The sequence below is a fragment of the Thaumasiovibrio clandestinus genome (genome assembly GCF_047250365.1).
Classification (GTDB): Bacteria; Pseudomonadota; Gammaproteobacteria; order Enterobacterales; family Vibrionaceae; genus Thaumasiovibrio.
Genome location: NZ_JBLBVL010000011.1, coordinates 1 through 113,008 on the forward strand (window position 1 = coordinate 1; position 113,008 = coordinate 113,008).

Genomic DNA, 113,008 nt, shown 5'->3' on the forward strand with positions numbered 1-113,008 from the left:
GAGGTATCAACTACGCATTTAAACATCAATAAAAACAAGACGCTTAGGTGTTTCTGGTATCAATCGAGACAGAATTAATGATCCCACCGCAAAAGCAACACCGACCATAAACACGGCGGTGCTTGAGTACAGCCATACAAACCCTAAAATTACCGGGATCACGACCGCTGCAATGTGGTTGATCGTAAACGAAACCCCAGCTGTAGCTGCGATATCTTTAGGATCGGCGATTTTTTGGAAATAGGTTTTTATCGCAATCGCGAGCGCAAAAAAGAGATGATCAATAACATACAATGCCGCCGCCACATACGCTGTTTCGACAAAAGCATACCCGCTGAAGACGACGATTAGACCCACATACTCCACCGTCAATGCCTTACGCTCCCCTACCCGGCCAATCCATGCGCCGATTTTAGTGGCAAATAACATATTAAAGGCGTAGTTAATGATAAAGAGTAGGCTGATTTGACCCACGCTATAACCGAACTTTTCCACCATCATAAAGCCAGCAAAAACGATGAAAATTTGCCTACGTGCACCACTAAACATCGTAAGCAGGTAAAAAAGCCAGTACTCTTTACGCACAACTAAAGACTTGTGTTGCTCATGCTCTTGCTTAAATTGCGGGAAAAACACCCATGCTATAAAAACGATCACTAAACCAATCAAACCGAAGGTCATATATACCGCATTGTAGCTCACCTGAAACTGCTCCATTAGCAGCCACACCAAGCTATATGCGAGCAAGCTGCCCAGCCCTTTTATCGCTAGAGCCTTGCCCATAAAATGCGCCGTGCGATCTTTATGTACCCACTGTAAAGTCAGCGATTGATTTACTGTTTCAAAGTAGTGGAAGCCTATCGACATCACCATGGTGGTGAAATATAGCCCCCACACCGTAGGAAACCACCCTGTAATGGCCACTCCAATACACATAATGGCTAAAAACACATAAGCAAAAACCTGCTCGCGAACAAACAGCAATAGATAGATGGCAGTAAAGGCAAGAAAACCAGGAACCTCACGAAGGCTCTGTAAAATACCAATCTCTCGGCCGGTAAAGTCTGCGACCTCAATAACAAAGTTGTTGAGCAATACGTTCCAGACAGCAAAGGTGAGTGACATGACAAACGCCATGACGAGCAGTAAATTTTCTGAGCGGCGAAAAACACTATTCAAAACACACGAACCTATCCTTGTTTAACCTGAACAAAAGCGTAACAGTTTTTCAACAATAGAACGATATAAAAAAGCAACTCGGTATTACCCCGGTTGCTTCGCTTTAAATTACTTTGTCATCGATTGCGACTAGCTGGTCGGTTTTAAATCAAGCACGTGCAATAGACGCTCTAGGGTTCCTTTCCATATCATTGGTCCTCCTTTCTGGTTGTCTGCCGTCCACCAACCTATGAATCTTTGGGTATCATAGAACAGCCAAGCCTTCCGCCCAGTGTCTACCGAGCGGCTCTCCCGCTCAACACGGTTGTTGTCTATCGGGTAATCGCCATTCTCAACATACCTTTCAAGGTAGACCCATTGTTTTAGTGCGTAACTGACGGCTTTACCCATCGGGCTCTTTCAATACTTGAAGTGTGGTTTAGTCACCGTGGATAACTGGCTAGTTGAGCAGCGATCTTCGATAAAAACAGGGTCTTTTCTGCAAATTTGATACGCATGATTGATATCTTGCATGATCTTATTTAACTCTTCCGAAATGAAGCTACCTCCATACTCACAAAATTAACCATCGCTATTTCTTAGATCATGCTTAAAAGCATTTTTCACCTAAGCTTACCCTCTAAAGTAAAATATATACTTTCGACAATTAGACGCCATCATTCGATTAAACATAGAATTTAACCTTGCCACCAAAATAAGGCAAGCAATTATCAAGACACCATTGAATTCAGCACACAATAAACATTATAATAAATCATTCATGAAAGAGTAAAGCAGGGCACATAGTGACAATTGAACCTAAACTAATAGATACAATCAACAACTTTTTAAGTTACCACTCAACACTTTCATTGGCCTCTTGTCAAGATAATGTACCCTGGTCTTCAGACTTATTTTATGTTCATGACCATAGGTTTAACCTATATTTTATTTCAAGTAGCAATACACAACATGCACTGAATATAGCAAGAAATCCCACTGTATCTGTTTCAATATCTAAACAATACGAAAGATGGGAAAGCATAAAAGGAATTCAAATTAAAGGTAAGGCGCATGTCATTTCTGGCATTGAACGAATTTAGATGCTTAAAAAGTATACACAAGAATTTTCCTTACTATCAGGCATTAGTAAAAACATAAAGAACAAACAATTAGATATATTTGATTTAATATCTAATAGTCAACTATAACCCTTCCACCTACTTGGTTTGCCAAAGGACGGTTGAATCTAAGATATCCCACTCCGGCTCTCTCGAGAAATATTTGCATTAAATGACAAATACCAAAAGCGTGTACTGGTGATGCATAGATTATAATGTCTGCGGATATCATAGCTTCTATTACATATCTCATGTCATCATCTTTTTCACATGGATGCTCTCGATAATTGCACCCATCATCGGTTCCGCAGCCATCGCAAGGTGAGAAATTAATACTACTTAAATATATAACTTGAGTCTCAACGCCTTTGTCTTCAAAGGATAGTTTCATCTATTCAGAAACCTAACTGGTAATTCCATTTGATCGCTCTGAACCTGAAATTATAACAGTTTTCATTATTACCTCTAACGTTCACATTATTAACTTCAACTATATAACTTATCTAAATATATCAAAAGTATCGTTTCTCAAATCATGATTGCATTTCACTTCGTAAGAAACGTTTGAGCTAGGCCACATATCTTTGATTGAACTTGTTATTTCTTCTATAAGAGACCTTAAAGAGTCATGATCAAAAGTAATTAACGATTCAATCGTTATCAAAGCATGGCTAGTATTGTCAGTGATAACGGAGATCGCGTTCTGTTTATGAGACCATTTTCTAGCGTGTGCAACATTATTATTGTCAATAAAGGAAACTTCTTCAGGAGGCATTACGATTTCTTCACCTTGAAAAGTAGTATAACTTTCCCCTCCTTTAGTAAACGAAACTACTAAATTTCCATCAATATTGTCAGCATCCAAAGCTGCTATCGGTAAATGGTACTTAACAGATAAAGAGTTACATAACACAACAAGTGGGTGTAAGTGGCTTGGTAAATCTCCACTTTTCCGTAATCGTCTCAACAAAGATTCTGCCGCCATCCGGTGTTTAGTTGGTTCGATTCCAACCTTTCTGTATGCACTTCGCCACAAACTTATTGAAGGGATTGAGCTTTCTGATTTGTATTTCTCCAACTTTATCTTTGCAGATGAAATATTTTCGCCGACTATTTCATTATTTTCAACATCGGCTGAAATGTTATCCACACTTAGACAACATACAGAAAGCTCTGGACACAAATCTATTAATTCATTGTTGTATTTAATAGTTTCAATCATGCTAACAATCCTTTTTTCTTTAGTTGCATATCAGTCAGTTCCTTGATGATTAGGCGGTAAACTTTTTCAATGAAATCCTCATTACCACCTTGTTCTTTTGCAAGTTTTCTTACGTTGGCAATAACCAATTCTACACGGTCTTTTGCTTGCACGGCACTGACGCTGTTAGATTTTAACTCAGATATCCTAAGAGCTAGTTCAGTTCTTTTGCTTAGAAGTTCAACTAATACCTTGTCAATATCATTAATTTCTTGCCTGATAGAATCTAGAGTAGGTGTGTTATTTTTCATTGCCTTAATTCCTATAGCATAACATTGTATCTTTGAAATTCATCTAGCATAAATAATGGCTTAGTTAGATCATAAAGTACTAGATCATTAGTAGGTTTCGAGCCATTTAAATATAATGATGTCTGTGATGGGTCCATAGGTAAACCATTAGTTCTCTCCAAACACATATCTCTTGTAGGCTGAAACCTAGTGTTTAAAGCCCATAAAAAATCTTCTGGTGAGAATATATCTATATCTTCATCTACAATGTAAATATTTTTACAAAGAGGATGTTTATGATAAATACTATTTCGCAATTTATCATAAGGTAGATCGTCTATTGTTTTTTTATACTGACTATTACTGATAATTGCCCACCACCAGAAGTCGGCAAATGAACGTCTGTTACTTTAAAATCGTTTTTGAATTCTCTTTCTAAAAGATTAAGTATCGTTATTTCAGTCGGTATTGCAAGCAACTCAGATTGCTCTTTACCTGGGCCTAAAAATGTCTGAAAAATTGGCTTATCTTGATGATAAATCCCAGTAACATTTATTACAGGAATCTGTTTCTTGCTTTCACCCATATAGCCAAGAAATTCAGGCGTTGAGTATAGAGTCGAGGATGACTCATCAGTTAACTCTTTACCAAGTTCACCTTCTATGACAAATTCGCTATCTGAAAAGCAATAAGAGTCGTTAGTGATCCCTTTTGCCAATCTTACTGGGTAACCTAGCTTTCCTCCCATCAATGACAATTTACATCTATTGTTAGGAATTGTTGAGTTTGTTATTGAGGTAAGCAAATAATAGGCAGGCGGCACTCCAATGTTAATAGAAATGGGTAATTTTTCATTCTTACTTAATGCGTCTTGGTAGCACTTGTATAGCCTCCCAGAAGGACGCAGTGCTAGAGTCAATCGATTATCATCTAGTATTTTCAACCTATGTATGGAACTAGAAAATGTGTTAGAAGTAGAATTTTTCGCGCAAACTATACCCGAAGTGAGGTAAGAACCGGCATCATTTGGTGTTATCTTTAACGCTGGCAAAGATAGAAGCCCTGTTGAGAGTTTATTGGCTTGACAGAGAGGGTTATCTATTACAACTGGTTCTATATAAGATTCTTCGTCTTTAATGTTTGAACAGAAATCAGTTATGAACTTACGGTTTAGATCTCTACTCCCAAATAGGCCCATCAGAACCGGAAAATTAGTATTGTTATTAGGGTAAATACATACACCCTCATCACCACTATTTTGAGACCCTGGAACTTTTGCTTGATGCTTAATATAGTGTTTTGCAGCATCATACTGAGCGGATAGATTTTGTTCAATACATTCTACGTTGATGCCGTATGTATCAAGTCTACACAATAATTCTTTTAAGTTCGTATCCATTTCAATTCCCAGTGTGCCTCAGCATCACATCATGGAAGTACATATCCACTACCCAGATCGTTTTATTGAATATCATCCACAACAAAAACGGTTGTTTTTTTGTTGTTATCTCCTTTGGATCGATGAGGAACTCCATCAGGAATAGAGAAAAAATCTCCAGGTTCACATTTGTGCTCGTTCCCTTCAACTATGATGGTGAAGCTCCCGGTTAACACATAGCCTTGATGACCAATCAAACACAAGTGCTCTTCATCAAAACCTGCAGGAAGTTCAAGCATACGAAGACGTTTGCCATTCGAATTAAAAATCTTTACTCGACCTTCCGCTCCTGGCTTAGACCACTTTTCACAATCTTCTGGTGGTGCCTTGTATACAACTTCATCGTAGTTTTGAGTGTCCTTTCTTATCTCCATTTTGCATTATTAGATAGTCACCCCACCGCCGCACTAGCCAGCTAGTTGACTAGTTGACTAGTTGACTAGTTCACCATCTCAGTTAACTTAAGATTCATATGCTTACGGTGTCAATCATGTCGTTACTTTAAATGCACTTATACGCATAAAAGCTCGACGCATATCAAATTTAATGCAAAATGATTGAATTCTTATGGTTATAACTTTTTTTAGAATTACTATAGATGCAATTTTTTAGGGAGATTTATATGGTTAGCACTCTTTTCCTTTACTGTATAGCATCTTTTACGGTAACAGTTATTCCGGGACCAACGATGCTATTATCATTATCGAACGGAACAACCGAAGATAGAAAAGTGATCACGTACGGGATCGCTGGCGCTGCCCTTTCAGATATCATTCTGATTAGCGCAGTAGGTTTGGGTTTAGGTGTGGTTGTAGCTAGTTCTGAATTATTATTTTCAGTAATTCAGTACTGTGGCGCCGCATACTTAATTTTCATATCATATAATTTATGGCGTTCATCTCCTTCTGCTGAAGGATTGTCTGCTGGTGAACTTAATTCCTCTCAGGTTAGAAGTCCGTCGAAGGCATTCAAGAGAAACCTATTTGCTGCATTGTCAAATCCAAAAGGTTTACTGTTTTTCGGGGCTTTCCTACCTCAATTTTTAGATGTATCGAAACCTTTGTTTGCTCAATATGTTACTTTTGCATTCGCAACAGTACTAATTGATGTCATTATCATGTTTGTATACGCGATGGCGGGCTACCAGGCTTCAAAGTATCTTTCATCATATAGGTTATCATTACTAAATAGAATTTGCTCAGCAGTGCTGCTGGCGATGGCAGTTGGATTAGCTCTTTATAGGCATACAAGCTAGCCCCCTAAATCAAAACCGCAAAATCTGGTGTTCTTGCGTTGGCTTTAATCCCCACATCAGCAAGCTGCTCTACGGCTAACATGACAACATAATTCTAGAGATGAATCCGATGTTAGCTTGTCTGCTACTCGTGAACACTATGGACTGCCAGAGTACAACACGCACAATGCGCTCGTCGATGCAGTCGCAACGGCAGAGCTACTACTTGCTCAACAAGCGCGAATAACCCCGACTGGCCAAACAACCATCGGTACCCTGTACCGCTATCGTATTTAACCTGCGCGGATTTATACGCCGATAATAAAAAGCAACTCGGTATTACCCCAGTTGCTTTTCATAAAAAAACCTTGTCATTACTCACGCTATTAACGCCACAAGATAAGGTATTTCCTCAGACTAATATTTACTTACCTGAAGCAATGATTTGCTCAGTAATTTCACCAATCAAACCCGGTGTTGTCAGGTTGAACGTGATGTTTTTGCCTGACGCTTGAATCTCTTTCGCGTTGTAGTGCAGCTGAGTTGGGTTATCACCCCACTGGTAACGGATCATCGTCTCACCAGACTGTAAGTGCTCAGTAATTGAGTACTCTGTTGCGTAGCCTGTCATCACACCATTAACTCGGCGGTTTGGCGCGTCATGTGGCACCTTCATTGGTACACCATCCAGCTTCATGATGCCATTCATTACGCTGCTAGGCTCTTTCAGGTGGCTAGCGTAGTATGAAGCATGAATGAAGCGGTCTTCTGGGTTGATGTTGCCGCCAGTGTGCAGGTTAGTGTAAAGCGCCTGCTCTTCTTTTGGTCCCCAGCTGCTTTGTGCGCGCTCAAGATTTGCCAAGTGTAGCTCGAAGTCCGGCTGGTTGGTCATTACGTTGTATTCAGCACCGTGCCAAATCAGCGATTCACCGTCACGGAATTCGATAACCGCAGAGTCACCGCCAATATCTTGTAGGCTGAAGTGTAACTCTAGTGCCATATCAACACCTGGTAGGTTCTCTTTAACCGCAGGATTGGCTGCAATGAACTCAACCGCTTCTTCAACCGTAGCAAATTGTGATAGTAGGTGAGTTAGGTATTGAATAACACCAACGTTGCTGTCATCTGACGCATCGCTTAATACCATTCTGTTATCAAACAGTACATTGGCACCAAGACCAGCGCTGTTAACACCATTAGAAAGAACACCGTAAGTTGATGTACCAGTCACATCATACTTTGACGTGTAAACAACGTTATGGTTAACGTGTCCTTTATATTCAGTGCCTTGAGGTACGTTATGTACAGCAAGGTGAGTTGGCTCTAACCAATCCATTGTGCGTGAAACAAACGTGCCAGTTTCTTCGGTATTCCACAATACACGAGAACACGCTGCAGCGTTAGCGGTAAAACCTGCCGCTAACACACCACAAACAACTGTTTTTAATAGACTATGCTTCATTTTTTACCTTACTAAATACACCATAAACAACAAGGTAGATTGTACGCCAAGCAATAAAAACAAAAAAAAGCATTATGAACGCCAAATGCCATCATTTATCACCAAGGTGACTAAAATGATCTTGGGAAATCGTGCGAATCAATTTCACGATGGGATCTTCCTGTAGCGCGATAGGATAAAATAGAGACAGTCCAAGGGCTGAACGGTTAGTGATCTCCTCAACCTCAACCTCAAAAAGTTCACCTTGCCTAACATGGGGAAGCGCTAACTCAGTGTTAATCACGCCCCATCCGTCGTACTTAACCATCTCAATCAGCATATCGTTACTACTAATAATGTGACACTGCGAAGAGATACTGAACAACTTAGTGGCAAAGTCTACGTTATCTTCTAGGACATATTGTTTTTCTAGCGTTAAGTCTTCAATGAGTAAATTGCTGAGATACTTCAACTTACTTCTTCTACCAACATAAAACCCTAACTGGCTGTACCCCAGATGACAAAACGCAATCTCTTTAGGAGGAAAATGACTTGCCGTATTGTGAGGCATGAAGGCGATACTGGCCTGACTATTTTTAATTAAATCAAAGGACTTCGCTCTTTTTTCTTGAATCCAATGTGTTTTTAAGTGTGGGAAGTCACGCGCGATGGATTGTTCAATTTTAATCGCAAGTAGCCGCGACAAAGACGCATCATGGTAGATCGTCAGCTCTAGCGTGTTTTCACTATAAATGCTCTCAAATGTTCGATTCAGCTTATCGGTACTGTTTACGATGTGCTTCGAATGCGCATAGATGTGTTCAGCTGCAGCATTAGGTTTTACTTTTTTCCCTATGACATCAAAGAGCTTTATAGCATAAATATCTTCGATGGCTTTCACCTGCTCTCTAACCGTTGTCCGATCTTTGTCCAATTTTTTTGCCGCAGAACTGTAGCTCTGCTCTTCATAAGTGGCACAAAATGCCGCAAGAAGTTCATAGGAAAACATGAAGACTCCACTAAGATGATATATAAACACGTTCATTTTGTAGTATGTTGAACTATAAAATCACGTTTTATTTTATATCGTGATCTTGTTCACAGGGTTTTGGTATTCTCACACTATCCTCCCACCCTCTTGTCAACTTCACGTTGAATAAATTCAACCGCCGCCCTAATTTTAGGCACGCTGTAGCGATGACGCTGGTACAGTAAATAGAGCGCAAAGTCACGCTGAGGAGTCACATTAACTGGCTCAGTGAATGATAGGGGTAGTAACCGCTCATCACTAAGGTAATCTTGCGCAGCCCAGCGAGGCAAAAATATAATGCCTTCACCATTAACTGCCTTGCGCATCAACCAATCACGATCATTTGTGGTCATCACTGCTGGTGCTGAAACGTCTTGCCACTGCTCACCAATCTTAGCTAGCCAAGGAGTTGGGCCATTGGGTGCCCGGAAGTAGAGCCCACGATGTCGCTTGAGTGCTAACGCATTGTCTGGGGTTCCGTATTGCTCTAAATAGGCACGTGATGCTAATGGAATAAAGTTATTGTCTAAGAGTTTAGTCGCAACAATGCGCTCGTTTGGCGCATATCCACCACGTATGGCGATATCGATATTATCGCGTTCTAAAGTGGTAAGGCTGTCCGTTAGATGTACATCTAATACTATTTTTGGATAGTGCAGTGAGAAATCATCTAGAATGGGAATTAACCACCGCTCTCCAAAGCTCACCATCGAACTAATGCGCAACGTTCCCATCGGTTCAGAATGGTAACTACGCACTGATGCGTCTGACTGCGCTAGCTCGCCAACGATTGGTTTAACTTGGTGATAATAATCTCTCCCTACCTCAGTTAATTGCACAACACGTGTAGTACGCTGCAACAACGTGGCGCCAAGCAATTTTTCAAGATCCGCAATACGCCGCGACAACGAAGACGCTGGCACCGAGAATTGCGCTGCCGATAACGTAAAACTGCCCGACTCAGCCACCGAGATAAAATATTTGAGGGCTCTTAACTGATCCATCTGCTTACCATTATTGCCAAAAAGACAATAGAAATTAGCATAAGCACGCATATATGTCGCCGAGTGTATGGCTTACTATAATCAACACAGTTAAAAATCAGTCATCACCTCAAGCAAACCACCATCAAGGAGTTACAATGACGACATATACACAGATTCGACTCAAGGCTCGTCCATCCACCGATCCTATCGACGCTAGCCTCTTTGACGTCGAGCATGTGCCTATGCCTGCCGCACAGGCGGGTCAGATTGTCGTTAAACAGACCTACATGTCGCTCGACCCTGCGATGCTAGGTTGGATGAGCCCAGATACCGATAGCTACATTCCACCAGTTGAGCTAGGCGATGTAATGCGTGGCTCTGGCATTGGTGAAGTGGTAGAGTCACAATCGGCAGATTTTGCTGTTGGTGATCGTGTTATGGGCATGTTCGGTTGGACAGAATACCTGCTAACTGACGGTCAAGGGATCAGAAAGGTTGATGCGAATATCGACCCTAAAATGGCACTCTCTGTCTTTGCACTGCCGGGCCTTACAGCAACAAAAGGGCTCTACTCGTTTGGTAAGCCTAAAGCAGGTGAAACGTTAGTTGTCACTGGCGCAGCAGGCTCGGTGGGTTCGATTGTTGGTCAATTAGCAAAAGCTGATGGGCTGCGCGTTATTGGTGTGGCTGGCGGCAAAGAGAAATGCGACGTCTTAATCAATGAACTCGGCTTTGATGGTGCAATTGATTATAAATCGGCTAACTTATCTGAGGCACTAGCCTCACTGACACCCAATGGTATTGATGTCTATTTTGAGAATACCGGTGGTCCAATTCAGCATTTAGCCTATAACCGAATGAATGCGCATGGCCGTATTGTGGTCTGTGGGCATATTGCCGATTACCGCACACAATCACCCGCGCCTGGACCAAACTGGATGAACGTAATTAAAAAACGCCTTTCGATTCAAGGCTTCACCATGCCGGATCATTTCCACGAAGCGCCAGCACTCCTAGAGAAACTGACCCCTTACGTATTAGCTGGCAAAATCAAATATCGCTCGCATACCCTTGAGGGGCTAGAAAGTGCCATGAGCGGATTAAACATGTTCTTCACTGGTGAAAACAAAGGTAAATTGCTCGTTAAGTTGTAAATACCCCCTAAATCAAAACAACAAAAAAATGGACAAACCGAGGTTTGTCCATTTTCATTCAAGTCAACTTAACACTATCAGCTAGCCACTAACTTGTCGGTTTTAAATCAAGCACATGCAATAGACGCTCTGGGGTTCCTTCCCATATCATTGGTCGTCCTTTCTGGTTGTCTGCCGTCCACCAGCCCGTGAATCTTTGGGTATTATACTGGTAGAAATTCGACCCAGACATCACTGGTACTGTGACCTGATTTTCAGCAATAATTCGCTGAATTTTATGGGCAATTTTTAGCTGATCGTCTCGATTGGCCGTTTCATAAAAGCCATCAAGAAGCTTATCTAACTCGGCATTGTTCCAAAAGTGCATGGCAAAGCGAGGCATGCCTTGTTCTGTTTGCAACTTGGAGTGATAAGCACTGTTCCAATAGGTAAATGGCGTCGGACCATGGAAGTAATTAGTGTAAGCCACATCATAGCTAGCATTGAGCATATTCTGGTTATAAACCGCAAAATCTGGTGTTCTTGCGTTGGCTTTAATCCCCACATCAGCAAGCTGCTCTACGGCTAACATGACAACATTGTTAAAATCAGTCCAACCATTAGGCGATTGAATATCAAGTGAGAATGATTTACCTGACGGAGTTTGTACAAACCCATCACCATTTCGATCAATAAAGCCGGCTTTTTTCAATAACGCTTTTGCCCCATTAATGTCATATGTCATAAAAGGCTTAAATTCGTTATGAGTTTCAACATCTGACCACGCTTCAAAGGCATAGCCTAAGCCTGACGCAAAGTCATTGATGGTGCCATTGCCATAATTCGCGACATCTACAATATTCTGACGGTCGATAGCCATAGAGAACGCACGACGAAAATCAACATTGCTTAACACTTCATTTTTTATCGGATCGGGCGAGGTAAAGTTAAACATGAATGCCTGCGTCCCCGCCGCAGGATACCAATAACCGTGGTGCTTCGACGCGCCAACAAACGTGGTTTCGATATCCGGTACAAACGAGCCTGCCCAGTCAACTTGTGAGTCAATCAAAGAGCCTAACACTTGGTCATTGTGGTTAAACTGTGGGGCGCGTAGGCAATCAACATCGAGGTTATCTCGGTCCCAATACGTTGGATTGCGACACTGCAAATAAAGTGAGGGAGTGAAAAGTGCAATATCAGTGAATGGACCGGTACCTACGGGGTTGGTATTTTCGAATTCAGTAATATTCTTCACATCCTTCCAAATGTGCTGAGGCACAATCGGCACTAAGACCACTTCATAGGCTGCGTTCGTGTTAACCTCACTGAGAACAAACTTAACGGTATGCGCATCAACCTTAATCACCTTGTCCACCAACGCATTGATACCACGATCATCAATCGTTGAGTTCTCTTTCACCATCGCAAAAGTAAAGACAACATCATCCGCGGTAAACGGCTTCCCGTCAGACCATTCAACCCCTTGTCGTAAATCAAACGTCAATGATAAAAGGTCATCACTAAAGGTGTAATTGGTTGCCAATCGAAACTCTGGTCTGTTGCCCTTCAACTCGTTAAACACCACCATTGGCTCGTAGATGAAATCACGGGCGGTATGGAGCCTTGACGGCACGTAAGGGTTAAAGTTTCGAATCATGGTGGGGTTATGGTTGGGGATAATCGTCAATTGTGACATTTCATCCACCGGATTAGCCTGTGCCACTGAAACACTGAGTAACGCAGCAGATAAGGTAAGCATTGTTTTCATTGTTATTCCTTATTAGTTAACACAGCCATTACTAATAAGGTGGCATACCGATAAACTCAACTCCATACTTACCAATTTGCTGTAAGGCCGTCGAATTACAGCTTCAATTTCACCGGAGCGATATTCCTTGCAGGGATATAACAGACAAGCGTCCTTCTTACATCATTTGAAGCGATTGACTTATGCGGGAAAAGCCCGCCTTCAATCTCGCCACTCAACGTATCGCTGACTAAATCTGTTGAATTGCGAATTCACTCGCAACTCGGACTTACCAAGCTTAGCTTGCAATACGACAGAGCTATTGCATTTTATTTACGAACAAACTCACAATGCTTACCCAGGTTGGCTGAAACCCAGACATAAAAAGCCCACACCGATAAGGTATGGGCTTTTGTCTCGCTATGCTTTACTGACATTAAGTAACTTAAAGCTTATAGATGGTCTCGCCGTCTTTAATTGTTTCTAGAACTGCAATCTCATTGATTCTCATGCTATCGACGTCTAGAGGGTTCGCATCCAAGATAACAAGGTCTGCAAGTTTACCGACTTCTAAGCTACCTTTAATGTCTTCTTCAAAGTGCTGGTAAGCCGCATTGATCGTTGTCGCTTCAAGTGCTTGGTAAGGCGTGATTTTATGCCACTCACCTAGAACATCACCGCTACGAGTTGAACGGTTCACAGACGCCCACATTGCCGTTAGCATGTCTGGAAAAAGTACCGGTGCATCCATGTGGATAGTGAACATCAGATCATTTTCATTTGCCCAACCCGTTGGAGAAATGTTTGATGCACGCCATGGGCCAAGTACTGAATCTCTATGCCAGTCACCCCAGAAATACGTGTGTGCGGTAAAGAACGACGGGATCATGTTCAGCTTTTTCATGCGCTCAACTTGGTCAAGACGCGCAGTTTGGGCGTGGATCATCGTTGTACGGTGGTCAATATCACCCACTTCTTCAAGTGCTTTCTCAACCGCGTTCAATAAAATATCAGCTGCTGCATCACCATTCGCATGGCTAAGAATGTGTGCACCGTCTTTGAACGCTTTTAGTACTGCTGCATCCATCTCTCCTTGCGGCATAATGGCGTAGCCATGATAGTGAAGTGCATGGTTGTGGGGTACTTCGAAGTATGGGCCCGACAAGTAAGCCGTCTTACCTTGAGGCGAACCATCACCGACCATTTTAACACCAGTTAGCTGCAAACGATTTAGGTTTGTACCGACTGGAAGTTGCGCAGCCATCTCATCGTAGTGCGTCCATTTTGCGTAGGCATGAATATCTATTTTTAGTGCGCCTGCTTCAGCAAGAGTGATAGCCAGTGGCATACTGTCATACGTCATCGCACCTTCTTGCGCGGTGGTAATACCGTAGCTGATGAACATGTCTTGAACTTTAGCAAAGTCACGGAAACCTTCCTCAGCCGTCAAACCAAGATGCGGGAATAGCGCATAAATTGCCGACTCTTCAAGTACACCGTTTGGCTCGCCATTTTCTGCACGACGAATCACACCACCAGCAGGGTTCTCAGTTTCAGCGGTGAAATTTAGACGTTCAAGCGCGGCTGAGTTACACGATGCCAAGTGACCAGAGATGTGAAGGGCACACATTGAAATATCACCAGTCGCTTCATCCAATTCCCAACGTGTTGGGTGACGACCATCAGTCATTTCTGCGTCATCATAACCCCAAGCAATATGGATTCGATCATCAGGAAGATCGCCGCTAGTGAAGTATGGTTTAAGTGCTTTTTGCATCGCACTGATAGAGTCCGTATCACCCATTGGTGCTGGGTATAGGAACGGCGCGTTAACAAAAGGAAGGTACTGAGTGATATGGCCGTGTGCATCGATAAACCCCGGAATCATGGTTTTGCCGTCTAAGTCGCGAATTTCCGTGTTTTTACCTTTCTCTTTCAGAACTTCTTTTTGGCTACCTACGGCAATAATTTTACCATCTTTGATAGCAATCGCTTCAGCACGATCGTTTTCGCCAGTAACGGTGACGATATCACCATTAGTGAAGATAAGGTCGGCATTCGCAAACGCCATTCCTGAGCTTAGTACCAATGCAATGGCAGCTGAGGTTTTCAATAACTTCATTTTTTGTCTCTTTGTTGTGGATACATTCGTTACATCGACGCTATTATTAACGCAGCAACAAAAACAAAAAAACCAATATCGGACGGACCATCCCACCAAATTGTTACGGCAGGCATATATTGTGCATACTTTAGACCAACTAGCCGCCTTTGTGGCAGTGTATGAAAGCGGCTCATACAGCGCCGCAGCAAGGGCGCTAGGCAAAGATCGTGCGACTATTCGCGAACAAGTACTCAGTTTTGAAGATACGCTAGGTTATTCGTTATTTGTGATCACGGGCAGAAAAGCGACGCCAACAGAGCATGGGCAAGCGCTATTTCACCGGGCAAAAGTGGTCGTTCGTCAAAATCAAGAGCTCGCGAACTGCGGGCTGCACTACTTTAACCAACCGCGAACAAAATTGACCGTCTGTCACGATAGTCTTGTCTCATTCGACATGATTAAGTTTATCGAATCACGTTGCGCACGTTATTTTCCGTCACTGCAACTGCAATGGTTACACCGCAATCGAAAAGATAGCTTAGATATGCTCTCAACACGAAAGGCGGATATTCTCGTAATGGCTAACCGAGGTGCTGGTGAAGCAGAAATCCCAGTCCATCACCTCTTTCTTGGCAGTGTGGCTTTAAACTGTTTTGTTGGTGAGCATTCACCTTTGCGCCAAATTGCGAGACCGAGCATTCAAGATTTGCAGCTCGAGCTGCAGTACATTAGTGAGCACCTTATTCATCTAGACCCTCTATTCGTCCATGTTTCGCCCAAATACCATTTGGTTAGCAACAACGATGTCTTGTGCGAATTAGTCACTGAACGCGGTTGGGCAGCCTTACCACGCCATATCGCAAAGCCGTATATTGAACAACAGCGCTTATTCCCGCTCTCCGTTGCCCAACTCGCCAATGACGTACCACGCGGAATTAGTGCCTTCTATCAAGCGGGAGATGACAGTGAAGTTGTTCTGGGACAAATCTTGTTATGGTTAAGAGAGTATGGCGAGACCCACCTTCAATAATGCAGGAGGGACGTTTCACCCTATTTACACCATACCAAGGCGAGCTTCACGCGCACTGGTTGGCGACGGAAAAGCGTGATCTAACTGATTAAGATCATCGGCATCCAGCACGATCTGTTGCGCTTCAATGTTCTCTTTAGTGCGCACAAGATCGCTGGATTTAGGGATAGCGACCACATTAGGTTGGCGCAATAACCACGCTAACGCAATCTGCGCTGGGGTCGCATTGTGCCGCAAAGCAATCTCAGTCAGCGTAGGATCAAACAACAGATCGCCCTGCGCGAGAGGACAGTATGCCATCATCGCCATGTTACGCTGTTGGCAAAAGGGCAAAACGGCCCATTCAGCTTCACGCCGTTGCAGGTTATACAGCACTTGATTGGTGGCTGTCAGGCCCTCAATATCCGTAGACTCCCACTCAAGAAGTTCATTCATATCAAGGTTACTCACCCCAAAGTCGCGAATTTTACCCTGCTCTTTCAAGGTATGAAAACCTGCCAACGTCTCTTCAAACGGAACCCTACCACACCAATGCAGCAGATAGAGATCAAGAACATCCGTTTTCATTCGCTTCAGGCTATTTTCGCAAGCTTGAATGATCTGTTTGCGGCCAGCATTGTGTGGGTAAACCTTACTCACAATATAAAGTTGTTCTCGAACCCCTTTAATCGCCTCACCCACCACCTCTTCTGCACCACCTTCTGCGTACATTTCCGCGCAATCAATCAACCTTGCTCCATGCTCAATACCACAGCGCAGCGCATTCACTTCTTGTTGCTTGGTGCGTCGGCTTTCGCCCATATACCAAGTACCTAAGCCAAACGTCGGCATTATATTGCCGCTAGGTAACACAATCTCTGTCATTGCAATGTCCTTATCCTTCAAACTGTAATGGCGCAAGCAATCAATAATTAACGCCATCTCAGACTAGCGAACATTGTTATCACAATAAACAAGCAGCACAACAATAAGTGATTTCAATCAGCAACTTAAACTATCTTTTATAATAATATGCGCATTGAATAACACGGCTTAAATAAGGTGCCAAACAAGCAGCCTAGCGCTTAAACACGACCACCTCCGTTTTCAATTCCGCTTCACTAACATCACAGGGCGAGTTCAAATAGCGCTCCAACCCTAAGGGCTTTTGTTTTGTTTTTATCTTCTTATGGCGAATATGCAACATGATAAACGCCCAAGCATTACCTAAGAACGCATAGGCACCAGTGTGTTCAACCACGTAGCTATCACAAGCTGGCAGGGTGCCACACACCAATTCGCCACTTACCACAATAGGCTCACTCACCGGAAGACAGACAACATAATCAAAGAACCCATCCTCCATCTTCATATTTTCGTACAAGCAGAACAGCTCGCCATTTACGGGGACTTGCTCTAAATCTACATATTCTAACAAACGGGTTATTTGCCCTTGCATCGCCGGGCCAATCCCTGCCAACGTCGATCCTCCATGAATACCAATGTAATGTGTTTGTGCAAATGGACGTTCACCAATAAACTTAAGGTCTGATGGTATCTCTCCCGTTTCCAACACACTTTTCAGCATCCTTAACCCACGTTCAAAATCCATTTCTACCATGGCTTTGAAAAAGCGCTTAAGAAAAAACAGATACCATGGGACATGGCCTCGCATCTCCCATTCGACCCGGCAACCACGACGAGTATCTTTAACCTTAAAAGAGGCACATGCCATACTGCGATAGGGTTCCTTAAAAAATAGCTTGAGCTTTAAGCCATCAGCCAATCGCTCTTCTAACATCACACTCCCAGCCCCAACCAAATCGCCATTCCAGCGATACATCGCACCCTCAACTTTTTGTGGCTGAGTCAATGTTACCTCGCATTCAGGCTCCAGCCTTAGCCAAGGAGACCAATCAGGCCAAGTAGAAAAATCACTGAGAAATTCAAGCACCTTATCTGCTGCTTTTTCAATTTCAATTGACTGGGTTGCAACATAACTGGGCATTTTCACTCCTGACTCGTACAGAGAAATCACTACAAATATTCAAATCTATTAATAACTTAGACGTTGACACACTAACTTGCCATCACTAAGTGGCAAAACAACGCAAAACTCAGCCAATAAAGGACAACAATCTCATACAACGCTGAGTGCCAACTTATTCCATACTAAAAGGAAGTAAGAGGAGAATCGTATGCTTAATATGGATTTTACCTGTCCATGCTTTATTGATTTGGCGACACAGGCATGGCAACAAAGTCCAAAGCCTGGCGTAACAAGGCAGCTGTTAGAACGCGAAAATGCAGAGTCAGGACACACTACCAGCATTGTTCGTTATCAGGCAGGGGCACACTTTGCGCCCCACTCTCATCCTCTTGGGGAAGAGATCTTTGTCTTAGAGGGCACATTCTCTGATGAACATGGTCATTACCCCGCGGGAAGCTACTTACGTAACCCACCCGGTAGCCAACACGCACCGTACAGTGAAAACGGCTGTCTACTGTTCGTAAAGCTGAATCAGTTTCATGAGTACGACACACAGGCGAGCTGTTCCTTCGTTCATCCGTTGTCAAACCTGCGATTACATCATTTTGCCAATCAAAACACCGACTATCACTACTACCCTTGCAGCACACTAATTCAGCTGAATCAGCACGCCACGCGATCAGAATTGTTACTTATTGAGGGCAGCTTACAACTGAATGGTGTCAACTATAACGCCCCCTATTGGGTTCGTATTCCGGTAGCAGTAACTATTAATATCGTCGCTAACCAACAGACTCGACTATTGATAATACAGCGTTAGCGCAACAAGCCCGCAACAGTCGCCACACCTAGAGATTACAGCGTAAAAACCCATAGGCTACAACACAGAAATTAACACTTCACATTTAAATTTAAATAGTGATTTATTCCAGTTTTTCGAACAAAAGCATGCCCAAGTCTTGCCTTTTTATTTTAGGATAGAGGCATCCCTTAGGAGGAGAATATGTCAATGATTAATCAAGATCGTCTAATCGAACACTTTATCGACATCGTTAAAATCGATAGTGAATCTGGTGACGAAAAAGCAATTTCTGAAGCACTGGCCGAGCAATTGGCGCAAATTGGCTTTGCTGTTGAAAAGCTTGCTGTTCCACAAGAGCTGTCTAACGGTTTTAATATCTACGCAAAACTGCCAGGCACACTGCCAGGAAGCGTCGTACTTAGCTGCCATATGGACACAGTAACGCCGGGTATTGGCATTGAGCCAGTGATTGAAGGTGACATCATTCGCTCTGCAGGCGAAACCATTCTTGGTGGCGATGACAAATCAGGCATCTCTGCGATTATCGAAGCTGTACGCAGCATCAAAGAGGCTGGTGCTGAACATCAAACTATCGAGCTTGCATTCACTGTATTCGAAGAAGGCGGTTTACACGGTTCACGTCAGTTCGATATGAGCAAAATCGAATCACGCGACGCTATCGTGTTTGATTCAGGCGGTGAGATCGGCACCATCATCACCGTGGCACCAGGCCAACAAAACATGAAAGTGACCATCACTGGCCGTCCAGCACATGCGGGTCTGGCACCAGAAGAAGGCATTAATGCACTCACCGTTGCAGCAACAGCGATAAGCCAAATGAATTTGTCACGCATCGACAAAGAGACCACGGCGAATATTGGTGTTGTTCATGGCGGTCTGGCGACAAACATTGTTATGCCTGAGCTAAAGCTAGAAGCTGAAGCACGCTCACTAGACGACGACAAGCTAGCTGCTCAAGTTGAGCATATGACCACCACGTTCGAAGCGGCAGCAAAAGAGCATGGTGCAGAGATTGAAATCATCTCTTCACGTGCCTACAACGCATTCCGTATTGCAGATACCGATCCATTAGTACAGAAAATCATGGCTGCGTTTGAAGCAAATGGCGTAGCACCATTTACTGATTCAACTGGCGGTGGTAGTGATGCAAACATCTTCAACGGTAAAGGGTTAAAAACGGTTAACCTATCTACTGGCATGGCGAAGGTACACACAACAGAAGAGTTCATTAAGATCTCTGATATGGTGAAAATTACAGACTTCCTGTACACCTATTTAACTCGCTAAATCACATAAAACAACAAGAGGTGGTCAATCACCGCTTCTTGTTGTTTCTATTCAGCCGATGAATAAGGCCGAGACCTTTCCTCTCGATATATCCCTCGCACGTATTTTCATAATCCTATTAGGGAATTACCCCCATAACTGAAAATCATCATTAAGCTTATTTCACAAGAGCCTAATGAAGAATTGTGCTGATTGCATGCGCGATAAAATCAAATTTGTTCCCTTTTTTACCCATTCTATGAATCAAAGTCACAATGATCCCGAAGCCCATCGCAGATCACACTTTGTAGCCCTGACGCCTCTCGCTCACGAACGTAAAATGCGATGGCAATGAACGTTTCGTGACACTTTTATTTCAATGGGATGAGTAGTATGGAATATTTAGACAGAATAAAACGTCTGGCTAAAGTACAGGGGATTAGTCAAAAGCAGCTCGGTGAAGCGCTTGGGTTGCAACAAGGCACCATGAGTCGAAAACTGTCTGGCAAGTACGGCATTGAAGTGCGTGAACTTGAGAAAATCGCGGCATCGCTGCAAACCACTATCGGTTACCTACTTACTGGTCAAGTCGATAGTGAAGCGCAACCAACCACCACACTAAACGAACACAATGGTCACACGCGTACCTACGTGCCCGTCATTAGCCGACGCGACTTTTCTTCGTTTAAGAACGGTGAAAAAGTTTCAGTCGTCAGTAAAAAGTCACTACCTGATCATATGAGTGGCGAAGAGTGCCTCGGCATTATTGTTGATAATGAAAACATCGCCCAATGCGCACCAATGGGCAGCTATGCATTAGCGACCTTAAAAGCGAAATACAAACCAAAGCAGCCTGTACTTGCTTCGGTTCGTGATAGCGAACCAGATTTTTATCACATGACGCAAATTGCCGATGGTGTCGTATTTTCCACATCACAACCCGATTTCCCAAATCTATTTGTTAGTCATGAAGAATACAAAATCCACGGGTATATTGTGCAATCAGAATGGCAATTTGAGCAATTTGCCAGCTAAGTACGCAAACGCGTCGTTGCATAACTAAAAAAAGCGATCAGATGATCGCTTTTTTATTTAACGCCGATATTGAGACAATACCTGATCAAGCCATTGCTTTGTTTCACAGCTCTGATGCTTCAACTCATTTGAGCCACGCGTGATCGTCGCAACGCCAACCCCCAGCAACTGGCTCATCTGGCGTTGACTCAACTCTCCTTTCAACAACTCATTGACAATATTTACACGACCTAATAGCGACTCGCGCTCATCGGGCGTTAGCAACAGTGTTAACAATTTATCGTCTTTACCCGCTTGCGTTGCCTGCCGCAACAGATCGATGACCTGTTGCCAATCAGTAAAATCCGCGCTATCTGCCATGATTCACCTATCTTTTTGCTGTTTTCCCTATTCTACCGTCTTTAGCTCTCCCAAAACAGCGCCTTGCTACCAGCCAGTGATCTCTGGCGACAAAGGCCTCATGCTGGACAAAATAATATACGGCTAGTAGTGACGCCGCTCTTCCTTTTCGGTTAGCAGGTGCAACGGCTGCTCCGCGAGTTTATTGTAATAAATCTCAAACATCAGCACATTCATCACGTAACCGCGTGTTTCATAAAAAGGAATCGCCTCAATGAACTCGTAAACATCCAGCTCACCAGCGCTATTTTTCAGCCATTGCCTTACTCGATGTGGGCCAGCATTATAAGACGCAAACGCCAAAATTCGATTGCCCTCCATCTCGGCTAACATATCAGTCAAATAGAGGCTTCCCAGCTGAATGTTAACCTCCGGCGTATAGAGCGAAGCGGTTCCCGAATACGCTAAGCGGTGCTTCTTTGCTGTTGCACGTGCGGTGGCGGGCATCAGTTGCATTAACCCCCGAGCACCCGCGTGCGACTCAACGACCGGATTAAAAGCACTCTCTTGGCGAGATATCGACATCAATGTCACGCTCGGCGTCCCTGTCTGCTTTGCCATATTGTCAAATTGCGCCTGATAAGCAGGTGGAAAACGTTGCGCTAAATGCTCCCAATGTTGCCCAGAAATCGTCGCCTCTACTGATTCAGCATACCAACCACGCTGTAATGCGGCCTGCGCTAATGCCAACTGCTGCGACGCTGCACTACGTCGCAATAAATATTGCCACTCCAGTCTGGCCGAACTTTGTTTATCAATTCGCTTTAGCTCTGTAATTCGTTCAAACGCGGGTAGGTATTTATCATCTAGTGGCAATAGTGTCACTTCATCTGGTGCAGGAAATTCAATCCCCTCATCAAGTAATGTTGCCGCCGCTGCACTGTAAAAGTGTCGCTGGCCTAGCAGGCTGCGCAATAAAGTTTCGCCAGCCATGTCTCCATTCTCAAGCAATAATTTGCCGCGCCAAAATACCCAACGCTGGGTTTGTTGCGCGGCATTTGGAAGACGCTGTATCCAGCGTAACGCCTCATCTCGCTCTGCATGGCGCAATGCCAGACGAATCCTACGCTCCAACAGCGTCACATCACGCGAAGTTAGTAATGCCCGGTCACGCCAAGCAACTAGCTCATCATCCTCGCTACTATACAGTTCACGAACCACCATCTCACGCAAAGCCTGAGTTTCTCTTTCATCAAAATGCTGTCCTTGCGCGACTTTGTTTAACTGGATAATGGCTTGCTTGATGTCTTGTTTTACCAATCGAGAAAACGCCAAACGAACTAGCTGCTGATTATGTAGCGTCACCTTGCTTTTTTTCGAAAACGCCCCCACCCCTGCAGGCTCGTCCAGCAGTGTCACCATCTGCTGCCCTTGATTACTCTGCGCCAGTGGTAACTTCTTATTTAGGTAGTTCAACCGTGCTTTGCTACCCGCTTCAAACACCAATAACATGCGTTGTAAAATCAACTCTCCCGTAAGCTGATTTGCTGCCTGCCACTTAGCCAGCAAAGGTCGACAATGTTCACTGATGCTGCGTCCCGTCAACCAAATCTGCTCAGCCCCTCGCCACGCGTCTTGATACTGACCCGTTTCCGCTTTCGCTTGGTAGTAATAGCAGCGATACAACTCCGTTCGTGGCGGCTGGGTTTGCAATAGCAAAAACTCGTCCCAACGCTGTTGCTCAGCCAATAAGCGCAGATAATCATCAACAACACGGGAGCGAAACGGCATATCAGGGTGTCGCGCAATGAACGCTTGTAAACTCTGTTGAGTTTGGGTCGCCAATTGAGCATTAAATGCCGCATAATCTAAATAGGGCCACAATGCATACTCGGATAACTGAGCACTAAGCAACTCAAACTGTTCCCAATCATTTGCCGCCAACGCCTCTTTCGCGGCAACGTAGCGCGTATAAGGTTCTACGGCTGCTTCCTCAATCACTGACTGGCTTGAAACCGCAAGTTGCGTTTGGGCTTCGCTATAACCAATCAAGCCCCCAGTCGCAACGCACGCTACAACGGCTATAGAAGTCAAACCAAATATTCGTCGCACGCCATTCATCCTTATCAATAGTAAATGTGCCCACAATGGCACCTTCATACTTATATCGCCTTTTTCTGTCTGTCAGCCTAATCCGCAACGCCAGTATCAATGAGCTTATAAAAACGCAAGCAGGCTTATAGTGTTATAGTGTTATAGCGCACAGCGACGATGATTTCCTGACATTTCAATATCAAAAATTATAAAGTCAGACACAGCAGAGGCAGACGATAAAAAGTGAGATAGTAACGTTATGCTTCTGGTGCAATTGTTAGACCTACGTCAATTAGCGACACCAAGATCCCACACTATGATATGGATCCAATCCGCAATTGAGGCAAGTTGAAATATGCATCTTAGGGGCATTTCGGTATATACTATCCCTTTCCGACTATCGTAAAGAGAACGCAATCAGTTATGGCTGAATACGTATATTCCATGTCGCGTGTGAGCAAAATCGTGCCACCAAAGCGACAAATCCTAAAAGATATTTCACTGTCGTTTTTCCCTGGCGCCAAAATTGGTGTTCTTGGCTTAAACGGTGCAGGTAAATCTACCCTGCTTCGCATCATGGCTGGCATCGATAAAGATATCGATGGTGAAGCGCGCCCAATGCCTGGCATCAATGTTGGCTACCTTCCGCAGGAACCACAACTTGATACCACAAAAACGGTACGTGAAGTGGTTGAAGAAGCGGTCGCTGATGTTGCGGGAGCTTTAACGCGTCTGGATGAAGTCTATGCCGCTTACGCCGAACCAGATGCTGACTTTGATGCTTTGGCAAAAGAACAAGGCGAGCTAGAAGCACTAATCCAAGCCAAAGATGGCCATAACCTCGATAACGCACTTGAGCGTGCAGCTGATGCACTGCGCCTTCCTGAGTGGGATGCTCTGGTCGAAAACCTATCTGGTGGTGAGCGCCGTCGTGTGGCTATCTGCCGCTTGCTTCTAGAGAAGCCAGACATGCTACTGCTCGACGAACCAACGAACCACTTGGATGCCGAGTCTGTCGGCTGGTTAGAGCGCTTCTTGGTCGATTACAACGGTACCGTGGTGGCGATCACCCACGACCGTTACTTCCTTGATAACGCCGCAGGTTGGATCCTTGAGCTTGACCGTGGTGAAGGTATTCCATGGCAAGGTAACTACACCTCGTGGCTTGAGCAAAAAGATGCACGTCTGAAACAAGAAGCATCGCAAGAGAATGCTCGCCAAAAGACCATCGAAAAAGAGCTTGAGTGGGTTCGTCAAAACCCGAAAGGTCGTCAGTCTAAGTCGAAAGCACGTATGGCGCGCTTCGAAGAGCTGAATAACACTGAACATCAAAAACGTAATGAAACCAACGAACTCTTTATCCCACCAGGCGAGCGTCTCGGTGATAAAGTCGTGGAAGTGAAAAACCTGACCAAGTCATTTGGCGATCGTGTCTTAATTGAAGACCTATCGTTCAGCATGCCTAAAGGGGCGATTGTCGGTATTATCGGTGCTAACGGTGCAGGTAAATCAACCCTGTTCAAGATGCTAAGTGGTACAGAGCAACCTGATTCAGGCACTATCGAACTGGGTGAAACGGTTAAGCTCGCTTCTGTTGATCAATTCCGTGACGCAATGGACGACAGCAAAACTGTCTACCAAGAGATCTCTGAAGGCGCGGATATCATCAAGATCAACAACTTTGAAATCCCAGCTCGTGCATACTGCTCGCGCTTTAACTTCAAAGGTAGCGATCAACAGAAGATCATCGGTGAGTTGTCTGGTGGTGAGCGTAACCGCGTCCACTTAGCCAAGCTACTGAAAACTGGCGGAAACGTTCTTCTACTCGATGAACCAACCAATGACCTTGATGTTGAAACCCTACGTGCACTAGAAGAAGCCCTGTTAGAGTTCCCAGGTTGTGCCATGGTTATCTCGCACGACCGTTGGTTCCTAGACCGTATTGCCACCCACATTCTTGACTACCGTGATGAAGGCCAAGTCAACTTCTTCGAAGGTAACTACAACGAATATTCAGAGTGGTTGAAGAAAACTATCGGTGCAGCAGCCGCTGAGCCGCATCGCGTGAAATATAAGCGTATCACGAAGTAATTCCCCCAAAGGCCGCCTCGCGGCCTTTTTCTCCTTTATCACGGCTCCATCCTCCCGCGGCTTATCCTTCGGCTAAGTGCGATATCACTCGAAGTTTCCTGTCATGCGCGCCATTTTCACGCCATTGCAGTTAATAAACCGCTCGTTAAACTGGAATCAGTATCACAGCCGACGCTATACTATTGCCAACAAATGCAATTAAAGGCATATAAGATCCCTTCATGAACACAACGTTTCGTTCTTCAAACCTACCCAGCCTAGTCTCTTGTTGTGCTGATTGGCATCCATGGCCTAAAACACTCGCGCTGATTGCCCTAGCAACATTTATCACTCTGCTGTGTGGTTATCGCTTTCTGCTCAATAACAGTGAACAGGAAAATAGCGAATTAAAGCACACCTTGGCTCAGCAACAGCAAGAGAACCTGCAACTCATCCAGCATCAACAGCAATTGCAGTTCGATAATCAACAACAACGACAGCAGCTGGAACAGCGCGATAACACCGTGCTCAATCAGAAAATGCAGCTCTCAATGTTACATGAGCGCATTGAGTATGTTGAGCAGGCTATGGGCTTACATGGCCCTTTGCAGCGACCAAACAAAAGTATCGAAGATAAGCTCGACACTGCCGTTATCAATAGCGCCGTTCGCAGCACGATGTTGCGCCTAATTCCGAGCGGCGATCCGATAGACAGTGACCACCGCTCTTCAGGTTATGGGCAGCGCAAGCATCCTGTGACGGGAATGACCAAACAACATTTGGGTCTCGATCTTAGTGCCAATATGGGCACCCCTATCTATGCTCCGGCTGATGGGGTAATCGAATCAACCCGTTTAAGTCGTCAAGGGTATGGCAACCTCGTTCGACTGCAACATGCGTTTGGCTTTATGACGGTCTATGCCCACCTGAGCAAATTCAATGTTGAAGTGGGGCAGTTTGTGCACAAAGGTGAACTGATTGCTTGGTCGGGGAACTCTGGGCTATCCACTGGCCCTCATCTGCATTACGAAATTCGTTTTCTTGGCCGGGCACTTAATCCGACGCCCTTTATTGAATGGCAAGCAGATAACTTTGATCGCCTATTTCAACATGAGAAAAGTATTGGCTGGCGTAACATGGTAGAAGTGATGGCTGACGCAATGATCATACCAAGCCCATTACGCCAAGCACCAATAGAAGAACCCGCCTTGGCCATTCTGGATCACGCTTACCCTAAACATGAAAGTTAATACGACGATTTATCTAATCACCAAGCCAAGCTTGGGGTGGCTGGCATGAACGTATCCTTACCCGGAGAGCTAATCGCATAATGGTTGCGCAGGTTTTAGCATGACTCGATAAGCATAGGTGCTACCCGTTAACTGGAACGCCTCATGCACACTCGGACTCCAAGAGTCATCGCCTCCCACCCCCATATGTTTATGGTCCAGACGAACGTAGATCTTCTTCTCGGTCACCAATTCGTTGCTGTGCTTTGCTGCCGCCAACTGGGCTTGGGCATACTGACTAACACTAAATTGAAAATCGCCACGAATCTCCAAATCATTGATTAGCAGCATACGTGTCCCACAGCGCAACCCACTATCGGTAGGGAAAATGTACGGGGTATGCATCTGTTCAAGGGGTTGTGTGTATAGACCAAAGCGCGCTGCCGCTTGACGATCAGGGTAGTTTTCAAATGGCCCCAACCCCTGCCAAGTAATGGTGGTATTCGGTTCATTCAATGGCAGTTGTAGCTCCAAGCCGATACGCGGCATTGGCGGTAAGCTGCTCGCCAATTTTACTTCCACCGCCAATTGCACCTCACCATTGTCACTCAGCGTATAAACCCAGTGTGTTATTGCTTGCACTTCTCCATTAAAGCGATAAGCGAACGTTGACGTCACGTTTACACTGTGGGCCAAGACGTCACTATGGCAAGCTGTGCATTCGCGCTCCCAGTGACCAATACCCGCCATATGCCAACGACATGCCCATGCATTTGGATCAACGTTATCAACTTCACTGACTCCGATATCATTATCTAACGGCGCACGAAAGAAATTATCTTGTGGCGCTGCCAGCATTTGAGGCTCGCCATCCACGTTCCAGTCCGTCATCAAACCCACACGACGATCCCAGCACCACTGATATCGCTCATCCGTGCTGGTTACCAGAATTGCACTACCGTGCTGACGCATTTGCGGTGCAGCAGAATAATCAGCACGTGGCACAACCAACCCCATTTGATTGCGTAACGCAAACTGCTCTGTTGCACAGACATGGCCAGCGGCTGCCCACGCAGTGGCATTTAGCAAAACCACCTCGGTATTTAAATGGTAGTGCGCTTGCGCTTTTGGCTGGAAATCCAACGCAACGTTAACCACCTGTTGGCTATCGGCTTCCAATGTGAGAACAAAGCTGCCGGACTGAATCACCTCTCCATTCTGCAACAAGGACCAGTTTAACTGCTCGTTGTCGGTCGCACGGTATAGGTGCTCGTTGGTCACTAACAAATCACACTGCGTCTGCGTTTGTGCTTGTAGGGAGACGGTAATCATACGTTGACAATACTTCGCCTCTTCTATCGTAGGGTGAAGGGTGCGATCGGGAAAAAGCAAGCCATTAATACAGAACTGACGGTCGTTAATTTCATCACCAAAATCACCACCATAAGCCCAAAAGTGCTGCCCATTGTCATCCCGCTGACTCAAGCCTTGGTCGACCCAGTCCCAGATAAAGCCACCCTGCAAACGCGGGAATTCACGAAACGCATCCCAGTAATCATTAAAGCTTCCTAAACTGTTCCCCATTGCATGGGCATATTCACACAGAATAAGTGGACGGGTTTCATTGGGTAGCGAAATCCACTTTTTGAGCGGCCATTTCGGTACCGCGTCGTCTTCAATTAGCGTATTTACTCGCGCATACATCGGCGCAATAATGTCTGTTGCTGTCGAGTTAGCTCCCCCACCCTCATACTGAACTGGACGTGATGGATCGTACTGTTTAGACCACGCATACATGGCGTTATGGTTGCTGCCATGCCCCGATTCATTGCCCAATGACCACAAAATAATTGATGGGTGGTTCTTATCACGCATCACCATCTGTGTATAGCGACTCATGTATGCATGCGCCCATTGAGGATCACTGGACAGTCGATTCATCGGCTGCATACCATGCGTTTCAATATTGGCCTCATCACACACATACAATCCATACTGATCACACAATTCATACCAGCGAGGATGATTCGGATAATGGGCGGTACGAACCGCATTAAAGTTATTTTGCTTCATTAAGCAGATATCACGAATCATATCCTCGTCGGTCATTACATGGCCCAGCTCTGGGTGGTGTTCGTGACGATTCACACCGCGGATCAGGAGTGGTTTGCCGTTAAGTATTAACTGCCCAGCACTGATCTCAACTTTACGAAATCCCACTTGGTATGCTTCGCTCTCTAAATGCTGCCCATCTTCACTCAGTAGTGATACCACTAACCGGTACAGATTGGGCGTTTCTGCCGTCCATTTATTGGGCGCTTGAACATGCAAAGTTTGAAAGACAACATCACTCCAAGAGCCACGCTCATCAATACGGAGATTGTGTGGCGATGCAATACTCGGTGCAGTGACTGCCTCTTTACCCTCAAACAACTGCACTTGAACCTGACAGGTTTCGGGGGCAGAAATAGTTGTAACAATAGACAGTGACCCATCACGGTAGCATGCATCTAAATCTGGCGTGATAAACACATCCTCAATGCAATGCTGCGGTTTCGCCAACAAAGTAACATCGCGGAAAATACCGCTTAACCACCACATATCTTGATCTTCTAAATAACTACCATCACACCAGCGCATCACCATCACTGCCAATGTATTTTCGCCGGCAACAAGGTAAGGAGTTAAATCGAATTCAGCCGGGAGTCGGCTATCTTGACTGTAGCCAACCCAGTCACCATTACACCAAAGATGAAACGCCGAGTTCACGCCATCGAAAATGAGCCGTTGTACATTGATCAATTCAAGGTCGGTTAATGAGAATGTCGTGCGATAACAGCCTGTCGGGTTCTCAGCAGGGACGAATGGGGGGGTCACCTCAAAGGGGTATTTTACATTGGCATAAATCGGCTTATCGTAACCTTGGCATTGCCAGTTCGATGGGACGGTAATGTTGTCCCAATGAGTGTCATTGAAGGCGGGTTGAATGAAAGTACCATCTACTTGCTCTGGGCTATCGAAAAGTTTGAACGTCCACTGACCATTTAGTGGCCGGCGCTGCATGTATCTATCATCCAGCGCATGGTCAGGGTGGCGGAAGCTAGAAAGCGGGCTGTGTGCTTTCAGACAGTGAATACTCACTGATTGCGGGTTTTCCCAATCGCGTCGCTGGAGAATGTCTGAAAATGCCGTCATTGTTTTCCTACCCTACTTTCCGTGTCTAATTTGTGCCATTGCGGGAAAGCAGTGTAAATAAAGACTGGAAACGTTTACATGACAGAATTGGCATTTTCCTCGTTGACGTGTATTTTTTGCCATTTAGTGTGAGAGCGATCGCCTATAAGGCTTAAACCTCGTTTAGAATTTCAACCGCTTGGTCCAGCTTAGAAACAGGATAGATTTTCATCCCTTCAATTCCTCCTTTCGGCATATTCGCCGCAGGAACAATGGCAGACTTAAAGCCATGTTTAAACGCTTCCATTAAGCGCTCTTGCCCACTAGGCACCGGACGGATCTCTCCTGCCAGTCCCACCTCACCAAACACCACCAGATCTTGCGGCAATGCACGATCACGAAAACTTGAAATTAATGCCATAATAAGCGCCAGATCGGCACTGGTTTCCGTTACTTTTACGCCACCGACGACGTTCACAAACACATCCTGATCGGCCATCTGTAAGCCACCATGCTTGTGCAACACTGCCAGTAAGATCGCCAGGCGGTTTTGCTCTAAACCAACGGCGACACGGCGCGGATTGGCCATTTGTGAATAGTCTACCAACGCTTGGATCTCGACCAATAGTGGGCGCGTGCCTTCCCACACCACCATGACTGAACTCCCTGAGGTCTGCTCTTCACCCCGAGTAAGAAATATCGCCGATGGGTTGGTCACTTCACGCATTCCTTTATCGGTCATTGCAAATACGCCAAGTTCATTAATCGCACCGAAGCGGTTTTTGTGGCTACGTAAGGTTCTAAACCGCGTATCGCTGCCACCATCTAACAAAATTGAGCAATCAATACAGTGCTCAAGCACTTTAGGGCCCGCCAAAGAGCCATCTTTGGTAACATGGCCCACCATAAATACGGCGACATTGTTCTGCTTGGCAAAGCGCGTCAGCGCAGATGCCGACTCCCTCACTTGCGCCACACTACCCGGCGAAGATTGGACGTCATTGACATGCATCACCTGTATGGAGTCAATAACCATGATTTTCGGTTTCTCTTGTTGAGCCACCGTACAGATATTTTCAACACTGGTTTCTGACAACATTTTAAGGCGATCTTTGGGTAAACCAAGCCGCGAGGCACGCATCGCAACTTGCTGTAATGACTCTTCGCCCGTCACGTACAAGGTTGGCATCTGTGCCGCAAGCCAGCACATGGTTTGTAGCAATAGCGTACTTTTGCCCGCGCCAGGGCTTCCACCAATCAAAATAGCGCCACCCGGCACAACACCACCGCCCAATACCCGATCGAGCTCTTTAAACCCTGAACTAAAGCGAGGCACCTCCTGCAAATCAATGTCAGATAACACCTGCACCTTGCCTTCGGCTTGACCGGCATAACCGCCATATTTCTCGTTACGTGCGACCTGCGGTGATGCTGCCATTCGCACCTCAGTGATGGTATTCCATGCGCCGCAGGCACTGCACTGCCCTTGCCAACGAGGGAAATCTGCACCGCAATCATTACAAACATAAGCGCGTTTTGCTTTAGCCATGGCTCTTTCTTAACTCCAATGCATCCGGCGACATCTATGTCAGCCGTCGTTTAATAACTTACTCAATAATATTGCGTTGTTTCGCCAGAATTGCGGTAAACTAGCCGCAAGTTGTTGAATGAAATGGACTGTTTAACCGATATCGCTATGTCTCTGGATGACCATAAACACATAATAGAAAAGCTTATTCCACTCCACGATAGTGAAGACTTTGACGGCATGCTCGACTTTCTAATGGAAAAAGATGCCCCATCGGTTCGCCTCTTGGTGAAAATAGAAATAAAGCGACTAATGTCATTGTGCCATAAAAAGGTCGACCTGCGCGGGCGCGTATCAGGCCAATGCCGAGAATATACCCTGCATGGCAATACACATTGGTTAGATGATGTTGCTTACAACCTTTACTTACGTCGCATAAAATTCTATGGCTACCAGTTTCGAGAAGGACTGTATCAAGAGCTACTCAATACGCGCAATAACTTTCGCGTCATGCATCAACATGAGGTGATAAGCACAGATTCAAATCAGCATCATCTTTGTGCCGACAACGACACACTTGTCGCCACTAAAGTCCAGTTTGGTAGTTATCTGCAGCGCAGCGAAAACCGTCTCTATGTGGCAACCCCAATCGAAATCATGCTGCCATTCAAACAAAAAGTAAATGGCAAAACACAAGACTTATCCCCCAGTGGCGGCAAATTCAAAGTCCCCGCCTCGTTTAACTACATTCTTGGCCAAACGGTTACTGTTACCTTTCCCAAGCTAGCACAAAGCGCAGCACAAGCGGATCTTGCCGAAGGCATTCCCTATCGAATCTTAGGCATCGACCCATGTGACAATGATGGGGAGTGTTGGTTACGGGTAAAGGCACTCCAAGGAATGGATATAATCCGGCTCGCGATTGATAAGGTAACCGAAAAAACGGCATCTCGATTAAAAAGAAACATCGATGATATCGCCCATCAAGCTCGCACGCGCGGCTACGAAAACTGCTACCTGAAACACACCACGACGTTGCCTGTCTACCTTGCACAACAAGACATTGCACATATTTTATTGACCACCCAAAACCAGCACATTTGGCAATATTGGCATGATGAGCGCAATCTGCCCGTATTGCAGCATCTGCTCAGCCCACAACGGATGAAGCTGCTAGGTAAGCCAGGGTTAACTCAAAGCAGTACGTTGATTTATAGCTTTGCTCATACGCACAACAGCAAACATTTTTTTTATTCTGCTGCGTTGTCAGAAATGGATAGTGAACAACGTCGTCTGTTCTGGTTACTTGGCTCTAAACGCCCAAGTTGGCGCGTTTTTCGTGTATCTGTTTATCCACTGCTTGAGCAGGATTACCAACGGATGGATAGTGTCGCGCCAGATCTTAACGGTGAATTTACCCGCCTGAGTCATGTTGCCATGATCGAAGATCTGACCACAACGCAAGGGCAACAAGATTATCAGGCCACGGCAAAACCGACCATCGGTGCCAAAGCACTTAACCGTTATCTTCACCCTCGCGAGACGCTTAGCCAAGATCTATGTCGCTACTTTGACCCACGTCCTCAACGTGGTGAACATCGTTACCAGTTTAGAACAGCGCTGACGCTACATTATGCAGATAATCAAAGCCTAAAAACTCACACTGCTGATATCTCTTCACAAGGAATCAATATTGTTTTGCCGCACCCTATCGCACTCACTCGCGATGAGAAAGTACGAGTTTCATTGACGGAACTAAGCAAAAGCAGTGCTGGTAACCTACTGCATAAAGTACCTTATCGATGCGTACGCATTTCTCGAGATGGGCGCAGCATGACACTCGCTACCTTGGATGATGCCCATAAAGGCATCCGCTTTTTAGCGCGATTATTAGAAAAAAATCACGACAAGCTGCAGCTTATTGAAGAAAACATTAGCCATAAAACGCTGCTGCTTGCGTTATATCAAGCATTACTCAGCCGCTTATCTTGTTTACCATTTTTTGCAGAACGAGCACAACATCGCTTAAATTTACGCGCCATTGGACATAATTTACCGCTACGGGGCTTAGGCAAAAAGATCGCTGAACTTAGCCTGTCTGCTGGCGGCAATGCTGAACATTACAACTTAGATCCCCTATTCAAAGGGTACATTAAGCCATTATTAACCGACCCATTGCGCTTTATTGAACCAGTACGTAGTCGCAGCAATGACATTTACCTTCACTTAGATAAGCAAGATGGTGAAATTGTCAGCAGCCATGTCAAACTTGCCACTGCGTTTAACTCCATTGAACAACGCATCGAGTTCATTCAACAAGCACAAAAGGCTGGAGGGTTTATCGCATTGCGCATCAGTGCTGTACCAATGAAAAGCGCACTCACGTTACTGACCAGCGATCTCTTAACTGAGTTATCGAGACAAACCTTGCACCGTGCACAACAGCTTGAAAATGAATTCAACGCTCTAATGGGCTGTGGGGAGATCGTTGATATTAGTGAAGAGGTGTTAACCCGGCTCCACCTAAATTCACGTTAGTGCTTTCAGGTAGAGCTTGGACTTGAGGTTAGAGGGTACGCCAACTCAATCGTTGTGGTAACAGTGACGCCGAAAGTATGCACATCACTCCAGTTAAGTCGCTGTGCCGAACCGCTTGCTGAGCCTGCGCGACAACACGCGGCTTAGCATGGTAAGCAACCCCTAACCCTGCCGCCTGCATCATCACCAAATCGTTAGCCCCATCACCAACGGCGATGGTATTATAACGCGGAAGGTCATAGGTATCAGCAAGTTCATGCAAGACATCGGCTTTTCGCTGTGCATCAACCACACGGCCTAACACTTGCCCTGTCAGCTTGCCATTTTTCACTTCAAGTTGATTAGATTCGGCATAATCAAGTTGTAGCATCTCTTTAAGGTGGTCAGAAAAATGGGTGAAACCACCAGACGCCACTGCCACTCGCCAACCACAGTGATGCAAGGTGGCTGCCAGCCCACCCATTCCTGGCATCAAGGGTAAACGGGAGCGGACCTGACCCAATATCGCGGCATCTGCTCCAGCTAAGGTTGCGACACGTTGACGCAAACTTTGCTCGAAATCTAACTCCCCTTGCATTGCACGCTCAGTAACTGCTGCAACCTCTTCCCCCACACCGGCTAAACGGGCGATTTCATCAATGCACTCAATTTTAATCGCCGTTGAGTCCATATCAAATAGTGCCAAACCCGGCTCAGATAGGTCTGGAAGATCGCTCAAAGTGGCACAATCAAGTCCCATTGCATCAACAATGGTGGCGACCTCTGCGGTTAATTCTCCCGATAGCAATAAGACCTCATACCGCCCCACTTGCCAACTGCATAATACGTGCGGCTGTTCACCAGTAAATGCCGCGACATCATCTAGGTGTGCGGGGAGTAAATAAGGACCAAAGAGAAGCCAACTCGGCCCAGATAGTGCGTATCGAGAGGTTCCTCGCTGCGAAGGAAAGCGCGATAGCAATCCGGTGTGTTTTCTAATTTTCCAGGGTGCGAATCCATTCATACTCTGTTTCCTTTGATAAAGTCACGCGACTTGCTTTTTTCCCAAGCTGGCATCACTATTAGTCCATTACCCATACGGTTGATCCCGATTTTTTGTGATCGACCTTGCAAATCACATCGGCTGATGCCAAACAATGTATAGTAATTTGCAGATAATTTCAGCACAAGAATAATGAAGAGCTTATTAAGAAACCGTTTAAAGCATTTGTGGCAACTCCTGATCTTGGCCTTCTGTTTTGGAGGCTTGGTGTTAATGCTCGAATATGGTTCGCAGATTACCATTCAAAACAATCAGATTATCAGCCAACAAACACACACCCTGACACGTCTGGTCATACGTCAAGCAGCAAAGTCAGCCGCCCCATCGATTGCCCAAAGTAACCAGCAAGCGCTGGAAGCGCTTATTTTGCAACTCAGTGAAGAGCCTCTTATTCTTGATGCAACGCTCTACGATCTTGAAGGGGTGACCATTGCACGCTCACCAAATGCAATGCCACTGAGTCAAACACTCGGGTTAAATACCCCCTTAGCTATGGCTAGCCTTGGTCGACAACAAGTGGTGGAACCTATTCTTTATCAGAAGCAGGTCGTGGGCTTTTTGCGTCTCACGATTGAACAAGCCAATATTAATGCCGTTGCGAACAATCAAGCAGACAAAATGATCAATACCGTCAGAGGGCTCGTTTTGGGCGCGATGTTTATGGGGCTACTTCTCGCCCTCACCTTTGGGCAACGCCGTGATATTCGCCGCTTTCAATATCTGCTCACCTCAAATAAAAAATAATCCGTTATTCATGGCGTAGGTAAAATTCTTACCTACGTCTTAAAGCCTCGTCAAACTCGCCTATATCTCACACTGACACTTTGCTGACGTTGGGGAGACAAAAAGCGCTACAATACCCCTACCTTTTAGAGCGCGCTTTCGTGCTTCCTACTCGCACAATAAATCAAACATCATGACACCATTTTTTCGTAATTTTTCTATCATCATGTTGCTTTGGCTAATACTTACTGCCACAGTCGCCGCACAGCCACTCAATATATTAATCTATCACCATATTGCTGATGACACCCCTCACTCTACCTCAACCCGTGAGGCACAGTTTTACGCCCAATTAGATCATTTTGAGCAGCAAGGTTACCAGATCGTTGCCTTAGACCGTGCATTAGAGGCGTTGCAGGCTGGCGAGTCATTGCCAGCAAAAAGCCTGGCGCTTACCTTTGATGATGGCTTTGCATCGGTCTGCGATAGAGTTTACCCAGAACTAAAGCGCCGTAATTTGCCGTTTACGGTGTTTGTCACCACTGATCCCATCGACAACAACTATCCGGGTTACTGCAGTTGGGCCCAGCTTAAAGCCATGGCAGAGAATGGCGTCACCATTGCCAATCACACTACTGACCACGCCTACCTCGTTCGACAAGCGCTGGATGACCCACAGTGGTTATCACAAGCGCAAAACAATATCACCCGTGCTCAACAGCGCATTGATGATGAAATTGGTTACGCACCGAAGTTGTTTGCCTACCCTTATGGTGAATATAACCTTGAATTAAAGCAGTGGCTAAACGCACAAGGCTATATCGCCTTTGGTCAGCAATCAGGCAGCATTGGGAAGCACAGTGATTGGCAGGCCTTACCGCGCTTTAACGCATCTGGCCACTACGCTGGTATTACGTCATTACGACACAAAATATCCGCCCATCCATTAGCCGTCGATTACGCCCAATTACCCGACCCACTTACACGCAAGCGTCGGCCAAGTATGACACTGACACTAGACCCATCCAGTGTGGCCCACTACCCACACTTACAGTGTTACCTTAATGGCACTGCTATCGAGGTAGAGTGGCACTCCAGCCACTCGCTGACTGTCACTCCGCCAGACGCCCTCTCGACTGGTCGCCATCGCGTTAACTGTACAGCACCACACCGTCAGGGTAGCCCATACTATTGGCTATCTCAGCAATGGCTCATTGTGGATTAAATCTGGCGACATGAAACCAAATAACGCCCATAAAAAAAGCAGTGGCTTTCGCCACTGCTTAACGCTTCAACTTAGTTGATTAGACTTGCGCCCCCTATTCAGCAAATAGGGAGATGGCAAAAACGTAATTACGCTTCTTCTGCATCACCAAGTAGTACTGACTCTAATGCAATTTCCATCATCTCATTGAATGTCGTTTGACGCTCTTCAGAAGTGGTTTGCTCACCGCGGAGGATGTGGTCAGATACGGTACAAATGGTTAGTGCTTTCGCACCGAATTCAGCCGCAACACCGTAGATACCCGCCGCTTCCATTTCTACACCTAGAATGCCGTACTTATCCATGGTGTTGAATAATTCAGGCTCTGGCGAGTAGAACAAGTCAGCCGAGAAAAGGTTACCCACTTTCACTGGAATGCCTTTTGCCTTCGCGGCATCTGCAGCGTTACGAACCATGTCGAAATCTGCCAACGCAGCAAAATCGTGACCATGGAAACGAGTACGGTTGATTTTTGCATCAGTCGATGCGCCCATACCAATCACAACATCACGCAATTTTACGTCATCACGAACAGCGCCACAGCTACCGACACGGATCACTTTCTTCACGCCGAAGTCTTTAATCAGTTCCGTCACATAGATAGAGCATGATGGGATACCCATACCATGGCCCATAACAGAGATACGGCGACCTTTATATGTGCCAGTGTAGCCATACATATTACGTACGTCACACACCTGAACAGCGTCATCAAGGAAAGTGTCTGCAATGTACTTTGCACGTAGTGGATCACCCGGCATCAGAACTACGTCTGCAAAATCACCCATTTCAGCATTAATATGAGGAGTTGCCATTCTTTTATCCTTTATCTTGTTATTGGAGTTACAGGAAAGACTTACCGTAGTCCATCGCTGTTGTTTCAAAATAGTTTGCTAAGCTCTGACCGATGTCAGCAAATGTGTCTCGGCGTCCTAAAGAACCCGCTTTAACACCATGACCATACACTAACACTGGGATGTGTTCGCGTGTGTGATCTGTCCCTTGCCACGTCGGATCACAGCCGTGATCAGCGGTTAAGATCAAAATATCGTCTTCACCCATTTTCGCCATGAGTTCAGGCAAGCGCTGATCAAAATACTCAAGTGCAGCGGCATAGCCCGCTACATCGCGGCGGTGGCCATAAGCTGAGTCAAAATCAACAAAGTTGGTGAAGATTAAGCTGTTGCTTGGTGCCGTGTCTAGCTGATTAAGCGTCGCATCAAACAGAGCTGGAATCCCCGTTGCTTTGACCTTTTGAGTGATCCCGCAGTTGGCATAGATATCAGCAATCTTACCAATTGAGATCACTTCGCCATTTTTCTCATCGACCAATTTTTGCAGTACGGTTTCCGCTGGCGGCTCTACTGAGTAATCGCGACGATTCCCCGTCCGCTCAAACTGACCTGCGCCACTGCCGGTAAATGGACGCGCAATAACACGACCAATGTTATATCCATCTAGCTCTTCGCGCACCAGTTGACACAACGCAAGCAAGTTATCTAGACCGTAGGTCTCTTCATGACAAGCGATTTGGAACACGGAGTCTGCTGACGTATAGAAAATCGGCTTACCGGTTTTCATGTGCTCTTCACCTAAGTCATCGAGAACTTGCGTTCCTGATGCATGGCAGTCACCTAAATAACCTGGAAGATTGGCACGCTTAACGATACGGTCAAGCAATTCGGTAGGGAAGCTGTTAGTTTTATCGGTGAAATAACCCCATTCAAACAGAACAGGAACACCCGCCATTTCCCAGTGCCCAGAAGGCGTATCTTTGCCTGAAGAGAGCTCTGCTGCATGGCCATACGCTGCAACGATCTCAGCATTCTCATCAAGACCGACGGGAAAGCTCCCTGTTGACTCTTGCGCAGCCAAACCAAGACCGAACTTGGACAGGTTTGGCAGCGTTAGCTTACCTTGGCGATTACCGTTATCAGCAAGCCCCTGAGCACACTGCTCAGCGATATGGCCTAAAGTATCTGAGCCCACATCACCAAACTTATCAGCATCGGCGGTGGCACCAATGCCAAATGAGTCAAGAACACAAATAATTGCACGTTTCATATGATTTACCTTATACATCCTGCGGAGTTATACGTCGATAAACCTCAGGCGTCGCTTGATACGCATCATTGCCAATTTTAACCGCAGCACGAACTTCCGCCGCTGCTTGTTGCCACTGTTCTTCACTGTTAGCGTGAACGACAGCCAATGGTTGATCTTGGCCAGCTTTATCGCCAAGACGAATCATCTCTGCTAAACCCACACTATAGTCGATACTGTCAGAGGCCACACGACGACCACCACCCATACCAACAACAGCCATACCTAATGCGCGTGTATCCATCGCAGTTACAATCCCAGACTCGGTCGCATAAACTGGTTTAATGACGCCTGCATTGGTGAGGTAATTATCGTAGTTTTCCACGAAATCGGTTGGACCACCAAGGCCTGCCACCATTTTACCGAAACGCTCAGCAGCACTGCCGTTTGCCAGTACAGCATTCAACTTATCACGCGCTTCTTCTTCCGTGCTCGCTAGTTTTGCATTCAGTAACATGTCTACGCATAGCGCCATCGTTACTTCATACAAGCGCGGGTTTCTTTCCCCCTCGCCAGTCAGGAAGCGCACCGCTTCGCGTACTTCTAACGCATTACCGGCGCTGGATGCCAGCACTTGGTTCATGTCAGTAAGTAGTGCCGTCGTCTTGGTGCCGGCACCGTTCGCAACAGCAACAATCGCTCGTGCCAACTCTTCAGATGCCTCATAAGTTGGCATAAAGGCGCCAGAGCCGACTTTAACGTCCATCACAAGAGACTCTAGCCCCGCGGCCAGTTTCTTAGATAGGATAGACGCAGTAATCAATGAAATGTTATCAACGGTTGCAGTCACATCGCGGGTCGCATAAACGCGCTTGTCTGCAGGTGCCAAGTCACCCGTCTGACCGATAATTGCGACGCCAGCCTCTTTAGTCACTTGACCAAAGACTTGGTTGTCCGGTGTGATGTTATAACCTGGAATCGATTCAAGCTTATCTAGCGTACCGCCAGTGTGGCCTAAACCCCGTCCTGAAATCATCGGCACGAAGCCGCCACATGCTGCGACCATAGGGCCGAGCATTAAAGAGGTAACATCACCCACACCGCCCGTTGAGTGCTTATCAACAATCGGGCCGCCAAAATTCATGTGAGACCAGTCCAAAACGGTCCCTGAGTCACGCATTGCACACGTTAATGCCACGCGCTCATCCATTGTCATGTCATTAAAAAACACCGCCATGGCGAATGCGGCAATTTGCCCTTCTGATACAGTATCAGTGGCAATGCCTTGAATAAAGAAGTTGATTTCTTCACGCGTTAACTCAATGTTATCACGCTTTTTGCGGATAATTTCCTGCGGTAAAAACATACCTATATCCCCTCAAAGTAAAGACGCTAAATTAAACAAATATGGCGCTACTTTTACTGCAGCGCCATCGTTATGATTAGTAGCCGCCTTGCGCCGCTTCTTCGCCTTCACCTAGAGTATGTAGCAAGTTTGCCAACAAGCTTGACGCACCAAAGCGGTAGTGTGCTGCATCAGCCCACTCAGCTCCTAGAATGCGATCAGCCATTGCTAGGTATTCAGATGCATCTTCTGCCGTACGCACACCACCTGCAGGCTTAAAGCCAACACGCTCAGCCACACCCATCTCTTTAATCACATTAAGCATGATCTCAGCGGATTCAGGGGTTGCATTCACTGGCACTTTACCGGTTGAGGTTTTGATGAAATCAGCGCCTGCATTAATTGAAATCTCAGAGGCTTTACGGATTAACGCCTCTTCTTTTAGCTCACCAGTTTCGATGATCACTTTTAGCGTAATCTCACCACACGCTTGTTTACATTGCTTCACTAGCTCAAAGCCAACGTTTTCGTTACCTGCAATCAGTGCGCGATAAGGGAAAACAACATCAACTTCATCGGCACCGTAAGCTACTGCCGCCTTAGTTTCTGCAACGGCGATCTCAATATCGTCGTTACCGTGAGGGAAGTTAGTAACGGTTGCGATCTTCACATCCGGTGTTCCTTGCTCGCGCAGGGTCTTCTTTGCAATAGGAATAAAGCGAGGGTAAATACAAATAGCAGCGGTATTGCCTACCGGGCTTTTTGCACTGTGGCACAATTCAATCACTTTTTGATCAGTGTCATCATCATTCAGTGTGGTTAAATCCATTAATTTTAGTGCACGCAGTGCAGCTACTTTTAATTCGCTCATGACTATCTCCAGTCCTAATACGTTCTACCAAGTAATTATGTATACAGCTCTTTTTTCCGTCAGTTGCATGACGGTCTGGCTTTATAACCAGAATGAGCGGGCTTGGTTCCTTGAAGACTTAGCCTTCGGCTAATTAACATCCTTGTTTACCGCACGAATACTAACAACCTAGTGATGGTTAGTTTCGCTACAGTGGCCATCTGAGCCACCGTTTTCTCAGCCAGTGTATCAAGCCCTCTGCCGTCTCTCTATGGCTGAACTGTTTCCAGCAGAGGCATGAGTTTTTCCCCTGTGCACCAATCGTTGCTCAGGAAAAAAAGCGTTCTATGATCCATTGATAAGCCATTCCGCCAGCATAAACACCAAATATGCCCATCACACCTGACAATACAGGCGGAGCAGGGATGGGTAACTTTATCGCCGAAAACAGAACCCCAACAACAAATCCAGCAATTAATGCCAAAATAACTTCTTGCATCTTCATTCACCTTTTCTCTACTAAGCCCTCATAGTGTAGACGTTGAGTTTCGAGCGAGAGGTGAAAAAAAGACGTTACATAGCGTGAAAAATTACGCGTCGTTGCATAGAGGAAGAAAGCAAACGTTTTGCATCAACAAGGCAAAGTCAGCTAATTTTCTCGCCCTAAAACAACAAACGCCACAGCAAGCTGTGGCGTTTAATCTAAAAGCTGTGTGCTTTTACAATGCTAATGTTAGGAAGAAACCAGCAATGGTTGCTGCCATCAAGTTAGACAATGTACCAGCGACGATAGCTTTCACACCCATGCGTGCAATGTCACCACGGCGCTTAGGCGCTAGGCTACCAAGGCCACCTAGAAGGATAGCGATTGACGATAGGTTAGCAAAACCACATAGAGCGAATGAGATGATTGCTTTTGTCTTCTCAGAAAGAGCAACTGGCGCTGCATCACCTAGGTACTCAGCAAAACCTGCATAAGCAACAAATTCGTTCGCAACGGTCTTCAAACCAATGAACTCACCAGCGATGGTTGCTTCCGCCCAAGGAACACCGATCAACCAAGCTAGAGGAGCAAAGATTAGACCTAGAATACCTTCTAGCGTTAGGTTAGGAAGACCAACCCAACCACCGATGCCACCGATAATGCCGTTTGCTAGAGCAATCAGACCGATAAACGCGATAAGCATTGCACCAACGTTTAGTGCTAGTTGCAGGCCTGAAGCTGCGCCGCTTGCTGCTGCATCAATAACGTTTGCTGGCTTGCTGCTGTCATCACCGTCGATATCGTGCAGTTGCTCGATTGGCTCGTCAGTTTCTGGCTTGATGATTTTAGCGAAAAGTAGACCACCTGGTGCTGCCATGAAAGATGCAGCAACTAGGTACTCAATTGGCACGCCCATTGAAGCGTAACCCGCCATTACACCACCAGCGATAGAAGCTAGACCACCACACATTACCGCAAATAGCTCAGACTGAGTCATCTTAGGAACGAATGGGCTAACAACCAAAGGTGCTTCAGTTTGACCAACAAAGATGTTTGCCGCAGCAGACATTGACTCAGCACGTGATGTACCTAGTGCTTTTTGTAGTGCGCCACCAAGGATTTTAATTACCCACTGCATTGCACCGATGTAGTACAAAACAGAAATCAGTGCAGAGAAGAAGATCAGAGTTGGTAGTACACGGAAAGCGAAAATGAAGCCACCACCGCCGAATACTTCAAACATGGTGTTCGACACTAGGCCGCCGAATAGGAACTCGGTACCGCTGTTACCATAATTGATAACGCTTGATACGCCATCTGAAATGCTTTTCAGCATACGTTGGCCCCAAGGGACAAACAAGATAAATCCGCCCAGCATAAACTGGATTGCAAACGCACCACCAACGGTACGCAAATTAATTGCTTTACGGTTATCAGATAGTAATACAGCGATTGATAGCAGTACCACCATCCCAACCAGACTCATGATCAGACTCATAGTTAAGGGGTTCCTAAAAAATTTGGCGTCTCGACAGTTTTAGCTCAAAAAGAGTTAGGCGCATTATACTGATGCGCGCGGCAATAAAGTAATGCTGTCATCACACTTTTAAAAGCAATAGTCGTGCAACACGGTATAGGTATGTGATCCAGCTCACACTAATTACACAGAGATACGCAAACGTTCCGCGCAAACGTTTGCGAGAAATATAGAGCAAGAACATTCACACAGCAAATAATTGCGCACTCGTTCGATAGAGAACAGGCATCAATTCCTCTTTACTCTGCCCTTTTAATTGGGCCAGCTCGGACAATATAGCAGGCAAGTGACGTGGGTGGTTAGGCGCTCCTTGTTGACCATAAAGCGGCATATCGGGTGCATCCGTTTCAAGCACCATCGATTCAATCGGAATTTTACTTATCGCATCACGGGTTTTCGCTGCTCGCGGATAAGTTATGGTGCCACCTACACCTAGCTTTAATCCTAGATCGATCAACTGGCACGCTTGCTGATAACTACCGCTGAACGCATGATAGACCCCACCATACTTAGACGGCGTATTTTTTAACTGTCGAACAAGTTCATTAAACGCTTTACGACAGTGCAAAATAACAGGCAATTGGCATTGATCCGCCAGCATCAATTGATACTCAAGAGCCTCATGTTGCCGATGGCGTAAGTCTGCCGAGGTCGCTGCAACAAAATCCAGACCACACTCGCCGATAGCAACACATTGAGCGCCACGTATCGCTAAGGCATGGGTCAATTGCTCTATCACATCATGCGGCTGCTGGGCTAAAAATACGGGATGTACCCCCAGCGCAAAGTAGATCTGGGGATACTGCTCGGCTAACTGAGCGAGGCGCAGCCAGTTTTGCTGACCAATTGCGGGGATGATGATTTTCTCCACGCCCACCTGTGACGCTAGCGCTATCTGCTTCTCAATATCAGAGAAAACGGCAAAATCTAAATGACAGTGGGTGTCAATCAACACCTTGAGCCCTCACTCGTCAACACTTACTGACTTATAATTTAGTCCAACTTACTCATGATATGAAAAGAGTCACCCAAAGGGTGACTCTTTCGACATTTAAACGCTATTGTGATTAGTGCTCGCGAGTCGCACGGAAGTTAACCTCAGGGAAGCGCTCAGAAGCCAAGTTCAAGTTAACCATGGTCGGTGCAATATAAGTTAGGTTGTCGCCACCATCCAACGCAAGGTTAGATTGGTTTTTACGCTGAAACTCATCCAGTTTCTTAGCATCGCCACACTCTACCCAACGTGCTGTTGCAACGTTTACGCCTTCATATATGGCTTCCACGTTGTATTCAGCTTTAAGACGCGCAACAACAACATCGAACTGAAGAACACCCACCGCGCCAACAATCAAGTCGTTGTTTTGTAGTGGACGGAACACCTGTACTGCTCCCTCTTCAGACAACTGCACTAAACCTTTCAATAGCTGCTTTTGCTTTAGTGGGTCACGAAGGCGAATACGGCGGAACAATTCCGGTGCAAAGTTAGGAATACCGGCAAACTTCAAGCTTTCACCTTGAGTAAACGTATCACCAATTTGAATCGTGCCGTGGTTATGCAGACCGATAATATCCCCTGCATACGCATTGTCTGCGCGTGAGCGGTCGCCAGCCATGAAGGTCACCGCATCTGAAATACTCACTTGCTTACCTAAGCGGACATGATTCATTTTCATGCCTTGCTTATACGTACCGGAAACAATACGCATGAATGCAATACGGTCACGGTGCTTTGGATCCATGTTGGCTTGAATTTTAAACACAAAGCCAGAGAACTTCTCTTCGCTCGCCTCAACATCACGCTCATTCGCTTGGCGAGTTTGTGGCGCTGGTGCCCACTTAGTCAAACCATCTAGCATATGGTCAACACCAAAGTTGCCCAATGCCGTACCGAAGTAGACCGGTGTTAGCTCACCCGCAAGGAAAAGATCTAAATCAAACTCTGGGCAAGCTCCCATAACGAGTTCAAGCTCTTCACGCACACTTTCGGCAAGATCTTCTCCCACTGCAACATCAAGCTCAGGGTTATCTAAACCTTTAATGATACGTACTTCTTGAATTTCATGGCCATGGCCCGACTCATACAAAATCGTCTCGTCACGGTGAATATGGTAAACACCTTTAAACTCTTTACCGCAGCCAATCGGCCATGAGATTGGCGCACATGCCATTCCCAACTCACTTTCTACTTCATCCAACACTTCCATTGGATCACGGACATCGCGGTCAAGTTTGTTCATAAAGGTAACGATCGGCGTGTCACGCAAACGGGTGACTTCCATCAGTTTACGCGTTCGATCCTCGACACCTTTTGCTGCATCGATCACCATCAGGCAAGAGTCGACAGCGGTTAGCGTACGGTAAGTATCTTCCGAGAAATCTTCGTGTCCCGGGGTATCGAGTAGGTTGACCAAACAATTATTGTAAGGGAACTGCATCACCGAGGTGGTCACCGAGATACCACGCTCTTTTTCCATTTCCATCCAGTCAGATTTTGCATGCTGGTTAGAACCACGGCCTTTAACGGTACCGGCTTTTTGGATCGCGTTTCCGAATAACAGTACTTTTTCAGTAATGGTGGTTTTACCCGCATCGGGGTGCGAGATAATGGCAAACGTACGTCGCTTATTGACGTGTTGCAGGAACTCTGACATGGACTTTTCTTCTTGGTTAAGTATGACCACGACGGTATCGTGGCTGGGCGAATTCAACGATTGGGCGCTATTTTCGCTGAATTTAGCGCCAGACTCAAATTAGAATTCGCTTCACCAGCAAGATGTGCGCTTTTTAGCTAAAGGGATTATCGATAAAACAGGTCATAACCAGTGCATCTTCACGACCATTTTTACCTGGATAATAGTCGGCGCGACGGTTTATTTCGTTGAAGCCGAGCTTTTCATAGAGGTGATAAGCGGCAAGGTTTGACGCTCGAACTTCTAGCCATGCTTCTTCACCACCAAGTGCTTCGCTTTCATCAAGAAACGCACGTACCAGTTCAGAGCCATAGCCTTTGCCTTGGTGTGTTGGTGCCACAGCCACGTTTAACAAGGTTGCTTCACCCGCGACGTGCTGCGCATAAAAATACCCCACCAATTCGCCATCAACGACAAGACCGCGATTAAAACCAATTTTAGCTGGGGCTTTGCGAATCATCGCCTCAGACCATGGGTAGGCATGCGCTTGTTGCTCAATCGCCCATACGCAATCTAAATCAACACTTTCCAGAGGGACAATACTACTTTTCATAACCACATATCTGTTGCCAAAGTTGCTTTTTATGCGCAGGCTGTTGAGCCATTTGCGCCAAAGAGACCGATGTAAGCACATTCACGCCAGCTGGCGCCGTTCCACTACACCCTGCAAACCAGCACCACGTTAACTGATGCTCACCCAATTGCTCGAGTGCTTGGCTACTGAGTTGTAGTGCCTGCTCTGGTGACAGTTTCATGCTCGCCAAAATACGCCCAAACAACCATCCGTCATGCTCATTCAATGGTTCATCACAGACAAATAGCAACCGACATGACGCGGGTAGGTCAATCAATGTCGGTCGATATTGAGAATAGTAATGCGGATGGCGGAGCTGCCAGCGTTGTAACCCCATCGCTGTTAATCGCTGATCTGCCGTTAACGTCATCGCTGCCTCTTTAGCTAAAATTAGAGCGCGATACTACTCCGCCCAGTCTCTGCTGACAACCATCCTGCCTACAACTGATTAAATTCATCGCTGTATTCAATTCGGCCTTGACGCTGCTTTAATTCGCCAGCATTAAGTTCACAGATCATAAAACAGTCGTCGGGAACTGGCCAGCGACAGCTAAATCCATGCGCAGATGCCGTTTCGAACCCCATAGAACGGTAATGCTTGGGATCACCTAGCACGGCAACAACGGGATAGCCAAGCTCCGACAATGAAGCAAAAGACTCACGCATTAATGCGGATGCAACGCCCTGACCTTGATACTCGGGAGAGACCGCCAACGGGGCCAACCCTTGCCAATTCGACTCTTCACCATCGACTTGCAAAGGGCTAAATAAGATATAACCAATCACTGCGCCTTCATCGTCGCATGCGACAAAAGAGAGGGTGCGTTTGCCGTTTTCACGCAGAGCCATCACCAAGTTAGCTTCTGCCTCTGAAGGAAATGCCTCCTTCAATAGGGCATCAACGCCGAAAGTGTCAGTCGGGTTTTCAGTTCTGATCAACATGCTGTACCTCGGCTCCGGCAGATAGGCCCGCTTCAATAAAATCGGCAAACTTAGATAAAGCCCCTAGCAAAGGTGCTGGCAATGCCGACCAGTCGATGCCATCCATCAAATTCTTCACTTCTAAACCGAGTTCAGTATCGCCTTCTATGTTTAATCGACGCTGGAAAAAGAGTGTATCGGGGTCTTCTCGCCGTGCAGCAATCAAAATAAGATCATTGGCATCAGCACTAAAACTCGCGTCAACGCGTTCACACGCTTGAGCCACAACCAAGCTATCATCGTCAAAACTGATAAACGCTTCCAGCGCCAAATCGGTAACGCTAATACGCAACCAACGATGGCGCAAAAATTCAAACTCGCCATCATCTAGCGCTTCACGACACACAGTTTTTAATGTGTTCAGCAATAACGCCCGTTTAACGGAGAATGGAGTCAACTTGGCGGGAAAACGCAACCAACTTGGGCCCTGAGTAACCAAATTATGGTGTAACTGACGAATCACAATTGCTCCTAAAAATAACGAGACATTAAATGCAAGCGTAACGGCTTTCTTGCATTAATTACACAGGTTTATATCAAAAAACAGACAAATATTATCTCTTCATCATCCCCGTTGACTGAATTGGGTATTGCTATCAATAACAATATCGATAAAGTGTCGATATCTCCTTTTTCCAACACAATAATGATGTAGTGCATGCCTTCAGAACAACTTGCTCACTGGTTTCCTTTATTGACAGATAACAGCCCGTTTCTGTTTGCGGTTCTTGATAACAACCATAATTATCAGCTAGTTAATAGCCGCTACAGTGAGATCAGTGGCTATAGTCGCGAAGAGCTAATTGGTAAAAGTGATCGCCATGCTCTTGGCGAACACTACTACCAATCCCTCGCCCCTTATTATGATCGCGCGCTACAAGGCGAACGAGTTGAAACTGAAATCACCTTTAAAAGCAGCCACAGTGAAGTCAGTTACTATTTCAGCATTTCTGCAATACAGCCCCCAGAACGCAGTTCTCCATCTATTGTGCTGCATGGCGTTGATTCATCTGAACGACAAATATTGGTCAGCTCACTCGAAGAAGCTGAAAACCAGATCAAGGTGCTGACTCAGCTCTCATCCGATGGGATCTGTTTTATCGACAATAAACATATTTTACGGGCTAACCAGCGAGCCGCTCAACTGCTTGGTTTTAAAAGCATTAATGACATTCAAGGGCGAGATCTGAGCCGCCTTTTATTAGATTTACATCAGCACAAAATACTTGGTAGTCAGATTAACCAACTAAAAACTGGCGAAACTTTACTGTGCCAAACCTCTCCTCATGTTAAAAAGCAGCGTTTACTCAAAATCACCTCAAGCTCTACCACCTTGCTCGGCTCGCAAGCACAAGTTATTCAGATCCGTGAATGCCCAACGTCTCAACTGAAACAGAAAGCATCGCCGATTATCTCTCACAATAGCAATGATCCACTAACAGGGCTGACTAATCGCCACAGTTTCAGCCAACAATTAGAACAGTTAATTGCAAAAAAACAGCCGCTTAGCATTCTCTATGTGGATATTGATAACTTTAAGAACATTAATGACTCCCTTGGTCATCATATTGGCGATCGAGTTCTCAAAGAGGTCGCAACCCGCTTAGAAAAAATCATTCCAGCCAGTGCTGTGCTCGGTCATTTAGGCGGCGACGAATTTGGCATCATTGTGCGCTCTTCAGAACATGAGCAAGCCGCACAACAGTTATCACGCGAAGTCATTAATCTCATTAACTCTCCTTTTGACCTACTCCATTTCAGCAAACACCTTGCTTGCTCTATTGGCATAGTGCAGTACCCCGTTCACGGTAAAGATGCTCGCGCCCTGATGCAAAATGCAGACACCGCCATGTACGAAGCAAAACAACGGGGCCGTAACCGCTATGTCTGTTTTGATATGCAAATGAGCCGAGAAGCACGAATTCGGCTGTGGCTAGAAATAGAACTACAAAAAGCCATTAAGAATCGTGCTCTTGAAGTATGGTATCAACCTAAGGTTGATACCCGTAGCCTCACTATCTGTGGTGCAGAAGCCCTTGTACGTTGGAAGCACCCGGTGGAGGGGTATATCAGCCCAGGGCAGTTTATTCCGGTAGCAGAGCGCTCAGGTTTGATTGAACAATTAGGTTTACTTGTCATGCGTGATGTTTTCAGCGCAGTTAAAAACTGGCGCCGCAATAATATCCTCCCGGGTCGAATTGCCATAAACCTCTCCCCTCAGCAGTTCAGCAACCCAAACCTGCTGCGTGATGTAGAGCGCTTACTCAAACAAGAAAAAATCAATCCCAATGATATTACCTTTGAGCTCACTGAAAGTGCCGTCATGAGCGACAGTGAACATGCCATTCAAATGTTACAAGCTATCAAAAAGTTTGGTATTGCCTTATCTATTGATGACTTTGGCACTGGCTACTCGTCGTTAGCTTACCTGACACGTTTCCCTTTAGATGAACTGAAAATTGATCGGGCGTTTATCCATGATTTAGATACCTATCCAAAGCAAGCAACGCTAATCGAAAGCATTATCCACCTAGGTAAATCGATGGATATGCAGATTGTCGCTGAAGGGGTTGAAACACAAGAACAGGCTGCGCTATTAGCTAATCTCCAGTGTCACGCCATTCAAGGCTTCTACTTTTACAAACCAATGCCCGCTTCTGAGTTTGAAACGCTGCTGCTAAATCAGCATGGCTAACCACATTGAGGGTAAAAAAAGTGCGCGACTCCCCTCTCACACTATGATGACAAAATAGGGTCTAATTGACAAAAAACTGTTATAAATCAATCTTTACTCATAAAAGGTAATTTACCATCCGGTAACAATGCAGTAACAGGATGTTGATAAATGGAACTACTCTGCCCAGCCGGTAATCTACCCGCATTGAAAACAGCCGTCGATAACGGTGCCGATGCGGTATATATCGGTTTTAAAGATAATACGAATGCCCGCCATTTTGCTGGACTCAACTTTTCAGGTCGTAAACTGGAAAAAGCCGTGCAATACATTCGCGATCATCAGCGTAAACTGCATGTGGCTTTAAACACGTTTGCTCATCCAGATGGTTTTAGCCGTTGGACGGCTGCAGTAGATAATGCTGTCGCGATGGGAGTCGATGCGCTTATCGTCGCTGACATTGGCTTACTGGGTTATGCCGCTGAACGCTATCCCGATCTTGAGTTGCACCTATCTGTGCAAGCATCCGCCACAAATAGTGCTGCTATCGATTATTACCACACCCAGTTCAATGTTAAGCGCGTTGTTCTGCCTCGGGTCTTATCTATCCATCAGGTGAAACAACTCGCACGAACAACAGACGTTGAACTAGAGGTATTTGCTTTTGGAAGTCTATGTATTATGGCGGAAGGACGTTGCTATCTCTCCTCCTACTTGACGGGAGAGTCCCCTAACACAGTAGGCGCTTGTTCACCGGCCAAATATGTTCGCTGGAAAGAGACGGATAACGGCATGGAAACTCGCCTTAATAATATCTTGATTGATCGTTATCAACATGGCGAAACTGCTGGCTACCCCACGCTATGCAAAGGGCGTTTTCAAACAGGCGATAAGTGTTACCACGCGCTGGAGGAGCCGACTAGTTTAAATACCTTGTCTATCCTGCCAGAGTTATTCGCCGCTAATATTGCATCAGTAAAAATTGAGGGGCGTCAGCGCAGTCCTGCCTACGTTGAACAAGTTACCCGCACTTGGCGTGCCGCGATCGACAGTTATCAGCGCGACCCAACCCAATATACGGTTGATCCCGCTTGGAATCAGGCATTAGACAAAATTTCAGAAGGTAGTCAAACCACACTCGGTGCTTACCATCGTCATTGGCAATAGGAGAGAGCATGCAATACGCGCTTGGGCCAATCCTCTACTTTTGGCCACAAATTAATATTGAAACTTTTTATCAACAAGCGGCTGCCAGTCAGGCAGATATCATCTATTTAGGCGAGACCGTTTGCTCAAAACGTCGCGAGGTAAAACCACAAGACTGGCTAAACATCGCTCGTATGCTCGCTGATAACGGCAAACAAGTTGTGCTATCGACCATGGCCCTGCTTGAAGCTCAGAGTGAAATAAAAGTACTTAAACGGTATATCGATAATGGCGAGTTTGCGATTGAAGCAAACGATATTAGCGGAATAGGCCTTGCCGCTCAGGCACGTATTCCCTTCATTGTCGGTCCGGCAATCAACACCTATAACGCCTTAACCCTCAAAATCTTTGCGAAACAGGGGATGATCCGCTGGTGTATGCCTGTCGAACTATCCCGTGAGTGGCTCGTCAATATCCTTAATCAGTGTGACGAGTTAGGCATTCGTGATCAATTCAAGACAGAAGTCTTTGGCTATGGTTACTTACCGCTCGCTTACTCTGCACGTTGCTTTACTGCTCGAGCCGAAAATCGCAGCAAAGATGATTGCCAAACTTGCTGTATTCATCACCCTAACGGCATCCCTGTCAGCAGTCAGGAAGGTGAGGCTGTATTTACCCTGAATGGGATTCAAACCCAATCAGGCTATTGTTACAACCTTCAAAATGATCTTCCAACCATGCAGGGGTTAGTCGATGTCGTGCGTCTCTCACCTTTAGGCCTAGATACACTGGATACGCTCGCTGAATTCAAGGCAGGACAATCCACCACACTGCAACAAGTGGATTGCAACGGCTACTGGCACCGACTCGCGGGTATTGTTCAGCGCCCATAAACACCACTGCCCCTTAGGTAGGCTAAGGGGCAGTAACGGTTTCAGTTGTTAACGTCGATTAATCCATCTCTATTCTTACCCCACTTAAACTCCCCATCATAGGTTGTTCAAGCGGCTGGTCATCACTGCTTCCCAGCTTAATCATCAGGCGTAAATCGTTTTCTGAATCAGCATGATGCAATGCTTCAAGCTCGGCGATCTTACCATCCCTTACTAGCGCATAAAGTGCTTGATCAAAGGTGCGCATTCCTTGTTCTTTGCCGCGGCGCATCACTTCTTTCAACTCATGCAGTTCTCCGCGACGAATAAGATCAGAGACTCGCGGGGTATTGATTAATAACTCAAATGCGCCATGCCGCCCACTGCCACGCATATCGGGTACCAATTGCTGGGCCAAGACACATTTGAGGTTTAACGACAGATCAAATAAGAACTGCTCCCGCCGCTCTTTCGGCACCAAATGTAAAATCCGCTCTAGGGCTTGGTTGGCATTATTGGCGTGCAATGTGGCCATACATAGATGCCCTGTTTCAGCAAACATCATGGCGTATTCCATGGTTTCACGGGTACGAATCTCACCAATCAAGATCATGTCAGGCGCCTGACGTAACGAGTTCTTCAATGCGATCTCATAACTGTCAGTATCTAATCCCACCTCACGCTGGGTGATAATGCATTTATTGTGCTGATGAACAAATTCAATTGGGTCTTCAATGGTAAGGATATGTCCACTCGAGTTACCATTACGATAACCTGTCATGGCGGCCATCGAGGTCGATTTCCCCGAGCCCGTTGCACCCACAACTAAAATCAATCCACGTTTCGCCATCACCATATGCTGCATTTCTAATGGTAACGTTAACTCGGCAAACGTTGGAATATTGGTTTCAATGCGCCGAATAACCATCCCCGGCATATCTCGCTGCCAAAAAGCACTAACCCGGAAACGGCCAAAGTCACGGACAATGGCAAAGTTCGCTTCTTTGGTCGAGAAAAACTCTTCGCGGCGAGCATCGTTCATCACGCTATTAAACAGAATATTTACCGCAGCGAGCGACAGCGCCTCACCGTAAGGGGTCAGCTTGCCATTAATCTTCAACAAGCACGGCGCATCAACAGTAATATAGAGATCAGAGGCCTTTACCGTCACCATCTGCATCAACACATCATGTAATTTCATCTGTAATCACCTTGATCCCAGTTGGATAGTTGACCCGCTGGCTTTACGCCTGGCCTCTTCAGCTTCAACCATTCCTTGCGCCACCAGCAATCTGGCCGCTTGCTCCATGGTCTGCATCCCCTGACTCGATCCCGTCTGAATCATAGAGAACATCTGTGCCACTTTATCTTCTCGGATCAAATTTCGGATTGCTGGTGTCGCTAACATAATCTCATGCGCAGCAACACGCCCTCCCGACGTACACTTCATCAAGGTTTGTGAGATAACGGCACGCAGTGACTCCGAGAGCATAGAACGAACCATCGACTTATCATTACCCGGAAAAACATCAATAATACGGTCGATGGTTTTTGCCGCGCTACTGGTGTGCAACGTACCAAAAACCAAATGGCCCGTTTCTGCGGCAGTCAAAGCCAAACTGATCGTCTCTTGGTCACGTAACTCTCCCACCAAGATGACATCGGGGTCTTCACGCAATGCTGAGCGCAGCGCTGCGTTAAAGCTGTGGGTATCGCGGTGAACTTCACGTTGGTTAATCAAGCACTTCTGACTTGGATGAATAAATTCAATTGGGTCTTCGATAGTGAGAATGTGGCGATTAAAGTGCTGATTAATATAGTTGACCATCGCCGCCAATGTGGTGGATTTACCCGACCCTGTAGGGCCAGTCACTAGTACTAATCCAGACGACAGCTCACTGATATTCCTAAATATATCAGGCGCATTGATTGACTCGAGTGTTGGGACGTCATTAGGAATGGTTCGAAAGACCGCCGCCCCCCCTCGCGCTTGGTGAAACGCATTCACCCTAAATCGACCAACGCTAGGCACTGCAAATGAAAAATCGCACTCTAACTTTTCTTCGAATTCTTTGCGTTGTGCATCATTCATAATGTCAAAGACCAATTTATGAACTTCTGCATGGGTTAATTCTGGTAGACTTAACTTTCTAACGTCGCCATCAACACGAATCATCGGCGGAACGCCAGCTGAGAGGTGCAGATCTGAGGCGTGGTGTTTTACACTAAAGTCCAATAATTCGGTGATATCCATTCACTTTTCCTGCAGAATAAATTTTATGGTTAGTATCAAACAAAATATTGCGCAGATCACCCAACAGATACAACAAACGTCCCAAAAATGCGGCAGAGCCCCCGATTCAGTGCAACTGCTCGCAGTCAGTAAAACCAAACCAATTAGCGCCATTCAAGAAGCCATTGAAGCTGGACAGCGTGCATTTGGCGAAAACTATGTCCAGGAAGGCGTAGAAAAAATACAATATTTTTCTTCCACACCGTACGCGAATGAATTGAATTGGCACTTTATCGGCCCCATTCAATCAAATAAGACCAAACTGATTGCAGAGCACTTCGGCTGGGTTCATTCTGTTGATAGGGAAAAAGTCGCACGACGACTCAATGAGCAACGTCCCACTAATCTGCCGGCATTAAATGTACTGTTGCAGGTCAATACTAGCGGTGAAGCCAGCAAGGCAGGTACTGACGTTAGCAGCGTTGTCGAACTCGCCGTGCAAATCGCCACGATGCCTAATTTGGTTTTACGCGGGTTGATGTCGATCCCGGAACGCGCCGAGGACTATGATAGCCAATTGAGAGCATTTAACAGCTTGGCAGAAGCGTTCGCGCAATTAAAGCCCCATCACCCTCACCTAGACACCCTATCAATGGGCATGAGTGGAGATATTGACGCCGCGATTGCAGCAGGGAGTACCATGGTACGCATTGGCACTGCCATTTTTGGCGCACGCGATTATGGCGCTAAATAATAAGTGATCTCGTGCCTTTAAACTTAGCAAACATACGACTCTGAAAACGGAGTTATGCATATTATTAACGTCAGTTGCAACCGAGAAAATAGGTAACTTAACCATGGAACACAAACGTATAGCATTTATTGGCGCAGGAAATATGGCAAGCGCAATTATTGCAGGGCTATGCAATAGTGGTTATCCGGCTTCACAGATCACCGCTACCGCACCAAGCCTCACCCGGCGCCAGCCATTAGAAGACAAATTTGGCATTCAGACCACAGATAACAATTTGCAAGCGGCGAATGATGCCGACGTGGTGGTCCTCGCGGTTAAGCCACAACTAATGGAAGCCGTTTGCCAACCGCTACAAATTCTCGATTTTTCATCAAAACTGGTGATAACCATCGCGGCAGGCATTAGCGCCGCGCGTTACAATCAGTTCCTTGGACAAGCGGTCAAGCTAGTTCGAGTCATGCCCAATACACCGTCGCTATTAGGCAAAGGAATGAGCGGTTTGTATGCAGAAAGCTCTATTCCTACTCAAGACCAACAGTTTGCCGATATGTTAATGCGTGCCGTCGGAGAAGTATGCTGGGTTGAACAGGAGAGCAAAATAAATCAGGTTATCGCAGCCGCTGGCAGCGCCCCAGCTTACTTCTTCTTGTTTATGGAAGCGATGCAACAAGAAGCGATTCGCCAAGGTATGGATGCGGACACAGCGCGACTTTTAGTACAACAATCTGCGATTGGTGCAGCCGAAATGGTTAAAGCCAACCCAGAATTAACGCTATCGATGCTGCGTGAACAAGTCACCTCAAAAGGGGGCACGACCGCTGAAGCGATACGCACATTTAACGAACATCATCTCTCGGACACCGTCGCCAAAGCAATGCAAGCTGCGGTTACTCGTGCACAAGAGATGGAAAAACTGTTTTGAGTTGACTCAAAACATCAGTATTAATAAACAAAGGTAAACTATGAATTCAATCGCCTATCTGGTCTCTACGGTTTTTGACCTCTACATCATGGTGGTTCTACTGCGCATTTGGCTACAGTGGGCTCGCGCAGATTTCTATAATCCGTTCTCGCAATTTATTGTTAAAGCAACGCAACCCATTGTCGCGCCTTTACGTCGTATCATTCCATCGCTCGGCTCGCTCGATATCGCGACCTTGTTATTCGCCTATGTCTTATGCTGCTTGAAGTTTGTCATCTTACAACTTGTGCTTTCTGGCGGCGCCATGGCAATTGGACCCGGCATGCTGTATCTCGGCCTACTCGCCCTGCTAAAAGCGGCGGGTGGACTTATCTTCTGGGTCTTGCTACTCAGAGCGATCCTGTCGTGGATCAGCCAAGGACGCAGCCCAATTGAGTATGTGATGCATCAATTAAGCGAGCCACTCACCGCTCCGATCCGCCGCTTCATCCCTGCCATGGGCGGTTTAGATTTGAGCGTACTGGTTCTATTCATTGGTCTGCAGTTTGCGAATTTCCTGTTGGGCGACTTGTTTGGACCTATCTGGTTCCAGTTGTGAGTATGGCTTGGCGTGACAACGATGATTTGTTGCTGCGCCTCTATATCATCCAGCCGAAAGCAAGCCGTGACGCCATTGTCGGCCAACATGGTGATGAATTGAAGGTGGCGATTACTGCGCCGCCCATCGACGGCAAAGCGAATGCTTACCTCTGTAAGTTTCTCGCCAAACAGTGTCGGGTCGCCAAAGGTGCAGTGATCATCGAAAAAGGGGAACTGGGTCGGCACAAACAGGTACGCATCCTTGCCCCAGCGCAGATCCCCAGTGTGATTAGCGCATACCTCGAAGAGTCGCTCTGATGGGTGTCAGCGGTCATAACTGCAATAAGACCAGAGGGAACTGGTCTTATTTATGATCTTGGCGGTGAAAACCACCATTACAGCAAACAAGGAGAGCACCATGAAAATATTACTGACGCTTTTTTTGAGCTTACTCTTGAGTCTGTCTGCGTCTGTTAGTGCTGAGCAGTCGGTGACCTTTGACCATATCGAAGTCCATTATTCTGCCATTCCAACCACCTTTCTCTCTCCTGACATTGCCAGCAACTACCGTATTCAGCGCAGCCGCTACTCTGCCCTGCTCAATATTGCCATTCTTGATAGAACACAAGACAATCAAGCCATGATCGCATCTGTTCACGGCAGTGCTGCCAACTTACTCGGCAATAAAAAGACCTTAAGTTTCCGCGAAATCCGCGAAGGCAGTGCCATCTACTATTTAGCGGAAGTGCCTCACACCCATGAAGAGCAGTATTTGTTTGAGATTCTGATCACCACCCAAGGCGGCGTTACCAACACGCTGCGTTTTCGTCAGACCTTCTATAGTGAAGAGTGACGGCATACTCTTGCCTTTTTACATTTAGTCCGCACTGACTTCCCCTAACAAGATAGTGCGGCTACACTACGCGTTTTGCTCATCACGAAATAGGTAGTCTTTATGTCTAAACTGGTTCTTGCCACTGGCAATCAAGGTAAAGTTCGCGAAATGGCCGATTTATTGGCTGACTTTGGCTTTGATGTCGTTGCTCAAAGTGAGTTTAATGTCTCTGACGTAGCAGAAACTGGCACGACGTTTGTTGAAAATGCCATCATCAAAGCACGTCACGCAGCACAAGCGACCGGATTACCTGCCATTGCCGATGATTCCGGCCTTGAGGTTGATGCCTTAGAGGGTGCGCCCGGTGTCTACTCTGCACGCTACGCTGGTGACACCGCGTCTGATCGCGATAACTTGCTCAAGCTTCTCGAACAAATGGACGGTATAACCGACCGCCAAGCCCGCTTTCATTGCGTATTGGTGTTAATGCGCCATGCCAATGACCCAACCCCACTGATCTGTCATGGCAGTTGGGAAGGTGACATTGCCATGCAACCAAGCGGCGAACAAGGCTTTGGTTATGACCCAGTCTTCTATGTTCGAGATGCTAACTGCACAGCTGCAGAGCTAACTTCAGCAGAGAAAAAGCTACGTTCACACCGTGGACAAGCACTGCAAAAGTTATTTCAGGCACTTAAGGACACAAAATGATCACCCCACCACCATTGAGTCTGTATGTGCACATCCCTTGGTGCGTGCAAAAATGCCCCTATTGCGACTTTAATTCGCACGCCCTCAAGAGTAAAGTTCCAGAGGCTGACTACATTGATGCACTACTCGATGATCTTGCCCAAGACCTTCGTCGTTTGGGGCCGTTTGAACGCCCACTGCACTCAATTTTTATCGGTGGTGGTACGCCAAGTTTGATCTCCCCTGAAGAGATTACGCGTTTGCTGCAAGGCATCGCTAGCGTCCTTCCATTTAGCCCTGAGATTGAAATAACCATGGAAGCCAACCCAGGCACTGTTGAAGCTGGGCGCTTTGACGCGTACAGACAGGCTGGCATCAACCGAATTTCGATTGGAGTACAATCGTTTGATAACGAGAAACTCACCCGCTTAGGCCGAGTTCATGATGCCAATGAAGCGATTTCAGCAGCGCAGACAGCGGCACAAGCTGGGCTAAACAGCTTTAACTTAGACTTAATGCACGGCTTGCCGACCCAGTCATCCCAACAAGCGATTGCCGATCTACAGCAAGCCATTGCCCTAAATCCACCCCACTTGTCATGGTATCAGCTCACGTTAGAGCCCAATACGCTATTTGGCTCGCAGCCGCCAACGCTGCCAGATGATGATGAACTCTGGGCTATTTTCGAGCAAGGCCATCAGCTACTTGAGCAAGCGGGTTATGTTCGCTATGAAATATCCGGCTACAGCAAGCCGGGTTATCAGTGCCGTCATAACCTAAACTACTGGCGTTTTGGTGACTACCTTGGCATTGGTTGCGGTGCTCACGGTAAATTCACCTTTGCTGATGGGCGTATCGAACGCAGCGTAAAAGTGAAGCATCCAAGAGGCTATCTCGACACAAATAAAGCTTATCTGGTCGAGCAGTGGGAAGTTGAAGCGCAGGATCGCCCGTTTGAGTTCTTCATGAACCGCTTTCGTCTTATCGAGCCATGTCCGAAAAGCGAATTTAGTGCCACCACTGGGTTAGCACTGACGCACATCCATCAACCGATTGAGCAAGCAAAACAGCAAGGTTTATTGACTGAAGATGATCACTCTTGGCATCTTACTGAAAAAGGACTGCTGTTTTTCAACGATCTTATCGCTCTGTTCGTCGATGGCGAATAAACAAAAACGCCTTCAAAGCGAGCAGCGATGAAGGCGTTGCATTGTCATACGGGCAGGATTATAACGCGGTTACGGCTCGCTCACGGATTGAGACAGAGTGACCGTCTGCCACTCTTTCAGCGCCGGAATCAACGCTTGAATTTGCTGCTCATGGGTCTGCCAGCGGGCTAAACGCTGGCAAAAATCTTGATTCAACGCGGCCATTTGAGGCTGTTGCAGCTCGATGATACCTTGTAGCTCCTCCTGCAACAGACCCATACGTTCGCTGATCTTGGCCATTTTATCTTCACCAGACTCAGTAGGCAGTCGGGCTAAGTCACCCATCCCTGTCACACCCAGTTGTACAAGGAGTGTTTTGAATTGTTGTTCTATCTTCTCAGATAACAGCAAGACACGTTGATGGCGAAATTGTGGGTCGCTACCGGGGGCACCAAAAATCCCCTGCAACTGACTATTGAGTTGCTGTTGAAATTGCGTCAACTGCTGCCTTGATGCACTTTGTTCCCCAAGCTGCGCCGCTAACGCCTGATCGACCTTCCCTACCACTCGGTCAAGCTCACTGCGCAACGTGGTATGCATATAAGGTAAATCCTGCATTAGCTGACGGCGATACTCTGCCAAAGCTCGCGTCTGTTCACTACGCAGCGACACGTGGTGGACAGCAAACTTGAGTCCGCCTTGGTCGGAAACAGTAAAGGTTTCACCACCCTGCACCAAAAGAAGATTGCCGTCACGTGTGGCAATATCATTATGCAACATCGGTAGACATTGCGAACCTAACGCACTACCAGCCCATACCAGTGACAACAACATTAAGCCCAAACGCATACACCAACTCCGTCAGGCCTAAAGCCTGATTAAAAAATAGAACGTCCGATACGCTCAGCCAGTAGTTCTAGCACGCGCGTACCAGCCAGAGAGTTACCCGATTTATCGAGTTCTGGCGACCAAACAGCAATACTCATTTCGCCAGGAACAATGGCAATAATGCCACCACCCACACCGGATTTACCGGGCATTCCAACACGGTAAGCAAACTCGCCAGCGCCATCATATAACCCACTGGTTGCTAGCAAGGCATTGAGCTGCTTGGTTTGAGTTTGGCTTATAATGGTTTTTTCTGCGCCCAAAGGAAGTCCTTTATTTGCCAAGTAGCTAAATGTTTTCGCTAAATCGGTACAACTCATGCGCAGGGCACAATAGTGGAAGTAATTATGTAGAACAGGCATCACATCATTATTGAAATTGCCAAATGAACGCATGAGGTAGGCAATAGCAGCATTTCTGTCACTGTGCTGCATTTCAGAGGCTGCGACAACTTTGTCATAAATGATCTTATTCTCGCCACTTAATGCTCTAACCAGTTCCAGCATGCGATGACGAGGTGCTGACAGCCGTGTCGCCAATAAATCACACACTACCAGAGCCCCAGCATTAATAAATGGGTTGCGCGGAATACCGTTTTCCATTTCAAGCTGGATCATCGAATTAAATGCGTGCCCAGATGGCTCTTTACCCACTCGTTGCCAGATCTCGTCAGCCTCATACATCATCATAGCCAAGGTTAGGCTCAATACCTTTGAGATTGATTGAATAGAAAAAGCTTCGTCCGCATCGCCTGCAGTAATGATTTCACCATCGTTATAACAAACAGCAATACCAAGCTTATTGGTAGGTACTTGTGCCAACGCTGGAATGTAATCCGCCACTTGGCCCTGACCTATTAATGGGCGGGCCTCATCAAGAACTTGCTCTAATAAAGCTTGAGTGGGTTTCATTGTTTAACTCCTGAGGAAGAAAAAGCCAGCGCAATGGCTGGCTTTAACAATCAACATATGGGTTTAAAGTAGGCTAAGCCGTACGTTCAAACTTAATATCCCAAACACCATGACCTAAGCGGTGGCCACGTTGTTCAAATTTAGTAAGTGGACGATCTTCAGGACGTGGCACATAATCCCCGTCAGTCGCCTGGTTTTTATAATTCGGGGCCGCATCCATCACTTCAATCATATGCTCAGCGTAGTTTTCCCAATCTGTTGCCATATGGAAAACACCGCCAATTTTTAGCTTTTTACGCACCATCTCAACAAATTCAGGTTGAACAATTCGACGCTTGTGGTGGCGAGCTTTATGCCAAGGGTCTGGGAAAAAGAGCTGGACAGTATCTAAGCTGCCATCAGGGATCATGTGTTCGAACACTTCAACGCCATCGTGGCACATCACGCGCAGGTTAGTCAGCGCTTCATCGCCAGCAGACATTAGGCACGCACCAACACCTGGTGAATGTACTTCGATACCGATGTAGTTTTTCTCTGGGGCATTTTTGGCCATTTCAACAAATGATGCGCCCATACCAAAGCCAATCTCTAGTACCACTGGGGCCTGACGACCGAAAACATCTTCCCAACGAAGCATGTCTGTTTGAAAGTCGACACCCATTGCTGGCCAGTGTTGCTCCATCGCAATTTCCTGACCTTTAGTCAGACGACCTTCACGACGTACAAAACTGCGCACTTTGCGGATCAGTTTGCCATCTTCAGTAAATTCGTTCAGCGTCACTTCGCCAGACGTTTTTTGGCTCATGGTTTGGTACCTACAATTCGAAATCAACAAAAAAAGGAGCGGATCGCGCATTATCCAAAGATTACTCATGAGTGCAAGCCTCTAGCCTGAATTTTAATCATTAAGGTGAAATTTGTGCGCTAAGTTAGTAAAGAACAAACCTTAACATTGCCGCTAATCTTGTCTGCATCTCGATTAGAGTGCATATGAAGAGAATAAAAAAGTTGGGTGTTGCTGCGAAACTGTGTATAACCCCCCCTATCCAAACAGGAAAGAGACCCTCATGAAATTAGATAAAATCGAGAATAAAAGCCGCCGTTTGCGTAAAAAACTATTCCTTGGCGAATTTGCCATCTTTGGTTTTGAAGTCAGCTGCAAGATGTCGGTAAAAGATTTCGACCAATACGATACCTTTATCGACGAGTTTATCGACTACTTGGACAGCGTTAACTTATGTTTCGGTGGTGGCGGCCTTGAAATCTTTGAAGGCTTCCTATGTTCGACAGATCGTTACGGTTCAACTACTGAAGAAGATAAAACTTTGGTCGCAAACTGGCTGCAAAACCGCGCTGAAATCAGCAGCGTTGAAGTTGGCGAAATCGTTGACGCCAATTTCGGCTAATCATCAGCCCTGTATATTAGTGATACCGGCAACGCTATGTCGGTATCACATATTCCTCTTCTCGCCACTTATCTTCGCTTACATCGCATATAGCCCTGCACTTACTGGGTATTTCCACACCAACAATCGGTATATACTCCCACTTTAAGCGCACACCTTTAGTGCCATCAAACTTAACGACATGAGTGTACCCTGGTGAGTAACCGTTTCTCTGAGTCAATTCTGTGTTGGTACGACAAGTACGGCCGTAAAACCCTACCTTGGCAGCAACAAAAAAGCCCTTACCATGTCTGGCTATCTGAAGTGATGCTACAACAGACACAAGTCAGCACGGTTATCCCTTATTTCGAACGTTTTATCACCCGTTTCCCAACCATTGCCGACTTAGCTGGCGCCGATCTAGACGAAGTTCTTCACCTCTGGACAGGGCTTGGTTATTACGCGCGAGCCCGTAATCTGCACAAGACCGCCCTAATAGTCACTCAAGAGTATCAAGGCGAGTTCCCAATAACGCTGGCTGAAGTTCAAGCGCTACCAGGGATCGGGCGCAGTACCGCAGGTGCCATTTTATCTCTGGCATTAAAACAACCGCATGCCATCTTAGATGGCAACGTCAAACGTGTATTAGCGCGTCATTATGCTGTGGAGGGGTGGCCAGGAAAGAAAGCGGTTGAGAACCAATTGTGGCAACATGCTGAGCGCAATACCCCATCAGACCGAGTGGAGCATTACAACCAAGCGATGATGGATATGGGGGCGATGGTTTGTACTCGCAGCGCTCCGAAATGCATGCTTTGCCCCATAACATCAAGTTGTCAGGCTAATCAACACAACACACAACGCAATTTCCCAGGCAAAAAGCCCAAAAAAAGCCTGCCTATACGTCAAGGCTGGTTTCTGCTTGCCAGCGCAGAGCACTCTGTTTGGTTAGAAAAAAGGCCTAACAGTGGCTTATGGGGAGGACTGTTCTGCTTTCCACAATATGACTCTCAGCAGGCGTTAATCACCGCTGTCGAGCAACACTATCCAGACGCTGACACTCTTACCGTAATGGATGGGTTTCGGCATACTTTTAGCCACTACCACCTTGATATAACCCCGGTTCTCGTACCATTAGCGCAGATACCACAAAACATCATGGAAGACGGTCAAGGTCTTTGGTATAACTTACAGCACCCTGATGCAGTTGGTTTAGCGACGCCTGTAGCGCGTCTTCTTACTGAATTAGCTCATCACTTTGACATAATCGACCCACTTATAGGAGCGCCTCGATGAGCCGTACTGTATTCTGCCAGCACCTAAAACAGGAAGCTGAAGGCCTTGATTTTCAATTGTATCCTGGCGAGCTGGGCAAACGCATTTTTGACAATATTTCAAAGCAAGCATGGGCCGAATGGCAAACCAAGCAGACAATGCTTATCAATGAAAAGAAGCTCAACATGATGAACCCTGAGCATCGCAAACTGCTCGAAGAAGAGATGGTTAACTTTTTGTTTGAAGGCAAAGATGTCCATATCGAAGGTTACACTCCTCCAAGTAAATAAGTGTTAGCGTAAAAGTAGCGTCTAAAATACTTATATTTAAGCGAAAAACATGACATTATTCTGCTCTATGGAGGTAATGTCATGCTTAAACTGTTGCCGCTTCTGGCCCTATTTGCCCTGAGCGGGTGTAGCCGCGAATTTATCGAATCAATCTATGACGTGGATTACTCCACAACCAATCGATTTGCCAATAACCTCGCCCCCCTCCCCGGTCAATTTGAAAAAGATATCGGTGCCATGGAGCAATTGATCAGCTCTTTCAATGGCCAAGTTCAGCGCCACTGGGGCGATGATGTCCTCATGGCGGGAAAGCGTGATTACGTTAAATATACTGACAATTACCAAAGTCGCGCTCACGTTGACTTTACTCGAGGCGTTGTCACTATCTCGACAGTCGCAAAAACACAGCCTCAACAGCATTTAAGAAAAGCGATCATCACCACCTTACTCACACCAGATGATCCTGCCGGGGTTGATCTCTACTCTTCTTCAGAGATCCATCTTGAGGGGCGCCCTTTTCTTTACGAGCAAGTATTAGATCACGATGGTCAGGCGATAGCATGGGAGTGGCGCGCCAACCGTTTCGCTGATCACTTAATCGAAAACCAATTAAAACGCGGCAAAGTGCGCTACCAAAATAGCTTCTATGTCGAGATCCCTATGGTGGCCAACCACGCTGATCGTCGTGGCTATCAGTATGCCGACCTTGTTCGTCAAGCATCACGCAAGTACGACATTCCTGAAGACTTGATCTACGCCATTATCAAAACCGAGAGTAGCTTTAACCCTTATGCCGTCAGTTGGGCGAATGCGTATGGGCTGATGCAAATCGTCCCCAAAACAGCGGGCGCTGATGTTTATCGCTTGATAAAAAACAAACCCGGCACTCCCGATCCCGAAAATTTGTTCGATCCCGCTTACAACATTGATATGGGGACAGCTTACTTTTACCTGCTGAAAAATCGTTACCTGAAAGATGTTCAAGATCCGCTAAACCTGCACTACGCCATGATCTCTGCCTATAATGGCGGCGCGGGTAATGTTTTTCGTACCTTCCACAGTAATCGCCAGCAAGCGATGAGCAACATTAATAATTTGCAGCCAAACCAGGTCTATTGGGCACTAACCAGCAAACACCCTCTATCTGAGTCGCGCCGTTATCTAGAAAAAGTGATTCAGTTTCAAAAAGAGTTCAATCAAGGAAAAGTGTAACCCAACACAAAGGCAATCCATTAAAAAACAAAAAGTTAAAACAATAAGCCGTGTTGACATGGTGTATCTTCACCTCCATCAGCGCGAACAAAAAAACAGCAAACGAACATTAAGTTAAAAAAAAGCGTTGACGCGGAGAGAGAAAATCTATTTAATGCACCTCCGTTGCCTCGATAGCTCAGTCGGTAGAGCAGGGGATTGAAAATCCCCGTGTCGGTGGTTCGATTCCGCCTCGAGGCACCATATTAAATGGTGTGGTTGATTAGCAACGACAACATGAAAAAAAGATAATTCCCCCTTAGTTCAGTTGGTAGAACGGCGGACTGTTAATCCGTATGTCGCAAGTTCAAGTCTTGCAGGGGGAGCCAAATAAAGTGTGCCGACTTAGCTCAGTAGGTAGAGCAACTGACTTGTAATCAGTAGGTCACCAGTTCGATTCCGGTAGTCGGCACCATTTATTTGCCTCGATAGCTCAGTCGGTAGAGCAGGGGATTGAAAATCCCCGTGTCGGTGGTTCGATTCCGCCTCGAGGCACCATTGATTTAGCCCTAATCGTAAGATTAGGGCTTTTTCGTATCTGGAGTATAACGCTTCCTAGCGACTCGCTGTGTAACCCTTCCCTTTATCTTGCTTCTTGCTTCTTGCTTCTTGCTTCTTGCTTCTTGCTTCTTGCTTCTTGCTTCTTGCTTCTTGCTTCTTGCTTCTTGCTTCTTGCTTCTTGCTTCTTAGGGTATTCAGCGCGATTTTTTCTCTGTTTCAAACTATTTTTCTTCACACCACAATAAAATTTCCCGCTCAAAAGCATTAATTTAAGCGAAATCCTAAACGGCATCGCCAAATATCCCCCCTCCCTCTCCTGCTGTTCACCTATCTATTCGTCATTTTTATTGGTGATAAACAATGCAAAATGTGCAAAAGCACAGCACATAAGCTAAAAAAGCAGCGAACGAACCAAAAAATACATTTTTATCGTTGACTCAAAGGCCGAAAACCTTTTTAATGCGTCTCGTCGCCAAGGGGAACACACTTCTCCAAGGTAACAAAGCAACAAACGTTGCCTCGATAGCTCAGTCGGTAGAGCAGGGGATTGAAAATCCCCGTGTCGGTGGTTCGATTCCGCCTCGAGGCACCATATTAAATGGTGTGGTTGATTAGCAACGACAACATAAAAAAAAGATAATTCCCCCTTAGTTCAGTTGGTAGAACGGCGGACTGTTAATCCGTATGTCGCAAGTTCAAGTCTTGCAGGGGGAGCCAAATAAAGTGTGCCGACTTAGCTCAGTAGGTAGAGCAACTGACTTGTAATCAGTAGGTCACCAGTTCGATTCCGGTAGTCGGCACCATTTATTTGCCTCGATAGCTCAGTCGGTAGAGCAGGGGATTGAAAATCCCCGTGTCGGTGGTTCGATTCCGCCTCGAGGCACCACAACAAGATGCGGTCGTTTAATAACGATGCATAAAAAGATAATTCCCCCTTAGTTCAGTTGGTAGAACGGCGGACTGTTAATCCGTATGTCGCAAGTTCAAGTCTTGCAGGGGGAGCCACTTTTGAAACCTCAGTCGAAAGACTGAGGTTTTTTTTCATCTGTACTTTACCGTCGCAGAGATACTTCACAGCAATGAGCCAGTATAGAGCGCAGACAAAAAAACCGTCGCGGATCACGACGGCCTTCCCTACTGCTGTCAAACAGAACTCTTGTCCAACAAAACGCTAGTTAAACAAACGCTGAATAAATCCCCCAAGGGAGTCGTTACACTGCTCCTCTAGGTTGCCATCAATATCCCAAACAGGTAGCTCAATCTGACCCTGACAGTCAAAATCTAACCCGCCATCCGGATTCGCCGAATACGTCGCGGTACGCATTCCTGACGGCCAATTAAGTTGTAAACGTAATGGCTCTCGTTGACGTAAATACTCGCTGTAGAGTCGTAGAGCCCCACTTGAGCCTGTCAACCCTGTATCGCCATTATCATCACGACCAATCCACACTGTCGCCACCTCGCGACCATCAATGCCTGCAAACCAACTATCTCGATTGTTATCGGTAGTACCGGTCTTCCCCGCCAACGCAGCCCACCCATACTGTTGATGTAAGTAGCGCCCTGTCCCATTGACCACGGCATGCTTCATCGCATAAGTCGTCAACCATGCTGCGTGCTCATTGATCTGTTGTGAGGCGCGTGGCAAAAAACGATACAACACTCGCCCTTCCTGATCGGTAACAGCACGCAGTGCCGTCAACGGCGCAGTTCTCCCTCCGCCCCCCAAGGTCTGATAAACCTGATTCACTTCAAACGGGGTGAGATTCACCGCACCCAACAACATTGCCGGGACTGATGGTATTTCTGCTTGCGGGGCGCCCATATTAACCAGGGTCTTCTTAACTTCACCCAGGCCGACGGCCATGCCAACATTCACCGTTGGGACATTCAACGAACGTGAAAGCGCTTGATACAAAGGGACTTCGCCACGGAACTGTCGGTCGTAATTACGAGGCTGCCAAGATGACCCTTGGCTACCCTGCAGTTGTATCGGCTTATCTTCAAGGGTCGACGCCAACGCAAAGGTGCGAGGTTGTGACAGGGCCGTCAGGTAAACCGCAGGCTTAACCAGCGAACCAATTGGACGACGCGCATCTAAAGCGCGATTAAAGCCCGCATAGCCTGGATTGCTTCCACCCACCATTGCCCGAATTTCGCCTGACAGCCGATCTGAGACCACAACTGCCGTTTCCAGCCCATCACCTAGCTTTGGCAAGGAACGGCTCACTGTTTGCTCTGCAGCGCGTTGAGACAAGGGGTCTAAACTGGAGAATATCCGCAATCCTACCCCTGGGGTAAAGTTCTCGCCCACATACTGATTTATTTCACGACGTAATAGCTGAAAATAAGCAGGCTGACGGGAAGCGACACGCGGTGAAAGTTGAATGTCTAACCGACGTAACACGGCCTGTTCATATTCACTGGCTGTTAATACGCCGTTTTCCATTAATAAGCGCAATACCAAATCGCGACGCTGCTTCACACGCTCTGGGTGACGCCACGGGTTGTAATACGACGGCCCTTTTACAATTGCGACTAACATGGCCAGTTGGTCAACACGCAGTTCTTCTAACGGACGCCCAAAGTAGAGCCGTGCTCCTAGTGCAAAGCCATGAATCGCTTCGCCACTTCCCTGCCCCAGATAAACCTCGTTCATATAGGCCTCTAAGACACGATCTTTGTCATAGCGATAATCAATAAGTATGGCGATATACGCTTCGCGTAATTTACGCCACAAGGTTCGCTCGCGACTAAGAAAGAGGTTTTTCGCTAACTGTTGCGTTAAGGTACTGCCTCCTTGAACCGTCCTTCCTGCTCGCAAGTTGACGGCAAACGCCCGGAAAATAGCGCTGGGTGAGACCCCATCATGGTGGTAGAAGTCACGATCTTCTGTCACCAGTAGTGCGTCAATTAGCACGTCAGGGATTTGCTCACGAGGAACAAATAGGCGCTGTTCTTCAGTGCGTGATTCCAGCATACCTAACAGCTTAGGTTCGATATTAAGGTAGCCAAGATCACCACCTTGAGGAAGACGCTCAATGCGCTGTAAGCCAGAGCGGTCAAACGTCAGCATCACATGTCGCGCTGCATCAAAGCCGTCGACAAACTCAAATGGCCGACGTATCAATTCTATACGCGTCGAAGATGCCGAGTACTCTCCCGGGCGGCGCGGCTGGCTTACTTTGATATAACGCAGCGCTTCTAACTCACGCATCACTTCATGGTGAGTCACTGACTGACCCGGCTGAAGGGTTAATACCCGCCCATAAACCACCGAGGGTAAGTGCCATAACTGACCATCAAAACGATCCCGTACAACACCGTCTAAATAGATACCAGTAACAGCAAGGATAGCTACCGCCACCAGCCCGAGTTTGAGCATAATGATACCCATAAAGCGAGACCAACGACGCGGCATGCTTGACTGCGTTTTAGAGCGGGTGTTGCGAGCCCGTTTCTTGGTGGTTGTTTTCGTTGCTTTCGTCTTAGGCTTAGCTGGGCGTCGCTTACGAGGTGGCTGATTTCGCTCCGTCATTCGCGTTTGTCTCTCCTGATGCATGGTTGATGATATAAGAGTGATCGTACGCGTTCATGAATAAAGCAACAATAAGCACATAAAAAAAAACGGAAAGCTCTCGCTTTCCGTTCTCTGTCATTTGCCACAACAGCGCTTAAACTTCTTCCCGCTATTACATGGACAAGGCTCATTGCGACCAATCGTGCCCGCCCGCTGTTTAACCATCGCTGTCTGGCGGTGTAAATAAGTCATGATCTCTGCCGCTGGCCGTCCATGTTGCAACAGATCCCGCATCAATTGCATGGACGAGGCAGTATGCTTGAAAAAGTGCTCATAGCCTGCACAAAAATAGTTATGCGCTGGTTCGCCGTTACGCGACGTAATAAAGCGGTGTTTAGGACAACCACCATGACACGCAAAACGGTACGGACAAGATTCACACTGCTTAGTTAACTTATCGCGTTTGTTTTGCCCAAACGTTATCGCCATCTCAGTCTGGTTTAAGTCGCGAATACTCTGCTCATGAATATTGCCAAGCAGGTGCTCGGGATAAACATAGTGATCACAATTATACAGATCGCCATTTGATTCTAGCGCAAACAGATGACCGCATGTTTCTGAGAAAATGCATGTTCCTGCGGGATGCCCACACCAACTAGCTAGCGTGCTATCAAACATATTGACATACACACGACCCACGTCCTGCTTTACCCACACATCAAAGATCCGGCATAAAAAGTCGCCATAAGCCGCCGGAGAAACGGACCAGGGTGTTACTTTCGCTTCCAGCGCACTATCAGGACAAACCAAATGCAAACCGTCTTCTGTTTCCTGTGCAGTTTCACGCTCAACGAGAGGAATAAACTGTAAGAAACACGAACCGATCGAGGTTAAAAAGGCATAGACTTTTTCTGGGTGCTGTGCATTTTCATGATTGACTACCGTCAAGGTATTAAACTCGACGCCATGCTTTTTCAACAGTGAAATCCCTGCCATCACTTTCGCATGGGTCGGCTTTCCTGCGCGATTAACTCGATAGCAATCATGTAGCTCTGCTGGCCCATCGATGGAGATACCAACTAAAAAGTGGTGCGCTTTAAAAAATTCACACCACTCATCATTAAGCAGTATTCCGTTAGTTTGAAAGGCATTGTGAATATTATGACGACCACGATACTTCTCTTGCAGTTCGACCACTCGACGGAAAAAATCCACGCCCATTAAGGTCGGCTCGCCCCCTTGCCACGCAAACTCAACATCCACCCCATCCTGCGCCTCAATATGCTGACGAATATAAACGTCTAACGTTTCATCAGACATTCGCCAAGCTTGTTTTCTTTCGGGATACAGGTGCTCTTTCTCAAGGTAGAAACAGTAACTACAATCTAAGTTACATACCGAGCTGCTAGGCTTGGCCATAACATGGCAATGACTCGGACGGACGGGGTGTTGCTGTGACATAACAAAGTACAACCTTAATAAATAAAAGCGCCCCTATTATAGAGAAGCCTGATACAACAAAATACTGGCACACACAAAAAATGTGCCTTAGCTGGGATAAATGCGCGCTCACTGTGGCCCTTCCCGATACCAACAGCGCCACATTTATCCTGTTGGCAGTTCCCAGTTGTGCTTTGGGTAGCGCCCTTTCATCTCTTTTTTTACTTCTCGGTAACTCCCTTGCCAAAATGCCCCTAAATCTTGGGTGATCTGGATAGGACGCTGCGCTGGGGACAATAATTCAACAATAAGCGCGACCTGACCATTGGCGATTTTTGGTGTCCCTTTCTCACCAAACATATCTTGTAAGCGTACGGATAAAACTGGCGCCGTATCACTTTGATAACGTAGTTTGACCTGCCGTCCTGTTGGTACTTGATAATGGGTTGGCAAGAGCTGATTTAGCTGCTTGCAATTATCCCAGCCCATATAGCTCTCAAGCGCACTGTAAAGATCTATTTGGGCTAAGCCAGACAATGAAGTGACTTGATGCATGAAAGGCAGTAACCATGTCTCTGCGGCCGCTAACAGGCTCTCTTCATCACAAGGCGGCAACGGTAGGTCGAGTTCGATAGACGCCGCATAACGCGCCCGTTGTAATAGGCTGTCACTCTTCGCCTTCCAAGGCAGCACCGCTAAACCTTTGCGCTGTATCGCATGCAAGATGGCGGCACTGGCTTGATCTGCATCTGGCTGACCTAGGTCACGCCGCTCAACGACCAGCTTGCCGCAGTACAGTCGCAGCTCTGCCAACAAGCGTCCCCGCTTATCATCCCAGTCTAACCATTCTTGAGACACAAAGAGGTGTGGAAGGCGCTGTTGTAGCTCATCAAAATCAATCTCCGCAGCCAAAAAGACGCGAGCATCGCCTTGCTGTGTGCGCATCACGTCGACAACAACAACATTTGGACTATCAGCCAATACCTGCGCAGAGTCAATCACCACCCCTTGCCCATTCGCCATTTGATAGCGTCCTTCCTGACCACGCGATATCCCCAGCCTGTCTGGATAACCCGATGCCAGCAATGGCCCGAGCCAACATAAATTTACTTCATCACCGACAGCAACACTGAGCTTCTTTCCCCACTGCTGAGCACGTTGCCACTGTACTCGAAAACGTTTCTTGTCCCCTAACACACGCTGTAATTGGTAAGCCAGATCAGGGTTAACCTCACCTCGCAACGGGTTCTCCAATACCGCCAACAACAAAGCAGCACATGCCTTCGCTTCGCTCCCCCATTGCTGTGCATAATGCATTAATAACCCATGCCGAGGCTCGCTTCCATGCATGACAACTTGCGTGCCCAGTGCACTCAGCTGCATTTTATCCGTCAATACTCCCACCCATCGCAGCCACTCTCTCGCTTGAGCTAAGTGGGCTTCAGGAGGAAAATCTAACCAAGCCAGCGCCCTCACATCCTCACAGCCCCATTGCGCTAACTCCATAGCCAATGGCGTTAAATCGCTACGTAGGATTTCCGCAACCGCTTGTGTTGGCTGCGCCATCAAGGTTGACTCTGAGTACAGACGAAGACAGATCCCTGGCTCCAAACGTCCTGCTCGACCAGCACGTTGTTCCGCCGAGGAACGAGATATTTTCACCGTTTCAAGCTGACTCAAACCCGCGCGAGGATCCCATCGCACCGACCGCTCCAGACCGCTATCCACCACCAAGCGAACCCCTTCAATGGTTAAACTCGTTTCAGCAATATTGGTGGCAAGAACCACTTTACGCATCCCTTTTGCTGGTGGCGCAATCGCCGCCTGTTGAGCGGCCACATCTAACTGCCCATACAACGGACACAGCTGCACATTATCAGCCAGCTGACCTTGCAGTGCTTGTGCCACGCGCTGAATTTCACCCACCCCTGGCAAAAACGCCAGCAATGAACCTGACTCTGTCGCCATCAGTGACACGATCGCCTTTTCCATCGTCACTAACCACGATGTTTGCTGACGTACTGGGTGATAACGACATTCCACTGGATAGCAACGGCCTTGTGACGCAATGTACGTCGCACTGGGTAATAATTCGGACAACGCGAGTGCATCCAGTGTTGCTGACATTACTACCAGCGTGAGATCTTCCCTTAGTGCATGCTGAATATCGAGACATAAAGCCAGTGCAGTGTCCGCATGCAAGCTTCGCTCATGAAATTCATCAAAAAGAATATACCCAACCCCCTCGAGCTCAGGATCAGCCTGAACCATTCGGGTCAACACCCCTTCGGTCACCACTTCAAGGCAAGTCGATGCACTGACACGACTTTCACCACGCACACGCAGACCAACGGTTTTTCCAACCGTTTCACCCAACTGAGACGCCAAGTAGCGTGCGATATTGCGCGCAGCTAAACGCCGTGGTTCGAGCAATATAATGCGTCGTTGCGGCGATGCCTGTGACAATAGCTTTGCTGGGAAACGGGTTGATTTACCCGCACCAGGCGGCGCTTTAAGAATGACCTGTGGCGATTGAGTCACCGCTTCAAGCAGGGAGGCCATCACTTCATCTATGGGGAGGGTATTCGCACTCATGACTGACAACTCTTTCTTTTTTACTGATAGTGCAGAGTGTACCATCAACCACAGAGCAAACGATTCAGGATGAAGATGAAATTTTCCCCCCCATTGCAATCAGCACGCCTTCTTAGAAGATATAAGCGCTTTCTTGCTGACATCGAACTAAATGACGGCAGTGTACGTACGATCCATTGCGCGAATACTGGCGCAATGACCGGATGTGCTGATCCTGAGACCCAAGTGTGGTACTCAACATCAGACAACCCAAAGCGTAAATACCCTAATAGCTGGGAGCTAAGCCAGACACCAGCGGGAGACTGGATTTGTGTTAACACTGCACAAGCAAACCGCTTAGTCATTGAAGCAATAAAAGACAATACAATTAGAGAGTTGAGTGGGTATGATAACCTACGGCCTGAAGTTCGTTACGGCAAAGAAAACAGCCGTATAGATATTCTGCTAGACTCTAGCGATGGTCAGCAATGTTTTGTTGAGATTAAAAGTGTCACCCTGCTTACAGGTAACCAAGGCTACTTTCCAGATACCGTCACCACTCGGGGGCAAAAGCACCTTCGAGAGCTGACTGAAATGGCCTTGCTAGGACATCGGGCAGTAATTTTTTATGCTATTTTGCACTCAGGGATTGAAAAGGTCTCAGCAGCACACCATATAGACCCCGAATATGCAGAACTGTTAACCAAAGCGGAACAGGCTGGTGTCGAGATACTCTGTTATAAAGCAGCCATTTCTCCACAAGAGATAAGGCTCGTAAAGTGCATAAATTTTAGTCGTTAAGTACGATATTATGCTGCTTTGTTCACAATGGCTTCCAAAACCATATGTAACAGAATTGCCTCATTGCCACCTTTCTGCTATAGATACCGCCCTAATTAACCAGTGACGGTTAAAAGGTATATTAGGAGAAGCTATATGCCAGAGAGCAACGCTAAGAAATCGCTAGGAATCCTGGCTATTGCTGGGGTTAATCCTTACCAGGAAAAAGCTGGAGAGGAGTATATGAATGAAGATCAACTGGAGCATTTCCGGAAGATCTTGGATGCATGGCGGAATCAGCTTCGTGAAGAGGTCGATCGTACCGTGCACCATATGCAGGATGAAGCTGCAAACTTCCCTGACCCCGTAGACCGAGCTGCTCAGGAAGAGGAGTTTAGTTTAGAACTACGCAACCGAGATCGTGAGCGTAAACTGATCAAAAAGATCGAGAAAACATTACTGAAGATCGAAGATGATGACTTCGGTTTTTGTGAGTCTTGTGGCATCGAGATCGGTGTTCGCCGCCTGGAAGCTCGCCCTACGGCAGATCTTTGTATCGACTGTAAAACACTTGCAGAGATCAAAGAGAAGCAAATGGCCGGTTAATTTCGGTGAATGCAGCGAAAAAGGGAGCTCTGCTCCCTTTTTTACGTTTAACGACACAATGACTATGAAACAACAGAATTATGTAGGGCGCTTCGCCCCATCACCATCTGGCCCGCTTCATTTTGGTTCATTACTGGCAGCGCTTGGCAGCTACTTGCAAGCCCGCTCCCACCACGGGCACTGGCTAGTCAGAATGGAAGATCTTGACCCGCCGCGCGAAATGCCGGGTGCCGCTGACGAGATACTACGCACGCTCGATGCCTATGGACTGCACTGGGATGGCAGCGTTATGTATCAAAGCCAGCGACACACAGCCTACCAAGCGCAGATCGAGCAATGGCTAGAGCAAGGGCTGGCCTATGCGTGCCAATGTACACGTAAACAGATCCAACAAGCGGGCGGATTTTACCCGGGAACTTGTCGTAAGAAACAATTAGCAGCAGATAACAATGCAATCCGCTTACAGCAACAACATGTCATCACCGCGTTTACCGATCGCCGTTATGGCGACATGCACATCCCTCGCCCGTTAGCGGAAGAAGACTACATTGTTCGTCGTCGCGACGGTTTATATGCCTACAACCTTGCTGTGGTGCTAGATGACATTGCACAAGGCGTAACCGAAGTCGTACGAGGAGCAGATTTAATTGAACCTACAGGCCGTCAAATCAGTCTCTATCGCACTCTGAAGCAACCAGAAGTGCAATACCTGCATCTTCCACTGGCTGTCACACGAGAAGGGTATAAACTGTCAAAACAGAACCGCGCGCCGGCCATCACAAAAGATGATCCCCGCCCGGCCCTGATTGCGGCAATGCGCTGCCTTGGATTGCCGATAACAGGTGAAATTCTCGCCTGTCAGCGTGATGAATTATTGACGTGGGCTGTTGCAAATTGGCACCTGAAGCGGCTGCCAGATACATTGCAACTTATCGAACCATTCTCAAATTCCGACCTTTAAGGTATGATTTGCGGCTGTCCGAGCCCCTGAAACACAGAATATGAGGTGTACCATTTTAAACCGAGTCGCCAGCTTTTGCCGTAAAGTATTGAGCCGAAAAGGAAACTGCCCGCAATCACAAGAGCTTGCATTGCAGGTCTACCATCGTGAAGAGCACGGCATTTCACGTAACGACATCAGTGAAAATGCACTGAAAGTACTTTATCGCCTACACAAAGCCGGGTATGAAGCCTATCTGGTTGGCGGCGGTGTGCGTGATATCTTACTAAATAAACAACCAAAAGATTTTGATATCGCGACCAATGCCACCCCGGAAGAAATTAAACACCTCTTTCGTAACTGTCGCCTGATTGGTCGACGCTTCCGTCTTGCCCATATTCTATTTGGTCGTGACGTAATCGAAGTGGCAACCCTGCGCGGACATCATGAAGAGAGCTCGCCAGACAGCAAACAGAGTGCTGCGCAGTCGAACCAAGGCATGCTATTGCGCGATAATGTTTATGGCAGCATTGAAGAAGATGCCGAGCGCCGTGACTTTACCGTCAACGCACTTTATTACAGCATCAGCGACTTTTCTGTGCGTGATTTTGTTGGTGGCATACACGATCTCAATGACAGAATCATCCGCCTGATTGGCGACCCTGAAACACGCTATCGGGAAGATCCCGTGCGCATGCTTCGTGCAGTACGCTTTGCTGTAAAACTCGACATGGACATAGAAGAGTCCACGGCCGCCCCGATGCCATCGTTAGCACCGTTATTAAGTGACATTCCCGCTGCACGCCTTTACGAAGAGAGCCTAAAGCTTCTGCAATCAGGGCAAGGACTCGATACTTACCGCATGCTGCGTGACCATGGGTTGTTTGGTCAACTGTTCCCGATCATTGCTGAACACTTCACTGAGGACAGTAGCAGTCAATGCGAACGTATGCTTGAACACGTTCTCGCCGCAACAGATCGACGAGTGGAACAAGATCAACGTATCAACCCGGCATTCTTATTTGCTGCAATGCTGTGGTATCCACTGACCACCCGCGCTGAAGAAGTGGCATTTAATAGCGGACTTTCGTTTTACGATGCCTTCTTAGTTAGTGCCAATGACATCTTGGATGAACAAGTAAAAAGCACCGCTATCCCGCGTCGCTTTACTGCCATGATCCGTGATATCTGGCACAACCAACTACGCTTGTCGCGCCGAGCCGGAAAGCGAGCATTCAAGTTACTTGAACAACAAAAATTCCGCGCGTCTTATGACTTATTGGAAATGCGAGCCAACTTTGAAGGCGACGATATACAAGAGCTAACGGATTGGTGGCGCATCTTCCAAAGTGCAGATCGCGTGAAAAAGCAAAAAATGGTGCAAGTGATCAACCAAGGCGGTGCTGCCAAAAAACGCCGCCGTCGTCCACCGCACCGTAAAAAAAATAGGCAGCCAGGCGCTGGGAACGAAGCATGATTGCCTATATTGCCATTGGCAGTAACCTTGGTGACCCTGCTGCAAAGGCACAGGCCGCTATTGCTGCATTAAATGCAACAGATGCCATTGATGTAAGGGCGGCCTCCTCTTTGTACAGCAGTAAACCGATGGGGCCCGCTGAACAACCAGATTATATTAATGCAGTGGTAGAGGTATCGACATCGCTATCACCACTCGCGTTGCTAGATGCGACTCAAGAGATTGAACTGGCACATGGACGAGTACGTAACGGGGAACGCTGGGGACCTCGTACCCTTGACCTTGACATTCTGCTCTATGCTAACCAAGTGATTAACAGCGAGCGCTTGACGATTCCACACTACGGAATGAAGCTCAGAGAGTTTGTTTTATACCCGTTAGCCGAAATTGCACCAAACTTAGTGCTTCCCGATGGCTGTAAGCTCTCTGCACTACTAGCACAAATTGAACGGAATGGATTATCTGTTTGGTCAAGTTAACCCTTGATCAAAGTCAGGAGGATACATGAAAAAGATCACCATCAACGACCTTCAAAAATGGAAACAAGAAGGACGTAAATTTGCTTCTGTCACCGCTTATGACGCCAGTTTCGCTAAGCTGTTTGAAGAACAGACAATGCCTGTCGTCCTGGTTGGCGATTCGCTCGGCATGGTGCTGCAAGGTAAAAATGATACGTTAGATGTGAGCATTGACGACATTGCCTACCACACTCGCAGTGTGCGCGCAGGAAACCAATTGAGTCTACTCATGGCAGATATGCCATTTATGAGTTACGCCACACCAGAGCAAGCGTGCCACAATGCCGCCATTTTAATGCGCGCAGGGGCGAACATGGTGAAACTCGAAGGTGGTGCCTTTCTAGCTCAGACCGTAAAAGCACTCACCGAACGTGCTGTTCCTGTCTGTGCACATTTAGGCTTAACCCCGCAATCGGTGAATATCTTCGGTGGATTCAAAGTACAAGGGCGAGATCAACTCGCTGCGGATAACATGCTAAATGATGCCCTTGCATTGCAAAACGCTGGTGCCCAAATCATCCTCCTTGAGTGTGTTCCGGGCGAGCTGGCTGAGCGTATTACACAGGCATTAGATGTGCCTGTGATTGGTATTGGAGCTGGCAACAAAACCGATGGTCAAATATTGGTCATGCATGATATGTTTGGCATATCAGCAAATTATATGCCTAAGTTTTCCAAAAATTACCTCAAAGAGACCGGTGACATGCGCAGCGCAGTATCGCGTTACATCCATGATGTAGAGCATAAAATCTTTCCCGGTCCCGAGCACACATTCTAATAAGGATAAACGATGCACACATTCTCTGATATCGCACCTTTGCGTGAACAGATCAAATTGTTAAAACAGGAAGGCAAGCGCATCGCCTTTGTGCCAACGATGGGCAACCTGCACGAAGGCCATCTTGCACTGGTTAAAGCCGCGCGTGAGCACGCCGACGCGGTTGTCGTCAGTATTTTTGTTAATCCGATGCAGTTCGATAAATCGGATGATCTCAATACCTACCCTAGAACCCTTGATGACGACATTACCAAACTGTCTCAGGAAGGGGTTGATTGTGTTTTCACACCAAGCGCAGAGATCATGTATCCAGAAGGGCTCGACAAGCAAACCTATGTTGAGGTACCTAGCCTTGGCCGGATTCTTGAGGGAGCAGCAAGACCTGGACACTTTAAAGGTGTCGCAACGGTGGTCACCAAACTGTTTAATATCGTTTCTCCTGACGTGGCCTGTTTCGGCGAAAAAGACTACCAGCAACTCGCATTGATTCGTCAAATGGTCATTGATATGGCGATGAACATTGACATCATTGGCGTCCCTACTGTCCGTGAGATGGACGGTGTTGCAATGAGCTCACGCAACGGCTACTTAACCGTAGATGAACGCCAACGCGCGCCAGTGTTATCCAAGACCATGCGCTGGATCAGCAGCCAGATCCGTGGCGGTAGAAATGATTACACTGACTTAATCTTAGATGGCAAAGATCAACTACGTGCCGCTGGGCTTGAACCGGATCAAATTGATCTGTGTGATGCTCGCACACTCACGCCAATCAATGAAAGTACCACACAAGTTGTTATCTTGATCGCAGCCACTTTAGGTAAAGCGCGTCTTATCGATAATCAAGTCGTCGATCTTCCCGAGCCTAAAGAGCCAGAAGTCAGCAACGAACAATAAGAAAAACAGCGCCTGAAGGCGCTGTTTTTTATCTCTACAATTTTGCCCTACTGCTCTAGCCGTTTAAACACCCATTCAGTCTCTGTCGATGCATCAGCACAGTAGAAGTAACCCGCTACGTTAAACTGCTTTAATTGCTCTACGTCAGAAATGCGTTGCTGCGCTGCATATCGCACCATCATACCGCGCGCTTTTTTAGCATAAAAACTGATTACCTTGTACTGCCCATTCTTGCAATCTTTAAACACTGGCGTGATAACTTTGGCATTTAGCGCCTTTGGCTGTAAGGCCTTAAAATATTCATTCGATGCTAAATTAACCACCACTGTATCTGCAACACTATTTAGCTTGGTTGTCAGTTGATCTCCCCAGAACTGATACAAATTTGTCCCTGCTTTTGTGGCCAATTTCGAGCCCATTTCCAACCGATAAGGTTGCATCAGATCCAGTGGTTTTAACAACCCGTACAAGCCAGACAAAATACGCAGATGCGATTGCAGCCAATCAATCTCAGCACTGGCGAGTGATTCCGCCTCCAACCCAGTGTAAACATCACCTTTAAAAGCAAACAGGGCTTGGCGCGAGTTTTCAGGGGTAAACGTCTTACTCCATTGAGCGAAGCGTACTGCATTCAGCCCTGCAATTTTGTCGCTCACCTTCATCAATTGAGCGATATCAGCCGGTGTCATCGCTCTACAAACCTCAATGAGCTCTGCGGCTTGCGATATAAACTCAGGTTGGGTCGCCTGAACCGTTGGCAACGGTGAGGTATAATCAAGCGTCTTTGCGGGTGAAACAAGCATTAACATAACAATATCCCTGTAGTTGGGTGCATCTCTCTTGTTTTAATTTACGGCTTTTAATGACAATTTCCAGCGCTTATTTTCTATCGCTATCATCGGTTTTTCCTTGCCCCCACACTCCAGGATCAAGTTGTCCCTGCAATTCAGGATAATCGCTTGGATCAAACACAGGTACTTGATGGCGCTTCAGCTGAGTTTGATAATCACGCTGCAGCTTCACCACCACTCCCGACAGGAGAAACAGTGCTAACAAATTAACAATCGCCATCAAGCCCATCGAAACATCAGCTAGTGCCCAAACTGTCGGTAATGGACTAATAGCACCAAACCAGATCATTCCCAGCACCAGTAACCGAAAGAGCACTAAACGCTTCCTACCTTGTTTTCCCAAAAATAGAAAATTCGTTTCTGCGTAGGCATAATTTGCAATCACCGAGGTGAAAGCGAAAAAGAAGATAGCAACAGCAATAAAACTGCTTCCCCACTCCCCAACCTCTGCGCTCAAAGCACGCTGTGTCAGCTCAATGCCTGTGACCTCACCACCGGGAACAAACTCTCCCGATAACAAAATAATCGCGACCGTGGCAGTACAAATGACCAACGTATCAATAAAGACCCCCAGCATTTGCACATAGCCTTGTGATGCGGGATGAGGAGGGTAAGGATCGGCCGATGCCGCTGCATTTGGTGCAGAACCCATGCCTGCTTCGTTCGAGAAAAGCCCCCGTTGCAACCCATTGATCACTCCTTGGGCCACGGTATACCCCATCGCACCAGAGGCCGCCTCACTCCACCCAAAAGCGCTGTTAATCACTAGCATAAAGGCTGCCGGAACGTCACTAAGGTGCTGGAAGATGATCCATAACGCAATCGCCAAATAGCTCAGTGCCATGATAGGGACAATAACTTCTGTCAGGCGGGCAATAACTCTCAACCCTCCGGAAATAGCCACACCAGCAATCACTACCAATGTGACAGCAACCCACGATGTCTGTAAGCCAAACGCAAAATACATCGCAGATGAAATGGCATTGGCTTGTACGGCATTAAATACCAAACCAAAAGCAATAATCAACAGCACTGAAAAGAGTACCCCCATCCCGCGCATGCCTAACCCACGCTCCATGTAATAGGCAGGCCCGCCCCGAAACAGGCCCTCGCGATCACGCACCTTATACAGCTGCGCTAAACTGCTTTCAGCGAATGCAGTCGCCATTCCTAGCATCGCGATTAACCACATCCAGAAAATAGCACCAGGACCGCCTAGGCTCATCGCTAATGCTACTCCCGCCATATTCCCCGTACCCACTCGGGCCGCTAGGCTAGTACACAAAGCTTGAAATGGCGATAAACCCCGCTCGCTGTGATGCCAACTGGTTTTCATCACTTTGAACATATAACCAAAATGACGGATCTGCAGAAAGCGTAAGCGCCATGAAAAATAGATCCCAGCCCCTAAGAGCAAATAGATCAGCACGGCTCCCCATAGCAAATCTTTAAATAGAGCGATATAAGAAGCAAACACCTTTTTCTCCTTGTCATACAAACGGCTAGGGCGTCACAACAATACCTTTCAATAATACTGAACACGAAAATATTCACCCCAGCACTATCAATAGTGTGACCTAAATATGACCATGAATAAATAATTCATCAAATGGCAACATCTGTGAAACAAGTCAAGTTTATTTTAAAAACGATTTGATATTAAATCTCTGACCCAACAGAAATAAGAGGTGGCATATGGACAGTTTCGGTATGGAAGAATTCGAAACAATGGAACGCCCGCACAGAGCAACCCGCAGCAAACCGAAGAAACGTAAGTGGCGTGAGATTGAGGCGTTAAAAGATAGGCAACGTTTACGTAAAGAACTAATGGCAATTGACCAGCTTGAAGAGCTATCAATCGACGACATTGATATTTAAGTCCCCTGACAAAAAGCGCGCTCAGCGCGCTTTCTGCCTTGAGTTACTACATCGCTAAACGCTTGGCTAGTACCTTATAACGCTGTTCAACCCGCTCACCAAACAACGGATCAGGGCTTTCATCTTCCCACTGGCTATTGACTACTTCCCAATCTTTCTCGGTAAAGTGCTTGCGAACAAATGGCAGTATTTCACGCTCTTCAAATTCTAAATGCGCTTGCTGCCGATCAACAAATTCCGTCAAACTCTGCTTAAGCATATCCAGTGGAATGACCGCATCCATTAAAATCATTGTCAACGTATCTTGAAATGCCTCAGTGAGTACAGCCAGCTCTTGATGCTCCCTTTCGAGATCTTCAACATCGCGGGCCAGTTCTGGGAAATGTTGTTTTAAGTGCCGGTAAATAATATCTTCTTTGGGGTGATGGCACTTTTCAGCGCGAGTCTGCAGATAGTCCACAACGACCTTAATCAACGGGTACTCAACCTCTCGCTCTCCCGTCTCAATAATCCTTAGCTTTTCACGAAGCAGCCGTAATAGACGGTTTATCTGTATATGTTCGCGATGAATACTCTCTAACATACCACTCTCCTTCTCATAAAGTGCACACTCCTTGTCACTGCCGTTCTATATGACGCCTAAAAAGAACCGAACTAATGTACAGTGTATAAGCAAGATACTGCAGAGCTATGCGTTACATCAGTAATAACAAGAAAGGTAATCATTTGTTTGCTAATTTGTTAACCGGGTCTAATTTTGGTTGCCAGTCTATCGCAACTTTTCCTTTCTCTTTCAATAATTGATTTGTTTTAGAAAAAGGCTTAGAGCCAAAAAAACCTCGATAAGCTGATAATGGTGAAGGGTGTGGGGCTGCTAATACATGGTGGCGAGTGGTGTCAATTTTACGCCCCTTTTTTTGTGCATGCGATCCCCAGAGTAGAAAAACAACCCCTTCACAATGCTGGTTAACAATCTCGATAACCCGATCAGTAAAGGTTTCCCAACCCAACTTTGCGTGCGAATGTGCCTTGCCCTGCTCCACAGTTAACACGGTATTTAAGAGTAATACACCCTGCTCTGCCCAGCTTTTCAAATACCCATGCTCAGGAATTTCAAAGCCTGCAATATCCGTTGCTAACTCTTTATACATATTGGCCAGTGACGGCGGAACTTTAACCGCAGGTAAAACCGAAAAGCACAACCCGTGAGCTTGATTCGGGCCGTGGTAAGGGTCCTGCCCCAATATAACCACCTTTACGTCATCGAGGGGAGTCAATTCAAAAGCGCTGAAAACATCCTTCTCTGGCGGATAAATTGCTTTTCCAGCCGCTCGTTCACGCTCGATATGCTGCACGGTTTCAATAAAGTAATCTTGCGCTTTTTCGGTCGCAAGCATCTCTTGCCAAGTTGCCACAGTCGTAAGCCCTTCATAAAAACAAAGCCTGTAGTTTACTGTGTTTCACTAAAATTATCTTATCAAAATACCGTTGCTCGCTCTTCCGAGAACAAGTATCTTCAGTCTCTTTTCGTCGGTTTTGCAGGGATCATCGGAGTGCGAAAATGGCCACGCCCCTGAATATGGCGATTAGGTTGTGGAATATGTTTTGTCATCACTTTTCTCCTTCCAGTAGTACCAATAGGCATGGAAAAAAAGTGCCAACTATAGAAGTCATTATATTCATACAGTTACAGAAAAGGCATGCGAGTAACAGACATCACATGCCTTATTATTGGGCAACAATGCACTACTTTTGTGTCACTAGGAGACTGCGCACCCAGTCAGCTCAAATTGGCGTAACAGTTGTAATTCTTCAGCCCAACGCGTCTCATCAATGGTTTCAAGCACCATCGGTATGCCATCAAAGCGACGATCAGTCATTATGTAACGAAAGCAGTCCAAACCAATCTCACCCTCACCAAGGCATTGATGGCGGTCAACACGACTACCTAGTCCTGTCTTAGAGTCGTTAAGGTGCATCCCGCGCAAATAGCTGAAACCAACAATACGCTCAAACTCAGCAAATGTTTGCTCACACGCCTCTATAGAACGTAAATCATAACCTGATGCAAAGGTATGGGCCGTATCAAGACACACACCAATACGCGACTTATCCTCCACCAGCGCAATGATCTGCGCCAAGTGTTCAAAGCGCCAACCGAGGTTACTGCCTTGCCCGGCGGTATTTTCAATAACGGCGACCACATCAGGCACAGCTTGATGTGCCAAATTTATCGACGCAGCAATCTTTTCTAAACAAACGTCCTCAGGTATTTTTTTTAAGTGGCTACCAGGGTGAAAGTTCAATAAATGCAACCCAAGTTGATGGCAACGCGCCATTTCATCGATGAAAGCACGGCGAGATTTCTCTAATGCCTCTTGCTCAGGATGCCCTAAATTAATGAGATAAGAATCATGTGGCAAGATAGCATCAGCACGGTAGCCATGCTCTTCACAAGCCAGCTTGAACTGAGTAATACTTTGCTCATCCAATGGCTTCGCAACCCATTGGCGCTGATTCTTGGTAAATAACGCGAATGCACTTGCACCTATCTTTCTTGCATTCTTAGGTGCGTTAAAAACACCTCCAGCAGCTGAAACATGCGCTCCAATTAACTTCATTGACTATCCTCATTTATCATTTTCAGCGACCAGCCCTGAAACGTGATGCTCTGTTTCAAAATAACTACCATGCCAAAGTGTGACAAGGATGTAGTAAATTTACCATAATATGCTCATTTCTTAACGACTATCGCAATGCGACTAGCCAATAATAAGTCATTCAGTTAATGATCATTTTATTGACCTAAGACAAAAAAACAACCTTAATGAACGCAAGGTTTTTTTACCTAAATTGATCAAGATCAATATCTTTTTTTTGCCATATGGGTTTATAATGGCTCTAGCTCAACAATATTTATAAAAATTCAACTTTTCTTCAAAGGAATCAAGTCATGATCAAAGGAATTCAAATTACTAAAGCGGCAAATGACACTCTTCTTAACACCATCTGGTTACTCGACAACGAGAATAATCAAGCTCGCTGTGTGGCAGCTACCGGATTTGACGCCGATCAAGTTGTCCCTACATCAGATCTCGGCGAGATTGAGTATCGAGAGCTTCCTGTTGAAGCGCCAAGTGTGAAAATTGAAGGTGGACAGCATTTGAATGTCAATGTATTGAAGCGTGAAACACTAGAAGACGCGGTTAATCACCCAGAAAAATACCCACAATTGACCATTCGCGTTTCTGGCTATGCCGTGCGTTTTAACTCATTAACGACGGAACAGCAAAAAGATGTTATCGCACGTACATTCACACAAAGCCTGTAATTGGTTCGCGATTGACTGATTAAAAAAGGCAGCAATACATGCTGCCTTTCTCTTTCTTAATGACGACGAGACTTATTGCTGAGCGGCATCACGCAGCACTTGCTTCAACTGCACGAAATCAGCGTCACGGGTGAGTGATAGCAGCGGCAATACTGCATGTTTCGCTAAGGGAGCTGGCAAGGTAATCTCACGCTGTAAAATGGCCTCAACTGCTTCTTTAAACTTAGCCGGATGCGCCGTACATAGGAATATGCCAGTTTCCCCTTCAGCCAGTTGTTGCTCCAGAACTCGGTAAGCAATAGCACCATGCGGCTCACAGACGTAGCCCAACGCATCCAATTCTCGGACGCTCTGCGCTGAATCCTCATCCGTTACCGCACCATAACCCAACTCATCCAGTCCCCAGCCTTGGCGTTTACACAGCGCCTCAATGCGCGGCCAGTTGTTTGGCTGGCTAACATCCATCGCATTCGACAACGTGGGTACAGTCGGCTTTGGATCCCACTGTCCAGTTTTTAGATAACGTGGAACGGTATCATTCACATTTGTCGCGGCAATAAAGCGTTTAACCGGCAGTCCCATCGCTTTAGCGAGCATTCCAGCGGTTAAATTACCAAAATTTCCGCTTGGCACTGCAATTACTAACTCTTCACGTTGCTCTGGTGGCAATTGGGCGACCGCTTCGAAGTAATAACAGATTTGCGCCATTAAACGGCTGATATTGATTGAGTTAGCCGAGTTTAAACCAATTTCCTGACGTAACGCTTCATCATCAAAGGCTTGCTTCACCAGTGCCTGACAATCATCAAAATCACCATTCACTGCCACTGTGGTGATGTTGCCACCCAAGGTACAAAACAAGGCTTCTTGTAAAGGGCTGATCTTGCCTTTTGGATACAGAATAACAACGTTAATATTCTCCATGCCGAAGAATGCATGCGCCACCGCTGCACCGGTATCTCCAGATGTCGCGGTTAAAATCGTGATTTTGCCATCATCCGAAACCGCAGCCAGCGACTGCGCCATAAAGCGCCCACCAAAGTCCTTAAAGGCCAATGTTGGACCATGAAATAACTCCAGAGCATGAATCCCATCTTTCACGTTAGCGAGGGGAGCTGGAAATTCGAACGCATTATCAATCAAGACTTTTACTTGTGATTCCGTCAATTCATCTCCCAGCATTGTCGCCAATATTTTCGCACTACGACTATGGAAATCTAATTCCAATAGTGCTTCTATATCGTCGAATTGAGGCAGTTGTTCTGGGAAAAATAGCCCTTGATTGCGTCCAAGTCCCTGACGCACCGCCTGTGCAAATGAAACTTGTTCATTATGATCTTTTAAATTATGCAACTTCATAGATGACTTCCTGTTACCTGTGAGCCCTGTGTATCTAACTTACACACATGGACAAATCCTTGTTCATTTTGAATATAATTATCACTTAACCAACGGGCGACACGCTCTGCAGTCTCGACGCTGGCACAAATGCTAAATAGTGTTGGCCCCGACCCTGAGATGCCAGTTGCCAGAGCGCCGGCATCCGCTGCCCATTGACGTGCTTTGGCAAAACCTGGTAGCAATGCAGCACGATAAGGTTCAGCGATGACATCATGGATCATTGTTGCCGCCAGCGCAGGTTGCTGAGTATGGCACGCATGAATAAACCCAGCTAAGTGACGTCCATGGGCAATAATATCTTGACGACGGTATTGTGATGGTAATATCGAGCGTGCCTCTGCAGTTGAGACCGTAATTCCCGGATAGGCCATCACCCAATACCAATCATCAAAGCTGGGAACCGACTGGCTGATAATATCTAGCTCTTCAACCATGAGCTGCACGCCACCTAGGTAGCAAGGAGCCACGTTATCATAATGAATTCCACCAGAGATCTGACCTTCCATTTCACCCATTAATGCCAACAGTTCCGTTTCATTCAGCGGCAAATCGTGGAACTGGTTCAATGCATCCAATGCGGCAACAATTGAACAAGCACTCGAGCCTAGCCCAGAACCAATGGGCATGTTCTTCTCCAGTGTCATAGCAAGCGGACGCGGCGCGATCCCCTTTAACGCTAGTTCTCGACAAAAAACCTGCCAGCAGTCATAGACAATATTGTCCTTGGCATCTTTTGGCAACTTCGCCACAAAGCGACCAACACATTCGAGGTTAAAAGCGGTTTGTGATGCTTCAACCATTACCCGATCACCAAGACGTGTTCCATCAATCGGTGATACTGCAGCCCCTAGAACATCAAACCCAACGCTTACATTACCTATCGATGCAGGCGCATAAACAACAACACTCATGGTTATACTCCTAACTTCCAACCCAATGTACGCATCAGATCAGCAAAGACCCCAGCAGCCGTCACCTCATTACCTGCACCATACCCGCGCAAAACAAGTGGGATGGGTTGATAGTAGCGACTATAGAATGCTAACGCATTCTCACCATCTTTAATCTTATACATCGGGTCATCGCCATCGACAGCAACAACCTTCACTACGCAGCGACCATCAACAATTTCGCCCACATAGCGCAGCACTTTCCCTTCACTGGCCGCCTGAGCTGCTAACTGCTCAAAATAAGCATCAGCTTCAGGTAAACGCGCCATAAAGCTATCAACATCTCCACTGTCATCAAAGCCTGGCGGTAATGCTTGCTCTACGCAAACATCTGACAGTTCCAATTTCATGCCGGCTTCACGAGCAAGAATCAATAACTTACGTGCAACATCCATCCCGGAAAGATCATCACGAGGATCCGGCTCGGTAAAACCATTACTCCGCGCGACCCTGGTCGCTTCACTAAAACTCATTCCCTCATCTAGCTTTCCGAAGATATACGATAATGACCCCGACAAAATACCGCTAAATCGTACCAATTCATCCCCGGCAGCCAATAAGTTTTGCAGGTTCTCAATAACTGGTAAGCCCGCTCCAACCGTTGTGTCGTACATAAACTTACGACGAGTGCTTCGCGCAGCCTGACGCAACTGATGGTAGTAATCCATACTCGCGGTGTTGGCTTTTTTATTCGGAGTAATGACATGGAAGCCAGCTGCGAGAAAATCGACATACTGATCAGCAATCGCTTGATCCGAAGTACAATCAACAATGACCGGATTGATAATATGGTGGCGTTTTACCAGTTGAATCATACTTGATAAGCTGAACGTTTCTTCTGGTTGTGCCACCTTATCTCGCCAACTGTCCAAACTGATACCGTTATGATCAAGACACATTCCTCGACTATTAACCAAACCGCATACTCGAATCTCAATCCCTTGTTGAGCCAGTTTTGATTGCTGACGCTGAATTTGATCCACCAGCTCACCACCAACACCACCAACACCGACCACGAAAACATCTAAATAGTGTTTCGAGTTAAAGAGATTCTCATGGCAGGCTTTAATGGCTTCCGCTATCGAGTCGGCTGGAATTACCGCTGAAATAGCCCTCTCCGACGATCCTTGTGCGATCGCAACGATATTGACATTGACCTCGGCTAACGAGGTAAAGAAACACGAAGCGACCCCTTTTGATGTACGCATTCCGTCGCCAACCAAGGTGACAATCGCCATATCAGCAATATATTCAACGGGCTCTAATAAGCCATCTTTAAGCTCAAGTTCAAATGCATCCTGCAAGGCGAGCTCAGCAACTGGCTTATCCTGCTCTTCGATGCAGAAGCTTATACTGTATTCAGACGAGGATTGAGTGATCAAAACAATCGACACACCAGCGGCTGACATCGCACCAAAAATGCGGCTGGCCATACCAACCATTCCCTTCATTCCTGGTCCAGAGACATTCACCATGGTCAGCTTATCTAAGGTGGTGATACCTTTAATGGCTAATTGATCCTCACCCGTATCTTGTCCAATCAAGGTACCCGCACCTTGAGGATTAAAACTATTTTTGATGAGGCAAGGTATATGGAATTGAGCAATAGGGGCAATCGTTTTTGGGTGCAATACCGAAGCGCCGAAGTAAGACAACTCCATCGCTTCTTGATAGCTCAACGACTTCAATAAACGCGCATCCTGAACGATACGGGGATCACAACTATAAACGCCATCAACATCGGTCCAGATTTCACAACACTCTGCGCGTAAACATGCCGCTAGAACAGCTGCTGAATAATCTGACCCATTACGGCCTAAGGTGACTAATTCACCTTTTTCGTTACCTGCGGTAAAGCCTGGCATAATATTGACATGCCCAACAGGCAATGGATGACGCTTAAAGTTAGCCGTAGATACATCGATATCAACCATCGCCTCAAGATAACCACCTTCGGCATAAAGATAGTTAACCGGATCAATCAAGCTGGCTTTCTGCCCACGCGCTTCCAATACCGCTTGCATGGTTACAATCGAGACACGCTCACCTTTACTGATAATGCGAGCATAAACGTTATCAGGACATAGCCCCAGCAACGAAATGCCATGCACAAACTGCTTTAATTGCGTTAAGGTGCTATGTAGCTTTCCTTCAACCAGTTGCCGATCAAAACCGGTCACTTGAGTTTCGATGCCATCAAATAGCACTTGAAAAACACTATTTAACTCATCAATTTGCAAATCAGCTTCACCATGTGCAATGGCACTTTCTACCACAGCAACTAACTTGTTCGTTATTTTTCCTGGCGCTGATAACACAACGGCTACCTCTTCCTGCCGTGCATTATTGGCAATAATTTCTGCCGCTCGCAGAAAGCGCTCAGAATCAGCTAGCGAAGAGCCGCCAAACTTTAGTACTCGCATCCCTGTCACTCCCAACATCCTATTTAATTAAATTGATAACCATCAAGCGTAAAAAAAGCCCGCACCTTTAAAGGGTGCGGGCTTTTTTTGTTATTTGTGCGTATTAGCCCGCCCCAACACCAATCATGCCGGTAATTGTGGTTGTTGTAATAATGCGGGTAATGTTATGCATACGCTTAATAATGTCATTCCTTGATCTCTATAATGTAACAGTTACAGGTTTTTCACTACCAAGTCAACAAAAAAGACATTTTTTACCTTTTTGCTCTCTCACCATGTGCATTCAAAACAATGCAAATAACTGCATAAATAGCCTCGGTACCATATACTCTACTTATGGGTGTTATATCGGGTTAACCCCGCTTAAGGAAGAGGCATGACAACGGCTATGGAACAACTTGTCGCACACACCATTTTACAGGGCTCTGATGCAATGTTTGGTCGCTTTCTCGATGTAACGGCTGGCGCACAGCAACGTTTCGAGCTTGCGGACTGGAATGCTGTCTATCAAGCCATGAAATCTCGGATCTCGTTTTACGAAAAACATGTCTCTTTAGTGACCCGGCAAATCCAAATAATGCTTGGGAAGAAATACGCTAATCGTCAGTTTTTAATGACGGTGAAAATAGAGTATGAACAACTTCTACAAGATTATCCTCGTTATGATATTGCTGAGAGCTTTTTTAATTCCGTTTACTGTCGAATTTTCGAGCACCGTAACATTGAACACGAGAAACTGTTTGTCACCAGTTCACAGCCCGAGCGGCTGCCAACCTACCCAACAGGGATCAGCAAAACCTACCATGTTAACGGTGATATTTCCGCGGTGTTAAATCGTATCATCGATGATGTGCCATTTACCTTACAGTGGGAAGACAGGGAGCGGGATCAAACCGCGTTAGCGTACAGTGTTCTAGAGCAAGTACCAGAATGCCAAGAAGCTGAGTGCCACATAGAGATGATTAAAGAGCCTTTTTTTCGCAATAAGGCAGCCTACCTCATCGGCAAAATCCATTTAAACGGCCACCCAGTACAACCTTTAGTAATCCCCATATTAAATCGAAATGGACAAGCCCTCTATTTAGACGCTTGTATATGCGATACCAGCGAGATGAGTATTATTTTTGGCTTCGCCCGCTCTTACTTTATGGTTTATTGCCCTGCCCCTTCTGTGCTTGTGCGTTTTTTAAAAGCGTTAATGCCAAAGAAAACGGCGGCCGAACTGTACACTGCCATTGGCTGTCAAAAGCACGGTAAAACCGAGCTCTATCGAGAGTATTTAAATCACCTCAATCATTCCAGCGATTGCTTCGTCATGGCCCCTGGGGTTAAAGGCATGGTGATGTCAGTCTTCACCCTGCCATCTTATGGATTTGTTTTTAAGATAATTAAAGATAAATTCGCACCACAGAAAGCCATTACACATGAAACGGTCAAGCAAAAATACAAACTGGTCAAAGAGCATGACCGTATCGGTCGCATGGCCGACACGTTAGAATACCGTAACTTTGTTTTTGATCGACACCGTTTCAGCCAGTCACTACTTGATGAACTTCTTCAAGTGGCCCCTTCTATTATCGATATTTCCGATGACAAGGTACTAATTAAGCACCTTTATATGGAAAGACGAATGACGCCGCTAAACCTCTATTTAGAGACCGCTAGCGAAGAAGAGAAGCGTCAGGCGGTGAATGACTATGGCTTTGCACTCAAACAACTCGCTGCTGCCAATATTTTCCCTGGAGATATGCTCTTAAAGAACTTTGGTGTGACACGTCACAAACGGATCGTGTTTTATGATTATGATGAAATAAGTTATATGACTGAAATGAACTTTCGCCGTATACCTGAAGCAAAAACCCCAGAACAAGAGATGGCGGCCGAGCCTTGGTACAGTGTTGGACCCAATGATGTATTCCCTGAGGAGTTTCGTACTTTTCTCTTCGCTGATCGTCATCTCCGTGCGCTATTTGAAGAACAGCATGCCGATGTTTTCACTCCTGAGCTATGGATAAAGCTACAGCAGAAAATCAGCCAAGGAATGATTTCTGACGTCTTTCCTTATAACGAAAGGTTTAAATTAGCGATTTAGTTATGCATTATTATTCTAATTTTCTAGGGAACTTTCTCAACTTGTATATGTGCTTAGTGGCACTGACAGTGCTAACATAAAAATTCACTTAAGTTAAAACAGGAGGAATCATGACATTAAGACTTTCTTTGGGTCTGTTGCTGTCACTTCTGTTTGGCACATACTGCTATGCTGCGCCGTCTATTAATGAAAAACAGAGTGATGATAGTGGGTTTTACTTATCCTCATCTACAACCAAAAAACACAACTTTGACATGTGGCAACTTAACAGCGGTTACTCTTATTCGGTTTCATCTAATTTACAGCTTTATCTCAGCACATCAATTACCGCAGGTAACGAGCATCTAGAGCCAGAGCGGGGTATCGCTAGTGGTATAAAGTATGGTTTTACTCCACGATTCTCTATTGAATCGGCGTTAACTACATCATTAAACTCACCAACAGAAACACCAAGTAAGCAAACGGCGCCGCTTGGCTTTGAGGTTTCTAGCCGATACCGACTAACAGAGCTGGTTGATGTACACGCAACCCTCGATATTGAGCAGATAGAAAGCCAATATGTTTTAGGTATTGGTTATCGCTTTTAGGTGCCTAGCGTGCTTAAATCTAATGCTTTTCTCGACACGGCAACCCCATTTTTATCCGCATAAACCATATAACCAGGTGCGATATCTATCTTCTTGATATGTACCTCAACACCACTTTCTCCTCGTCCACGCTTTTCTGTTTTTATCGGACATGTCGCCAACGCCTTAACACCGATTTTCATTTTATTAATAGCACCAACATCCCGAACAGCTCCAAAAACAATAACGCCTTTCCAGCCATTTTTGACCGCACTCGCTGCAATTTGATCTCCGAGCAGCGCCCACTGAATAGCTCCGCCCCCATCGACAACAAGTACACGACCGTGACCTGGGCTATTCAAAAGTTGTTTTACATAGCTGTTATCGTGAAAACAACGAACGGTGGCTACCTCACCATAAAAAACAGCGCTTTCACCATAACTCTGCCATTGTATCGGCAGCCATGTCACCTCGTTCGGATAAAGGTCACATAGATCGGGTAGTAAATCATCCATGGCGCACTCCTTATTCGTTTGTCATGTTAGTTACAACAATAGATAACCATTTTATCTCTTTCAATATTGGCACAATAAGCGCTGCAGTGCTGAAACAATCCATCCGCACTTGGATACACAAATCTAAAGACAAACGCCTTGGCTTACAAATGAGACATACATTGATACAATTTAGTCGCCACCGGTAGTCCATCCTCACTTTTCGCTTACGCTTCGCTACCAATAAAACCACAAAACATTGACACTGGTAGCATTCCACCTAACAAACAGAGCAAAATAACATCAAGTCGCGTGCAATATGTGATAGAAAAGCCGAATATGTTCTCAGTATTCGACTTATGGCGTTCATGTTACATATAATCGACAAAAAAGGCCTTACAACGTAAAAAACGCCTATACTTTTAAGCACTCGAGTTTATAAAGCTGGCTCTCAATAGGGAAAAAGGTCAATATATTGCAAAATATTAATCACCCTGCTGATATAGTTATTTATTGATGCATGTCAAAGATACGACATTTTACAACAGCTTGTTTACCTATACGCATTGTTAGCGAGCTGTTAAGTGATTACAATCAGCGCCATCTAAGGATTTTTATCGGCCAACGGTCCTCTTGGGCTAACTCGGTTTGAGAATCTCTCTACCGATTCTATGGATGGCGTACCACAGGCTTATCTTGCTGCATTGCAGCTTTTCGGTTTGCCTGTTTGTTAAAAATATATATAGAATTAAACGATTCTGTTTTGATTACCAATTTACGCTTAGATATTAGGTACTGCCAATGCAAACCCCTCAAATTCTGATTGTAGAAGACGAGCACGTAACACGTAACACCCTTAAAAGCATCTTCGAAGCTGAAGGTTATACTGTTTATGAAGCAAGCGATGGCGCAGAAATGCACCAAACGCTGTCTGAGCATCACGTAAACCTCGTTATTATGGACATTAACCTGCCAGGCAAAAATGGCTTACTGTTAGCCCGTGAATTGCGTGAGCAAGGCGATATGGCACTGATGTTCCTAACTGGTCGGGATAATGAAGTTGATAAGATCTTGGGATTAGAAATCGGCGCGGATGATTATATCACCAAACCATTTAACCCTCGTGAGCTGACCATTCGTGCGCGTAACCTGCTAAGCCGTGCAATGAACCAAGGTGTACCATCAGAAGATAAGAAGATGGTAGAACGTTATATCTTTAATGGTTGGTCACTAGAAATTAACAGCCGCTCTCTAGTTAGCCCAGATGGTGATAGCTATAAATTACCTCGTTCTGAATTCAGAGCTCTACTGCATTTCTGTGAAAACCCAGGAAAGATCCAGACTCGTGCAGAACTGCTTAAGAAAATGACTGGCCGTGACCTAAAACCGCATGACCGTACCGTTGATGTAACGATTCGTCGTATTCGTAAGCACTTTGAGTCAATTGCAGATACCCCAGAAATCATTGCAACAATTCATGGTGAAGGTTACCGCTTCTGTGGTGAAATCGAAGAGATCTAAACACCGATTTTCTCACCTTTAAAATAAAAGGCGCCGTATAGCGCCTTTTTTAGTCACACTTAAACCCATCAGCTGCCTTTTTCATTGTCAGCGAGCCATTGCTTTAGCATTTGGATATCATACGGATACCCAGAACGGATTTGTTCAATCCAGTCATTAATGTTCTCCCACCACGCCGGTTGTTCATCAGGAGACTGGGCTTTTTGTGCTATTTGCTGGATCTGCTTTAACCCAATTGAGCCTGCTGCACCCTTAATTTTATGCGCTTCACTCGCGATGCCTTTCTGATCTTTTGCGGTCATATTTGAGTCCAAAATGGCCATATACTCCGGCATCAATGACTCAAACATCGCTATGCTATCGAGTACTGGCTGCGACCCGACAATGTCCACATAAGACTCCAGCATATCCAAGTCCAAAATGTCTTCATAATCTGGTGCCACTCGCACCTCACTTTCCAGTTCTTGTGGTCGCTGTTCTGTCAAACAGTACCGATGCAGAACTTGGTTTATGGCTTTTATATTTAAGGGCTTACTGAGCGCATCATCCATCCCGTTATCGGTATACTCATGCTTGTCTTTCATTAAGTTTGCCGTTAGTGCTATCACTGGGGGGAGGTAGCCGCAAGATAAACGCCACTGTTTCACAATATCGAAGCCTGTCATATCGGGAAGCTGAATATCAAGGAGAATTAAGTCAAACTCTTCCGGCTGGTAATACTCCAACGCTTCATTTCCGTTACGTGCCACTGATACTTGGTGGCCCAAACTTTCCAGTAATGCTTTAGCGACAGTTATATTTAGCTCAATATCTTCAACCATCAGTATCTGCAATGAGCGCGACACAGCAGGTAACAGGCTCACATCCTCTTCGAGCGATGTTTCGTTAGCAACAGGAACCGTAATCGTTACGGTAAACGTACTACCGTACCCGACTTCACTTTCGGCAATAATATCACCATGCATCATTTTGACCCACTGCCGAGAGACTGCAAGGCCAATCCCCGTTCCCATAGCATGTAAATTACTGTCCGATGATTTTACCTGATAATACATGGCAAATATTTTCTCAAGTTCTGACTCCGGAATACCGATCCCGCTATCTTCAACACTAAAGGTAATCTCTGCTAATCCATCCTGAACATCAGCACTGACTGATAAGTTCACTCCCCCTTCTACGGTAAACTTAATCGCATTGCTCATTAAATTCCATAACACTTGTCGTAAACGGGTTCCATCAACCTCAACAAATTCAGGAAGCTCCGTGAGCTCGTCCAACTCAAAACGCAATTTCTTTTGCTCAGCCATCAAAGTTGCGATCGTTCCAATATCAGCCACTAAATCATGGAAGTTGGTTGGTTTGGGCAGCAGCTCCATTTTACGACGGTCATACTTATCCATATCGATAATGTCATTAAAGATATTTCCCATTGTAATAGCACTAACATGGATCGTTCGCAGATGGTCACGCTGCTCATCGGTTAAACGGGTATCCAGCAGCATGCGGCTCAATCCAACAATGCCGTTCAGTGGTGTTCGAAGTTCGTGACTAATGGTGGAAATAAAGGCTGTTTTATCTCGGCTGGCTTTCTCTAATGATTCTTGGTGATGTTTCCGCTCGGTAATATCGCGACCAAAGCCCATTAAGCCCAACCGCTTTCCATCGCGATTAAAAAAAGGCACTTTTCTAAGTTCAAAATAAGCTTGTCGACCATCTGGATATTTTAACCACTGTTCGTACGTCAGTGCGACGTTATCATTGAAGACCTGCTTGTCCGTTTCAATGACTTTTGATGCTTCTTCTTCACTGTACACATCCCAAGGTGTTAACCCAACAAGATCTTTTTCGCTTTTTCCCGTCAATTCTTGAATTGCACGGTTACAACCTGAGAACTGAAAATCTTCATTACGGTAATAAATGAGATCTGGAGACGCATCTAAAAATGATCGTAGTAATACACTCTTCTCCGCTAAAGCGAGTTGAGCTTTTTCTCGATGGAAAACTTCATACTCCAAGTCCGTTAGTGCAATTTCTCTGCTTTGCTCTGCTTTTTTACGCTCTTCGATTTCTTGGTTCAGTTGAGTAATATTTGTTTTTAGCTGCTGATGCAATTCGAGATCGCGACCACGCATATCCTCTAACTTACTGACTAACTTCGACAGGCGCTGACGAGAGTCCTCTAGCTGTTCAACAATAACAGACAAGAAATAAACCGCCCACGGCGTGATCAGTAAACCAAAAAAAACAGAACGCAAGATATCGCTATCATGTACCGTCCCATTTAAAATTAAAGTAATGGTAACTTGCATTACAACCGCTAATGCCACTAGAGCCACGGCTAATAGCATGCTGAATCGCATTAAACCAAGTTTTACCATCAAGTCGACGTAGTATTGAGCGAGAATCTTTATTTGCTTCATGATCTACTCTAATTCGAGTTCTTCGGATATCAGGTTATGGGTACAATTTCTGCCTGCGCCCTTCGCTCGATAAAGTGCTCTATCGGCTAAAGCAACAAGTTCACCATAATCAGAATTGCGCTGAGGGAACATCGTCGCAATACCCAAGCTAACTGTCAGTCGGCTGGATACCTGTGAATACTCATGCGACAAAGGCTTTGTGGCCAATGCCTCATGAATCGCCGCAGACACAACCAATGCTCCTTCATTGTCGGTATTTGGTAGTAGAAACGCAAACTCTTCACCGCCATAACGAGCGACAACATCGGTTTCACGCCGAATAACAGACTTAAATACGTTAGCCACCTTACGCAATGCTTCGTCTCCCTGCTGATGACCATAGTTATCGTTGAACGCTTTGAAGTAATCAATATCACACAAAATCAACGACAAAGGGTGCTCTTCTCTTACATGGGTATGCCATAAACGGGTCAGTTGTTCATCAAAGCTGCGTCGGTTTGCCACCTTGGTCAAGCTATCTATAAAGCTTAATTCCTGTAAATCCATAATCGCATCGGCTAACTGCTGTTCGGCCATCTTCCGCTCCGTAACATCTCGCGCCATGATCAACACCCCCTTCGAATCAGTCGATGGATCATTGTATGGGGATCGCATCACCTCATACCATAAAGGCGTATCATCTTCGAGAATCGCGTACTCTTCCGTTTTCAATGTACAGCCATTCTCCATGACATCAAGATCGATAGAACGCTGAGCCTCCCAGGCCTCTTCTCCAAGTACATCAATTACCCTTAGTCCGCGCAGATCGCGCTTTCCGTTCGCTACCCAGCGAATAAAGGCTTCATTACAACCAACGTACATACCATGCTCATTATATAGGCCTATCGGATCCTGACTTGCCGCAAACAGAGTATCCAATAAATTAGTACGTTGGGCCAAAGTCTGCTCCGTCAACTCACGCTTTTCAATCTCTTGCTTTAAGCTCTCTTGCATATCATGCCAATCCGTAACGTCATGGCTAATAGATAAACTGCCAAAGACTTCACCATCACTATCTATCAACGAGGTCTGACTTGTTTCAAGTAGGCGACTTGTTCCATCAGGCGCAGTCGTCCAGCTCGTGGTGGAGCGACTGCCGATCTCACTACGTACATCACCCAACATGATGCCCTCGTCAATACGTCCCTGCCAAAAACGATCAAAAGATTTATTTGTCCCCAGCACATGCCCGTCGTTATCGGTATAATGTACCATCTCATTTAATGAGTTAAGCACACTCTGAAATACCGTATTCTCTTGCTTCCGGCTCCCTTCCTCAGCAGCGGTCTCTGTTAAAAATACTAAGCGCGCTTTAACACCATTCATGACAATCACTCGCCCCGTTAGCATGACATGTAATGGCAAGTGTTCACCGAAATGAAGCGTCTCTTTAGCAAATTGAAAGCCTCGCTCAAAATCATGTGGCCGTAACAATTGGTGGATAGAGGATGCATCGAGAAAGGAGGGATAAAAGTAGTGCAGACCAACACGGCGAATATGCAGCTGTTCACGACACATTTTATTGGCATAGAGCAACTGGCCATCTTTATTGCGCACCACCAGCGCTGCAGTTGGTAAACCCGTTAAGTAAGGGTAGATATTTTTGAAGTCGGGCGTTTTTGTTGAAGGCTTACTGAGAAAGTAGCACACCATTGAGAGAAGAAGCGCTGCGGATGTCAATGTTAGATAGTGCTGTTGTTCTAACAACAAGCGAACAGCACCATCGCTGTATTGCAATAAATACTGTGCCAACGCCATCATTGATAACAGTATCGAAAGTGAACTTACCAAATGAACTATGCGTCGTATCATATCTCTTCCCTGAGCTAATCACTCCCACTTATGAGCGTGCATTTATGCGTGCATGTTAGTCTTGTTTTCTTATTGAAGGTTGAGTATATACAAAAGCTTGTCCAACAGCACTGCCTTGTGCTCCTTGTTGATCTAATCTGCGACCTATTTCGGTCATTGCTACCCAACGATTCTCGCACCACAGAGGTGCCAATAAGGTCGGCCGGCGAGCAGAGGCGGAAACTCGATGGTAAATGACATCCGCTGGCGTATGGCGAATCATTTCTGCTGCAATATCACAATAAGCATCTAGCGATATCTCGCTTAAGCGTCCTGCACGCCAAGCCTTCGCCATCGTACTTCCCTCTACGATATGCAGTGAGTGTAACTTAATGCCATCCACGCCGACATCAACGACTCTCTCCAACGTCTGCATATTCTCTTCACGGCCTTCCCCTGGTAATCCGACAATCAGGTGGCAGCAAACCTTCAATCCTAATGCTCTCGCTTTTTTTGTTATATGAGCATATGCCGCAAAGTCATGACCACGGTTAATCCGCTTTAGTGTCGCATCGTGGGCAGTCTGTAATCCCAGCTCAAGCCAGATCTCGTAACCTTGTTTTTTATATTCTGCCAATAGTTCTAAGGCTGCGTCTGGCACGCAGTCAGGTCGGGTGCCGACACATAAACCAACAATATCTGCGCCAGCCAATGCCTCTTCATACATCGTTCGCAATGTTTCTACTTCTGCGTAGGTATTAGTATAAGCTTGAAAATATGCCAAATAGCGCTTGGCACGCTTCTCTACCTCTCCCGCCCGCGCTGCCAACTGCTGATTGATAGGGATAAGCTTTGCCGTTTCATCAGCAAAAGAGGCCACATTGCAAAAGGTGCATCCACCTCGCCCTATCGTGCCATCTCGGTTAGGGCAGGAAAAGCCACCATGCAAGGTCAATTTATGGACCTTTTCACCATAGCGGCGCTGTAAATCCTGTCCAAATGTATTGACCAATTGATGCAATTCCACTGCCGTCACCTCTTTTGCCTTTAAAAAATAGCCGCGCACTCTATCATGCCAACACAGCAAATAATATGTTTTCGCATAAAAAAACAGCACGTGTTTCATTAGATACATGCGCGAAAAACGAACTTTCCCGCCTCTTTGATTTATGCCGATAACTCGACAAAGAAAAATAGTCTGTAGCACGACGCCTTGGTTAGTAACCACACCAAACGACCCAACAACAACGGATTTAACAATAACAAAACAGAAAAGCGTGACTAAAATACCTATCTCTGCAATTAGTTAATAAATTTTCATGACATACCGCAAACTTTTAATAGCAATTAAACTATCAAAAATGTAGGATAGTTGCACAAATGTGTTTTTTTTGAACAGAGAAATGCACTAAAACAACGCTTTTTTTGGCTTTTTATACATCAAAATAAACTTATCTTAGCATGTTTCACTCTCTTTTGAGGCATGCGAAAAGGATTCGTTTGCGCAAAACTCAGTGTCAAGCGTAAACGTATGTTTGCTAACCTTACAGCGCTCGACGCATAGCAAACACTAGGATTGAAACAACACAGGCCATGGATCAGCGCCTGTTAAAAATGGAAGGACGTATCTATGACAGATCTAGAGCATAAGGATCAGGGACTTTATGTGCCTGAAATGGAGCACGATGCCTGTGGTATCGGCTTTGTTGCCCACCTTAAAAACCGAAAATCTCACCAGATCGTAACGCAAGCATTGAATATGTTAGCCCGCATGGAACACCGTGGCGGACAAGGGTGCGATCCATGTAGTGGTGACGGTGCAGGTATTCTTCTTCAAAAACCGCATGAATTCCTATTAGAAGTGACGCGCGAACTAAAAATCAAGCTCCCTGCTTTCGAGCAGTATGGTGTCGGGGTTATGCTGTTTCCCAAAGACGAGCATAAACGAGCACAGTGTAAAGATATTCTTGCTCGTAACGCTAAACGCTTAGATTTAGATATCCTTGGTTATCGAGTATTACCGACAGATAACTCGATGATTGGTGCCGATCCACTGAGTACTGAGCCACAGTTTGAACATGTCTTTGTTACCGGTGGCGCGACAATGCCACCAGAAGAGTTAGAGCGCAAACTTTACGTCCTACGTAATTATACCGTACGTGTCTGTTTGGAAAGTGTGTCTAATATTGGTGATGACTTTTACATCAACTCTTTCTCCTATAAAACGTTGGTATATAAAGGACAGCTAACCACAGCACAAGTCCCGCAGTATTTCCTTGATCTGCAAAACCCGTCGATGGTCACTGCATTAGCCTTGGTTCACTCACGCTTCTCTACCAATACGTTCCCGAAATGGCGTTTGGCTCAGCCTTTCCGTTATATTGCTCACAATGGTGAAATCAACACCGTGCGCGGTAACTTGAACTGGATGAAAGCACGTGAAGCTCTCTTGGAGTCGGATCTGTTTTCATCGCCAGAACTCGATATGTTGCTGCCTATCTGCCAAGAGGGTAGCTCAGATTCATCCAACTTCGATATGGCGCTAGAGTTATTGGTGTTATCTGGACGTAGTTTGCCACATGCGTTAATGATGATGATCCCTGAAGCATGGCAAGAAAATGCCAATATGGATCCAAAGCGCCGTGCATTCTACCAGTTCCATGCCAATATCATGGAACCATGGGATGGTCCTGCCTCTGTCTGCTTTACAGACGGCGTTCAAGTTGGTGCTACCCTAGATAGAAATGGCTTACGTCCATCTCGATATACCGTCACCAAAGATGACTTCCTTGTTATGGCATCTGAAACCGGGGTTATCGACATTGAACCAGAGAATGTGCAATTCCGTGGCCGTCTTCAACCTGGCCGTATCTTTGTTGCTGATCTAGAGCAAGGGCGCATTATTTCCGATGAAGAGATAAAAGACTCCATCTCCAGTGCACAACCTTATCAAGAGTGGGTAGATAAACACCTCCTCAATATGGCAGCATTACCTGAATCCGATAACATGCACCACCAGCCAAGCGCTGAGCGTCTGTTGAATCATCAACAAGCCTTTGGCGTTAGTAGTGAAGAGATCAATGAGATTCTTATCCCTATGGCACGCGACGGCAAAGAGCCACTCGGTGCAATGGGGGCAGACTGGCCTCTCGCCGTTCTATCTCATCAGTCTCAGCATCTTTCTAACTACTTTAAGCAGCTATTTGCTCAGGTGACCAACCCACCTATCGACCCGATCCGTGAGCGTATGGTGATGTCGCTGAAGACCTACTTAGGTAAAAGTGGCAACCTATTATCTGAAGGCCCAGAGCACTGCTTAAAAGTCGAGATTGAATCACCGGTTCTCAGTAATGCTGAACTCGAAAAACTTCGCGCTATCGATAACCAGCATCTACAAGCGAAAACCCTCGATATCGTCTTCAATGCCAGTGGCGATGAAGGCAAACTGGAACGTGCTCTTAAACGTATCTGCCAATACTCTGAAGATGCGGTCAATGATGGCTACTCGATTATCATTCTGACCGACCGTGCTGTGAACTCAAACCATGCCGCGATTCCGGCAATGCTGGCTGTTGGTGCAGTGCATCACCACCTTATTCGCAAAGGGCTGCGTGCTAAGTGTGACATTGTGGTTGAAACGGGCGATGCGCGAGAAACGCATCACTTTGCGACCTTGCTGGGCTATGGCGCCAATGCGGTCAACCCCTACTTGGTGACAGAAACTCTTATCGACCTACAGAAGAAAAATAAGCTCGACCCTGAATTACCTTCAGACACCTTATTTGATAACTTCCGCTCTGGGGTTAATGGCGGGTTGCTGAAGATCTTCTCAAAAATGGGGATTTCTACCCTGCAGTCATACCATGGCGCACAAATTTTCGAAGCGCTGGGGATCAGCAAGTCCGTTGTCGATAAGTACTTTACCGGCACGGTTTCGCGTATTCAGGGCTTAACCATCGATGATATCGCCAAAGAGGTGGTTATTCGTCATCGACTCGGTTACCCAACCCGTGAAGTACCAGTTCAGGTACTTGATGTGGGCGGCGTATATCAATGGAAACAACGTGGTGAAAAGCACCTGTTCAACCCAGAGACGATTCACTTACTGCAAAAATCAACACGAAACCGCGATTTTGCACAGTTCAAGCAGTACTGCCAAGCCGTCGACTCGCAAGGCGATAATGCCGCGACGTTACGTAGCCAACTCGACTTTATCAAGAGTCCGTCGGGCAGTGTTGCATTGAATGAAGTTGAACCGATTGAAAGCATTCTTAAACGCTTTGCAACAGGGGCAATGAGCTTTGGCTCTATCTCCTACGAAGCGCACTCGACACTAGCGGTTGCGATGAACCGCATCGGGGCAAAATCAAACTCGGGAGAAGGGGGTGAAGACCCAGCTCGTTTCGAGAAAAATGACAATGGTGACTGGGAGCGCTCTGCTATCAAGCAGGTGGCATCGGGTCGATTTGGCGTTACGTCCTATTACCTCACCAACTCTGATGAAATTCAGATCAAAATGGCGCAAGGGGCGAAACCTGGTGAGGGTGGCCAATTACCTGGTGACAAAGTGGATGACTGGATTGGTGCAACACGTCACTCTACGCCTGGAGTCGGGTTGATTTCACCGCCACCACACCACGACATTTACTCTATCGAGGATTTGGCACAGCTTATTTATGATCTTAAGAACGCTAACCGTAAAGCACGCGTTAACGTCAAGTTGGTGTCTGAAGCGGGTGTCGGTACGATTGCTTCCGGGGTGGCAAAGGCCAAAGCCGATGTTGTACTCATTGCTGGGTATGATGGTGGAACGGGCGCATCACCTATTTCATCGATTCGACACACTGGCTTACCTTGGGAGCTAGGACTAGCCGAGACTCATCAGACACTACTAAAGAACGGCTTACGTAACCGTATCGTGGTTCAGTCCGATGGGCAGATGAAAACCCCACGTGATTTAGCTGTTGCCACTCTACTTGGCGCGGAAGAGTGGGGAGTCGCTACCGCCGCCTTGGTTGTTGAAGGCTGTATCATGATGCGTAAGTGCCACCTCAATACGTGTCCGGTAGGTATTGCAACGCAAAATAAAACACTACGCGAGCGCTTTGATGGTCGCGTGGAAGATGTGGTTACCTTCTTCAAATATATGGCTGAAGGCCTACGTGAAATCATGGCTGAGTTGGGCTTTAGAACCATTGATGAAATGGTTGGCCAGTCGAAGAAACTGCGTCTTCGTAACGATATTCAGCATTGGAAATACAAAAATCTCGATCTATCACCAATTTTGCACCTTGAGCCCGCTCGAAAAGAAGACAATGTATTCTGCGAGCGTCAGCAAGATCATGGTTTAGAGAACGTGCTTGATCGTCAGCTTATCAAAGCGGCAGCACCTGCTCTAACGGCTGGTGAAGCGGTTAATGCTGAGTTCCCAGTCACAAACATCGATCGTAGCGTGGGGACAATGCTCTCCAATGAAATTTCGAAGGTCTACAAAGACCAAGGTCTCCCACAACCAATGAAGGTAAAGTTCAAAGGCAGTGCAGGCCAGAGCTTTGGGGCCTTTGTTGCCAAAGGGGTCACCTTCGAAGTTGAAGGTGATGCGAACGACTATTGGGGTAAAGGTTTGTCAGGTGGTACGTTAATCCTCTACCCAGATACAAGGTCTGACATCGTGCCCGAAGATAACATTGCGGTGGGTAACGTCTGTTTCTACGGCGCGACCTCTGGTGAGTCTTATATTCGAGGTATCGCTGGCGAACGTTTCTGTGTCCGTAACTCTGGGGCAAAAGTTGTTGTTGAGGGGGTTGGTGATCACGGCTGTGAATACATGACTGGCGGTGTCGCAATTATTCTTGGCCAAACAGGACGTAACTTTGCAGCTGGTATGAGTGGTGGTGTCGCTTACGTCTGGGATCAGTACGGTGACTTTGAAACCAAACTTAACCCTGAGCTGGTCGATCTCGATCCTCTTGATGAAGAAGATATTGCATTACTGCACAAGATGCTGACAACTCACCAGGAAGTCACGAGCAGTAAAGTGGCAGAAACATTCCTTGGCAACTTCGACGAAAACCTCACTCGGATGGTGAAGGTCATGCCACGGGATTACAAAGCAGTGTTACTGCAACGCAAAGCAGAAGCTGACAACAAGGAAGTGGAGGTAATCAATGGGTAAGCCAACCGGATTTCTCGACCATGGCCGCGAATTACCGGCCAAAATCGCGCCTGAAGTACGAATTCAGGACAACAAAGAGTTCGTTTTAAACCAAGAGTTTGGTGACAAAATTAAGACACAAGCGTCGCGCTGCATGGATTGTGGCGTACCGTTTTGCCATAACGGCTGTCCAATCGGTAACATCATTCCCGAGTTCAATGATGCGGTGTACCGTAACAGCTGGGAAGAGGCTTGGCAGATTTTAAGCTCAACCAATAACTTCCCTGAGTTTACGGGTCGAGTTTGCCCTGCCCCGTGCGAAAGTGCCTGTGTGTTAGGGATCAATCAAGATCCTATTACCATTTGCAATATTGAAAAGACCATCGTTGAAACCGCGTATCGTGAAGGTTATGCCAAACCTAAAACGCCGCGTAAGCGCACTGGTAAAACGGTCGCCATTATTGGCAGTGGCCCTGCCGGTCTCGCCGCTGCCGAGCAACTCAATAGTGCTGGTCACTGCGTCACGGTGTATGAACGCGATGAGAAAGTTGGCGGGTTATTACGCTTTGGCATTCCTGACTTTAAACTCGGAATGAACATTATTGACCGCAAGGTTAACTTAATGGCTGAAGCCGGTATTCTGTTTGAAGTGAATGCCCATATTGGTGTCGACATTAATGCACTGGAATTAAAAGAGCATTACGACGCGATTCTGCTAACAGGTGGGTCAACGGTTCCACGTAATCTTCCTATCCCTGGGCGCGATCTTAACGGTGTGCACTTTGCGATGGAGTTCCTCGCACAAAATAACCGCCGCGCCAATGACATGGATTTGAAAGGCACAGAGATCCACGCCAAAGATAAACACGTTGTTGTCATTGGTGGTGGAGACACTGGCTCTGACTGTGTTGGTACATCGAACCGCCACGGCGCATCAAGTATCACACAAGTTGAAATCATGCCCAAGCCACCAGAGCAACGTCCTGAGGGTCAACCGTGGCCAAGCTATCCGATGATCTTGCGCACCTCAACATCGCATGAAGAAGGCTGTGAACGCCATTGGAATATTCTAACCAAAGAGTTCATTGGTGATGAGAATGGCAATGTGACAGCCCTACGCATCGCTGATATTGAGTGGCAAGAGGCTGCACCAGGACAACGCCCTGATTTCAAAGAAATTGAAGGTAGTGAGCGGGTTATTCCTTGCGACTTAGCCTTTTTAGCCATGGGCTTCCTTCACCCAGAACCAAGCGGTGTACTTGCGCAGTTAGACATTCACCTTGATGAGCGTGGAAATGTTGAAACCAAGCAATTCATGACCAACCAACAAGGTATTTTTGCCGCTGGAGATATGCGTACAGGCCAATCTCTCGTGGTACGCTGTATCAATGAAGGCCGTGAAAGTGCACGTGCCGTTGATGCCTTCTTGATGGGTAGTTCCAACCTCGAAGCCAAAGACACCTCGTTAGTCATTTCATCATAACGATAAAATTCATGCACTTAAAAAGGCAGCCTTGCGCTGCCTTTTTTTATTCTCTTTCTCCTTCCTCTCAGACTCATCAAAATCGGTCTAAACTCTGCTTAAACATAAATGGAATACATGCTGCATTTAATAATGTTGTGCCACCGTTTCAACGTTATTCATTATTTCATTAGCAACCATATTGATGGATGATCAATGTATCGTTGTCACTGATCTCCTCGACCACTCGAAAATCATCAATAGCGAATAGGCTGTCATAGCCAACGCAGGGAGAGAAGCGATGACGCTATATGACCAAGGATTAGAAAAAGATAACTGTGGGTTTGGCTTAATCGCCCATCTAGAAGGGGAGTCAAGTCACCGCTTAGTTCGTACTGCCATCACAGCATTAGATCGCATGACCCATCGAGGAGGAATTAATGCCGATGGAAAGACAGGCGATGGCTGCGGGTTACTGTTAAGAAAACCTGAAACCTATTTTCGCTTACTCGCTAAGGAGCAGCAGTGGCAATTGGCTGATGTCTTCGCCGTTGGTATGCTATTTCTCAATACCGACCCCATAAAAGCACAAATGGCACGGGATATTATCAGCCAAGAGCTGGAACAAGAAACCACGGCTATCGTAGCATGGCGCAATGTACCACTCGACCCCAGCGTACTTGGCCCTATCGCAAAGGCATCACTTCCGCAAATTGAACAAGTCATCATCAATGCGCCAGCAGGCTGGAAACCTCGTGACCTCGAACGAAGACTCTATATCGCACGCCGGCGCATCGAAAAACGCCTCAGTAGCGACCCTGACTTTTATGTTTGCAGCCTCTCGGCTCAAATCGTCATCTATAAAGGGCTATGTATGCCCGCCGATTTACCACGCTTTTATCTCGATCTCGCTGATCTACGCCTTGAGTCATCGATCTGCTTGTTCCATCAACGCTTTTCCACCAACACTCAACCACGCTGGCCGCTTGCACAACCGTTCCGTTATTTGGCTCATAATGGCGAGATAAACACAATAGACGGCAATAGACAGTGGGCAAGAGCGCGCGCTTACAAGTTTGCCTCTCCACTATTACCCGATTTACAAACCGCTGCCCCCTTTGTCAATGACAACGGGTCTGACTCGTCCAGCTTAGATAACATGCTTGAGCTCTTCTTAGCCGGTGGGATGGATCTCTTTCGCGCGATGAGAATGCTTGTTCCACCAGCTTGGCAAAACCATCCCGATATGGACACCGACCTACGCGCATTCTACGATTTTAACTCTATGCACATGGAGCCTTGGGATGGGCCTGCGGGTATTGTCATGTCGGACGGGCGCTATGCCGCCTGTAACTTAGATCGCAACGGTCTTCGCCCGGCCCGTTATGTCATTACCAAAGACAAGCTTATTACCCTAGCCTCAGAAATAGGGATCTGGGATTACTCCCCTGATGAGGTACAAGAGAAAGGCAGGGTTGGTCCTGGCGAGTTGCTGGTCATAGACACACGCACTGGCAAACTGTGGCGCTCTGCTGACATCGACAAAGAGCTACAAAAACGCCACCCATACAAACAGTGGATGGCGACGAATGTCCATTACCTTACTCCATTTGATGAGCTCGATGATTCCGCTGTCGGTCAACGTACATTTGATGACTTGCAATTAGCGACCTACCAAAAACTCTTTTCAGTTACCAAAGAAGAGTTAGATCAAGTATTACGTGTAATGGGAGAAATGGGGCAAGAGGCGACAGGATCGATGGGCGATGATACGCCAATTGCAGTATTGTCGAGTCAGCACCGTCCTATTTCTGATTACTTTCGACAGAAGTTTGCACAGGTCACCAACCCCCCAATAGATCCCCTACGTGAAAGTCATGTGATGTCATTGGCAACCTGTATTGGTAAAGAGATGAATGTGTTCTGTGAAACCGGTGGGCATGCACACCGCATCGCTTTTGGCTCGCCAGTTCTTCTCTACTCCGACATCAATCAGTTACTCTCAATGGAAGGGCAACACTATAAACATCAAGTCTTAGATCTTAACTTTAACCCGGATGACAATGACCTGAAAGCCGCTCTGCTTGAGCTTTGTGAACAAGCAGAATGCGCTGTACGCCAAAACTTCGTCATGCTGGTTTTATCCGACCGCAATATATCGCCTCAAACCTTACCGATACCTGCCGCTATGGCCGTTGGGGCTGTGCACCAGCGATTAGTCGAGCGTCAACTGCGTTGTGATGCCAACATCATTATAGAAACAGCGACCGCGAGAGACCCACATCACTTTGCCGTACTGCTCGGTTTTGGTGCCACCGCGATTTATCCTTACTTAGCCTATGAGTCTCTGGCGAATATGGTGGATAGTCAGGTCATTTCACTTAACTATCGCCAAGTGATGCAAAATTACCGCAGCAGCATCAACAAAGGCCTGTTAAAAATCATATCAAAGATGGGAATATCAACCATCGCCTCCTATCGCTGCTCACAACTGTTTGAAGCGGTGGGACTGCACGAAACCGTCGTCGACTTGTGCTTTAAAGGCGTCGCCAGCCGCATATCCGGCGCTCACTTTAATGATTTCCAACAAGATTTATTCAACCTATCTCGTCGTGCATGGCTCAAGCGATACCCGATTGATAACGGTGGGCTACTAAAGTTTGTTTACGGTGGAGAGTACCACGCCTATAACCCTGATGTTATTGAGACCTTACAGCGGGCAGCAAAATCGGGGCACCGCGATGACTATCAGCACTTTTCTGACTCGGTAAACCAACGCCCAGTAACAACGTTGCGTGATTTGCTCGTTCTCAAATCACCCTATCCTGCCATCGAGTGTCAACAGGTTGAACCGCTAGAAAACCTCTACCAACGTTTTGATTCTGCCGCGATGTCAATTGGCGCCTTAAGCCCAGAAGCACATGAGTCTCTCGCCATCGCGATGAATCGTCTCGGTGGGCATTCTAACTCCGGGGAAGGCGGAGAAGACCCTAAGCGCTTCAATTCAGAGCGTAACTCTCGAATCAAACAAGTGGCGTCAGGACGTTTTGGTGTCACACCTCACTATCTCGTCAATGCTGACATCATACAAATTAAAGTTGCCCAAGGGGCAAAGCCAGGAGAAGGGGGGCAGTTACCCGGCCATAAGGTCACCGCAGAGATTGCGAAACTTCGCTATAGCGTTCCAGGAGTTACGCTTATCTCACCACCACCTCATCACGATATCTACTCCATCGAGGATCTTGCACAACTTATTTTCGACTTAAAGCAGGTGAACCCAAAAGCACTGGTATCTGTAAAGCTTGTTTCGGAACCTGGCGTGGGTACTATTGCGACAGGCGTCGCCAAAGCCTATGCTGATCTCATTACCATCTCTGGCTACGATGGCGGCACAGGGGCTAGCCCTTTAACGTCAGTAAAACACGCAGGAAGCCCGTGGGAGATTGGGTTGGCTGAAACACAACAAGCCCTTGTAGCCAACGGGCTGCGCCACAAAATTCGCCTTCAGGTCGACGGAGGGCTAAAGACTGGTCTGGATGTTATTAAAGCGGCCATTTTGGGCGCAGAGAGCTTCGGTTTTGGCACCGCACCAATGGTCGCCTTAGGCTGTAAATACCTGCGTATCTGCCACTTAAACAATTGTGCGACTGGCGTTGCCACACAAGATGAAACGCTGCGCAACAACTATTATAAAGGTTTGCCCGAACAGGTAATGACTTACTTTCAAGGGTTGGCAGAGGAAGTTCGTCAGCTGCTTGCCCAACTTGGCTTTAGCCAACTCACTGATGTGATCGGCCATACTGAACTATTAACGCCTCTATGCCGCTTAAGCGCAAAGCAGGAAAAAATCGACCTGAGTGCGTTGCTTGCAGCTCCACCAAACCCTGCCGGTCACACGGTGCACTGCACTGCTGCCAACGCACCTCACGATTCCGGTAAACTCAATAGTAAACTCCTCAAACTCGCTCATGCCGCAATAACAGCACGTACATCACTGAGTCTACACGAGGCCATCACAAATACTGATCGCTCTGTTGGCGCACGCTTATCCGGTGAGATCTCACGCTTATATGGCAATCAAGGCGTAGCAGCTAGCCCAATCTCCATTTACCTTAATGGTTCAGCTGGTCAATCTTTTGGTGTATGGAACGCTGGTGGTCTACACCTACACCTTACCGGCGATGCTAATGACTATGTTGGCAAGGGCATGGCGGGAGGGTTATTAACGCTACACCCACACCCGGGAAGCACCTTTGCCTCACACCAAGCAACGATTATTGGCAATACCTGCCTTTATGGGGCGACGGGAGGAAAACTGTTTGCAGCAGGAAAAGCCGGAGAGAGGTTTGCGGTGCGAAACTCTGGGGCTATTGCCGTTATAGAAGGGGCTGGTGACAACGCCTGTGAATACATGACTGGCGGAATCATCGTTATACTCGGTCATACCGGCGTTAACTTTGGCGCAGGGATGACGGGAGGGTTTGCCTATATCCTCGATGAACAGAACGACTTTATTGGTCGTGTTAACAATGACCTCGTTGAGGCGATCCCACTGAAGAGCTTACCGATACATCAAGAGCATTTACGTGGTCTTATCGATCAACACCTCAACTTTACCCAATCAAACAGAGCCGCTGAAATACTGTCCGATTTTGACCAGTGGCTTCCCCGTTTTTATCTCGCTAAACCCAAAAGCGCAGATATTAGCACGCTACTCGGTCATCAAAGTCGCTCAGCAGCAGAGCTACGAGTTCAAGCACAGTAGAAAGGAGTCCCAATGAGCCAGAATATTTATCAGTTCATTGATGTCGCGAGAATCGAGCCATCGAAGAAAAAACTTAAATCACGTAAATCTGAATTCATTGAAATTTATGATCCTTTTACTGACCAACAAGCACAAGCACAGTCAGATCGGTGCCTAGGCTGCGGTAATCCTTATTGTGAATGGAAGTGTCCAGTCCATAACCACATCCCACAGTGGCTGAAACTGGCTAATGAAGGGCGCATTATTGAAGCTGCTGAGCTATCCCATCAAACCAATACGCTTCCCGAAGTTTGTGGCCGTGTATGTCCGCAAGACCGCCTTTGCGAAGGGGCTTGTACGTTAAATGATGATTTTGGTGCAGTCACAATAGGAAATGTCGAAAAGTATATTAATGATAAAGCGTTTGAAATGGGCTGGCGGCCAGATGTCTCTCACGTTGAGTGGACAGACAAAAAAGTCGCCATTATTGGAGCAGGACCTGCTGGGCTAGGGTGTGCTGACATACTGGTAAGAAATGGCGTTAAGCCTGTTGTCTTTGATCGTTATCCAGAAATAGGCGGGTTACTCACCTTTGGCATTCCCTCATTCAAATTAGAGAAGAGCGTCATGATACGCCGTCGTGAAATTTTTACTGCGATGGGTATAGAGTTCCAATTAAATACCGACATCGGTAAAGATATTTCAATGCAGCATCTTATCGAACAGTATGATGCCATCTTCCTTGCCGTTGGTACTTATAAAAATATGCGAGCACAACTAAGTAATGAAAATGCTCGCGGCGTGTTTGATGCTCTCCCCTTTTTGCTATCCAATACCGAAAGGGTTATGCGCCTTCCACAAAGCAGCGAACAGCTAGATATGAAAGGAAAGCGTGTCGTTGTGCTTGGAGGAGGCGATACGGCAATGGATTGCGTTAGAACCGCGATCCGTCAAGGAGCACAGAAAGTTACCTGCGTGTATAGGCGAGACGAAAACAACATGCCAGGTTCGAAACGAGAAGTAAAAAATGCCAAAGAAGAAGGTGTTGAATTTCTATTTAATCGCCAACCGACGAGCATTAACGTTGATCAAAATAACGTGGCGCGTGGCGTGTGTGTAACTAAGACAAAGTTAGGAAGCCCAGATGAAGCAGGACGACGCCGTCCTGAAATAATAAAAGATAGTGAGCATACCATTGAAGCCGACGCGATCATTATGGCCTTCGGCTTTTTGCCGCATAGCAAGCCTTGGTTAGATGACTTCAACGTCAATACCGATGATAACGGAAGAATTATTGCACCAGAAAATGGGGCTTATCAATTTCAAACCAGTAACCCTAAGATTTTTGCTGGCGGTGACGCAGTTCGCGGCTCCGATCTGGTCGTTACAGCAATATGGGAAGGACGTCAGGCTGCACAAGGCATCTTAGATTATCTTGAATTATAACCGCTTAGAAACGCAAAAAGGCCATCCTTACGGATGGCCTTTCTACG

The 113,008-nt window shown here is 46.4% G+C and carries 95 protein-coding genes, 9 tRNA genes, 1 pseudogene and 1 other annotated feature; of the genes and pseudogenes, 52 read left to right on the forward strand and 53 right to left on the reverse strand.

Features of this window, described 5'->3' with window-relative positions; genetic code table 11:
• Positions 1-18 precede the first annotated feature (18 nt).
• Together ACKLNH_RS14150 and ACKLNH_RS14155 are read right to left on the reverse strand one after the other, a co-directional pair.
• Positions 19-1,137, reverse strand: a complete 1,119-nt coding sequence (locus ACKLNH_RS14150; protein WP_413113009.1) for an MFS transporter — start codon at positions 1,135-1,137, stop codon at positions 19-21.
• Between the two features lie 171 nt (positions 1,138-1,308).
• Positions 1,309-1,569, reverse strand: a complete 261-nt coding sequence (locus ACKLNH_RS14155) for an IS66 family transposase (RefSeq protein WP_413112917.1) — start codon at positions 1,567-1,569, stop codon at positions 1,309-1,311.
• Between the two features lie 395 nt (positions 1,570-1,964).
• Here ACKLNH_RS14155 and ACKLNH_RS14160 point away from each other — a divergent pair, with 395 nt between their 5' ends.
• Entirely contained in the window at positions 1,965-2,261 is a 297-nt protein-coding gene (locus ACKLNH_RS14160; RefSeq protein WP_413112918.1) for a pyridoxamine 5'-phosphate oxidase family protein, read from the forward strand.
• A 91-nt stretch (positions 2,262-2,352) separates the two neighbouring features.
• Here the strand turns inward: ACKLNH_RS14160 and ACKLNH_RS14165 are convergent, their stop codons facing one another.
• The 6 genes from ACKLNH_RS14165 to ACKLNH_RS14190 all read right to left on the reverse strand — a co-directional run bounded on the left by ACKLNH_RS14165 (position 2,353) and on the right by ACKLNH_RS14190 (position 5,582).
• Entirely contained in the window at positions 2,353-2,670 is a 318-nt protein-coding gene (locus tag ACKLNH_RS14165) for a flavodoxin family protein (protein ID WP_413112919.1), read from the reverse strand.
• Between the two features lie 108 nt (positions 2,671-2,778).
• On the reverse strand, positions 2,779-3,501 hold the full coding sequence (locus ACKLNH_RS14170) for a B3/B4 domain-containing protein (RefSeq protein WP_413112920.1): 723 nt from the start codon (positions 3,499-3,501) through the stop codon (positions 2,779-2,781).
• Positions 3,498-3,791 (reverse strand): chorismate mutase, encoded by a 294-nt coding sequence (locus ACKLNH_RS14175; protein WP_413112921.1) that lies wholly within the window; start codon positions 3,789-3,791, stop codon positions 3,498-3,500. The genes ACKLNH_RS14170 and ACKLNH_RS14175 overlap by 4 nt, the downstream gene beginning before the upstream one ends.
• Positions 3,792-3,802: 11 nt before the next feature.
• Positions 3,803-4,087, reverse strand: a complete 285-nt coding sequence (locus ACKLNH_RS14180; RefSeq protein WP_413112922.1) for a hypothetical protein — start codon at positions 4,085-4,087, stop codon at positions 3,803-3,805.
• 20 nt (positions 4,088-4,107) lie between these two features.
• Positions 4,108-5,169: a UbiD family decarboxylase domain-containing protein gene (locus ACKLNH_RS14185; RefSeq protein WP_413112923.1), complete on the reverse strand. Its 1,062-nt coding sequence runs from the start codon at positions 5,167-5,169 to the stop codon at positions 4,108-4,110.
• A 62-nt stretch (positions 5,170-5,231) separates the two neighbouring features.
• The gene (locus ACKLNH_RS14190; protein WP_413112924.1) at positions 5,232-5,582 is read right to left on the reverse strand and encodes a cupin domain-containing protein; all 351 of its coding nucleotides are present in this window, start codon (positions 5,580-5,582) and stop codon (positions 5,232-5,234) included.
• 248 nt (positions 5,583-5,830) lie between these two features.
• Between ACKLNH_RS14190 and ACKLNH_RS14195 the strand changes: the two genes are divergently transcribed.
• Together ACKLNH_RS14195 and ACKLNH_RS14200 are read left to right on the forward strand one after the other, a co-directional pair.
• Entirely contained in the window at positions 5,831-6,463 is a 633-nt protein-coding gene (locus ACKLNH_RS14195; RefSeq protein ID WP_413112925.1) for a LysE family translocator, read from the forward strand.
• A 90-nt stretch (positions 6,464-6,553) separates the two neighbouring features.
• Positions 6,554-6,739: pseudogene (locus tag ACKLNH_RS14200) on the forward strand (3'-5' exonuclease); the annotation flags it as partial.
• Between the two features lie 127 nt (positions 6,740-6,866).
• On the opposite strand, the gene ACKLNH_RS14205 reads toward ACKLNH_RS14200, so the two are convergent.
• The 3 genes from ACKLNH_RS14205 to ACKLNH_RS14215 all read right to left on the reverse strand — a co-directional run bounded on the left by ACKLNH_RS14205 (position 6,867) and on the right by ACKLNH_RS14215 (position 9,917).
• The gene (locus ACKLNH_RS14205; protein ID WP_413112926.1) at positions 6,867-7,904 is read right to left on the reverse strand and encodes a linear amide C-N hydrolase; all 1,038 of its coding nucleotides are present in this window, start codon (positions 7,902-7,904) and stop codon (positions 6,867-6,869) included.
• Positions 7,905-7,995: 91 nt separating this feature from the next.
• Entirely contained in the window at positions 7,996-8,892 is an 897-nt protein-coding gene (locus ACKLNH_RS14210; protein WP_413112927.1) for a LysR family transcriptional regulator, read from the reverse strand.
• 113 nt (positions 8,893-9,005) lie between these two features.
• On the reverse strand, positions 9,006-9,917 hold the full coding sequence (locus tag ACKLNH_RS14215; protein WP_413112928.1) for a LysR family transcriptional regulator: 912 nt from the start codon (positions 9,915-9,917) through the stop codon (positions 9,006-9,008).
• A gap of 137 nt (positions 9,918-10,054) precedes the next feature.
• Here ACKLNH_RS14215 and ACKLNH_RS14220 point away from each other — a divergent pair, with 137 nt between their 5' ends.
• A complete protein-coding gene (locus tag ACKLNH_RS14220) occupies positions 10,055-11,053 on the forward strand; it encodes an NADP-dependent oxidoreductase (RefSeq protein ID WP_413112929.1) in 999 nt (332 codons plus the stop codon).
• 88 nt (positions 11,054-11,141) lie between these two features.
• Here the strand turns inward: ACKLNH_RS14220 and ACKLNH_RS14225 are convergent, their stop codons facing one another.
• Together ACKLNH_RS14225 and ACKLNH_RS14230 are read right to left on the reverse strand one after the other, a co-directional pair.
• Entirely contained in the window at positions 11,142-12,803 is a 1,662-nt protein-coding gene (locus ACKLNH_RS14225; RefSeq protein WP_413112930.1) for an ABC transporter substrate-binding protein, read from the reverse strand.
• Positions 12,804-13,227: 424 nt separating this feature from the next.
• A complete protein-coding gene (locus ACKLNH_RS14230) occupies positions 13,228-14,904 on the reverse strand; it encodes an amidohydrolase (protein WP_413112931.1) in 1,677 nt (558 codons plus the stop codon).
• A gap of 121 nt (positions 14,905-15,025) precedes the next feature.
• Between ACKLNH_RS14230 and ACKLNH_RS14235 the strand changes: the two genes are divergently transcribed.
• Entirely contained in the window at positions 15,026-15,916 is an 891-nt protein-coding gene (locus ACKLNH_RS14235; protein ID WP_413112932.1) for a LysR family transcriptional regulator, read from the forward strand.
• A 24-nt stretch (positions 15,917-15,940) separates the two neighbouring features.
• On the opposite strand, the gene ACKLNH_RS14240 is transcribed toward ACKLNH_RS14235, so the two are convergent.
• Both ACKLNH_RS14240 and ACKLNH_RS14245 read right to left on the reverse strand, forming a co-directional pair.
• Entirely contained in the window at positions 15,941-16,780 is an 840-nt protein-coding gene (locus ACKLNH_RS14240; protein ID WP_413112933.1) for an aldo/keto reductase, read from the reverse strand.
• 193 nt (positions 16,781-16,973) lie between these two features.
• Positions 16,974-17,903, reverse strand: a complete 930-nt coding sequence (locus ACKLNH_RS14245; RefSeq protein ID WP_413112934.1) for an SRPBCC family protein — start codon at positions 17,901-17,903, stop codon at positions 16,974-16,976.
• A 190-nt stretch (positions 17,904-18,093) separates the two neighbouring features.
• Between ACKLNH_RS14245 and ACKLNH_RS14250 the strand changes: the two genes are divergently transcribed.
• From ACKLNH_RS14250 to ACKLNH_RS14260, 3 genes are all read left to right on the forward strand, one after another.
• A complete protein-coding gene (locus tag ACKLNH_RS14250) occupies positions 18,094-18,705 on the forward strand; it encodes a cupin domain-containing protein (protein ID WP_413112935.1) in 612 nt (203 codons plus the stop codon).
• Positions 18,706-18,888: 183 nt separating this feature from the next.
• Positions 18,889-19,995 carry a M20/M25/M40 family metallo-hydrolase gene (locus ACKLNH_RS14255; RefSeq protein WP_413112936.1) on the forward strand — a complete coding sequence of 369 codons (1,107 nt, stop codon included), beginning with the start codon at positions 18,889-18,891 and terminating at the stop codon, positions 19,993-19,995.
• A gap of 372 nt (positions 19,996-20,367) precedes the next feature.
• Positions 20,368-21,009, forward strand: a complete 642-nt coding sequence (locus ACKLNH_RS14260) for a helix-turn-helix domain-containing protein (protein ID WP_413112937.1) — start codon at positions 20,368-20,370, stop codon at positions 21,007-21,009.
• Between the two features lie 57 nt (positions 21,010-21,066).
• Here ACKLNH_RS14260 and trpR read toward each other — a convergent pair whose 3' ends face one another.
• On the reverse strand, positions 21,067-21,369 hold the full coding sequence (gene trpR, locus ACKLNH_RS14265) for a trp operon repressor (protein ID WP_413112938.1): 303 nt from the start codon (positions 21,367-21,369) through the stop codon (positions 21,067-21,069).
• A 123-nt stretch (positions 21,370-21,492) separates the two neighbouring features.
• Positions 21,493-23,460: a transglycosylase SLT domain-containing protein gene (locus tag ACKLNH_RS14270; protein ID WP_413112939.1), complete on the reverse strand. Its 1,968-nt coding sequence runs from the start codon at positions 23,458-23,460 to the stop codon at positions 21,493-21,495.
• Positions 23,461-23,865: 405 nt separating this feature from the next.
• On the opposite strand from ACKLNH_RS14270, the gene ettA reads away from it, so the two are divergent.
• A complete protein-coding gene (gene ettA / locus ACKLNH_RS14275; protein ID WP_413112940.1) occupies positions 23,866-25,533 on the forward strand; it encodes an energy-dependent translational throttle protein EttA in 1,668 nt (555 codons plus the stop codon).
• Positions 25,534-25,754: 221 nt separating this feature from the next.
• Positions 25,755-26,762: a M23 family metallopeptidase gene (locus ACKLNH_RS14280; RefSeq protein ID WP_413112941.1), complete on the forward strand. Its 1,008-nt coding sequence runs from the start codon at positions 25,755-25,757 to the stop codon at positions 26,760-26,762.
• Between the two features lie 69 nt (positions 26,763-26,831).
• Here ACKLNH_RS14280 and ACKLNH_RS14285 read toward each other — a convergent pair whose 3' ends face one another.
• A complete protein-coding gene (locus tag ACKLNH_RS14285; protein ID WP_413112942.1) occupies positions 26,832-29,936 on the reverse strand; it encodes a beta-galactosidase in 3,105 nt (1,034 codons plus the stop codon).
• A gap of 151 nt (positions 29,937-30,087) precedes the next feature.
• The gene (gene radA, locus ACKLNH_RS14290; protein ID WP_413112943.1) at positions 30,088-31,464 is read right to left on the reverse strand and encodes a DNA repair protein RadA; all 1,377 of its coding nucleotides are present in this window, start codon (positions 31,462-31,464) and stop codon (positions 30,088-30,090) included.
• A 123-nt stretch (positions 31,465-31,587) separates the two neighbouring features.
• Here radA and ACKLNH_RS14295 point away from each other — a divergent pair, with 123 nt between their 5' ends.
• A complete protein-coding gene (locus ACKLNH_RS14295; protein ID WP_413112944.1) occupies positions 31,588-33,981 on the forward strand; it encodes a PilZ domain-containing protein in 2,394 nt (797 codons plus the stop codon).
• Positions 33,982-34,009: 28 nt separating this feature from the next.
• Here ACKLNH_RS14295 and serB read toward each other — a convergent pair whose 3' ends face one another.
• Positions 34,010-34,984, reverse strand: coding sequence for a phosphoserine phosphatase (serB, locus tag ACKLNH_RS14300; RefSeq protein ID WP_413112945.1), 975 nt, complete (start codon positions 34,982-34,984; stop codon positions 34,010-34,012).
• Positions 34,985-35,155: 171 nt separating this feature from the next.
• Here serB and ACKLNH_RS14305 point away from each other — a divergent pair, with 171 nt between their 5' ends.
• Together ACKLNH_RS14305 and ACKLNH_RS14310 are read left to right on the forward strand one after the other, a co-directional pair.
• Positions 35,156-35,767 (forward strand): YtjB family periplasmic protein, encoded by a 612-nt coding sequence (locus ACKLNH_RS14305; protein ID WP_413112946.1) that lies wholly within the window; start codon positions 35,156-35,158, stop codon positions 35,765-35,767.
• A gap of 172 nt (positions 35,768-35,939) precedes the next feature.
• Positions 35,940-36,971 (forward strand): polysaccharide deacetylase family protein, encoded by a 1,032-nt coding sequence (locus tag ACKLNH_RS14310; RefSeq protein WP_413112947.1) that lies wholly within the window; start codon positions 35,940-35,942, stop codon positions 36,969-36,971.
• Positions 36,972-37,099: 128 nt separating this feature from the next.
• Here ACKLNH_RS14310 and deoD read toward each other — a convergent pair whose 3' ends face one another.
• From deoD to ubiT, 12 genes are all read right to left on the reverse strand, one after another.
• Positions 37,100-37,825 (reverse strand): purine-nucleoside phosphorylase, encoded by a 726-nt coding sequence (gene deoD, locus ACKLNH_RS14315; protein ID WP_413112948.1) that lies wholly within the window; start codon positions 37,823-37,825, stop codon positions 37,100-37,102.
• Positions 37,826-37,853: 28 nt separating this feature from the next.
• Positions 37,854-39,074, reverse strand: a complete 1,221-nt coding sequence (locus tag ACKLNH_RS14320) for a phosphopentomutase (RefSeq protein WP_413112949.1) — start codon at positions 39,072-39,074, stop codon at positions 37,854-37,856.
• A gap of 10 nt (positions 39,075-39,084) precedes the next feature.
• A complete protein-coding gene (gene deoA / locus ACKLNH_RS14325; RefSeq protein WP_413112950.1) occupies positions 39,085-40,419 on the reverse strand; it encodes a thymidine phosphorylase in 1,335 nt (444 codons plus the stop codon).
• A gap of 76 nt (positions 40,420-40,495) precedes the next feature.
• Positions 40,496-41,269, reverse strand: coding sequence for a deoxyribose-phosphate aldolase (deoC, locus tag ACKLNH_RS14330; protein WP_413112951.1), 774 nt, complete (start codon positions 41,267-41,269; stop codon positions 40,496-40,498).
• A 307-nt stretch (positions 41,270-41,576) separates the two neighbouring features.
• The gene (locus tag ACKLNH_RS14335; protein ID WP_413112952.1) at positions 41,577-41,747 is read right to left on the reverse strand and encodes a XapX domain-containing protein; all 171 of its coding nucleotides are present in this window, start codon (positions 41,745-41,747) and stop codon (positions 41,577-41,579) included.
• Positions 41,748-41,967: 220 nt separating this feature from the next.
• Complete coding sequence (locus tag ACKLNH_RS14340; protein WP_413112953.1) at positions 41,968-43,230, reverse strand: NupC/NupG family nucleoside CNT transporter; 1,263 nt, start codon at positions 43,228-43,230, stop codon at positions 41,968-41,970.
• A gap of 223 nt (positions 43,231-43,453) precedes the next feature.
• Positions 43,454-44,221: a TatD family hydrolase gene (locus tag ACKLNH_RS14345; RefSeq protein WP_413113010.1), complete on the reverse strand. Its 768-nt coding sequence runs from the start codon at positions 44,219-44,221 to the stop codon at positions 43,454-43,456.
• 115 nt (positions 44,222-44,336) lie between these two features.
• Positions 44,337-45,920: a peptide chain release factor 3 gene (gene prfC / locus ACKLNH_RS14350; RefSeq protein WP_413112954.1), complete on the reverse strand. Its 1,584-nt coding sequence runs from the start codon at positions 45,918-45,920 to the stop codon at positions 44,337-44,339.
• A 133-nt stretch (positions 45,921-46,053) separates the two neighbouring features.
• Complete coding sequence (gene rimI / locus ACKLNH_RS14355) at positions 46,054-46,512, reverse strand: ribosomal protein S18-alanine N-acetyltransferase (RefSeq protein ID WP_413112955.1); 459 nt, start codon at positions 46,510-46,512, stop codon at positions 46,054-46,056.
• Positions 46,502-46,903 (reverse strand): DNA polymerase III subunit psi, encoded by a 402-nt coding sequence (locus tag ACKLNH_RS14360; protein WP_413112956.1) that lies wholly within the window; start codon positions 46,901-46,903, stop codon positions 46,502-46,504. Before ACKLNH_RS14360 ends, rimI begins: the two co-directional genes overlap by 11 nt.
• Positions 46,904-46,971: 68 nt before the next feature.
• Positions 46,972-47,475 (reverse strand): GNAT family N-acetyltransferase, encoded by a 504-nt coding sequence (locus tag ACKLNH_RS14365; RefSeq protein ID WP_413112957.1) that lies wholly within the window; start codon positions 47,473-47,475, stop codon positions 46,972-46,974.
• A complete protein-coding gene (gene ubiT, locus ACKLNH_RS14370) occupies positions 47,459-47,977 on the reverse strand; it encodes a ubiquinone anaerobic biosynthesis accessory factor UbiT (RefSeq protein WP_413112958.1) in 519 nt (172 codons plus the stop codon). The genes ACKLNH_RS14365 and ubiT overlap by 17 nt, the downstream gene beginning before the upstream one ends.
• A gap of 195 nt (positions 47,978-48,172) precedes the next feature.
• Between ubiT and ACKLNH_RS14375 the strand changes: the two genes are divergently transcribed.
• The 3 genes from ACKLNH_RS14375 to ACKLNH_RS14385 all read left to right on the forward strand — a co-directional run bounded on the left by ACKLNH_RS14375 (position 48,173) and on the right by ACKLNH_RS14385 (position 52,227).
• A complete protein-coding gene (locus tag ACKLNH_RS14375) occupies positions 48,173-50,209 on the forward strand; it encodes a sensor domain-containing protein (protein WP_413112959.1) in 2,037 nt (678 codons plus the stop codon).
• A 150-nt stretch (positions 50,210-50,359) separates the two neighbouring features.
• Positions 50,360-51,355 (forward strand): ubiquinone anaerobic biosynthesis protein UbiU, encoded by a 996-nt coding sequence (gene ubiU / locus ACKLNH_RS14380; protein WP_413112960.1) that lies wholly within the window; start codon positions 50,360-50,362, stop codon positions 51,353-51,355.
• Between the two features lie 8 nt (positions 51,356-51,363).
• Complete coding sequence (locus ACKLNH_RS14385) at positions 51,364-52,227, forward strand: U32 family peptidase (RefSeq protein WP_413112961.1); 864 nt, start codon at positions 51,364-51,366, stop codon at positions 52,225-52,227.
• Between the two features lie 58 nt (positions 52,228-52,285).
• On the opposite strand, the gene ACKLNH_RS14390 is transcribed toward ACKLNH_RS14385, so the two are convergent.
• Together ACKLNH_RS14390 and ACKLNH_RS14395 are read right to left on the reverse strand one after the other, a co-directional pair.
• The gene (locus ACKLNH_RS14390; protein WP_413112962.1) at positions 52,286-53,407 is read right to left on the reverse strand and encodes a PilT/PilU family type 4a pilus ATPase; all 1,122 of its coding nucleotides are present in this window, start codon (positions 53,405-53,407) and stop codon (positions 52,286-52,288) included.
• A gap of 6 nt (positions 53,408-53,413) precedes the next feature.
• The gene (locus ACKLNH_RS14395) at positions 53,414-54,460 is read right to left on the reverse strand and encodes a type IV pilus twitching motility protein PilT (RefSeq protein WP_413112963.1); all 1,047 of its coding nucleotides are present in this window, start codon (positions 54,458-54,460) and stop codon (positions 53,414-53,416) included.
• A gap of 25 nt (positions 54,461-54,485) precedes the next feature.
• Here ACKLNH_RS14395 and ACKLNH_RS14400 point away from each other — a divergent pair, with 25 nt between their 5' ends.
• The 7 genes from ACKLNH_RS14400 to hemW all read left to right on the forward strand — a co-directional run bounded on the left by ACKLNH_RS14400 (position 54,486) and on the right by hemW (position 59,388).
• On the forward strand, positions 54,486-55,193 hold the full coding sequence (locus ACKLNH_RS14400; RefSeq protein ID WP_413112964.1) for a YggS family pyridoxal phosphate-dependent enzyme: 708 nt from the start codon (positions 54,486-54,488) through the stop codon (positions 55,191-55,193).
• A 103-nt stretch (positions 55,194-55,296) separates the two neighbouring features.
• Positions 55,297-56,115 carry a pyrroline-5-carboxylate reductase gene (proC, locus tag ACKLNH_RS14405; RefSeq protein WP_413112965.1) on the forward strand — a complete coding sequence of 273 codons (819 nt, stop codon included), beginning with the start codon at positions 55,297-55,299 and terminating at the stop codon, positions 56,113-56,115.
• A 40-nt stretch (positions 56,116-56,155) separates the two neighbouring features.
• Entirely contained in the window at positions 56,156-56,713 is a 558-nt protein-coding gene (locus ACKLNH_RS14410) for a YggT family protein (RefSeq protein ID WP_413112966.1), read from the forward strand.
• Positions 56,710-57,012, forward strand: a complete 303-nt coding sequence (gene yggU, locus ACKLNH_RS14415; RefSeq protein ID WP_413112967.1) for a DUF167 family protein YggU — start codon at positions 56,710-56,712, stop codon at positions 57,010-57,012. Before ACKLNH_RS14410 ends, yggU begins: the two co-directional genes overlap by 4 nt.
• A 100-nt stretch (positions 57,013-57,112) precedes the next feature.
• Positions 57,113-57,547, forward strand: coding sequence for a DUF4426 domain-containing protein (locus ACKLNH_RS14420; RefSeq protein ID WP_413112968.1), 435 nt, complete (start codon positions 57,113-57,115; stop codon positions 57,545-57,547).
• A 102-nt stretch (positions 57,548-57,649) separates the two neighbouring features.
• A complete protein-coding gene (locus ACKLNH_RS14425; RefSeq protein WP_413112969.1) occupies positions 57,650-58,240 on the forward strand; it encodes an XTP/dITP diphosphatase in 591 nt (196 codons plus the stop codon).
• Positions 58,237-59,388: a radical SAM family heme chaperone HemW gene (hemW, locus tag ACKLNH_RS14430; protein ID WP_413112970.1), complete on the forward strand. Its 1,152-nt coding sequence runs from the start codon at positions 58,237-58,239 to the stop codon at positions 59,386-59,388. Before ACKLNH_RS14425 ends, hemW begins: the two co-directional genes overlap by 4 nt.
• A 69-nt stretch (positions 59,389-59,457) precedes the next feature.
• On the opposite strand, the gene ACKLNH_RS14435 is transcribed toward hemW, so the two are convergent.
• The 3 genes from ACKLNH_RS14435 to trmB form a co-directional block, all read right to left on the reverse strand.
• Positions 59,458-60,216 (reverse strand): DUF2884 family protein, encoded by a 759-nt coding sequence (locus ACKLNH_RS14435; protein WP_413112971.1) that lies wholly within the window; start codon positions 60,214-60,216, stop codon positions 59,458-59,460.
• Between the two features lie 29 nt (positions 60,217-60,245).
• Positions 60,246-61,166 carry a glutaminase B gene (glsB, locus tag ACKLNH_RS14440; protein ID WP_413112972.1) on the reverse strand — a complete coding sequence of 307 codons (921 nt, stop codon included), beginning with the start codon at positions 61,164-61,166 and terminating at the stop codon, positions 60,246-60,248.
• Positions 61,167-61,239: 73 nt separating this feature from the next.
• Positions 61,240-61,971 (reverse strand): tRNA (guanosine(46)-N7)-methyltransferase TrmB, encoded by a 732-nt coding sequence (gene trmB / locus ACKLNH_RS14445; protein ID WP_413112973.1) that lies wholly within the window; start codon positions 61,969-61,971, stop codon positions 61,240-61,242.
• Between the two features lie 262 nt (positions 61,972-62,233).
• On the opposite strand from trmB, the gene ACKLNH_RS14450 reads away from it, so the two are divergent.
• The 8 genes from ACKLNH_RS14450 (at position 62,234) to ACKLNH_RS14485 (ending at position 65,865) form a co-directional block, all read left to right on the forward strand.
• Positions 62,234-62,572, forward strand: a complete 339-nt coding sequence (locus tag ACKLNH_RS14450; protein ID WP_413112974.1) for a YggL 50S ribosome-binding family protein — start codon at positions 62,234-62,236, stop codon at positions 62,570-62,572.
• Positions 62,573-62,767: 195 nt separating this feature from the next.
• Complete coding sequence (mutY, locus tag ACKLNH_RS14455; protein WP_413112975.1) at positions 62,768-63,847, forward strand: A/G-specific adenine glycosylase; 1,080 nt, start codon at positions 62,768-62,770, stop codon at positions 63,845-63,847.
• The gene (locus tag ACKLNH_RS14460; RefSeq protein WP_413112976.1) at positions 63,844-64,116 is read left to right on the forward strand and encodes an oxidative damage protection protein; all 273 of its coding nucleotides are present in this window, start codon (positions 63,844-63,846) and stop codon (positions 64,114-64,116) included. Before mutY ends, ACKLNH_RS14460 begins: the two co-directional genes overlap by 4 nt.
• A gap of 81 nt (positions 64,117-64,197) precedes the next feature.
• On the forward strand, positions 64,198-65,328 hold the full coding sequence (gene mltC / locus ACKLNH_RS14465) for a membrane-bound lytic murein transglycosylase MltC (RefSeq protein ID WP_413112977.1): 1,131 nt from the start codon (positions 64,198-64,200) through the stop codon (positions 65,326-65,328).
• Between the two features lie 167 nt (positions 65,329-65,495).
• Positions 65,496-65,571: transfer RNA gene (locus ACKLNH_RS14470), tRNA-Phe, on the forward strand.
• 49 nt (positions 65,572-65,620) lie between these two features.
• Positions 65,621-65,696 (forward strand) — tRNA-Asn (locus ACKLNH_RS14475).
• Positions 65,697-65,706: 10 nt separating this feature from the next.
• Positions 65,707-65,782, forward strand: a tRNA-Thr gene (locus ACKLNH_RS14480).
• Between the two features lie 7 nt (positions 65,783-65,789).
• Positions 65,790-65,865 (forward strand) — tRNA-Phe (locus ACKLNH_RS14485).
• 85 nt (positions 65,866-65,950) lie between these two features.
• Here the strand turns inward: ACKLNH_RS14485 and ACKLNH_RS14490 are convergent.
• Entirely contained in the window at positions 65,951-66,166 is a 216-nt protein-coding gene (locus tag ACKLNH_RS14490; RefSeq protein WP_413112978.1) for a hypothetical protein, read from the reverse strand.
• Between the two features lie 218 nt (positions 66,167-66,384).
• On the opposite strand from ACKLNH_RS14490, the gene ACKLNH_RS14495 reads away from it, so the two are divergent.
• From ACKLNH_RS14495 to ACKLNH_RS14515, 5 genes are all read left to right on the forward strand, one after another.
• Positions 66,385-66,460: transfer RNA gene (locus ACKLNH_RS14495), tRNA-Phe, on the forward strand.
• Positions 66,461-66,509: 49 nt separating this feature from the next.
• Positions 66,510-66,585, forward strand: a tRNA-Asn gene (locus ACKLNH_RS14500).
• Between the two features lie 10 nt (positions 66,586-66,595).
• A tRNA-Thr gene (locus tag ACKLNH_RS14505) sits at positions 66,596-66,671 on the forward strand.
• 7 nt (positions 66,672-66,678) lie between these two features.
• A tRNA-Phe gene (locus ACKLNH_RS14510) sits at positions 66,679-66,754 on the forward strand.
• 43 nt (positions 66,755-66,797) lie between these two features.
• A tRNA-Asn gene (locus tag ACKLNH_RS14515) sits at positions 66,798-66,873 on the forward strand.
• 166 nt (positions 66,874-67,039) lie between these two features.
• Here the strand turns inward: ACKLNH_RS14515 and mrcB are convergent.
• From mrcB to hrpB, 3 genes are all read right to left on the reverse strand, one after another.
• Positions 67,040-69,406, reverse strand: a complete 2,367-nt coding sequence (mrcB, locus tag ACKLNH_RS14520) for a penicillin-binding protein 1B (protein ID WP_413112979.1) — start codon at positions 69,404-69,406, stop codon at positions 67,040-67,042.
• A 117-nt stretch (positions 69,407-69,523) separates the two neighbouring features.
• Entirely contained in the window at positions 69,524-70,849 is a 1,326-nt protein-coding gene (locus tag ACKLNH_RS14525) for an anaerobic sulfatase maturase (protein WP_413112980.1), read from the reverse strand.
• Positions 70,850-70,993: 144 nt separating this feature from the next.
• Positions 70,994-73,423, reverse strand: coding sequence for an ATP-dependent helicase HrpB (gene hrpB, locus ACKLNH_RS14530; protein WP_413112981.1), 2,430 nt, complete (start codon positions 73,421-73,423; stop codon positions 70,994-70,996).
• Positions 73,424-73,498: 75 nt separating this feature from the next.
• Here hrpB and sfsA point away from each other — a divergent pair, with 75 nt between their 5' ends.
• From sfsA to panC, 7 genes are all read left to right on the forward strand, one after another.
• Positions 73,499-74,203 (forward strand): DNA/RNA nuclease SfsA, encoded by a 705-nt coding sequence (gene sfsA / locus ACKLNH_RS14535; RefSeq protein WP_413112982.1) that lies wholly within the window; start codon positions 73,499-73,501, stop codon positions 74,201-74,203.
• Between the two features lie 135 nt (positions 74,204-74,338).
• A complete protein-coding gene (dksA, locus tag ACKLNH_RS14540) occupies positions 74,339-74,788 on the forward strand; it encodes an RNA polymerase-binding protein DksA (RefSeq protein ID WP_413112983.1) in 450 nt (149 codons plus the stop codon).
• Positions 74,789-74,852: 64 nt separating this feature from the next.
• Positions 74,853-75,749, forward strand: a complete 897-nt coding sequence (gluQRS, locus tag ACKLNH_RS14545; RefSeq protein WP_413112984.1) for a tRNA glutamyl-Q(34) synthetase GluQRS — start codon at positions 74,853-74,855, stop codon at positions 75,747-75,749.
• 88 nt (positions 75,750-75,837) lie between these two features.
• Complete coding sequence (gene pcnB, locus ACKLNH_RS14550) at positions 75,838-77,205, forward strand: polynucleotide adenylyltransferase PcnB (protein ID WP_413113011.1); 1,368 nt, start codon at positions 75,838-75,840, stop codon at positions 77,203-77,205.
• Entirely contained in the window at positions 77,202-77,684 is a 483-nt protein-coding gene (gene folK, locus ACKLNH_RS14555; protein ID WP_413112985.1) for a 2-amino-4-hydroxy-6-hydroxymethyldihydropteridine diphosphokinase, read from the forward strand. The genes pcnB and folK overlap by 4 nt, the downstream gene beginning before the upstream one ends.
• Before the next feature lie 25 nt (positions 77,685-77,709).
• On the forward strand, positions 77,710-78,501 hold the full coding sequence (gene panB / locus ACKLNH_RS14560; protein ID WP_413112986.1) for a 3-methyl-2-oxobutanoate hydroxymethyltransferase: 792 nt from the start codon (positions 77,710-77,712) through the stop codon (positions 78,499-78,501).
• A 12-nt stretch (positions 78,502-78,513) separates the two neighbouring features.
• Positions 78,514-79,398 (forward strand): pantoate--beta-alanine ligase, encoded by an 885-nt coding sequence (gene panC, locus ACKLNH_RS14565; protein WP_413112987.1) that lies wholly within the window; start codon positions 78,514-78,516, stop codon positions 79,396-79,398.
• A 47-nt stretch (positions 79,399-79,445) separates the two neighbouring features.
• Here the strand turns inward: panC and yaaA are convergent, their stop codons facing one another.
• Together yaaA and ACKLNH_RS14575 are read right to left on the reverse strand one after the other, a co-directional pair.
• A complete protein-coding gene (gene yaaA / locus ACKLNH_RS14570; RefSeq protein ID WP_413112988.1) occupies positions 79,446-80,207 on the reverse strand; it encodes a peroxide stress protein YaaA in 762 nt (253 codons plus the stop codon).
• Positions 80,208-80,277: 70 nt separating this feature from the next.
• Complete coding sequence (locus ACKLNH_RS14575; RefSeq protein WP_413112989.1) at positions 80,278-81,726, reverse strand: alanine/glycine:cation symporter family protein; 1,449 nt, start codon at positions 81,724-81,726, stop codon at positions 80,278-80,280.
• A gap of 218 nt (positions 81,727-81,944) precedes the next feature.
• On the opposite strand from ACKLNH_RS14575, the gene ACKLNH_RS14580 reads away from it, so the two are divergent.
• A complete protein-coding gene (locus ACKLNH_RS14580) occupies positions 81,945-82,127 on the forward strand; it encodes a DUF3545 family protein (protein WP_413112990.1) in 183 nt (60 codons plus the stop codon).
• 46 nt (positions 82,128-82,173) lie between these two features.
• On the opposite strand, the gene ACKLNH_RS14585 is transcribed toward ACKLNH_RS14580, so the two are convergent.
• The 3 genes from ACKLNH_RS14585 to nfo form a co-directional block, all read right to left on the reverse strand.
• Positions 82,174-82,710 (reverse strand): hemerythrin domain-containing protein, encoded by a 537-nt coding sequence (locus ACKLNH_RS14585; protein WP_413112991.1) that lies wholly within the window; start codon positions 82,708-82,710, stop codon positions 82,174-82,176.
• Positions 82,711-82,849: 139 nt separating this feature from the next.
• Entirely contained in the window at positions 82,850-83,542 is a 693-nt protein-coding gene (gene ung, locus ACKLNH_RS14590) for a uracil-DNA glycosylase (RefSeq protein WP_413112992.1), read from the reverse strand.
• A 345-nt stretch (positions 83,543-83,887) separates the two neighbouring features.
• The gene (nfo, locus tag ACKLNH_RS14595) at positions 83,888-84,748 is read right to left on the reverse strand and encodes a deoxyribonuclease IV (RefSeq protein WP_413112993.1); all 861 of its coding nucleotides are present in this window, start codon (positions 84,746-84,748) and stop codon (positions 83,888-83,890) included.
• A gap of 332 nt (positions 84,749-85,080) precedes the next feature.
• Between nfo and grcA the strand changes: the two genes are divergently transcribed.
• Positions 85,081-85,458, forward strand: coding sequence for an autonomous glycyl radical cofactor GrcA (gene grcA, locus ACKLNH_RS14600; protein WP_413112994.1), 378 nt, complete (start codon positions 85,081-85,083; stop codon positions 85,456-85,458).
• 72 nt (positions 85,459-85,530) lie between these two features.
• On the opposite strand, the gene thrC is transcribed toward grcA, so the two are convergent.
• The 3 genes from thrC to thrA are packed head-to-tail and all read right to left on the reverse strand — an operon-like array spanning position 85,531 to position 90,232.
• On the reverse strand, positions 85,531-86,817 hold the full coding sequence (gene thrC, locus ACKLNH_RS14605) for a threonine synthase (RefSeq protein ID WP_413112995.1): 1,287 nt from the start codon (positions 86,815-86,817) through the stop codon (positions 85,531-85,533).
• The gene (thrB, locus tag ACKLNH_RS14610) at positions 86,814-87,770 is read right to left on the reverse strand and encodes a homoserine kinase (RefSeq protein WP_413112996.1); all 957 of its coding nucleotides are present in this window, start codon (positions 87,768-87,770) and stop codon (positions 86,814-86,816) included. Before thrB ends, thrC begins: the two co-directional genes overlap by 4 nt.
• A gap of 2 nt (positions 87,771-87,772) precedes the next feature.
• Positions 87,773-90,232, reverse strand: coding sequence for a bifunctional aspartate kinase/homoserine dehydrogenase I (thrA, locus tag ACKLNH_RS14615; protein WP_413112997.1), 2,460 nt, complete (start codon positions 90,230-90,232; stop codon positions 87,773-87,775).
• A 48-nt stretch (positions 90,233-90,280) separates the two neighbouring features.
• Positions 90,281-90,394: a sequence feature (Thr leader region), on the reverse strand.
• Positions 90,395-90,608: 214 nt separating this feature from the next.
• Between thrA and aceK the strand changes: the two genes are divergently transcribed.
• Positions 90,609-92,324 (forward strand): bifunctional isocitrate dehydrogenase kinase/phosphatase, encoded by a 1,716-nt coding sequence (gene aceK, locus ACKLNH_RS14620; protein WP_413112998.1) that lies wholly within the window; start codon positions 90,609-90,611, stop codon positions 92,322-92,324.
• A 110-nt stretch (positions 92,325-92,434) separates the two neighbouring features.
• Complete coding sequence (locus tag ACKLNH_RS14625; RefSeq protein ID WP_413112999.1) at positions 92,435-92,911, forward strand: hypothetical protein; 477 nt, start codon at positions 92,435-92,437, stop codon at positions 92,909-92,911.
• On the opposite strand, the gene ACKLNH_RS14630 is transcribed toward ACKLNH_RS14625, so the two are convergent.
• On the reverse strand, positions 92,908-93,405 hold the full coding sequence (locus ACKLNH_RS14630) for a putative 4-hydroxy-4-methyl-2-oxoglutarate aldolase (protein WP_413113000.1): 498 nt from the start codon (positions 93,403-93,405) through the stop codon (positions 92,908-92,910). The genes ACKLNH_RS14625 and ACKLNH_RS14630 overlap by 4 nt on opposite strands.
• Positions 93,406-94,185: 780 nt before the next feature.
• Between ACKLNH_RS14630 and arcA the strand changes: the two genes are divergently transcribed.
• Entirely contained in the window at positions 94,186-94,905 is a 720-nt protein-coding gene (gene arcA / locus ACKLNH_RS14635; RefSeq protein ID WP_413113001.1) for a two-component system response regulator ArcA, read from the forward strand.
• Between the two features lie 68 nt (positions 94,906-94,973).
• On the opposite strand, the gene arcB is transcribed toward arcA, so the two are convergent.
• From arcB to mnmL, 3 genes are read right to left on the reverse strand one after another with little or no spacing between them, the layout of a single operon-like run.
• Positions 94,974-97,325, reverse strand: a complete 2,352-nt coding sequence (gene arcB, locus ACKLNH_RS14640) for an aerobic respiration two-component sensor histidine kinase ArcB (protein ID WP_413113002.1) — start codon at positions 97,323-97,325, stop codon at positions 94,974-94,976.
• A gap of 3 nt (positions 97,326-97,328) precedes the next feature.
• Complete coding sequence (locus ACKLNH_RS14645) at positions 97,329-99,176, reverse strand: sensor domain-containing diguanylate cyclase (protein WP_413113003.1); 1,848 nt, start codon at positions 99,174-99,176, stop codon at positions 97,329-97,331.
• A 55-nt stretch (positions 99,177-99,231) separates the two neighbouring features.
• Positions 99,232-100,182 (reverse strand): tRNA modification radical SAM protein MnmL/YtqA, encoded by a 951-nt coding sequence (mnmL, locus tag ACKLNH_RS14650; protein WP_413113004.1) that lies wholly within the window; start codon positions 100,180-100,182, stop codon positions 99,232-99,234.
• A gap of 603 nt (positions 100,183-100,785) precedes the next feature.
• Here mnmL and gltB (ACKLNH_RS14655) point away from each other — a divergent pair.
• The 4 genes from gltB (ACKLNH_RS14655) (at position 100,786) to ACKLNH_RS14670 (ending at position 112,961) form a co-directional block, all read left to right on the forward strand.
• Positions 100,786-105,330 carry a glutamate synthase large subunit gene (gene gltB / locus ACKLNH_RS14655; protein WP_413113005.1) on the forward strand — a complete coding sequence of 1,515 codons (4,545 nt, stop codon included), beginning with the start codon at positions 100,786-100,788 and terminating at the stop codon, positions 105,328-105,330.
• Positions 105,323-106,792 (forward strand): glutamate synthase subunit beta, encoded by a 1,470-nt coding sequence (locus ACKLNH_RS14660; RefSeq protein ID WP_413113006.1) that lies wholly within the window; start codon positions 105,323-105,325, stop codon positions 106,790-106,792. Before gltB (ACKLNH_RS14655) ends, ACKLNH_RS14660 begins: the two co-directional genes overlap by 8 nt.
• 280 nt (positions 106,793-107,072) lie before the next feature.
• Positions 107,073-111,536, forward strand: coding sequence for a glutamate synthase large subunit (gene gltB, locus ACKLNH_RS14665; protein ID WP_413113007.1), 4,464 nt, complete (start codon positions 107,073-107,075; stop codon positions 111,534-111,536).
• A 12-nt stretch (positions 111,537-111,548) separates the two neighbouring features.
• A complete protein-coding gene (locus tag ACKLNH_RS14670) occupies positions 111,549-112,961 on the forward strand; it encodes an FAD-dependent oxidoreductase (protein WP_413113008.1) in 1,413 nt (470 codons plus the stop codon).
• Positions 112,962-113,008: the final 47 nt, after the last annotated feature.

What these genes read in the sequence shown, in the direction of transcription:
- ACKLNH_RS14150 (WP_413113009.1), bottom strand. Translation starts at nt 1,137, where the DNA reads ATGGCGTTTGTCATGTCACTCACCTTTGCTGTCTGGAACGTATTGCTC.
- ACKLNH_RS14155 (WP_413112917.1), bottom strand. Translation starts at nt 1,569, where the DNA reads ATGGGTAAAGCCGTCAGTTACGCACTAAAACAATGGGTCTACCTTGAA.
- ACKLNH_RS14165 (WP_413112919.1), bottom strand. Translation starts at nt 2,670, where the DNA reads ATGAAACTATCCTTTGAAGACAAAGGCGTTGAGACTCAAGTTATATAT.
- ACKLNH_RS14170 (WP_413112920.1), bottom strand. Translation starts at nt 3,501, where the DNA reads ATGATTGAAACTATTAAATACAACAATGAATTAATAGATTTGTGTCCA.
- ACKLNH_RS14175 (WP_413112921.1), bottom strand. Translation starts at nt 3,791, where the DNA reads ATGAAAAATAACACACCTACTCTAGATTCTATCAGGCAAGAAATTAAT.
- ACKLNH_RS14185 (WP_413112923.1), bottom strand. Translation starts at nt 5,169, where the DNA reads ATGGATACGAACTTAAAAGAATTATTGTGTAGACTTGATACATACGGC.
- ACKLNH_RS14190 (WP_413112924.1), bottom strand. Translation starts at nt 5,582, where the DNA reads ATGGAGATAAGAAAGGACACTCAAAACTACGATGAAGTTGTATACAAG.
- ACKLNH_RS14195 (WP_413112925.1), top strand. Translation starts at nt 5,831, where the DNA reads ATGGTTAGCACTCTTTTCCTTTACTGTATAGCATCTTTTACGGTAACA.
- ACKLNH_RS14205 (WP_413112926.1), bottom strand. Translation starts at nt 7,904, where the DNA reads ATGAAGCATAGTCTATTAAAAACAGTTGTTTGTGGTGTGTTAGCGGCA.
- ACKLNH_RS14210 (WP_413112927.1), bottom strand. Translation starts at nt 8,892, where the DNA reads ATGTTTTCCTATGAACTTCTTGCGGCATTTTGTGCCACTTATGAAGAG.
- ACKLNH_RS14215 (WP_413112928.1), bottom strand. Translation starts at nt 9,917, where the DNA reads ATGGATCAGTTAAGAGCCCTCAAATATTTTATCTCGGTGGCTGAGTCG.
- ACKLNH_RS14220 (WP_413112929.1), top strand. Translation starts at nt 10,055, where the DNA reads ATGACGACATATACACAGATTCGACTCAAGGCTCGTCCATCCACCGAT.
- ACKLNH_RS14225 (WP_413112930.1), bottom strand. Translation starts at nt 12,803, where the DNA reads ATGAAAACAATGCTTACCTTATCTGCTGCGTTACTCAGTGTTTCAGTG.
- ACKLNH_RS14230 (WP_413112931.1), bottom strand. Translation starts at nt 14,904, where the DNA reads ATGAAGTTATTGAAAACCTCAGCTGCCATTGCATTGGTACTAAGCTCA.
- ACKLNH_RS14240 (WP_413112933.1), bottom strand. Translation starts at nt 16,780, where the DNA reads ATGACAGAGATTGTGTTACCTAGCGGCAATATAATGCCGACGTTTGGC.
- ACKLNH_RS14245 (WP_413112934.1), bottom strand. Translation starts at nt 17,903, where the DNA reads ATGCCCAGTTATGTTGCAACCCAGTCAATTGAAATTGAAAAAGCAGCA.
- ACKLNH_RS14250 (WP_413112935.1), top strand. Translation starts at nt 18,094, where the DNA reads ATGCTTAATATGGATTTTACCTGTCCATGCTTTATTGATTTGGCGACA.
- ACKLNH_RS14255 (WP_413112936.1), top strand. Translation starts at nt 18,889, where the DNA reads ATGTCAATGATTAATCAAGATCGTCTAATCGAACACTTTATCGACATC.
- ACKLNH_RS14260 (WP_413112937.1), top strand. Translation starts at nt 20,368, where the DNA reads ATGGAATATTTAGACAGAATAAAACGTCTGGCTAAAGTACAGGGGATT.
- trpR (WP_413112938.1), bottom strand. Translation starts at nt 21,369, where the DNA reads ATGGCAGATAGCGCGGATTTTACTGATTGGCAACAGGTCATCGATCTG.
- ettA (WP_413112940.1), top strand. Translation starts at nt 23,866, where the DNA reads ATGGCTGAATACGTATATTCCATGTCGCGTGTGAGCAAAATCGTGCCA.
- ACKLNH_RS14280 (WP_413112941.1), top strand. Translation starts at nt 25,755, where the DNA reads ATGAACACAACGTTTCGTTCTTCAAACCTACCCAGCCTAGTCTCTTGT.
- ACKLNH_RS14285 (WP_413112942.1), bottom strand. Translation starts at nt 29,936, where the DNA reads ATGACGGCATTTTCAGACATTCTCCAGCGACGCGATTGGGAAAACCCG.
- radA (WP_413112943.1), bottom strand. Translation starts at nt 31,464, where the DNA reads ATGGCTAAAGCAAAACGCGCTTATGTTTGTAATGATTGCGGTGCAGAT.
- ACKLNH_RS14295 (WP_413112944.1), top strand. Translation starts at nt 31,588, where the DNA reads ATGGACTGTTTAACCGATATCGCTATGTCTCTGGATGACCATAAACAC.
- serB (WP_413112945.1), bottom strand. Translation starts at nt 34,984, where the DNA reads ATGAATGGATTCGCACCCTGGAAAATTAGAAAACACACCGGATTGCTA.
- ACKLNH_RS14305 (WP_413112946.1), top strand. Translation starts at nt 35,156, where the DNA reads ATGAAGAGCTTATTAAGAAACCGTTTAAAGCATTTGTGGCAACTCCTG.
- ACKLNH_RS14310 (WP_413112947.1), top strand. Translation starts at nt 35,940, where the DNA reads ATGACACCATTTTTTCGTAATTTTTCTATCATCATGTTGCTTTGGCTA.
- deoD (WP_413112948.1), bottom strand. Translation starts at nt 37,825, where the DNA reads ATGGCAACTCCTCATATTAATGCTGAAATGGGTGATTTTGCAGACGTA.
- ACKLNH_RS14320 (WP_413112949.1), bottom strand. Translation starts at nt 39,074, where the DNA reads ATGAAACGTGCAATTATTTGTGTTCTTGACTCATTTGGCATTGGTGCC.
- deoA (WP_413112950.1), bottom strand. Translation starts at nt 40,419, where the DNA reads ATGTTTTTACCGCAGGAAATTATCCGCAAAAAGCGTGATAACATTGAG.
- deoC (WP_413112951.1), bottom strand. Translation starts at nt 41,269, where the DNA reads ATGAGCGAATTAAAAGTAGCTGCACTGCGTGCACTAAAATTAATGGAT.
- ACKLNH_RS14335 (WP_413112952.1), bottom strand. Translation starts at nt 41,747, where the DNA reads ATGCAAGAAGTTATTTTGGCATTAATTGCTGGATTTGTTGTTGGGGTT.
- ACKLNH_RS14340 (WP_413112953.1), bottom strand. Translation starts at nt 43,230, where the DNA reads ATGAGTCTGATCATGAGTCTGGTTGGGATGGTGGTACTGCTATCAATC.
- prfC (WP_413112954.1), bottom strand. Translation starts at nt 45,920, where the DNA reads ATGTCAGAGTTCCTGCAACACGTCAATAAGCGACGTACGTTTGCCATT.
- rimI (WP_413112955.1), bottom strand. Translation starts at nt 46,512, where the DNA reads ATGAAAAGTAGTATTGTCCCTCTGGAAAGTGTTGATTTAGATTGCGTA.
- ACKLNH_RS14360 (WP_413112956.1), bottom strand. Translation starts at nt 46,903, where the DNA reads ATGACGTTAACGGCAGATCAGCGATTAACAGCGATGGGGTTACAACGC.
- ACKLNH_RS14365 (WP_413112957.1), bottom strand. Translation starts at nt 47,475, where the DNA reads ATGTTGATCAGAACTGAAAACCCGACTGACACTTTCGGCGTTGATGCC.
- ACKLNH_RS14375 (WP_413112959.1), top strand. Translation starts at nt 48,173, where the DNA reads ATGCCTTCAGAACAACTTGCTCACTGGTTTCCTTTATTGACAGATAAC.
- ubiU (WP_413112960.1), top strand. Translation starts at nt 50,360, where the DNA reads ATGGAACTACTCTGCCCAGCCGGTAATCTACCCGCATTGAAAACAGCC.
- ACKLNH_RS14385 (WP_413112961.1), top strand. Translation starts at nt 51,364, where the DNA reads ATGCAATACGCGCTTGGGCCAATCCTCTACTTTTGGCCACAAATTAAT.
- ACKLNH_RS14390 (WP_413112962.1), bottom strand. Translation starts at nt 53,407, where the DNA reads ATGAAATTACATGATGTGTTGATGCAGATGGTGACGGTAAAGGCCTCT.
- ACKLNH_RS14395 (WP_413112963.1), bottom strand. Translation starts at nt 54,460, where the DNA reads ATGGATATCACCGAATTATTGGACTTTAGTGTAAAACACCACGCCTCA.
- ACKLNH_RS14400 (WP_413112964.1), top strand. Translation starts at nt 54,486, where the DNA reads ATGGTTAGTATCAAACAAAATATTGCGCAGATCACCCAACAGATACAA.
- proC (WP_413112965.1), top strand. Translation starts at nt 55,297, where the DNA reads ATGGAACACAAACGTATAGCATTTATTGGCGCAGGAAATATGGCAAGC.
- ACKLNH_RS14410 (WP_413112966.1), top strand. Translation starts at nt 56,156, where the DNA reads ATGAATTCAATCGCCTATCTGGTCTCTACGGTTTTTGACCTCTACATC.
- ACKLNH_RS14420 (WP_413112968.1), top strand. Translation starts at nt 57,113, where the DNA reads ATGAAAATATTACTGACGCTTTTTTTGAGCTTACTCTTGAGTCTGTCT.
- ACKLNH_RS14425 (WP_413112969.1), top strand. Translation starts at nt 57,650, where the DNA reads ATGTCTAAACTGGTTCTTGCCACTGGCAATCAAGGTAAAGTTCGCGAA.
- hemW (WP_413112970.1), top strand. Translation starts at nt 58,237, where the DNA reads ATGATCACCCCACCACCATTGAGTCTGTATGTGCACATCCCTTGGTGC.
- ACKLNH_RS14435 (WP_413112971.1), bottom strand. Translation starts at nt 60,216, where the DNA reads ATGCGTTTGGGCTTAATGTTGTTGTCACTGGTATGGGCTGGTAGTGCG.
- glsB (WP_413112972.1), bottom strand. Translation starts at nt 61,166, where the DNA reads ATGAAACCCACTCAAGCTTTATTAGAGCAAGTTCTTGATGAGGCCCGC.
- trmB (WP_413112973.1), bottom strand. Translation starts at nt 61,971, where the DNA reads ATGAGCCAAAAAACGTCTGGCGAAGTGACGCTGAACGAATTTACTGAA.
- ACKLNH_RS14450 (WP_413112974.1), top strand. Translation starts at nt 62,234, where the DNA reads ATGAAATTAGATAAAATCGAGAATAAAAGCCGCCGTTTGCGTAAAAAA.
- ACKLNH_RS14460 (WP_413112976.1), top strand. Translation starts at nt 63,844, where the DNA reads ATGAGCCGTACTGTATTCTGCCAGCACCTAAAACAGGAAGCTGAAGGC.
- mltC (WP_413112977.1), top strand. Translation starts at nt 64,198, where the DNA reads ATGCTTAAACTGTTGCCGCTTCTGGCCCTATTTGCCCTGAGCGGGTGT.
- mrcB (WP_413112979.1), bottom strand. Translation starts at nt 69,406, where the DNA reads ATGACGGAGCGAAATCAGCCACCTCGTAAGCGACGCCCAGCTAAGCCT.
- ACKLNH_RS14525 (WP_413112980.1), bottom strand. Translation starts at nt 70,849, where the DNA reads ATGTCACAGCAACACCCCGTCCGTCCGAGTCATTGCCATGTTATGGCC.
- hrpB (WP_413112981.1), bottom strand. Translation starts at nt 73,423, where the DNA reads ATGAGTGCGAATACCCTCCCCATAGATGAAGTGATGGCCTCCCTGCTT.
- sfsA (WP_413112982.1), top strand. Translation starts at nt 73,499, where the DNA reads ATGAAATTTTCCCCCCCATTGCAATCAGCACGCCTTCTTAGAAGATAT.
- dksA (WP_413112983.1), top strand. Translation starts at nt 74,339, where the DNA reads ATGCCAGAGAGCAACGCTAAGAAATCGCTAGGAATCCTGGCTATTGCT.
- gluQRS (WP_413112984.1), top strand. Translation starts at nt 74,853, where the DNA reads ATGAAACAACAGAATTATGTAGGGCGCTTCGCCCCATCACCATCTGGC.
- folK (WP_413112985.1), top strand. Translation starts at nt 77,202, where the DNA reads ATGATTGCCTATATTGCCATTGGCAGTAACCTTGGTGACCCTGCTGCA.
- panB (WP_413112986.1), top strand. Translation starts at nt 77,710, where the DNA reads ATGAAAAAGATCACCATCAACGACCTTCAAAAATGGAAACAAGAAGGA.
- panC (WP_413112987.1), top strand. Translation starts at nt 78,514, where the DNA reads ATGCACACATTCTCTGATATCGCACCTTTGCGTGAACAGATCAAATTG.
- yaaA (WP_413112988.1), bottom strand. Translation starts at nt 80,207, where the DNA reads ATGTTAATGCTTGTTTCACCCGCAAAGACGCTTGATTATACCTCACCG.
- ACKLNH_RS14580 (WP_413112990.1), top strand. Translation starts at nt 81,945, where the DNA reads ATGGACAGTTTCGGTATGGAAGAATTCGAAACAATGGAACGCCCGCAC.
- ACKLNH_RS14585 (WP_413112991.1), bottom strand. Translation starts at nt 82,710, where the DNA reads ATGTTAGAGAGTATTCATCGCGAACATATACAGATAAACCGTCTATTA.
- nfo (WP_413112993.1), bottom strand. Translation starts at nt 84,748, where the DNA reads ATGAAGTTAATTGGAGCGCATGTTTCAGCTGCTGGAGGTGTTTTTAAC.
- grcA (WP_413112994.1), top strand. Translation starts at nt 85,081, where the DNA reads ATGATCAAAGGAATTCAAATTACTAAAGCGGCAAATGACACTCTTCTT.
- thrC (WP_413112995.1), bottom strand. Translation starts at nt 86,817, where the DNA reads ATGAAGTTGCATAATTTAAAAGATCATAATGAACAAGTTTCATTTGCA.
- thrB (WP_413112996.1), bottom strand. Translation starts at nt 87,770, where the DNA reads ATGAGTGTTGTTGTTTATGCGCCTGCATCGATAGGTAATGTAAGCGTT.
- thrA (WP_413112997.1), bottom strand. Translation starts at nt 90,232, where the DNA reads ATGCGAGTACTAAAGTTTGGCGGCTCTTCGCTAGCTGATTCTGAGCGC.
- aceK (WP_413112998.1), top strand. Translation starts at nt 90,609, where the DNA reads ATGACAACGGCTATGGAACAACTTGTCGCACACACCATTTTACAGGGC.
- ACKLNH_RS14625 (WP_413112999.1), top strand. Translation starts at nt 92,435, where the DNA reads ATGACATTAAGACTTTCTTTGGGTCTGTTGCTGTCACTTCTGTTTGGC.
- ACKLNH_RS14630 (WP_413113000.1), bottom strand. Translation starts at nt 93,405, where the DNA reads ATGGATGATTTACTACCCGATCTATGTGACCTTTATCCGAACGAGGTG.
- arcA (WP_413113001.1), top strand. Translation starts at nt 94,186, where the DNA reads ATGCAAACCCCTCAAATTCTGATTGTAGAAGACGAGCACGTAACACGT.
- arcB (WP_413113002.1), bottom strand. Translation starts at nt 97,325, where the DNA reads ATGAAGCAAATAAAGATTCTCGCTCAATACTACGTCGACTTGATGGTA.
- ACKLNH_RS14645 (WP_413113003.1), bottom strand. Translation starts at nt 99,176, where the DNA reads ATGATACGACGCATAGTTCATTTGGTAAGTTCACTTTCGATACTGTTA.
- gltB (WP_413113005.1), top strand. Translation starts at nt 100,786, where the DNA reads ATGACAGATCTAGAGCATAAGGATCAGGGACTTTATGTGCCTGAAATG.
- ACKLNH_RS14660 (WP_413113006.1), top strand. Translation starts at nt 105,323, where the DNA reads ATGGGTAAGCCAACCGGATTTCTCGACCATGGCCGCGAATTACCGGCC.
- gltB (WP_413113007.1), top strand. Translation starts at nt 107,073, where the DNA reads ATGACGCTATATGACCAAGGATTAGAAAAAGATAACTGTGGGTTTGGC.
- ACKLNH_RS14670 (WP_413113008.1), top strand. Translation starts at nt 111,549, where the DNA reads ATGAGCCAGAATATTTATCAGTTCATTGATGTCGCGAGAATCGAGCCA.